102 protein-coding genes and 4 tRNA genes (3 of these 106 cut by a window edge) are annotated in these 115,343 nt (G+C 58.0%); 63 read left to right on the top strand and 43 right to left on the bottom strand.

Annotated features, from left to right (window positions below; genetic code table 11):
* Positions 1 to 93 carry the 5' end (the start) of a phosphoribosylaminoimidazolesuccinocarboxamide synthase gene (purC, locus tag K3J57_RS06005; RefSeq protein ID WP_173487422.1) on the bottom strand. The gene continues 672 nt to the left of window position 1, outside the view, so 93 of the gene's 765 nt are visible here — the first part of the coding sequence; its start codon is at positions 91 to 93; its stop codon lies beyond the left edge, outside the window.
* A gap of 240 nt (positions 94 to 333) precedes the next feature.
* Here purC and K3J57_RS06000 point away from each other — a divergent pair, with 240 nt between their 5' ends.
* The 3 genes from K3J57_RS06000 (at position 334) to bmt (ending at position 4,139) form a co-directional block, all read left to right on the top strand.
* A complete protein-coding gene (locus tag K3J57_RS06000) occupies positions 334 to 645 on the top strand; it encodes a DUF1476 domain-containing protein (protein ID WP_173487421.1) in 312 nt (103 codons plus the stop codon).
* A gap of 214 nt (positions 646 to 859) precedes the next feature.
* On the top strand, positions 860 to 2,857 hold the full coding sequence (locus K3J57_RS05995; protein ID WP_259797528.1) for a phosphatidylglycerol lysyltransferase domain-containing protein: 1,998 nt from the start codon (positions 860 to 862) through the stop codon (positions 2,855 to 2,857).
* A 265-nt stretch (positions 2,858 to 3,122) separates the two neighbouring features.
* Complete coding sequence (gene bmt / locus K3J57_RS05990; protein WP_259797525.1) at positions 3,123 to 4,139, top strand: betaine--homocysteine S-methyltransferase; 1,017 nt, start codon at positions 3,123 to 3,125, stop codon at positions 4,137 to 4,139.
* Between the two features lie 65 nt (positions 4,140 to 4,204).
* On the opposite strand, the gene K3J57_RS05985 is transcribed toward bmt, so the two are convergent.
* Positions 4,205 to 5,290, bottom strand: a complete 1,086-nt coding sequence (locus K3J57_RS05985) for a PA0069 family radical SAM protein (protein ID WP_259794435.1) — start codon at positions 5,288 to 5,290, stop codon at positions 4,205 to 4,207.
* A gap of 178 nt (positions 5,291 to 5,468) precedes the next feature.
* Here K3J57_RS05985 and K3J57_RS05980 point away from each other — a divergent pair, with 178 nt between their 5' ends.
* From K3J57_RS05980 to K3J57_RS05970, 3 genes are all read left to right on the top strand, one after another.
* Complete coding sequence (locus tag K3J57_RS05980) at positions 5,469 to 6,170, top strand: cobalamin B12-binding domain-containing protein (RefSeq protein ID WP_055191840.1); 702 nt, start codon at positions 5,469 to 5,471, stop codon at positions 6,168 to 6,170.
* A 97-nt stretch (positions 6,171 to 6,267) separates the two neighbouring features.
* A complete protein-coding gene (locus K3J57_RS05975; protein ID WP_173487416.1) occupies positions 6,268 to 6,453 on the top strand; it encodes a hypothetical protein in 186 nt (61 codons plus the stop codon).
* Positions 6,454 to 6,591: 138 nt separating this feature from the next.
* A complete protein-coding gene (locus tag K3J57_RS05970) occupies positions 6,592 to 7,248 on the top strand; it encodes a DUF1638 domain-containing protein (protein ID WP_259797521.1) in 657 nt (218 codons plus the stop codon).
* A 120-nt stretch (positions 7,249 to 7,368) separates the two neighbouring features.
* Here the strand turns inward: K3J57_RS05970 and K3J57_RS05965 are convergent, their stop codons facing one another.
* Positions 7,369 to 7,779, bottom strand: coding sequence for a SufE family protein (locus tag K3J57_RS05965; protein ID WP_259786715.1), 411 nt, complete (start codon positions 7,777 to 7,779; stop codon positions 7,369 to 7,371).
* Between the two features lie 255 nt (positions 7,780 to 8,034).
* Here K3J57_RS05965 and K3J57_RS05960 point away from each other — a divergent pair, with 255 nt between their 5' ends.
* Positions 8,035 to 8,514, top strand: coding sequence for a hypothetical protein (locus K3J57_RS05960; RefSeq protein ID WP_259794431.1), 480 nt, complete (start codon positions 8,035 to 8,037; stop codon positions 8,512 to 8,514).
* 61 nt (positions 8,515 to 8,575) lie between these two features.
* On the opposite strand, the gene rnd is transcribed toward K3J57_RS05960, so the two are convergent.
* The 3 genes from rnd to purM form a co-directional block, all read right to left on the bottom strand.
* Positions 8,576 to 9,736 carry a ribonuclease D gene (gene rnd, locus K3J57_RS05955; protein ID WP_259797518.1) on the bottom strand — a complete coding sequence of 387 codons (1,161 nt, stop codon included), beginning with the start codon at positions 9,734 to 9,736 and terminating at the stop codon, positions 8,576 to 8,578.
* A gap of 114 nt (positions 9,737 to 9,850) precedes the next feature.
* The gene (gene purN / locus K3J57_RS05950) at positions 9,851 to 10,399 is read right to left on the bottom strand and encodes a phosphoribosylglycinamide formyltransferase (RefSeq protein ID WP_259797739.1); all 549 of its coding nucleotides are present in this window, start codon (positions 10,397 to 10,399) and stop codon (positions 9,851 to 9,853) included.
* A 65-nt stretch (positions 10,400 to 10,464) separates the two neighbouring features.
* Positions 10,465 to 11,514, bottom strand: a complete 1,050-nt coding sequence (gene purM / locus K3J57_RS05945; RefSeq protein WP_259794426.1) for a phosphoribosylformylglycinamidine cyclo-ligase — start codon at positions 11,512 to 11,514, stop codon at positions 10,465 to 10,467.
* 114 nt (positions 11,515 to 11,628) lie between these two features.
* Between purM and K3J57_RS05940 the strand changes: the two genes are divergently transcribed.
* Positions 11,629 to 11,704: transfer RNA gene (locus tag K3J57_RS05940), tRNA-Ile, on the top strand.
* A gap of 11 nt (positions 11,705 to 11,715) precedes the next feature.
* On the top strand, positions 11,716 to 12,258 hold the full coding sequence (locus K3J57_RS05935) for a GNAT family N-acetyltransferase (protein ID WP_259797516.1): 543 nt from the start codon (positions 11,716 to 11,718) through the stop codon (positions 12,256 to 12,258).
* Here K3J57_RS05935 and K3J57_RS05930 read toward each other — a convergent pair.
* Both K3J57_RS05930 and K3J57_RS05925 read right to left on the bottom strand, forming a co-directional pair.
* Entirely contained in the window at positions 12,255 to 13,016 is a 762-nt protein-coding gene (locus K3J57_RS05930; protein WP_259797514.1) for a class II aldolase and adducin N-terminal domain-containing protein, read from the bottom strand. The genes K3J57_RS05935 and K3J57_RS05930 overlap by 4 nt on opposite strands.
* A gap of 147 nt (positions 13,017 to 13,163) precedes the next feature.
* On the bottom strand, positions 13,164 to 14,477 hold the full coding sequence (locus K3J57_RS05925) for an ATP-binding protein (RefSeq protein WP_259797512.1): 1,314 nt from the start codon (positions 14,475 to 14,477) through the stop codon (positions 13,164 to 13,166).
* A gap of 152 nt (positions 14,478 to 14,629) precedes the next feature.
* On the opposite strand from K3J57_RS05925, the gene K3J57_RS05920 reads away from it, so the two are divergent.
* From K3J57_RS05920 to K3J57_RS05870, 11 genes are all read left to right on the top strand, one after another.
* Positions 14,630 to 15,562 (top strand): MBL fold metallo-hydrolase, encoded by a 933-nt coding sequence (locus tag K3J57_RS05920; protein ID WP_259794422.1) that lies wholly within the window; start codon positions 14,630 to 14,632, stop codon positions 15,560 to 15,562.
* Positions 15,563 to 15,621: 59 nt separating this feature from the next.
* Positions 15,622 to 15,696: transfer RNA gene (locus tag K3J57_RS05915), tRNA-Asn, on the top strand.
* A 398-nt stretch (positions 15,697 to 16,094) separates the two neighbouring features.
* Positions 16,095 to 18,161, top strand: a complete 2,067-nt coding sequence (locus K3J57_RS05910; protein ID WP_259797509.1) for a site-specific integrase — start codon at positions 16,095 to 16,097, stop codon at positions 18,159 to 18,161.
* 78 nt (positions 18,162 to 18,239) lie between these two features.
* Complete coding sequence (locus K3J57_RS05905; protein ID WP_259797506.1) at positions 18,240 to 18,929, top strand: hypothetical protein; 690 nt, start codon at positions 18,240 to 18,242, stop codon at positions 18,927 to 18,929.
* Positions 18,930 to 19,121: 192 nt separating this feature from the next.
* Complete coding sequence (locus tag K3J57_RS05900; RefSeq protein ID WP_259797505.1) at positions 19,122 to 21,140, top strand: type I restriction-modification system subunit M; 2,019 nt, start codon at positions 19,122 to 19,124, stop codon at positions 21,138 to 21,140.
* Positions 21,137 to 22,444 carry a restriction endonuclease subunit S gene (locus K3J57_RS05895; RefSeq protein WP_259797502.1) on the top strand — a complete coding sequence of 436 codons (1,308 nt, stop codon included), beginning with the start codon at positions 21,137 to 21,139 and terminating at the stop codon, positions 22,442 to 22,444. The genes K3J57_RS05900 and K3J57_RS05895 overlap by 4 nt, the downstream gene beginning before the upstream one ends.
* Positions 22,441 to 23,283 (top strand): hypothetical protein, encoded by an 843-nt coding sequence (locus K3J57_RS05890; RefSeq protein WP_259797499.1) that lies wholly within the window; start codon positions 22,441 to 22,443, stop codon positions 23,281 to 23,283. The genes K3J57_RS05895 and K3J57_RS05890 overlap by 4 nt, the downstream gene beginning before the upstream one ends.
* The gene (locus K3J57_RS05885) at positions 23,283 to 23,543 is read left to right on the top strand and encodes a hypothetical protein (protein ID WP_259797497.1); all 261 of its coding nucleotides are present in this window, start codon (positions 23,283 to 23,285) and stop codon (positions 23,541 to 23,543) included. Before K3J57_RS05890 ends, K3J57_RS05885 begins: the two co-directional genes overlap by 1 nt.
* A complete protein-coding gene (locus K3J57_RS05880) occupies positions 23,540 to 23,929 on the top strand; it encodes a hypothetical protein (RefSeq protein WP_259797495.1) in 390 nt (129 codons plus the stop codon). Before K3J57_RS05885 ends, K3J57_RS05880 begins: the two co-directional genes overlap by 4 nt.
* 125 nt (positions 23,930 to 24,054) lie before the next feature.
* Positions 24,055 to 24,402: a Vch_cass14 family protein gene (locus K3J57_RS05875; RefSeq protein WP_259797494.1), complete on the top strand. Its 348-nt coding sequence runs from the start codon at positions 24,055 to 24,057 to the stop codon at positions 24,400 to 24,402.
* Positions 24,399 to 27,359 (top strand): type I restriction endonuclease subunit R, encoded by a 2,961-nt coding sequence (locus K3J57_RS05870; protein WP_259797492.1) that lies wholly within the window; start codon positions 24,399 to 24,401, stop codon positions 27,357 to 27,359. The genes K3J57_RS05875 and K3J57_RS05870 overlap by 4 nt, the downstream gene beginning before the upstream one ends.
* Before the next feature lie 60 nt (positions 27,360 to 27,419).
* On the opposite strand, the gene K3J57_RS05865 is transcribed toward K3J57_RS05870, so the two are convergent.
* A complete protein-coding gene (locus K3J57_RS05865; RefSeq protein WP_259797490.1) occupies positions 27,420 to 28,472 on the bottom strand; it encodes an AAA family ATPase in 1,053 nt (350 codons plus the stop codon).
* A 1,118-nt stretch (positions 28,473 to 29,590) separates the two neighbouring features.
* Here K3J57_RS05865 and K3J57_RS05860 point away from each other — a divergent pair.
* From K3J57_RS05860 to K3J57_RS05805, 12 genes are all read left to right on the top strand, one after another.
* On the top strand, positions 29,591 to 31,354 hold the full coding sequence (locus tag K3J57_RS05860) for a site-specific integrase (RefSeq protein WP_259797487.1): 1,764 nt from the start codon (positions 29,591 to 29,593) through the stop codon (positions 31,352 to 31,354).
* Complete coding sequence (locus tag K3J57_RS05855; protein ID WP_259797485.1) at positions 31,351 to 32,733, top strand: site-specific integrase; 1,383 nt, start codon at positions 31,351 to 31,353, stop codon at positions 32,731 to 32,733. Before K3J57_RS05860 ends, K3J57_RS05855 begins: the two co-directional genes overlap by 4 nt.
* Before the next feature lie 260 nt (positions 32,734 to 32,993).
* Positions 32,994 to 33,371, top strand: coding sequence for a hypothetical protein (locus tag K3J57_RS05850; RefSeq protein WP_259797482.1), 378 nt, complete (start codon positions 32,994 to 32,996; stop codon positions 33,369 to 33,371).
* A 90-nt stretch (positions 33,372 to 33,461) separates the two neighbouring features.
* Positions 33,462 to 33,878 (top strand): hypothetical protein, encoded by a 417-nt coding sequence (locus K3J57_RS05845; RefSeq protein WP_259794409.1) that lies wholly within the window; start codon positions 33,462 to 33,464, stop codon positions 33,876 to 33,878.
* A 540-nt stretch (positions 33,879 to 34,418) separates the two neighbouring features.
* Entirely contained in the window at positions 34,419 to 36,344 is a 1,926-nt protein-coding gene (locus K3J57_RS05840) for a hypothetical protein (protein WP_259797481.1), read from the top strand.
* Positions 36,345 to 36,443: 99 nt separating this feature from the next.
* The gene (locus tag K3J57_RS05835) at positions 36,444 to 37,799 is read left to right on the top strand and encodes a hypothetical protein (RefSeq protein ID WP_259797479.1); all 1,356 of its coding nucleotides are present in this window, start codon (positions 36,444 to 36,446) and stop codon (positions 37,797 to 37,799) included.
* A gap of 51 nt (positions 37,800 to 37,850) precedes the next feature.
* On the top strand, positions 37,851 to 39,206 hold the full coding sequence (locus tag K3J57_RS05830; RefSeq protein ID WP_259797476.1) for a leucine-rich repeat domain-containing protein: 1,356 nt from the start codon (positions 37,851 to 37,853) through the stop codon (positions 39,204 to 39,206).
* 912 nt (positions 39,207 to 40,118) lie between these two features.
* Positions 40,119 to 40,928 (top strand): hypothetical protein, encoded by an 810-nt coding sequence (locus K3J57_RS05825; RefSeq protein ID WP_259797475.1) that lies wholly within the window; start codon positions 40,119 to 40,121, stop codon positions 40,926 to 40,928.
* 115 nt (positions 40,929 to 41,043) lie between these two features.
* A complete protein-coding gene (locus K3J57_RS05820) occupies positions 41,044 to 41,487 on the top strand; it encodes a hypothetical protein (protein ID WP_259797474.1) in 444 nt (147 codons plus the stop codon).
* A gap of 355 nt (positions 41,488 to 41,842) precedes the next feature.
* Positions 41,843 to 42,478 (top strand): hypothetical protein, encoded by a 636-nt coding sequence (locus K3J57_RS05815; RefSeq protein ID WP_259797473.1) that lies wholly within the window; start codon positions 41,843 to 41,845, stop codon positions 42,476 to 42,478.
* Positions 42,479 to 43,218: 740 nt separating this feature from the next.
* Positions 43,219 to 43,524 (top strand): hypothetical protein, encoded by a 306-nt coding sequence (locus K3J57_RS05810; protein ID WP_259797472.1) that lies wholly within the window; start codon positions 43,219 to 43,221, stop codon positions 43,522 to 43,524.
* A gap of 413 nt (positions 43,525 to 43,937) precedes the next feature.
* A complete protein-coding gene (locus K3J57_RS05805; RefSeq protein WP_259797471.1) occupies positions 43,938 to 45,119 on the top strand; it encodes an ammonium transporter in 1,182 nt (393 codons plus the stop codon).
* 146 nt (positions 45,120 to 45,265) lie between these two features.
* Here the strand turns inward: K3J57_RS05805 and K3J57_RS05800 are convergent, their stop codons facing one another.
* Positions 45,266 to 46,633 carry an MmgE/PrpD family protein gene (locus K3J57_RS05800; RefSeq protein WP_259797470.1) on the bottom strand — a complete coding sequence of 456 codons (1,368 nt, stop codon included), beginning with the start codon at positions 46,631 to 46,633 and terminating at the stop codon, positions 45,266 to 45,268.
* Between the two features lie 88 nt (positions 46,634 to 46,721).
* On the opposite strand from K3J57_RS05800, the gene K3J57_RS05795 reads away from it, so the two are divergent.
* Positions 46,722 to 47,999 carry an HlyC/CorC family transporter gene (locus tag K3J57_RS05795; protein ID WP_259794400.1) on the top strand — a complete coding sequence of 426 codons (1,278 nt, stop codon included), beginning with the start codon at positions 46,722 to 46,724 and terminating at the stop codon, positions 47,997 to 47,999.
* Between the two features lie 170 nt (positions 48,000 to 48,169).
* Positions 48,170 to 48,325, top strand: a complete 156-nt coding sequence (locus tag K3J57_RS05790) for a hypothetical protein (protein ID WP_259797469.1) — start codon at positions 48,170 to 48,172, stop codon at positions 48,323 to 48,325.
* 147 nt (positions 48,326 to 48,472) lie between these two features.
* Here K3J57_RS05790 and K3J57_RS05785 read toward each other — a convergent pair whose 3' ends face one another.
* The gene (locus K3J57_RS05785) at positions 48,473 to 50,023 is read right to left on the bottom strand and encodes a helicase HerA-like domain-containing protein (protein ID WP_259794399.1); all 1,551 of its coding nucleotides are present in this window, start codon (positions 50,021 to 50,023) and stop codon (positions 48,473 to 48,475) included.
* Between the two features lie 529 nt (positions 50,024 to 50,552).
* Here K3J57_RS05785 and K3J57_RS05780 point away from each other — a divergent pair.
* Complete coding sequence (locus tag K3J57_RS05780) at positions 50,553 to 51,188, top strand: invasion associated locus B family protein (protein WP_259778998.1); 636 nt, start codon at positions 50,553 to 50,555, stop codon at positions 51,186 to 51,188.
* A gap of 185 nt (positions 51,189 to 51,373) precedes the next feature.
* Here K3J57_RS05780 and K3J57_RS05775 read toward each other — a convergent pair whose 3' ends face one another.
* From K3J57_RS05775 to K3J57_RS05760, 4 genes are all read right to left on the bottom strand, one after another.
* Positions 51,374 to 52,585, bottom strand: a complete 1,212-nt coding sequence (locus tag K3J57_RS05775) for a beta-ketoacyl-[acyl-carrier-protein] synthase family protein (protein WP_259797468.1) — start codon at positions 52,583 to 52,585, stop codon at positions 51,374 to 51,376.
* Positions 52,586 to 52,590: 5 nt separating this feature from the next.
* On the bottom strand, positions 52,591 to 52,854 hold the full coding sequence (locus tag K3J57_RS05770) for an acyl carrier protein (RefSeq protein ID WP_259794396.1): 264 nt from the start codon (positions 52,852 to 52,854) through the stop codon (positions 52,591 to 52,593).
* A 77-nt stretch (positions 52,855 to 52,931) separates the two neighbouring features.
* A complete protein-coding gene (locus K3J57_RS05765) occupies positions 52,932 to 54,041 on the bottom strand; it encodes a UDP-3-O-(3-hydroxymyristoyl)glucosamine N-acyltransferase (protein ID WP_259797467.1) in 1,110 nt (369 codons plus the stop codon).
* A gap of 128 nt (positions 54,042 to 54,169) precedes the next feature.
* Positions 54,170 to 55,798: a L,D-transpeptidase family protein gene (locus K3J57_RS05760; protein WP_259797465.1), complete on the bottom strand. Its 1,629-nt coding sequence runs from the start codon at positions 55,796 to 55,798 to the stop codon at positions 54,170 to 54,172.
* Between the two features lie 351 nt (positions 55,799 to 56,149).
* Here K3J57_RS05760 and mepK point away from each other — a divergent pair, with 351 nt between their 5' ends.
* Positions 56,150 to 56,749 (top strand): peptidoglycan L,D-endopeptidase MepK, encoded by a 600-nt coding sequence (mepK, locus tag K3J57_RS05755; RefSeq protein WP_254449823.1) that lies wholly within the window; start codon positions 56,150 to 56,152, stop codon positions 56,747 to 56,749.
* A 248-nt stretch (positions 56,750 to 56,997) separates the two neighbouring features.
* Here the strand turns inward: mepK and K3J57_RS05750 are convergent, their stop codons facing one another.
* Complete coding sequence (locus tag K3J57_RS05750) at positions 56,998 to 57,660, bottom strand: cytochrome b/b6 domain-containing protein (RefSeq protein ID WP_173487629.1); 663 nt, start codon at positions 57,658 to 57,660, stop codon at positions 56,998 to 57,000.
* Positions 57,657 to 59,309 (bottom strand): tetrathionate reductase family octaheme c-type cytochrome, encoded by a 1,653-nt coding sequence (locus tag K3J57_RS05745; RefSeq protein WP_259794392.1) that lies wholly within the window; start codon positions 59,307 to 59,309, stop codon positions 57,657 to 57,659. The genes K3J57_RS05750 and K3J57_RS05745 overlap by 4 nt, the downstream gene beginning before the upstream one ends.
* Positions 59,310 to 59,503: 194 nt before the next feature.
* Between K3J57_RS05745 and K3J57_RS05740 the strand changes: the two genes are divergently transcribed.
* The gene (locus tag K3J57_RS05740) at positions 59,504 to 60,247 is read left to right on the top strand and encodes a glutamine amidotransferase (protein WP_259797463.1); all 744 of its coding nucleotides are present in this window, start codon (positions 59,504 to 59,506) and stop codon (positions 60,245 to 60,247) included.
* A gap of 26 nt (positions 60,248 to 60,273) precedes the next feature.
* On the opposite strand, the gene K3J57_RS05735 is transcribed toward K3J57_RS05740, so the two are convergent.
* Positions 60,274 to 60,774, bottom strand: coding sequence for an Lrp/AsnC family transcriptional regulator (locus K3J57_RS05735; protein WP_259797460.1), 501 nt, complete (start codon positions 60,772 to 60,774; stop codon positions 60,274 to 60,276).
* A 71-nt stretch (positions 60,775 to 60,845) separates the two neighbouring features.
* Between K3J57_RS05735 and K3J57_RS05730 the strand changes: the two genes are divergently transcribed.
* The gene (locus K3J57_RS05730; protein WP_259797457.1) at positions 60,846 to 62,291 is read left to right on the top strand and encodes an aminotransferase class V-fold PLP-dependent enzyme; all 1,446 of its coding nucleotides are present in this window, start codon (positions 60,846 to 60,848) and stop codon (positions 62,289 to 62,291) included.
* Between the two features lie 67 nt (positions 62,292 to 62,358).
* Here K3J57_RS05730 and K3J57_RS05725 read toward each other — a convergent pair whose 3' ends face one another.
* Positions 62,359 to 63,168, bottom strand: coding sequence for an RlmE family RNA methyltransferase (locus K3J57_RS05725; protein ID WP_259777148.1), 810 nt, complete (start codon positions 63,166 to 63,168; stop codon positions 62,359 to 62,361).
* On the bottom strand, positions 63,168 to 64,280 hold the full coding sequence (locus K3J57_RS05720; protein ID WP_259786675.1) for a Ppx/GppA phosphatase family protein: 1,113 nt from the start codon (positions 64,278 to 64,280) through the stop codon (positions 63,168 to 63,170). The genes K3J57_RS05725 and K3J57_RS05720 overlap by 1 nt, the downstream gene beginning before the upstream one ends.
* Positions 64,281 to 64,564: 284 nt before the next feature.
* On the opposite strand from K3J57_RS05720, the gene K3J57_RS05715 reads away from it, so the two are divergent.
* The 4 genes from K3J57_RS05715 (at position 64,565) to K3J57_RS05700 (ending at position 67,360) form a co-directional block, all read left to right on the top strand.
* Positions 64,565 to 64,861, top strand: coding sequence for a virulence factor (locus K3J57_RS05715; protein ID WP_055192016.1), 297 nt, complete (start codon positions 64,565 to 64,567; stop codon positions 64,859 to 64,861).
* Positions 64,862 to 64,892: 31 nt separating this feature from the next.
* A complete protein-coding gene (locus K3J57_RS05710; RefSeq protein WP_259794865.1) occupies positions 64,893 to 65,828 on the top strand; it encodes a methylenetetrahydrofolate reductase in 936 nt (311 codons plus the stop codon).
* A gap of 6 nt (positions 65,829 to 65,834) precedes the next feature.
* Entirely contained in the window at positions 65,835 to 66,908 is a 1,074-nt protein-coding gene (locus tag K3J57_RS05705) for a methyltetrahydrofolate cobalamin methyltransferase (RefSeq protein ID WP_259786674.1), read from the top strand.
* 212 nt (positions 66,909 to 67,120) lie between these two features.
* On the top strand, positions 67,121 to 67,360 hold the full coding sequence (locus tag K3J57_RS05700) for a hypothetical protein (RefSeq protein WP_259786673.1): 240 nt from the start codon (positions 67,121 to 67,123) through the stop codon (positions 67,358 to 67,360).
* 247 nt (positions 67,361 to 67,607) lie between these two features.
* Here K3J57_RS05700 and K3J57_RS05695 read toward each other — a convergent pair whose 3' ends face one another.
* The gene (locus K3J57_RS05695) at positions 67,608 to 68,165 is read right to left on the bottom strand and encodes a hypothetical protein (RefSeq protein WP_259777145.1); all 558 of its coding nucleotides are present in this window, start codon (positions 68,163 to 68,165) and stop codon (positions 67,608 to 67,610) included.
* A 136-nt stretch (positions 68,166 to 68,301) separates the two neighbouring features.
* Here K3J57_RS05695 and K3J57_RS05690 point away from each other — a divergent pair, with 136 nt between their 5' ends.
* The 5 genes from K3J57_RS05690 (at position 68,302) to K3J57_RS05670 (ending at position 73,044) form a co-directional block, all read left to right on the top strand.
* A complete protein-coding gene (locus K3J57_RS05690; RefSeq protein WP_259797455.1) occupies positions 68,302 to 68,625 on the top strand; it encodes a hypothetical protein in 324 nt (107 codons plus the stop codon).
* Between the two features lie 137 nt (positions 68,626 to 68,762).
* A complete protein-coding gene (locus tag K3J57_RS05685; protein ID WP_259777143.1) occupies positions 68,763 to 69,920 on the top strand; it encodes a CaiB/BaiF CoA transferase family protein in 1,158 nt (385 codons plus the stop codon).
* A 302-nt stretch (positions 69,921 to 70,222) separates the two neighbouring features.
* Positions 70,223 to 72,307 (top strand): ASKHA domain-containing protein, encoded by a 2,085-nt coding sequence (locus K3J57_RS05680; RefSeq protein ID WP_259794386.1) that lies wholly within the window; start codon positions 70,223 to 70,225, stop codon positions 72,305 to 72,307.
* Between the two features lie 91 nt (positions 72,308 to 72,398).
* Positions 72,399 to 72,472 (top strand) — tRNA-Gly (locus K3J57_RS05675).
* 68 nt (positions 72,473 to 72,540) lie between these two features.
* Positions 72,541 to 73,044 carry an acyl-CoA thioesterase gene (locus tag K3J57_RS05670; RefSeq protein ID WP_259794385.1) on the top strand — a complete coding sequence of 168 codons (504 nt, stop codon included), beginning with the start codon at positions 72,541 to 72,543 and terminating at the stop codon, positions 73,042 to 73,044.
* 101 nt (positions 73,045 to 73,145) lie between these two features.
* On the opposite strand, the gene K3J57_RS05665 is transcribed toward K3J57_RS05670, so the two are convergent.
* The 4 genes from K3J57_RS05665 to K3J57_RS05650 all read right to left on the bottom strand — a co-directional run bounded on the left by K3J57_RS05665 (position 73,146) and on the right by K3J57_RS05650 (position 78,877).
* Positions 73,146 to 73,775, bottom strand: coding sequence for a hypothetical protein (locus K3J57_RS05665; protein WP_311196515.1), 630 nt, complete (start codon positions 73,773 to 73,775; stop codon positions 73,146 to 73,148).
* A 179-nt stretch (positions 73,776 to 73,954) separates the two neighbouring features.
* The gene (locus K3J57_RS05660; protein WP_259794383.1) at positions 73,955 to 74,773 is read right to left on the bottom strand and encodes a sulfite exporter TauE/SafE family protein; all 819 of its coding nucleotides are present in this window, start codon (positions 74,771 to 74,773) and stop codon (positions 73,955 to 73,957) included.
* A 133-nt stretch (positions 74,774 to 74,906) separates the two neighbouring features.
* Entirely contained in the window at positions 74,907 to 75,896 is a 990-nt protein-coding gene (gene dusA, locus K3J57_RS05655; RefSeq protein ID WP_259797451.1) for a tRNA dihydrouridine(20/20a) synthase DusA, read from the bottom strand.
* A 311-nt stretch (positions 75,897 to 76,207) separates the two neighbouring features.
* Positions 76,208 to 78,877 (bottom strand): molybdopterin-dependent oxidoreductase, encoded by a 2,670-nt coding sequence (locus K3J57_RS05650; protein ID WP_259794382.1) that lies wholly within the window; start codon positions 78,875 to 78,877, stop codon positions 76,208 to 76,210.
* A gap of 151 nt (positions 78,878 to 79,028) precedes the next feature.
* Here K3J57_RS05650 and K3J57_RS05645 point away from each other — a divergent pair, with 151 nt between their 5' ends.
* Positions 79,029 to 79,733, top strand: coding sequence for a response regulator (locus tag K3J57_RS05645; RefSeq protein ID WP_173487612.1), 705 nt, complete (start codon positions 79,029 to 79,031; stop codon positions 79,731 to 79,733).
* Here the strand turns inward: K3J57_RS05645 and K3J57_RS05640 are convergent.
* Positions 79,706 to 82,570: an ATP-binding protein gene (locus K3J57_RS05640; RefSeq protein WP_259797448.1), complete on the bottom strand. Its 2,865-nt coding sequence runs from the start codon at positions 82,568 to 82,570 to the stop codon at positions 79,706 to 79,708. The two genes, K3J57_RS05645 and K3J57_RS05640, sit on opposite strands and share 28 nt — an antisense overlap.
* Between K3J57_RS05640 and torT the strand changes: the two genes are divergently transcribed.
* The 3 genes from torT (at position 82,569) to K3J57_RS05625 (ending at position 84,840) form a co-directional block, all read left to right on the top strand.
* Positions 82,569 to 83,585, top strand: a complete 1,017-nt coding sequence (torT, locus tag K3J57_RS05635; RefSeq protein WP_259797444.1) for a TMAO reductase system periplasmic protein TorT — start codon at positions 82,569 to 82,571, stop codon at positions 83,583 to 83,585. The two genes, K3J57_RS05640 and torT, sit on opposite strands and share 2 nt — an antisense overlap.
* A gap of 66 nt (positions 83,586 to 83,651) precedes the next feature.
* Positions 83,652 to 83,726, top strand: a tRNA-Asn gene (locus K3J57_RS05630).
* A gap of 436 nt (positions 83,727 to 84,162) precedes the next feature.
* Positions 84,163 to 84,840, top strand: coding sequence for a hypothetical protein (locus K3J57_RS05625; RefSeq protein ID WP_259797441.1), 678 nt, complete (start codon positions 84,163 to 84,165; stop codon positions 84,838 to 84,840).
* Positions 84,841 to 84,947: 107 nt separating this feature from the next.
* On the opposite strand, the gene K3J57_RS05620 is transcribed toward K3J57_RS05625, so the two are convergent.
* The gene (locus K3J57_RS05620; RefSeq protein ID WP_259797439.1) at positions 84,948 to 85,073 is read right to left on the bottom strand and encodes a hypothetical protein; all 126 of its coding nucleotides are present in this window, start codon (positions 85,071 to 85,073) and stop codon (positions 84,948 to 84,950) included.
* Between the two features lie 68 nt (positions 85,074 to 85,141).
* Here K3J57_RS05620 and K3J57_RS05615 point away from each other — a divergent pair, with 68 nt between their 5' ends.
* On the top strand, positions 85,142 to 85,294 hold the full coding sequence (locus K3J57_RS05615) for a hypothetical protein (RefSeq protein ID WP_173487181.1): 153 nt from the start codon (positions 85,142 to 85,144) through the stop codon (positions 85,292 to 85,294).
* Between the two features lie 39 nt (positions 85,295 to 85,333).
* The gene (locus K3J57_RS05610) at positions 85,334 to 85,681 is read left to right on the top strand and encodes a TfoX/Sxy family DNA transformation protein (protein WP_259797437.1); all 348 of its coding nucleotides are present in this window, start codon (positions 85,334 to 85,336) and stop codon (positions 85,679 to 85,681) included.
* Positions 85,682 to 85,873: 192 nt separating this feature from the next.
* Here K3J57_RS05610 and ndk read toward each other — a convergent pair whose 3' ends face one another.
* Complete coding sequence (ndk, locus tag K3J57_RS05605) at positions 85,874 to 86,296, bottom strand: nucleoside-diphosphate kinase (protein WP_055192699.1); 423 nt, start codon at positions 86,294 to 86,296, stop codon at positions 85,874 to 85,876.
* 132 nt (positions 86,297 to 86,428) lie between these two features.
* On the opposite strand from ndk, the gene K3J57_RS05600 reads away from it, so the two are divergent.
* From K3J57_RS05600 to K3J57_RS05590, 3 genes are all read left to right on the top strand, one after another.
* Positions 86,429 to 88,279 (top strand): ABC-F family ATP-binding cassette domain-containing protein, encoded by a 1,851-nt coding sequence (locus K3J57_RS05600; protein WP_259797434.1) that lies wholly within the window; start codon positions 86,429 to 86,431, stop codon positions 88,277 to 88,279.
* Positions 88,279 to 88,911, top strand: a complete 633-nt coding sequence (locus tag K3J57_RS05595) for a MarC family protein (protein ID WP_173487184.1) — start codon at positions 88,279 to 88,281, stop codon at positions 88,909 to 88,911. Before K3J57_RS05600 ends, K3J57_RS05595 begins: the two co-directional genes overlap by 1 nt.
* A gap of 143 nt (positions 88,912 to 89,054) precedes the next feature.
* On the top strand, positions 89,055 to 89,636 hold the full coding sequence (locus K3J57_RS05590; RefSeq protein WP_259797432.1) for a retropepsin-like aspartic protease family protein: 582 nt from the start codon (positions 89,055 to 89,057) through the stop codon (positions 89,634 to 89,636).
* Positions 89,637 to 89,793: 157 nt separating this feature from the next.
* Here the strand turns inward: K3J57_RS05590 and K3J57_RS05585 are convergent, their stop codons facing one another.
* Together K3J57_RS05585 and K3J57_RS05580 are read right to left on the bottom strand one after the other, a co-directional pair.
* Positions 89,794 to 90,300, bottom strand: a complete 507-nt coding sequence (locus K3J57_RS05585; RefSeq protein ID WP_259797429.1) for a DNA polymerase III subunit chi — start codon at positions 90,298 to 90,300, stop codon at positions 89,794 to 89,796.
* A 4-nt stretch (positions 90,301 to 90,304) separates the two neighbouring features.
* Positions 90,305 to 91,774, bottom strand: coding sequence for a leucyl aminopeptidase (locus K3J57_RS05580; RefSeq protein ID WP_173487187.1), 1,470 nt, complete (start codon positions 91,772 to 91,774; stop codon positions 90,305 to 90,307).
* Between the two features lie 303 nt (positions 91,775 to 92,077).
* Here K3J57_RS05580 and K3J57_RS05575 point away from each other — a divergent pair, with 303 nt between their 5' ends.
* From K3J57_RS05575 to rsmA, 6 genes are all read left to right on the top strand, one after another.
* A complete protein-coding gene (locus K3J57_RS05575; protein ID WP_259797426.1) occupies positions 92,078 to 93,226 on the top strand; it encodes an LptF/LptG family permease in 1,149 nt (382 codons plus the stop codon).
* On the top strand, positions 93,223 to 94,320 hold the full coding sequence (gene lptG, locus K3J57_RS05570) for an LPS export ABC transporter permease LptG (RefSeq protein ID WP_173487189.1): 1,098 nt from the start codon (positions 93,223 to 93,225) through the stop codon (positions 94,318 to 94,320). Before K3J57_RS05575 ends, lptG begins: the two co-directional genes overlap by 4 nt.
* A complete protein-coding gene (locus tag K3J57_RS05565) occupies positions 94,320 to 96,503 on the top strand; it encodes an LPS-assembly protein LptD (protein ID WP_259794371.1) in 2,184 nt (727 codons plus the stop codon). Before lptG ends, K3J57_RS05565 begins: the two co-directional genes overlap by 1 nt.
* 190 nt (positions 96,504 to 96,693) lie before the next feature.
* Complete coding sequence (locus K3J57_RS05560) at positions 96,694 to 97,974, top strand: peptidylprolyl isomerase (protein ID WP_259797423.1); 1,281 nt, start codon at positions 96,694 to 96,696, stop codon at positions 97,972 to 97,974.
* The gene (gene pdxA / locus K3J57_RS05555; RefSeq protein ID WP_259797419.1) at positions 97,971 to 98,990 is read left to right on the top strand and encodes a 4-hydroxythreonine-4-phosphate dehydrogenase PdxA; all 1,020 of its coding nucleotides are present in this window, start codon (positions 97,971 to 97,973) and stop codon (positions 98,988 to 98,990) included. Before K3J57_RS05560 ends, pdxA begins: the two co-directional genes overlap by 4 nt.
* Positions 98,990 to 99,832 (top strand): 16S rRNA (adenine(1518)-N(6)/adenine(1519)-N(6))-dimethyltransferase RsmA, encoded by an 843-nt coding sequence (gene rsmA / locus K3J57_RS05550; protein WP_259777124.1) that lies wholly within the window; start codon positions 98,990 to 98,992, stop codon positions 99,830 to 99,832. The genes pdxA and rsmA overlap by 1 nt, the downstream gene beginning before the upstream one ends.
* 187 nt (positions 99,833 to 100,019) lie before the next feature.
* Here rsmA and K3J57_RS05545 read toward each other — a convergent pair whose 3' ends face one another.
* Positions 100,020 to 101,651 (bottom strand): chloride channel protein, encoded by a 1,632-nt coding sequence (locus tag K3J57_RS05545; RefSeq protein ID WP_259797417.1) that lies wholly within the window; start codon positions 101,649 to 101,651, stop codon positions 100,020 to 100,022.
* Positions 101,652 to 101,786: 135 nt separating this feature from the next.
* Here K3J57_RS05545 and K3J57_RS05540 point away from each other — a divergent pair, with 135 nt between their 5' ends.
* Positions 101,787 to 103,166, top strand: coding sequence for an FAD-binding oxidoreductase (locus K3J57_RS05540; protein ID WP_259797416.1), 1,380 nt, complete (start codon positions 101,787 to 101,789; stop codon positions 103,164 to 103,166).
* A gap of 226 nt (positions 103,167 to 103,392) precedes the next feature.
* On the opposite strand, the gene recN is transcribed toward K3J57_RS05540, so the two are convergent.
* A complete protein-coding gene (gene recN / locus K3J57_RS05535) occupies positions 103,393 to 105,048 on the bottom strand; it encodes a DNA repair protein RecN (RefSeq protein ID WP_259797415.1) in 1,656 nt (551 codons plus the stop codon).
* 40 nt (positions 105,049 to 105,088) lie between these two features.
* The gene (locus K3J57_RS05530; RefSeq protein ID WP_173487197.1) at positions 105,089 to 105,988 is read right to left on the bottom strand and encodes an outer membrane protein assembly factor BamD; all 900 of its coding nucleotides are present in this window, start codon (positions 105,986 to 105,988) and stop codon (positions 105,089 to 105,091) included.
* Between the two features lie 176 nt (positions 105,989 to 106,164).
* Complete coding sequence (gene lpxC, locus K3J57_RS05525) at positions 106,165 to 107,085, bottom strand: UDP-3-O-acyl-N-acetylglucosamine deacetylase (RefSeq protein ID WP_259797414.1); 921 nt, start codon at positions 107,083 to 107,085, stop codon at positions 106,165 to 106,167.
* Positions 107,086 to 107,352: 267 nt separating this feature from the next.
* Complete coding sequence (gene ftsZ / locus K3J57_RS05520) at positions 107,353 to 108,972, bottom strand: cell division protein FtsZ (protein ID WP_173488063.1); 1,620 nt, start codon at positions 108,970 to 108,972, stop codon at positions 107,353 to 107,355.
* 219 nt (positions 108,973 to 109,191) lie between these two features.
* Positions 109,192 to 110,526, bottom strand: a complete 1,335-nt coding sequence (ftsA, locus tag K3J57_RS05515) for a cell division protein FtsA (RefSeq protein ID WP_173487200.1) — start codon at positions 110,524 to 110,526, stop codon at positions 109,192 to 109,194.
* Entirely contained in the window at positions 110,523 to 111,446 is a 924-nt protein-coding gene (locus K3J57_RS05510; protein WP_259797413.1) for a cell division protein FtsQ/DivIB, read from the bottom strand. Before K3J57_RS05510 ends, ftsA begins: the two co-directional genes overlap by 4 nt.
* Positions 111,434 to 112,312 carry a D-alanine--D-alanine ligase gene (locus K3J57_RS05505; RefSeq protein WP_259797410.1) on the bottom strand — a complete coding sequence of 293 codons (879 nt, stop codon included), beginning with the start codon at positions 112,310 to 112,312 and terminating at the stop codon, positions 111,434 to 111,436. The genes K3J57_RS05510 and K3J57_RS05505 overlap by 13 nt, the downstream gene beginning before the upstream one ends.
* Before the next feature lie 188 nt (positions 112,313 to 112,500).
* The gene (murB, locus tag K3J57_RS05500) at positions 112,501 to 113,433 is read right to left on the bottom strand and encodes a UDP-N-acetylmuramate dehydrogenase (protein ID WP_259797408.1); all 933 of its coding nucleotides are present in this window, start codon (positions 113,431 to 113,433) and stop codon (positions 112,501 to 112,503) included.
* Positions 113,420 to 113,686, bottom strand: a complete 267-nt coding sequence (locus K3J57_RS05495; protein WP_173487204.1) for a DUF2484 family protein — start codon at positions 113,684 to 113,686, stop codon at positions 113,420 to 113,422. The genes murB and K3J57_RS05495 overlap by 14 nt, the downstream gene beginning before the upstream one ends.
* Entirely contained in the window at positions 113,683 to 113,922 is a 240-nt protein-coding gene (locus tag K3J57_RS05490; protein WP_259786639.1) for a DUF2484 family protein, read from the bottom strand. The genes K3J57_RS05495 and K3J57_RS05490 overlap by 4 nt, the downstream gene beginning before the upstream one ends.
* A 21-nt stretch (positions 113,923 to 113,943) precedes the next feature.
* A protein-coding gene (gene murC, locus K3J57_RS05485) for a UDP-N-acetylmuramate--L-alanine ligase (protein ID WP_259797405.1) crosses the window boundary here: on the bottom strand, positions 113,944 to 115,343 show its 3' portion. It continues 1 nt past the right edge of the window; 1,400 of the gene's 1,401 nt are visible here — the last part of the coding sequence; its start codon straddles the right edge of the window (only 2 of its three bases are visible, at positions 115,342 to 115,343); it ends in the stop codon at positions 113,944 to 113,946.
* Positions 115,341 to 115,343, bottom strand: the final stretch of a protein-coding gene (locus K3J57_RS05480) for a UDP-N-acetylglucosamine--N-acetylmuramyl-(pentapeptide) pyrophosphoryl-undecaprenol N-acetylglucosamine transferase (RefSeq protein ID WP_259786636.1). Its footprint extends 1,134 nt past the window's final position; only the last 3 of its 1,137 coding nucleotides appear in the window; its start codon lies off the right edge, out of view; its stop codon occupies positions 115,341 to 115,343. Before K3J57_RS05480 ends, murC begins: the two co-directional genes overlap by 4 nt.

The following is a 115,343-nucleotide window of genomic DNA, read 5'->3' as shown; positions in this document are numbered from 1 at the left end:
ATCGTCCTTGAAATACTGCACCAGAGTGCCCGCTTCCGGCCCCTCATACAGAACCTTTGCCTTGCCTTCGTAAAGTTTTTTGCGCCGTGCCATGGGATCTCCGCCATTGAAGTGCAGCCTGCAGGAGCCACGCGACTCCTGCCTGTTGCACGCGCTATACGCATTTCCTTGCGCTGAGGCAAGAATTGGGCAGAATTATCCCGTGTTTCCTGCTATTCTTGTCAAAACAAATGCAATTTCCTGCCGTTGAGAGCGCTAGCGGGGTTGCGAGACAGGCCCACGATTGGCATATCAAAGACAACAGAGTATTCACCCAAGGATAGGGAAACCGGAATGACCACTTTTGACGACCGCGAAACAGCTTTTGAAGCCAAGTTTGCTCATGACGAAGAAATGATCTTCAAAGCCGAGGCGCGCGCCAACAAAAAGCTTGGCCTGTGGGCGGCTGAGAAAATGGGCAAGACCGGCGATGAGGCCGAAGCCTATGCAAAAGAAGTCATCGTTGCCGATTTCGAAGAGGCTGGCCATGAGGACGTCGTGCGCAAGGTTGTGGGCGACCTGAACACCGTGACCGCTGAAGAGGTCCGCGCGAAACGCGCTGAGATTCTGGCACAGGTCAAAGAAGAGATGATGGGCGACGCGTAAGCGGCCCACACGGCTCAAAAAGGCGTCCCGCGCGGGGCGCCTTTTTTTTATGTCTGGTCTGAAAAGGCCCGATCAGGATATGAGCACCCTGCCCCAGCTTATGAAAATCTACCGATAAATTGATCTGTTAACGACCTGTTTGCTCCCTGCCCACACAGTGGCACGGGCCGGGAGGCTGATCGGGATGGGCCTGATCGAACGGCAGGCAGGCGTCATGAGCGACTTGAAAAAACAGAACAGACATATCCTGAAACTTCGAAAACTTTCACCGCGTGCGCGCCCCGTGGCGGAGTTTCCATCGCGCATAATGCAACCGGCTGAGGAGACCGGGCTGGACCTGATCCGCCTGCTGGTCCGCCAGTTGCTGCCGCTCGGGTTTGCCGTGGCCATCGTTGCCCTCCTGTGGGACCGGATCGCGGGGCTTGATTATGCTTATATCCAGGCCTCTCTCGTGACGGTTCAGCCCCATCAATGGGTGGGGGCAGCCCTGTTTTCCGCGATCTCCTTCTGGGCCGTGGGCCGATATGACCGCGTGGTGCATCGTTTGATCGGCACGCCCATCGCCTCCCGAGAGGCGCAGATGTCGGGAGCAACCGCAATCGCCCTGTCCCAAACTGTTGGGTTTGGCGTGATTAGTTCTGCCTTCGTGCGATGGCGTATGCTGCCGGAGCTGACCTTGCTCAGGGCATTGCACATCTCGATGATGGTGGCCCTGTCCTTCCTCTCCGCCTGGGCGGTGGTGACCGCTGTGTTCCTCCTGCTCATTCCGGTTGAGCTTGCTGGTATCCACTGGATCCGCCCCTTGGGCTGGGGGGCATTTGGCGGGGCAGGCCTTCCCATGACCCTGTCCCTCTGGCGCCCCGCCCTTTTGTCGCGTTTCAATATTCCTCCCCTGCGCGCCATGGCCGCCTTTGTGGCTCTGGCCGCCCTTGATACGGTTGCGGCTGGTGCGGCCCTCTGGGTGATTTTGCCGGAAAACTGCACCATCGGGATCCTGCCGCTGATGGCGGCTTATCTCGTCGCACTCGGGGCGGGTCTGATATCCGGCACTCCCGGCGGGGTCGGGCCATTTGAACTGACCCTTCTGGCCCTGCTCCCTCATCTGGAGCAAGAGCCGGTTCTGGCCGGCATCCTCGCCTTTCGGGCCGTATATTATGCGATCCCCGCGCTGATCGCCACTGTTGTGACGGTGCGAGGGCCACGCAAAGCTGCGCGCCGCGACAGTGCCCGCCCCCAATCCGCCAAGATCACCCCGATCACACGCGCCCCCCAACTGCCCGCCCACCTGCATCATCAGGTGGCAAACGCCCCGCGCGCCGAGGCCACGCTGCTGCGTCACGGCAACCTGGCAGCTGTTGAGTGCGGAGGCGACACGGCGGGTCCGGTCTTAACAGGAATGGGAAAATTGTCGGGGCAAAGCCTCATCCTTTTGTCAGACCCTCTGACACCAGACAGCATCACAAAGGAGTACCTGCGGCAGGCACATTGCCTTGCTCAGGAGACATATCGTGCGCCATTTCTCTACAAGATCGGGCCGCGCTTTGCCGCTCTGGCCCGCAAAAACGGATGGAAAACCCTGCCCATCGCGCGCGAAGCATGGCTCAATCCGCAGACCTTTACCACCGCAGGGGCCGAACGTCGTCAATTGCGCCGAAAACTGAGACAGGCTGAAAAAGCCGGACTGCGGGTGCAGTTGGGCGGCAGCAACCTGCCGATCGCGGATATGAATGATATTGCAGAGGCCTGGCGCGCCGAGCGCGGCGGCCAAAGAGGATTTTCCATGGGCATCTGGTCCCCAGCCACCCTGCCCTATGCCCAGGTCTTTCTGGCCTATCAGAAAAATCAGTTGGTTGGTTTCATCACCCTGCATACAAACGCGCAGGAGCAGGTTCTGGACCTCATGCGCATGGGTGCCAAGGCACCGGATGGCACAATGCATCTCCTGCTGGTCGCAGCCATCCGGCAGGCTGCGTCAGAAGGGTATGACCGCCTGTCGCTGGCGGCGGTGCCCTATGAAAAACAATCCACCGAGCCCAAAGTGTTTCACTGGCTTCGAGAGCGGCTGGACCGGATCACCGGGGCGGCCGGGCTGCGCCAGTTCAAGACGTGTTTTGCCCCCAATTGGGAAACGCTTTATGCGGCGGCACCAAAGCGACGTGGTCTGGTGACGGGCGCGCTGGATGTGATGCGCGAAATCTCGCGACCGCAGTGATACCGACAGTGAACGCGAAACACCCCCGCCCCGCCATAGGCTTGCCTGCATGACCCAGACCTGACGAGCCTCCACTCAGGCGTAAAGCTGGCCCGGTATAAAACCGGCATAAAACCCGATATAAAACGGTCTTCATCATCTCGATGAACGGAATGAATTTGCGCTGTCACGAAATCCGTGGCAGGTAGCACGCAACAGACAATCTGGCGGGCAGATGCCCCCAAGTTTACGCGCGGCGGTCGCCTCGCAAAGATCGGAGACCAATATGGCAGATGCGCTGACAGAGTTGCTTGCAGAACGTGACTGGTTGATGGCGGATGGCGCAACCGGCACCACCCTGTTCAACATGGGACTGACCTCGGGTGATGCACCAGAGCTTTGGAATGTGGACGAGCAGGACAAGATCCGCGCGCTGTATGCCGGCGCCGTCGACGCCGGATCGGACATTTTCCTGACCAACTCATTCGGTGGCAATGCGTCGCGCCTGAAGCTGCACGGGGCAGAAAAGCGCGTTTTCGAACTGAACAAGGCAGCGGCCGAGCTGGGCCGTGAGGTCGCGGATGCCTCGGGCCGCAAGGTGATCGTGGCCGGATCAGTTGGTCCGACCGGTGAAATCATGGAACCGATGGGCAGCCTGACCTTTGATGGCGCGGTCGAAATGTTCCACGAACAGGCCGAAGGTCTGAAAGCCGGTGGCGCTGACGTGCTTTGGGTTGAGACGATCTCGGCCTTTGACGAATACAAAGCGGCTGCAAAGGCGGCTGAGCTGGCAGGCATGGCCTGGTGCGGCACGATGAGTTTTGACACGGCCGGGCGCACCATGATGGGGGTGACCTCAGCTGATCTGGCGCTGAAGGTCGAAAGCCTGCCCAACCCACCGGTTGCGTTCGGAGCCAATTGCGGCGTGGGGGCAGCAGACCTGCTTCGCACGGTTCTGGGCTTTGCCGCTCAGGGCACGGAACGCCCAATTATCGCCAAGGGCAATGCGGGCATTCCGAAATATGTAGATGGTCATATCCACTATGATGGCACCCCGGACCTGATGGGCGATTACGCGGTAATTGCCCGCGATTGCGGCGCACGTATTATCGGCGGCTGCTGCGGCACCACGGCGGAGCATCTGCGCGCCATGCGCGAGGCGCTTGAAACCCGTCCGAAAGGCGATACCCGCCCGACGCTGGAAGAGATCGCGGAAAAGCTTGGTGGGTTCTCATCTGCGTCTGACGGCACCGGAGAGGATGACGGGGCACCTGCCCGCCGCGGGCGCCGCCGCCGCGGCTGACACCACCGGATTTCAAATTCAGGAGAGGCTCCGTGCGACTGCACGGGTCCTTTTTCCATTCCCCCTCAGAACAGAGACAACTGATCCCCGGATTTTGGTGGAACCCGGAACTGCGTGCAGGATAGCGCGGGCAGCTCCCGGACAAAACCCAACCGGCGACAGGCAATCCGGAACCGATGAGACAGAAGGCGGGCATATTCACCCTGCCCGACCATGCGCTGTGTGAACGCAGCGTGATATTCCCTGCCCCCTCGCATGTCACGCATCCGCCCCATCACCCGCGCGGCGCGGTCGGGAAACGCCTCAAGCAGCCAGTCCTGAAACAACGGGGACACCTCCTCTGGCAAGCGCAGCAGGATATAGCTCGCGGCCATGGCACCGGCCTTTCGGCTGGCGGTCAGGATCGCTTCAAGCTCGTGATCGGTCAGCGCCGGCACCACGGGTGCCACCATGACCCGAGTGGGGATCCCGGCGCTGGCAAGGGCCGAGATCATGGCAAGGCGTCGTTTTGGTCCCGGCACGCGCGGTTCCATCCGGCGCGACACATGCGGGTCCAGCGTGGTCAGCGACACGCCCACATGCACGAGGTTCAACCGCGCGAGTTCGGACAACAGGTCCAAATCCCGCTCGATCAAACACCCCTTGGTAACGATTGTGACCGGGTGCCGATGTTCCAACAGCACGTTCAGAATGCCACGCATCACCCGATAGTCGCGTTCGATCGGCTGATAGGGATCGGTATTGGTGCCAATGGCAATCGGTTTGGGGTGATAAGATTTGCGCCGCAACTCAGCCACAAGCCGGTCTGCGGCGCCTGGCCGGGCGATCAGCTGGGTTTCGAAATCCAAACCGGGGGAATAGCCCAGATAGGCATGGCTGGGGCGGGCAAAACAATAGATGCAGCCATGTTCGCACCCCCGGTAGGGATTGATCGAGCGGTCAAATGGCAGGTCGGGAGAGGTGTTTCGGGTGATGATCTGGCGCGGCGATTCGATATGAACCTCGGTGCGCAAGCTGCGCTCTGGCTGAATGTCCCATCCATCGCAGATCTTTTCCCGCTCAAACGCCTCATACCGCCCTGCCGGATTGCAGGTTGCACCGCGTCCGCGGCGCTGATCAGCTGAAACCTGTCGGAATTTTGATCTTTCCATATCCCCTCATAGAACATTTAGGGAACATTTGAAAGAACCTCACGTTTTCCATGCGAATAAATCATTTGCCTTCGCGTCGTTGAAAGCGCACTCAGTGTCGTAATCGGTTCAGACCGACGCGGCCATTATGTCGCATTTGTTAAAGAACGCAGAGTTTCAGCCAAGGGAAAAGGCAATCATGTCGGACGAAGAAGATATCATCCTGAGCGAGTTGAACGACGAAGAGCTTGTTCAGCAGATGCACGACGACCTTTATGACGGTCTCAAGGAAGAGATCGAAGAAGGTGTGAATATTCTGCTGGAACGCGGCTGGCAGCCCTACAACATCCTGACCGAGGCCCTGGTGGCCGGGATGACCATCGTTGGCGCCGATTTCCGCGACGGTATCCTCTTTGTTCCGGAAGTGCTTCTGGCAGCCAACGCGATGAAATCCGGCATGTCGATCCTCAAGCCGCTTCTGGCTGAAACCGGCGCCCCGCGCATGGGTAAAATGGTCATCGGCACCGTGAAGGGCGACATCCACGACATCGGCAAGAACCTTGTGTCGATGATGATGGAAGGCGCTGGTTTCGAAGTGCACGACATGGGCATCAACAACCCGGTCGAGAACTATCTGGAAGCGCTGGAAGCAGAGCAGCCGGATATCCTTGGCATGTCGGCCCTGCTGACCACCACCATGCCCTATATGAAGGTCGTGATTGACGCGATGGTCGAAAAAGGCATTCGCGACGATTACACTGTTCTGGTCGGCGGCGCGCCGCTGAACGAAGAGTTCGGCAAAGCGATCGGCGCTGACGGTTACTGCCGTGACGCTGCTGTGGCCGTGGAAATGGCCAAGGACTTCATGTCGCGCAAACACAACCAGGGCGTCGCAAGCTAAGCGCCCGACAGGTTTACGGAACAGGCCCTGCCAGATTGGCGGGGCCTTTTTCGTTTTGCCCCTTCCCTTTCCCCTGCAAAGCCCCCACATTTGCTGCATGAGCAAACTGCGGTATCTCTTTCTTCTCGCACTGGTGATCTCGGCTGGCGGGCTGACCGTTCTGGTGGCTGGGCTGGCAGCATCCTCGGGCAAGCTGGATGGGCAGACTGCAATGGCCGTGTTGCCCCTGATCATGTTGGCGAGCATCGCCTTTCGCGCGCTAAACCCCGACAAGAAAGACTGAATTTTCCACCCGGCAGGTCGAATGCATGTCGGAAACTGGCGTATTTCCTCTTGCCCGAAATGAGGTCGGCAGGAATACTGATCTGACACGCGAACAGAACCGGCCAGGGGCAGACGTCCCGTGGCCCAAGGAGGTCCCATGCCCTTTTCCTTGCCATCAGATCCAAGCGACGAGACCTTGACGCGGGACGGGCTGGTCCCCCGCGACGAGAAGGGTCAGGTTCTGGTTCTTGCCTGCGGGGCGCTGGCCAATGAAATCCTCGCGATCATCCGCGCCAACAATCTGGATCACCTCACGCTGACCTGCCTGCCCGCGATCCTGCATAACAGCCCGGACAAGATCCCGGCCGCGGTCGAAGAGGCGCTGGACAAACACCAAAACAATTATGAGAGCGTGTTCCTCGCCTATGCCGATTGCGGCACCGGTGGGAAACTTGCCGAGATCTGCGCCAGCCGCGGGATCGAGATGATCCGCGGCCCGCATTGCTATTCCTTTTTTGAGGGAAATTCCGCATTTGAAGCCCGCGCGGAGGGTGAAATTGATGTGTTCTATCTGACCGACTTTCTGGCCCGTGGGTTCGAAAGCTTTGTGGTGAAGCCGCTTGGGCTCGACCGTCATCCCGAGCTGCGCGACATGTATTTCGGTCATTATACCCGGCTGGTGTACCTGGCGCAGACGGACAATCCCGAACTCGACGAAAAGGCCCGCGCGGCAGCACAGATGCTTGGGTTGGCCTATAGCCGTCAATTGACGGGGTATGGCGATCTGGAAACGGCGGTCCTGCAGGCGAAGTGAGGCCCCAAGGGGCTCTGCCCCTCGCGCTGCGCGCTCACCCCGAGGTATTTGACGCAAGAAAAAGCGGCAAATTTCGGGGGGACACAGTGGCCCTTCGTGAAATCAAACCGTCGATATGGGTCAGGCGGCTTCGCTGGCGTGAAGGCGAATACGCTCGACCATGGCGCGCACCCCGTTGGAGCGTTGCGACGAAAGATGTTCGTTCAGACCAAGGCGCGCCAGTTCAGCCGGGGCATCCACCGCGCCGACCTCAGACAGCGGAAGCCCGTTATAAAGCGCCCCGAGAACCGCAATCAGCCCGCGCACGATCATCGCGTCACTGTCGCCGACAAAGCGAAACACGCCATCTTCGATCATTGGTTGCAGCCAGACCTGGCTGGCGCAGCCTTCCACTTTGGTTGCGGGAACCTTCAGCGCCTCTGCCATTTCCGGCAGGGATTTCCCCATGTCGATCACCGTCGCATAGCGATCTTCCCAATCATCGAGAAATTCGAAATCTTCAACAATGTCTTCAAAAGCTGCGCTGGCCATCTGTCTCTCCGTCAAACGCCCCGATGCCGGGGTTTGGTCCGATTTAGCTAAGCGGTTCGGAGGAAAAGGTCCAGCCCCGCAAAGGTGCTCTTTTCAAACCCTTTTGCATCGGCTACCCCTGTAGCAGACCCTTAAAGCGTTTTGGTTTCGACCTGAGAGAGGACAAGGCAAAACGTGGCAAGAGAGAAAACTATTGTGGGCCTTTCGGGACGGGCATCTGTCGCAGCTTTATCCCGAAACGCTTTAGGAGCTTTGATGCAGATGCGTTTGACTGCCCCCTTCATCCTGATCCCGACCCTTGTTCTGTCGCTGAGCGCCTGCAGCGGCAATGCCAGCCTCAACCCAACAACATGGTTTGCCCCTTCTGGTCCGAAGAAAGTGGCCCTGATCCCCGTTGGCGGGTTTGAGCAGGATCTGGACCGGCGGTATCTGATTGATCAGGTGACCCGAGTTGAGACGCTGAAAAGCCCCGGCGGTGTGATTGTGCGCGCAACCGGCCTGCCGCCGCGTCTTGGATACTGGGATGCGTCACTTGAGGCCCTGAATGAAGGGGAGCCGGAAGATGGCGTGCTGACCTATGAGTTCCGCATTTCGGAACCGCGCGAACATACCAATAGTGGTCGCCCGCAGCAGCGCGAAATCCATGTGGGCAAATTCCTGTCCCACAATGCGCTGCGCGAGGTGAAATCGATCCGCATCATCGGAACACGGAACAGCAAAACGCTGCGCCCGTAGTCCCCGTCATCTGGGCAGTTTCAGGGGTTCGAACGGGGGTATGCCCCGTTCTTCCGCCTGTTCAGACCTCGAATACTTCGACGCGCTGACCTTTCGCGGCAAGCGCGAGTTTTCCATCACACAGGCGCACAGCATCGCTGCCAAACACCTGCGCGCGCCAGCCCTTCAACGCCTGCACATTCCGTTTGCCTGCCGCAAGCGCATCAAGGTCTGCGGCAGAGGCGATCAGTTTCTGCGCCACTTTCTCCTGTTCGCAGCGTGCTTTCAGAAGCACGCGCAGAAGGTCGGCCAGCGCGGGGTTGACCTGCAGTTTTTCCTTGGACTTGTCGGTAACTTTCGGCAGGTTTTCCTGCGGGCAGGCCAGCCCGTCCGCCACGGCCTTGAGGATCCCATCCGCGATCTCGCCTTTGCGGGCCTCGCGCAGCAACAGGCGCGACCGGCCGAGATCCTGAATATTCGCAGGCTTTGTCGACGCCAGCTCCAGCAGCGCGTCATCTTTCATCACCCGGTTGCGCGGGATATTTCGGGACTGAGCGTAGGATTCCCGGAACCGGGCAAGTTCCCGCACGATCCCCAGAAAACGCCCCGAATTGGTGCGGGTTTTCACGCGCTGCCAGGCATCTTCCGGGTGGATGGTATAGGTCGCGGGATCGGTCAGAACCGACAGCTCCTCTTCAACCCAGGCGCCACGACCGGATTTTTCCAGCTCTTTGGCAAGCCATTCATAGATCACCCGCAAATGGGTCACATCACCGATCGCGTAATTCTGTTGCGCCGCGGTCAGCGGGCGGCGTGACCAATCGGTAAAACGGCTGGACTTGTCCAGCTGCGCCTTGGCAATTTTGCGCACAAGCGTTTCATATCCCACCTGATCCCCGAAGCCACAGACCATGGCCGCGACTTGCGTGTCGAACAGCGGTTTTGGAAAGACGCCGGCCTCAACAAAAAAGATTTCGAGGTCCTGCCGGGCTGCGTGGAATACTTTCACCACCCGTTCATCGCGGAACAGCTCATACATCGGTTCCAGCGACAAACCGTCCACCAGCGGATCCACCAGCACCGCATCCTCTTCCGCGTCACCGGGCACCGCCATCTGCACAAGGCACAGCTTGGAATAATAGGTGCGTTCGCGCAGAAATTCGGTATCCACCGTGACATAAGGATGCTGCGCGGCCCGCGCACAGAATTCGGCCAGGGCGTCGGTGGTGGTGATCGTTATCATTCGAATATCCTGATCAATAGATCTTGCCAGTTTGCGCGTGTTTACGGGGAATTTTGCAGAAAGAAAAGCCCGAGGGGCACAGGCCCGATGCGACAGGTCGTATCGGGCAGGTCCTCAGGGCAGTTGGACAGGTGTTTTATCCCCGCGCGCAAAGCGTTCAAGCACGGTGGGATAGAGCCTGTGCTCCTCCACCAACACCCGCGCAGCCAGAGCTGCGGCATCATCACCGGGCAGGATCGGAACACGTGCCTGACCCAATATCGGGCCACCATCCAGCTCGGCGGTTACTTCATGCACCGAACAGCCGGCCACGTCATCGCCTGCATCGATTGCGCGCTGATGGGTATCAAGCCCCTTGTATTTCGGCAAAAGTGACGGGTGGATATTCAGGCATCGTCCCGCCCAATACCGCGTGAACCCCTCGGTCAGAATGCGCATGAACCCCGCCAGGCAGATGATATCAGGCGCATGCCTATCCAGCTCGGAATTTAGAGCCTTTTCAAACCCTTCCCGATCACCTTTGAAGTTGCGATGATCAACAACCGCCGTGGGAATGCCCATCATGCGGGCCTTTTCAAGCCCACCAGCGTCCGGCACGTTCGACAGAACCAGACAGAGGCGCGCCGGGTGATCGCCGGTCATGGATTTCGCCAGCGTCACCATGTTCGAGCCGCCCCCTGAAATCAGGATGGCGACCCGTTTCTTGTCGGCATGTCCGGCGGCGCTGCTCACAGAAGCGAGCCCAGATATTTCACGCCTTCTCCCTTCTGGATCACACCCAGACGGCTGACCTGCTCCCCTGCGTTGGTCAGCAGATCGGTGATTTTCTGGGCTTCCTTGGCATCGACAACCAGGACCATGCCCTGGCCGGAATTGAAGGTTTTAAGCATTTCGGCGTCATCCATGCCACCGGTTGCGCCAAGCCATTTGAACACGGGCGGCAGATCCCAGGCGTCGAGATCGACCAGTGCGCCAAGGCCATTGGGCAGAACGCGCGGCAGGTTTTCGGTCAGACCACCGCCGGTGATATGCGCCAGCGCATGAACGCCCCCCGACTGGATCGCCTCGAGCACTTGGGTCACGTAAAGGCGGGTCGGGGCCAAAAGCGCCTCGCCCAGGGTGATGCTGTCATCCCACGGGCAGGTTGCCTCCCAACCAAGGCCGGACACTTCCACCAGTTTGCGCACCAGCGAATAGCCGTTGGAATGCACCCCATCCGAGGCCAGACCCAGAAGCACGTCCCCTTCGCGCACACCGCGCGGCAGCACTTCGCCACGTTCCATCGCCCCGACAGAGAAACCGGCCAAATCAAAATCGCCCTCATCATACATGCCCGGCATTTCGGCGGTCTCGCCGCCAATCAGCGCACAGCGCGACAGTTCACAGCCTTTTGCAATGCCTTCGATGATCCGGGCCGCGGTGTCGATCTCCAGCTTTCCGGTTGCAAAATAATCAAGGAAAAACAGCGGCTCTGCGCCCTGACAGACAAGGTCGTTCACGCACATTGCCACAAGGTCAATGCCGATCGTGTCCACATTTCCGGTATCAATTGCGATGCGCAGCTTGGTTCCGACCCCATCCGTGGCCGACACCAGAACCGGGTCTTTGAACCCTGCCCCTTTCAGGTCAAACAGCGCGCCAAAACCGCCAAGCCCTGCCATGACACCGGGGCGATTGGTGCGTTTGGCAGCCGGTTTGATCCGCTCCACCAGCGCATTGCCTGCGTCGATATCCACACCTGCATCTGCGTAAGTGATGCCGTTCTTGCCGTCGCTCATGTCGTCCCCCGAAGATCGAAGCTCATATTTTCACGCACGCGATAGCTTACATGAAGGAAAGAGTCCACGGTCTGCTTGACGCGGGGCGAAACTTTGATACCTAGGGGGCAAGGTGGGCCTGTAGCTCAACGGTTAGAGCAGAGCGCTCATAACGCTTTGGTTGCGGGTTCAAATCCTGCCGGGCCTACCAGACTTTCTTCTATGCTGTCAGGGAAAGAGATGCTCCTCAGAAAAGCCAACGAGAGTGATGCCTCCAGCATTGCCGCATTGTCGCTTGAGGTCTGGATCGGCACCTATCTGAAGCACGGGATCAACGGGGTCTTTGCCGATTATGCCCTGCAGGAATTCACCGTGGACAAGATCGCGGCAATGCTGCGCGACCCGATGGAACATGTCATCGTATCGGAGAATAAAGAAGGGATCGACGGCTTTGCCCGCATAAGCTGGAACAAGGCGGCTCCCATAAACTGCGCCTCAACAACCGAAATCACAACACTTTATGTGCAACCACGTCATCATGGGCATGGGATCGGAAAGGCGCTTTTGGATCAGGTCTTTGAGGTCTGCCGGGCACGCGGAATTGAAGCGGTCTGGCTGGCAACCAACTCTGAAAACACAAACGCCATTCGATTTTATGAAAAGCTCGGTTTCCTCAAGATCGGCAACACCCATTTTCGCATCAATGACCAAGCCTATCTGAATGACGTGTTTTGCGCTCAGATCGGCGCCAGGGATCGGACTTAACTAGCGAAATCCGATCCCTCCTCCTCCAAAATCGCCTTCAGCTCTTCCAGATGGCGGGTGGCCTGATCGGGATAGTTTTCCAGCTCGCGCGCGGTTTTCTCAGCGATGTCATCCGACAGGATCCGCAGCTTCTGGCCCGTTTGCAGCGCACGGATATAGGTTTCAGCGGCGCGTTCGAAGTAATAAAGCCGGTTGAACGTGTCGGCCACGCTGTCGCCAATGACCAAGACGCCGTGATTACCCATGATCATGGTTTTCACCTTCGGATCAGACAGCATCGCCGCACAGCGTGTCCCCTCTTCTTCGAACGCCAACCCGCCAAAGCCCTCATCAATCACATAGCGATTGTAAAAGGTCGCGGTGTTCTGGTCGATCGGTGGCAGGTTGCTGTCTGCCAGAGAGGCCAGCACCGTGGCATGGATCGAATGCACATGCATCACGCAACGCGCATGGGGGCACAGCCGGTGGATCGACCCGTGCAGGCCCCAGGCCGTCGGATCCGGCGCATCCGGGCGCTCCATGGTCGTCGGGTCCATTGCGTCCAGCAGCAACAGGTCAGATGCCTTGATCCGCGCAAAATGACGCTGGTTCGGGTTCATCAGAAACTGCGTGCCCTCCGCATTCACCGCCAGCGAGAAATGATTTGCCACCGCCTCATGAAAATTCAGCCGAGCAGTCCAGCGAAAGGCGGCCGCGAGGTCAACCCGTTCCTGCCAATGACCAAGATTGGCCTGAATTTGCGAGATATGTTGGGTCATCGGCGCCTCCCTTTTGGCCTTCTTTTGGGATCAGGCGAAACGCTTTAGTTGGGGAAACGCGCCGGACTTGCCAAAATGCTCCGGACAGGGCGCGTTTGCGACATCAGCTTGGCGCATCAGACCCTGTGCAGGGGGCAAAACTCGTTCTCACCGTGGCAAAACCAGTTCGATTTTCAAACCGCCCAGATCGGCGCTTTCCCCCAGTCGCATATGCCCCCCGTGACTGCGCGCCACATCATTGGCAATGGCAAGGCCAAGCCCCACCCCACTGCCCTTGTCCTGATTGCGGGCGGCATCGAGGCGGGAAAAGGGCTTCAGCGCCTCATCGCGCAGATCTGCGGGAATGCCCGGCCCGTCATCTTCGATGACAAAGCGCAGGTCCCCCCGCCCCTCAAGCACGGACAGGCGCACCTGGCTGCCATATTTCATCGCATTGCCCAAAAGGTTTTCCAACGCCCGTTCAATGGCCACAATCCTGAGCGGGATCCTGCCCTGCGCCTGGAGCGGGCCGCTCTGCACCTCTTTTCCCGCCCGGGCGAATTTGTCGATCACCCGACGGGCAATATCGGTTGCATCACAGTCTTCCGTGCCTTCCGCCTCGGAATCATCGCGCGCAAAATCCAGAAAACTGTTCACCAGCCGCGACATTTCCTCAACATCCTGCTCCAGCTCTTTCCGGTCCGCGTCATCCAGCATCGACAGGCTCAGCTTCATCCGGGTCAGCGGTGTGCGCAGGTCATGACTGACCCCGGAGAGCATCATCGTGCGCTGCTCGATCTGACGCTCGATCCGGGCGCGCATATTCAAAAAGGCACGGCCCGCCGCGCGCACTTCGGTCGCCCCGGAGATGCGATAGGGCACAACCTGCCCCTTGCCGAACGCCTCAGCCGCACGCCCCAGTCGCAGGATCGGGCGCAGTTGATTGCGCAGAAACAAAAAGGCCACAACGGTCATCAAAAACCCGGTTCCGACCATCAGAACCAGCAGTTGATGCGGATTTGTTGCAGACACCCGCCGGCGCGAAAACGCCACCTCCATCTGCCCGTAGCGGGTGGCAAAGCCCAGCGACACAACGCTCCGGTCACTTTTCAGATCAACCCCCTGCAACCCGGTCAGGTTTTCGCGCAACACCCGGTCAACCGTAAAACCGGTCAGGTCGGTGATGGCCAAGCGATCCGGCACGGCCTCCCCCGGCAGGGTAATGCGCAGGGCAAGCGGCACACTCAGCGGTGTGATCGCCGCAAGCGCCTCATCCCGGCTCGGCGCCTCCTCCACCAGCCGCTGCACATAGTCCAGCTCTGCCGCCACCGCCGAGGTCATCTGTTCGGTAATCCGGTTGAAATGACGCTGAATGAACACAACCGACACAACCAGTTGCAACGACACGATCGGAACAATCAGAATCAGCGCCGCACGGCCATAAAGGCTTTTCGGCATGAATTGTTTGAGCCAGGTAAACATGGCCCGACCCTACTGTGTTTGCCCGCGCATTTGAAAGCCCGCATTTGCAAGCCGCTGGCAGGAGGCGACGCTGCGTTTGCACCAGTCACACCTGCTGCGGTCTTGCCATTGTCGCGCCGCACCGGCCTTATGGCGAAAAAGAAAGGCTCCAGATGATTGACCAGACCCAAGTCGACGCCCCGCAGGCCGGTGCCATGATGACGCTGGAGCCCGGTATCCGGCGCATTCTCGCCCCCAACCCCTCTCCGATGACTTATTGGGGCACCAATACCTATGTGCTCGGGACCGGGGATGTGGCCGTGCTGGATCCGGGGCCGGAAAACCGCACCCATCTTATGGCCATCCTCGACGCCCTTGAGCCGGGGGAACGGGTCACCCACATTCTAGTGACCCACGCCCATCTTGATCACTCTCCTCTGGCGCGTCCATTGGCGGATCTGACCGGCGCACAGATCTATGCGTTTGGAGAGGCTCAGGCAGGTCGCAGCGAGGTGATGAAGGATCTCGTTGCCCGCGGCCTGCATTCGGGGGGCGAAGGGGTGGACGCCGGGTTCACCCCGGACATCTGCCTCGCCCATGGCGATCAGCTGACAGTCGGCGGCCTGACCGTTGAAACCCTCTGGACCCCGGGCCATTTCGCCAACCACATCTCATTTGCCACCACCGGAAACACCGGTGGCGCGGTTTTTACCGGCGATCACGTCATGGGCTGGGCCAGCTCGCTCGTCTCCCCGCCTGATGGCGACCTGACCGCCTTCATGGCCTCATGTGAAATGCTGCGCACCCGCAAGGATCGCGTCTATTACCCCGGTCACGGCGCCCCGGTCGAAGACCCGGCCGAGCGGATCAACTGGTTGATACATCACCGAAAAAGCCGGGAGGCCGACATTCTGAACGCCCTTGACCCCACCCGTCCGCGCACAATTGCCGACCTCACCCGGTCAATCTATACCGACACGCCCCCGGCCCTGCTGCCCGCCGCAGAGCGCAATGTCTTTGCCCATCTGATCGACCTCACAACACGCGACCTCGTGGGACATGAGGGCGCTTTGAGCGCCGACACAAATTTTTTCCGCCGCATCTGAAAAAATCGAAATTTCCCCTCTTGCAGCGGGAAACGGCGAAAGCTATACACCGGCTCAGTTCCGGCGTAGCTCAGCGGTAGAGCAGTTGACTGTTAATCAATTGGTCGTAGGTTCGATCCCTACCGCCGGAGCCAAACAACCTCTAAGAGGTTGATTTCTAAGAAAAAGGCGACCCATCCGGGTCGCCTTTCTCGTTTCTGGCACGGCGAATGGCACTCCGCGTGACACTTTGTGGCACACCGGAGAGACAATCATGCCTCGTTCAAACAGAATTCCTCACCTTGAATATCGACGCTCGGGATACGTTTGGCGGCGCAGATGGCCCAAGAGTCTTTGCGACCTCTGGGCGGCTTCGCAGCCGTCCGAATCTGCAGTCGAACAGAATCATCCAACCTTCAGATCAATCAGATCCACAAAAAGCCCTATAGGGGAAAACCCCTATTCCACCCCCCTGCTTCAAGCGCCGGCCGACAGAATTCCCAACAATAGCTGGCCCACCTCAAATGGCCCGAATAGGGGATTTCCCCTACTTGTGTTTTCCCTAAAAACTCATGCATTTTCAGAGGCACAGGAGCTTGCCATCCGGCTGACAGCTCTAAGCAATCTGACATTCCATTACATCGCGAGCACCATGACACTGACTCCAGCTGTCGTCACGCATGTCTTGACGACTCTCGTCCGCTTCGAGATCGAAGCGGCTGATCGCATTCGCATTCAAGGTAACCAGCGCACAGCTGAAGCAGCAGAGTTTGCCCTTCGCCGCGAACGCGCGCTGCAAGAAACACTTGTCCAGGCACTGAAGCTGCGCAACCGAGAGGTTGCACGGCGCCCTTTGCAAGCGGTCGCTCAACATCTCGGCATCAACCTTCCGGAAGATGGAGATGATTGGAAACATCTGGCTTACGAAGCCACACGTGTATTGCTGAACCTCAGCGAAGAGCGCGAACGCCGTGAACGTGGGCTTTTCCAGGAACCGAGCCCGTATTTTACTCAGGGCATCGGGTCGACCGCAGGAGTGGCAGTGCCACTTGCCCCTGAAACTACGGGGGTTAGCCACGTCAGCCCCCCGACCCAGACATATCCTTACGAGCAAAGCAATGCTGTCGCTCCCCAGACCGCACAAGCAGCTTCCCCGCAAGTTGTCGTTGCTTGTTCGGAGGGCACCACCTCTACCGACACCACCGAGTGCAGCACGGGTGCCGCAGGCTCGACCACAAAACGGGATAACGTCGTCTCGACCACAGAGAATGCAGCATCCGCAGCTCACCTCGCGTCCAAACGTATCCTGCTCAAGAACTGCTCTGACAAGGCCATCGCCGCTCTGAACAAGGGCGAAAACATCAGAATTGATGAGGCCTTTGACGTCTATGTCGAACTGAAACTCCAGGGCTACGGCGAGGACTGGGACAAACTTCAAAAGCCCGACAAAGAGACAGGCAAAAAGTGGGGGAAATCTACCCTGCCAGGCATGCAGGTCGCCAAGAATATCTGGTCTGACCTGCTGGATAAATCACCGATTGGAACCATCCCTGAAGAGGATGTTCTCAATCAAATCTCGATCATTCGTGAGATCCCCAGATTGCATGGAAAGGCGGCCGATATGACCGCATTGGAGGGGTATCGCGCGTTGGTAAAACACGTAAATACAAAGGAGAGAATTGCCATGGATAGGGTTGAAAGAGACCTGGAACGTGAGGGTGTCACCGATCCAGTGGAGGTCGAAATGGCCAAGCTGGAAAAGCGTGTTCCTCGGCTGCGGGGGGAGACGTATTTCAAGCATGTGCGGGCCGTAAACCGCATCGGAAAGATGTTACTTTCGCTTGGCGTGATCCCGACCAATCCCTTTGTCGGCTGCACCTTCACCAACAAGGAAGAGAAACGGATCCGAGCGACTGAAGAAAAGATTGCCCGGCAACGCTGGGACGATCGGCGGGCGCTGCTGTTTCAGACGCCGGTTTTCCAGGGGATGACGAGGAACGAGGCGGACCCTCTGTTTTGGGTGCCAATCATGGGCTTTCTTCAAGGTGTGCGTAGTGAAGAAGCGCTGCAGCTTGCTCCTGAGGATTTTGGTTCCCAAAACGGCATCAATTACATGAGAATTCGGAATACGGTTGGAAACAGCGTTAAATCCGAGGCAGGTGAACGCCGACTGCCGATCCACCCCGCCTTGGTTGAACTGGGTCTGCTTGATCTGGTCGCTCAAAAGCGCGGCCAAAAACGCAAGCGCCTCTTCAGCGAGATTAAACGCGGGAAGACCAAGAACACCTACACGGAGCTATTCACGAAGGAGTTCACGCGTTACCGTCAGGCCCATGAAGTCTACTGGCACGGACTGGATCTGCACGCCACGCGCACGACCTTTCACCATGAGCTGATGGACATGCCCACCCCGGGTTACATCCGGCGTGCACTCATGGGCCATGAACCGCTGGATGAGGGCGAACGCTCTTATGCACAAAATGGGATCTCTCTGAAAACCCTGCACGATTGCGTTTCTGCGATCCCGTTCGACCCATCCCTGATCATCAGTCCGGTGCGGGACAATCCTCAGTCGAAGACACGGATCAAAGCTCAACAGCTTGGCCTGCGCGCCATCTAACCACGATCAACGGCGTGTCTCGTCCTTCGGAGAAGACACGTCCTATTCGAACATCAAAAAATCTAAGGCACTGAAAAAATGGACGAAATGAAGTCGACTGATGTCTCCGTAAATATATTCTCCAAAACCGATCGCCAAGCGGAGGCGATATTCGAGCTTGGCGAAGGGAAGCGTATGGAGTTTCACCTGCGGTATAATGGAAAAACTGCCTGGGCGGACGCCTTCGTTTTTGAAGGGGCGACGATGCACAATGGCATAATGTGGCAATTTCCTTTCTCAGAGTCTGCGCAGCCTCTACATACCCTGGTTCAGGAAACCCGGTATTTGGCGGAGCGAGCCCTCCGACCGCAATGTCTCGTGGATTTCGTGCGGATCGCCATGTCCAAAACCAGAATCCCGGCCTTCTTTCGAGGGCAAGTGGAGACAGAGCTGAGGCTGGTGGAAGCCTGTGCGCTCCACGGGCCCGAGGTTTCGGAGCTTCACAGAGCTTTGGAAGACTGCAGGACCTTTGGCCGAACCGTTGAAATGGATGATCTCGTCCTTTCGAAAGAGCTTAGTAACGCCAAGCGTGACTTGAAGCTCTGGTCCGGAACTGTTGGTCGGCGTGACGACCTGAACGATGGTTTAGCAGTCTATGAGATGGAACAGACCGTCACTGCAGCCAGACGCATGCTGGTTTTGCATCGCGAAACGGCACGGCGCGAAAGCAGGTCTGCACACGAAAGGATGGCCTTCAAGTTCGAGCAAAAGCAACTGGCACAGCATTAAATTTGTCAAACAAAGTTCTCCCCATAACGAGACACCCCAAGGAGCAACCTCTCGTTGCTCCTTTTTCAATGTCTGGGTCTGGATCCCCAGAAGTCAGCGGATGACCTTTCTCGAAAAAGCGTGCTAACGTGCAACCCAAACGGGAGCAAAAGATTCTCCCTAATAACAAAGACTAAGGGTAGAAGTCATTTCATGAGCACCGACATTAAATCACTCGGATCCTTCGTCTGGTCCATCGCCGAGCTCCTTCGCGGAGATTTCAAGCAATCTGAATACGGCAAGGTCATCCTACCCTTCATCGTTCTACGCCGTCTGGACTGCATCCTCGACGAGACCAAATCCGCCGTCTTGGACATGGAAGCCTCCTTGCCAAAAGACATGGACGACGAAGCGCGAGACACGCTTCTTGCCGGCGTCGTTGGCCAAAACATCAAGCTTTACAACCTGTCCCGCTTCACCTTCGCGTCACTCAAAGGCCAGGATGCAAAGGACATCCACAAGAACCTGATCGACTATGTCACCAAGTTCTCACCGAATGTGCGTGATATCTTCCTCGACAAGTTCCTGTTCACCGACCAGCTCAAGCGTTTGAATGACGCGGGGCTGCTCTTCCAGGTCTTCGACCGCTTTACGCAAATCGACCTGCACCTGAACAAGGTATCCAACATCGAAATGGGTTACCTGTTCGAGGATCTGATCCGCCGCTTCTCGGAGATCTCCAATGAAACCGCCGGGGAACACTACACCCCTCGCGAGGTTATTCGGCTGATCGTGTCCCTTCTTCTGGTTAACGACAAAGAAGCCCTGACCGGCTCGGGCGTCATTCGCCAGATTTACGACCCTGCTGCGGGCACGGGCGGCATGCTCTCCATCGCCGAGATGGAGATGAAAGAACTAAACGAGCGTATCCGCGTGGAGCTCTTTGGGCAGGAACTGAACCCGGAATCCTTCGCGATCTGTAAATCCGACATGCTGGTCACCGGCCACAACCCGGAAAACATCGCCTTTGGCAACACGCTCACCCAGGATGCCCACGCGGGCAAACGCTTCCATTACATGCTCTCCAATCCGCCCTATGGCGTCGACTGGAAGAAATACGCCGATCCGATCAAAGACGAGGCCGCCGAACTTGGCATGAATGGCCGTTTTGGCGCGGGCCTGCCACGAATTTCGGACGGACAACTGCTGTTCCTGCAACACATGATTTCCAAGATGCGCAACGACGAGCAAGGCACGCGTATCGGCATCGTTATGAACGGCTCTCCCCTCTTCACCGGCAGCGCGGGATCGGGTGAAAGCGAAATCCGCCGCTGGATGCTGGAAAACGACTGGGTCGAGGCGATCATCGCCCTGCCCACCGACCTGTTCTACAACACCGGTATTCAGACCTATGTCTGGCTGCTCACAAACCGCAAGGACACCGCCCGCCAGGGCAAGGTGCAGCTGATCGACGCCAGTGGCGAACGCTTCTGGAAACCGATGCGCAAGTCGCTCGGCTCCAAACGACGCGAGATCCCGCAAGGCGCCACGGACGAAATTGCGCGCATCTACCATGACATGCTGAACGGCAATTCCGACTGGGCCGATGTGTCCAAGATCTTTGACACCTCCGATTTCGGCTATCGCGAGATCCGGGTGGAACGCCCGCTGAAACTGCGTGTCGAATGGTCTGAGGCTGCGAAGGAAGCCCTACTGGAGGCCAAGCCCTTCCAAAAGCTGGATGAAGACAGCCAATCCAAGTCGCTGACCCTGGTGCAATCCCTGCTCAGCGGCGGGCATTGGATGAGTGCGGACAGTTTCGCCAAGGCCATGGATGATCTGTTCAAGAAGTCCGGCCTGAAGATCGGAGCACCGGTCAAAAAGGCCATCCTGATCGCCTTTGCCAAGCGCGATGAAGAGGCCGAGACTTGCACCGACAAGAAAGGCAACCCGGAGGCGGACACCACCCTGCGCGATCATGAGCTGGTGCCACTGGGTGAGGATTGGAAGGACTATGTGACGCGCGAAGTCACCCCCTTTGTGCCCGATGCCTGGGTGGATGAAAGCTACACCGATACACAGGACGGCAAGGTTGGCCGCGTCGGCTATGAGATCAACTTCAACAGATATTTTTATCAGTATGTCCCGCCGCGTCCTTTGGAAGAGATTGACGCCGAATTGAAGGCGCTGGAATCTGAGATTGCCGGGCTGTTGCAGGAGGTGGTGGAGTGAAGGCGCTGCGCTTCAAACAGTTTCTTCGTGAGCGGAACCAGTTTTCGAGAACAGGTGAGGAAACGCTGCTGTCTGTGTCCGAATACTACGGTGTGAAGCCTCGAAGAGAGGCCTTTCAGCATGAAGAACACGAAAGCCGCGCTGCATCTCTCGAAGGATATCGCATCGTCCAAAAAAACGATCTGGTTATGAATTACATGCTGGCTTGGAAGGGTGCCTACGGCGTGTCTGACCACGATGGTATAGTCAGCCCGGCTTATTCGGTGTTCGAAGTTGACCATCGTGTTGCTGACGTCCGCTACCTTCATCACCGCGTTCGTTCAGATGACATGAAGGCCTATTTTCGCAGCCGTTCAAAAGGCATTATCGAAAGTAGGCTTCGGCTATATCCGGACAGTCTGTTGGCATCCCATGTCAAACTCCCCGACCTCGATACCCAACGCCAGATTGCCGATTTCCTGGACCGCGAGACCGCAAGAATAGACCTCCTGATCGAGAAAAAGCGGCGCTTCATAGAGGCTCTTGTTCAAAAGTGGGCTGCGACTGTCACGTTCACTCTTACAAACGGCCTGAACCCTGAGGCACCAAAGAAAGATGTAGGTGTCTCATGGATTGGGAAGGTTCCAGAGCATTGGAGTGTTGCCAAACTCGGCCACATCGGTCGGTGCGCAAACGGCATCAACATTGGCGGTGATGCATTCGGAAGCGGTTTCCCGTTTGTCAGCTACGGCGACGCATACAAGAATCCTGAACTTCCTCACTCTGTAAATGGCCTGGTCCAGTCATCCGCTGAAGACAGGGCTCGTTACGACCTGAAGGAAGGTGATGTTCTCTTCACCCGAACCTCTGAAACCATTGAAGAAATTGGTTTCTCAAGCGTTTGCATGGAAGACATGCCCAATGCTGTGTTCGCCGGCTTCCTGATCCGCTTCAGGCCAACTAAGGGGAAGCTGCATCCACTCTTCTCCAAATTCCTGTTTAGAAACGAGCGATTGCGGGCATTTTTCTCGAAAGAGATGATGATCGTTACACGTGCTTCACTCAGTCAAGGTCTGTTGCAGCGTATGCCCGTGGTGCTCCCCCCCATTGAAGAACAACATGAAATAGCTCAGCACCTTCAGAAGTTGGAAAACACTTTCTTGTCCGTCGCTGAGAAGACCAAAGAAAGCATCGAGCGGCTCAAAGAATACCGCTCTGCCCTGATCACCGCTGCTGTCACAGGCCAGATTGACGTGACAAACCACAGCATATCCAGCGCCGCCGAACACAGTCTTGATGCCCTGCAGGAGGAAGTGAGCGCATGATTTCCGCGATGGTTGAGTTCTCCGACGAGCGTCACTTTAACGACCTCAAGAGTGTTCAGGGGCAGCTTACTCTCGCCAACATCATGACGCCGCGCGAGCAATTCATTTGTTGCGGTGTCAATGAACCAGCGCTCAGTGTAATCGAACGCGTCTCCGAAGTGTTCGACGCTGTTCCTGTGGTAGCTTCCAATGACCCTACGGACATTGCTGCTCCAGTCCTCGGCCTGCTGCATCGCGACCGGCTCCCTTTTCGCAATCCGTCTGCAAAAGCGTCTGACTGTGTGGACACGTCGGCATTGGATAAGGCGCATCCATCCGACAGGAACCTGCTCGTATACATCAACGGCTTGAAAGGGCATCCGGTTGAATTTGTAACCGCTGAAAACGAAATCGTCGGCTTGGTGACGCCATACGACCTGGAGCGTCTTCCTGTTAGAACCGCCTTGTTTGCTCAAATCATCGACGTCGAGCGGCTTATGGGCGACCTAATCAAAGCCCGTTTCCCTGACACTGCAGATTGGGAAGCGAGGATTGCGACCCACCTTGTTGGTAAGTTACGTGCAGGCCTGAAGCGCGCTGGCAGGAACGACAGCGTGGGTCAGCCCATTCTGTCGGTGGATTTTGCAGTCAAGCTCGATCTGCTTCCCCATTGTTTCGAGGGCACCACTGACGCGCTATGGGTGAACAAGGAGAGCGACGAAATCAGAGAGTTGAGGAACGTGGTGGCTCACGGCGCACCCTTTGCCAACGTGACACAGCTTCCTGAACAAGTGCGGCATCTGCTACGACTACGCGGCCTAATTTCAAAACGTATTTCATTTCTTAAGGGGCAATTTTGATGTCCGATCAAACGCGCACCACGGCCGGCATCCATCAGGATAAGGTTTTTGAGGGCCATATTCTCGCATGCACAAACGACTGGGTCGACACTTTCCTCTCGGTCTCTCAAAAGACAAAGGAAATCATCACCCGCCTTGCGCAAAACGGCTCCGCCCTGATTTCAGCAGCGTTTACAGGCCAAATCGCAGTGAAAGCTCGCAGCAAAACCGACACCACCGGGCGCAGCCTCGTGGCCATGATGGAGGCGATTGACGCATGACCCAATCCATCGACGAACTTCGTGGCTTCCTACGAGGTTACCTTCTCGCGCACCCTTCCATCACGGAAATTCCCTCCAAGACGACCTCCTCTGGCAAAGCCCACCTTTCTGCTTTCCGCACAAACGCCGGTCGACCCATCGGGATCGAGTTCGACAAGAACACCTTGCAAAACATCTGGTTGCGCGCTCAAGACGCCCCAATGGCCCCAGCCAGCACCAAGACAACCGAAAAGCACTGGACCGGCGCCGAATGGAAAAGCCCGGACGGAAAAGGCGCAAACAGCAATTTGTCGGCCTATGACGACTTCCATGGTCACGACCTAATCCGCTTTGGCGTGAGATCCCAAGATGACACGGTTGCGATCCTTGAGCATGTGCTGCGGTGAACCGGATGATCATCCCTAACAATTTTTTGAAAACAACGATTTTGCCGAAAAGGATTTGATCCTGTGAGAGATATGCCAATAACCAAACGGTTTGCTTTTTTCGTGCAAAACGAAGGGAACGCATAATGGCCCGCAAGCTTACCACCAATCAGGAAATCGACGCCTTTATCGCTAAGGTAATCACGGAAGCCAATCACCATGGCGGCAATGTAGAGCATGTCATTCAACCGCTTTCGGATGAGGTTAGGAAACGGCTCAACCTGGCGGTAGACACCGTCTCGGTCTACGAACGAAATGGAAATCTTGCGCGGACTTGCTGGGTAACAATTCAAGGCTCGCGATATGCCTTCTCATACAATTACGACAGCAAAAAAATTGAACTGCGGGATCGAAGCATACAGGGGACGAAGATCTTTGATTTCGAGAACGCCACAAGTTTGGCTGACATTCAGAGGGAAGTTGGAAAACTATGACGACCCATTCCACCGCAGACATTCATCAAGAAAAAGTCTTTGAAGAACATATTGTTGCCAGTCTGACATCGGGCCTCGGCTACATCGAACGCGATTGCCCAAGCCACTATGATGTCGGGCTGGCGCTGGACACTGAGTTATTGTTTCGATTCCTGCGTGACAGCCAACCGGATGCCTGGAAAGTGCTGGAAGATCACTACAGTGCACAGGCTGAAAGCGAAGTGCTTAAGCGGCTTGAGAAGGCCCTGAAGGATAACCCAACACATGTTGTTCTGCGCAACGGTATCAAGCTGGTGCCAAACATCCAGTTTTCGCTCTGCTACTTCAAACCGGCCTCCAACCTAAACCCGGACCTCACCCGGCTTTACGAGGCAAACATCCTGTCGGTGATGCGACAGGTGACCTATTCGGCGAAGAACAAGAATGCGATTGACCTGGTGACCTTCGTTAACGGCATTCCCGCGACGACATGGGAGGTCAAGAACCTGCTCACCGGTCAAAACGTCAAGCACGCAGAGAAACAGTATCGCAAAGACCGCTCGCCTGCTGGTGAGCCATTGCTGACGTTCAAGCGCGGGGCCATCGTGCATTTTGCGGTGGACCAGGACAACGTGTCCATGACGACCCGCCTGATGAACGGCAAGACACGTTTTTTGCCCTTCAACCGTGGCCGTGACGGCGGTGCAGGCAACCCAGACGTCCCAGGCGAGAACCGCGTTGCCTACCTGTATAAGGATCTTCCTGACTGTCAGGCGGTGTTCTCGCGTGAGGTGCTTATGGACCTGATCGGACGGTTCATCCACCTTGAGCGCGATGGTGGGAAGGAAGTGCTAATCTTTCCCCGGTTTCAGCAGTTCGACGCGGTGCGAAAGTCTCTTGCTGACGCCAAGACAAATGGTGCAGGCCAGAACTATCTGATCCAACACAGCGCGGGTTCGGGCAAATCGAACACCATCGCCTGGACTGCGCATCAGATCATTAACCTGCATGACGATGGCGATCAGCCTTTGTTTGACACGGCCATTATCGTGACAGACCGCCTGGTCCTGGACCGGCAGCTACAGAACACCATCGGCGGGTTTGCCCAGACAGATGGCGTTGTGAAAAAGATTGAGGGCACATCACGCGACCTGAAAGACGCGATCCTGAAAGGCGCACGGATCATCATCACGACAATCCAGAAGTTCGGCACCGAGCATCTGGCGACTATTTCTGGGCAATCCGGTAAGAACTTCGCCGTGATCATCGACGAAGCCCACTCGTCGCAGTCTGGCAAGGCAGCTCAGGCGATGACAGACGCCCTAACGCGCAGCGCCACCAGTTCTGACGACATCGAGGACATGGTTCTCGCCTTCCAGAAAGCGCGCGGCCCGCAAAAGAACATTTCATTCTTCGCCTTCACCGCGACCCCTCGGAACGTCACGCTTGAACGGTTTGGCAGAACCGGCACCGACGGGAGCCCGCATCCTTTCCACCTTTATTCAATGCGGCAAGCGATTGAGGAAGGCTTTATCCTCGACGTGCTGCAAAACTACATGACCTACCAGGCATATTATCAGCTTGAGAAGGCCATCGAAGACGACCCTGATTTCAAGGGACGCAAAGCTCAAGCTCGGGTAGCGCGCTTTGCATCTCTGCATCCGACGGCGATTGACCAGAAAGTTGAAGTGATCGTGGAGCACTTCCGCCGACATGTTTCCGGCGAACTTGGCGGTCAGGCAAAGGCCATGATTGTCACCCAGAGCCGTGAACATGCTCTGCGCTATTGGCAACGCCTGAATGATTACATCGCAGCCAAAGGATATTCTGACCTGAAAGCTCTTGTCGCGTTCTCGGGTGATCTCGAACTGGATGATCAAACCTGGACGGAAGAGCTGGCTAACGGGTTTGCAGAGACCGAGCTTCCCAAGCGATTTGACACAGATGAATATCAGATCCTTGTCGTTGCTGAAAAATACCAGACCGGCTTCGATCAGCCCAAACTGGTGGCGATGTATGCCGACAAGAAACTGGCCGGTTTGCAGGCGGTGCAAACCCTTGCAAGATTGAACAGAACCCGCGCCGGCAAGGATCGCACCTTCGTGCTCGATTTTCAGAACACGATGGAAGAGATCAAGGAGGCCTTCTCCCCCTTCTTCGAGGCAACCGCACTTGAAGAGAGGACCGATCTCAATCAGATCTACGACTTGGAACAAAGAATTTCCTCGTCCACCTACGTGAAAAAGGACGAGGTAGAACGGTTCGCAGACCGATTTTTCCAAGGGGACCTTTCCACGCAGGACCGCCTTTCACTTGAAGGGACGGTCCGCCTCGCTGTTGAACGCTTCAATCTGGATGAAGACGACGCTCAGAAGGAAGAGTTCCGCCAACTCCTGCGCAGTTTCCTGCGTTTCTACTCTTTCGTGGCACAGGTTGTTTCGCTGAATGATGCCTGGCTTGAGAAGCTCTACGCCTATGCCTCGTGGCTTTCTCGTCTACTACCTTCGCGTGAAGTTCCTGCCGACATCATGATCACCGATGACATGCTGTCGCTTTCAGCATTCAAACTGAAAAAGGGCGAGGAAGGCAGCGCTTCTTTGGTGGCTGGTGAAACCACAACGCTGGCCCCAATCACCGAGTTCGGGGCGAACGCTTACACCGAAGAAGAAGAACGCTCGCTGTCCGAAATCATCGACTCGTTCAATGATCGTCACGGCACCAGCTTTTCACGTGAGGATTTCCTCCGGTTTGAACGTGTCACACGCGACATCATGAACGAAGAAATGACTGAGATGGTGCGCAATAACCCGGCAGACGTTGTCTACAACGCATTCTCTCAGGCATTTTTCCAAGGCATGGTCAAGATGTTCCAGCAAGACAACGAGATGCGGAACATCGTGATGACGGACAAAGATGCCCGCGAGCAAGCCACGCGGCACTTTTTCAAGCGTGCTCAAAGGCAAGCCAGGGAGGCCTGACATCGGATAGCGGCTTGGGGGGCTCCCCCAAACCGGTTTCTACAGTTCGAGAAGTTCGACCTACATCAGAGACCAAAAGTAGTTCCCACTCCCGTTCTTAACGCCATTGAGCCTGCCAGCCCCTTCAAGCTTCGTCAGTGCACCACGCAATGTGGTTCCTTGGGCATTCGTATTCGCACCCTTTGGGCGAAGCTCAGACGGCATGGCATTGAGAATATCTGTTGTCGTTGCCCCTGTCTTGCCTACTGTCTGAATCCCCATCAAGGCCGTCCAAGCCGCAGCCTGGAGGGAGCTAAATTTCAAGGGGGCCACATCATCTGTCGACAGTGATCCATCCACGATCGTGGCCTTCACTGTAAAGCGGTCAACACCCTCCTCGTCAGTGCAGAGTTTGACCCTTTCCAACTCGTATGAGAACCGCAGGTCACCGGCCATGTTACGTTGCTTTGTCGTGTTGACGATGCACGCTCCCGTATCATCATCTTTTTTGATCGTGAATTCAGAGTCCACGTTCGTTCTGATCGCAGATGAGCCGCGTCCACCTTTGTCCTCGTCGCGCCCTGTGTGGTGAACCAGAAGGACATGCGCATCCAGCTCTTCCGCAATTGTCTGAGCGCCTGACGTCGCGATGCTCATTTCGTTTGAGAAATTCTCGTTCAGGTCAGCGATCGCATGAATGAACGTGTCGATAATGATCAGGCTGATCGCGGTTTCGCAGCGCGGAAGGTGCTTTTTCAACTGCTCAATCAGTTCTGGCACATGATCCGGATCACCCAAATTCAAGCGCGATTTCATCACGAGATAGTCTTCGGCATCTTCCACATCCTTGAGCAGGGCATAAACTCGATCTTTGACCCCATCACCTCCTTCGCCACAGATGTGCAGAACGGCACCACGCTTGGTGTTCATGCTGAGAACGGGTTTCCCCTGCACCACATGTGCCCCAAGCGCGACTGCAACGGCTGTTTTACCGACATTGCTGGGGGCGACAAGCATGCCAACTTCTTTACGATTGCAGAGATCCCGTATGACATAGTTGCACTCCCGGCTCGGGATATGGTCATTGGCACGCTCGAAGATAAACTCGGGCTTGGATTGGGCTTTCATTTGCATGTTGGATCCTTCTGTTCTCGCTGGGGTTTTCCCAGTTGCTGAACAGGACATAAGGTCGCAAATTGCGTGTCCATAAGGGGGTTTGAATCCCTTTTTTCGGTTATTTCTTTTGCACCCACGTTGAGAACACCAACATAGAAAAAAGCTCCTTCAAGAGCTTTTTTCTATGTTGGTGTTCATCAGGGCTTCGATGCCAAAACAGGTCGGCAATATGTGAACTGCCCATCTCAAACCGGATTTCCCATATCACAGCGGCAGACCCACCTCCCTACTATTCAACAGGGAGATCACAGTGCTTCAAAACCCACCTCCATCCGTTCTTAACCCGCTTTTAAGCACCAAAGAACTGTCGTTCTTCCTTACCACGTCGCAAGCATTTGCCCGCAACCTAATGAAGGAAATCGGAATTCCTAAACGCGGAAAGGGTTACCCACGCGCTCGCTTGCTTGCCGCGCTTGGTTTCCCACACCCGCTGCCCACCGATGAGGGTGCCCTTTTGCGACCACTGCTGGACGCGCAAAGAGCAGCAGCTGCATCCGGCACTTCAGCAAAGACTTTCGGCAGGATGTTTGATGGCTCTCACCACGACCGAACGTTCAGGAACTACATCCATCTCGGCCCGCGAAAACGACTGATCTTTCCCTTCGAGCTTGACGCTTGGATGACCGGCGTGCCCCCCAAATTCATTCGCGACACAAGCTTGATGCATCCACGCCTACGAGGTGCCAAAGCTTCAGTATCTGCCCAAACCAGGCAAATGCAGCCAGTTTCAGCATCAAGTCCTCAAGCCTCCGCGAGCACATATTTCCTGCCACCAAAGAGGTGAACTGTGACCAACAAAATATTTCCTCAAATTGTCATTTGGCCCCATCTCCTTTCTGTCGCGGAAAGGAGGATGAGCGACACAAAGCGCCACCCAAATGAACTGAAATTCGTTCGCAAATGACATTTCGGCGCAGAATTGGTCCCTAACAGTCAATGACATCAATAGCGGACAAAATGACAAACACCCCCGGATATTCGGTTCCGGAAAAACCATGGGCTTTTGTCATTTTCTGCTTTGGATTCGAGGATAATGGCCAATTTGTCATTTAGCGGACAAGAAACAAGAGGTCGAAATGAGCTTCCAAAAACCAATCACCGCAATGACGCTCCAAGATGTCCACGCATGGGCAATGGAGGCAGGAAACACTGATTATGCCAATGCCGTTAAGCGGTATCCGAATATGACAGATGGGCTGGTCCTGAGCCAGATCCCTGCGGATCTGCCTATGATCAAACAACAACTACCACTGAACGGCTATCAACCATCGTTTGCCCGATCAGAAAAGGCCTACAAAGCCACGCGGCGAAAGATTATCGCTGCAGTCAAAAACGCAACTGGGTTGGCCTCTGCCGCAAAGGAACGTCGGGCTCGCGTGGACGAGTGGTCAGCGCTTCTCTCAGCCCTGGAACCGCATGCTGTCACCAGTCGCGGTCGTTGCCAACCAGCCCCACAAATGCTCATTCCCGTTCGCAAGCTGGCTGATCTCGCCAGGGCCGATGGGATCCCACCGTCAATCGTCAGCCAGGAATGGTTGGAAGGCATTTCTCCAACACTCGAAGGAAACGAGTGGAAATCGCTTCAAAGAGCACTGAAAACACTGAACAAGTTTCGCCATGATGAGGCGGTTGCCCGTTTCCTTCCAGAGGACGCATTCCCTGCGCCCCCAAAGCGACGCAGTGAAAACTTAGACGTTATACCGCCCCACATTTCTTCCGAAATCAACGATTGGGTTCGAGAGGCGACCCAGACGGAATACGATCCCATTGAACAGGAGTTCGTCGATGCTGTTTCCAAGTCATATGTCGACTTTTGCCTCGCCGCGATGCGCAAGTTTGTCAGCACCTTGATCAGGTCAGGTGCAATTTCTCCGGACACTGATGCACAGCTCGGGGATTTGTTCACGCTGGAGAACGCCACGGCCGTCGTCCGGTTCTGGTCAAACCATGCTGAAGAGAAAGGTCATATCTCCGCACGAACAGCATATGACTACCTGAAATCCATATTCGTAGTCATGGCTCGAAATGGCGTGGATCCCATGCCCATGAAAAACCATGTGAAAGCCAATAAATTTCTGGATAAGGGCAAAAGTGCTTCAGGAGAAATGTCCGGTTCCTCTCGGAGTTTTTGCAAACAACTTCTGGACTCGACCCAACTGACCATTACCTTTCTTTCCCTGCATGTGAAATTGCGCAACCGCGCCAATGAGATGCTCAAAGAAATCAAAAGCTGTGGAAGAACTCCAGAAGACGTTGAACTTCAGGAAATACGTCAAATTGGCACCGTAGCAGCCATTTGTGCCATCGAAACCCGAGGAGCTCCGATCCGGATTGAGAATGCCCTGGAGCTGATTATTCGCGGCCCCAATCCGACGTTCCTTTTGCCGACGGCAAAAACCAAACACGCGACCATTCAGCTCGGTGTTGAGGACACGAAGAATGACGTGGAAATCTGGGCCCCAATCAACCCTGAAAACCTCAATGGCCTTGAGGTTGTCGAGTGGTATCTTCGGGAAATCCGCCCGCTTTTTCCCGACCACGAGCAAAGCGCGTATCTGTTTCCTACAATTATAAAGCCGGGCGCCCTTAGCTACAGAACGTTTCTGAGCTGGTTCAAACGTCACACCCGAGCTGAAGGTCTTCCTATGACGCCCCACAAGTTTCGCCATGGCCTGGCGTCATTGCTTCTGGAACGTAACCCGGGGCGGTGGGACCTTCTCGAACGACTGCTCGATGACACTCCTGCAACCGTCCGCAAGAACTACGCATGGGTTAACGAGCGCGCACAACGCGTTGAAGTTCAAAAGTTCATTCTGGATTTGTCGGATATCGGCCAATGAAGACACCGGACTACAGAAGCAAATCCGAAGTTCTGGCAGGGGCTCGTTGGGATCCAATGATCGGTGATCCCAACATCTCCAGTGCAACCGTGCTGGAGCTCCGGTTGGTCGACGATTTTCTGGCCTTTCTGGAACGGCCAAACTCGGCGAACGGCAACGGAATTACTGCGGACGTATTCCTGAGGTTCGATCAGGAAAACAACTCGCAAACACGGCTGAGGGCGCTCAAGTTTGCTTTAATGTCCATTTTCCCTGGTCACCCCAGCATATTGCATCTGGAGGAGGCAATTCGCCAAAGGGAACCGAAGCGAAGCCGCAAGGGTCTTTCTTCACCACGCCGTCTGGATGTGTCCGTTCACTTCGACGCGCTACCACTACCTTGGAAGGAGGCATTTGCGGATATGGACGCGGGGTTTGATCGAAACGGTCAGATGCCCCCTGCCCCGGGCATGATGGGCACACACAAGATGAAAATCCGCCAGTTGCTGTTTTCTGCCCGGAAAGCTGCAATGCCAGATGAAATCTCCCCCGACACGGTTCGCGCCTACGCACGCGACATGAGCGCTCGGAATTTGGCCGCGGCCACGCTGAGAGCATCCTTTAGTGCAGTCCTGAAATTCGCGCGCTACATCTCGACCGATCATGAGAGCATCCAGCTCTTGGAAGAGCTCACGCGGATCTACGAGACAAAGGCGAGGCAAACAAAGAGTAAGAAGTTTCAACATCTTCAAAACACGGGATATTCCCCGGTCGCCCTCATCGAACAAGCACAAACGATCTTGGATGAAGCGCCAAACATCCTGTCCCCAAGGTCACGACAGGCCCATCGGAACCAGGCAGCAGCGCTCGCGATCTTCTCGGTTCTTCCAGTGCGCCTTGCGGACACCCGTCTCGTATTTGGCGAAACCTTGTTTTGGAATGGCAATAGATACACAATTGAAATGACGCTTTCGAAAAGTGGTTATTCTTGGGAAACTGAACTGGACCCACGCCTGAACATCTTCATCGACGCGCTCATCCTGCGCGGATGCAATCCAATCTGGCTTGATGAAATGCGTGACAAGTGCCTCCAGGAACACCGAGCTTTGTTTATCACCAATGACGGCAGTCCCGTCGCTTACAACTATGTCTCGGACTGCTGGCGTCAGGTTGTGGGAACAGGAGAGCACATTGCACGCACCATCCTGCACACATTTATGGGCATCAAGCTCGGAGAGGCAGGAACCGACCTCGCCATGGCGGCCACAGGGCAACGAAGCCACGCGACGGCCGTAGCCTACCAGGGAGATGCTCTGGCAATGGCTCAAAGGGTAAAGGGGCAAACTGAATTGTCAGATGTCGCCAAGGAATTTGATCCATCCGTTTTTGAGTTTTCATAAGATTTCATGCCGCAGATCCCAATTTCCATGTCGCGCAACCCAATCTGAATTCTTTTGAAGCGGATATGAAGTTGGTTTCCGATCGCTCATTTCGAAGTAATCCCTTGCGTGAGATCACTTCGAAATGACCCTCGGAAACCGAACAAACGAACTGAGAGAATGCAGCCTCTCAAAACCGAAACCCGCAAACAAATGGAGCGCAACAAGCCGCACTTGAAGCCACCGGCACCACCGCCGGGGCGCTGCACAGGAGAACAAATATGTTCGACCTTACCAACGACACCATGACCAGCATTCGCGCATTCATGGCAACGCATTCTGAAGCAGTTCAAAATGCAGCTTATCTGCTCGGAGGGCAGCCCGCACTGCGCAAAGCACAATCCCTTTTGGATGAGATAGCGTCTGCACTCGTGCTGACGCGCCGCCTCGCAGCTCAGCTCCTCAATCTTCATGCGCTGTTCAGTCTTCAGAATGTGCATTGCGAAGATACAATCGAAGCTGCGAGTTTCGCGAACCTCGATCCGGCATCGCCAATCGTCGAAGAAATCTGTGTCCTCTGCGATGAGCTGGAATGCGAGTTGCTCAAGCTGGAAGATGCTGAGTTGAGCACTGCTCTGTCTTTCCGCCTGGCAGCCTGATCCACCAGGCACCTCCCCGCCAGATCCCCCCTCCAAGGTTCTGGCGTCTTGAGAGATCACATGATGCGATCTCAAACTATGGAGATATCAATGCACATTGAAATCGAACGCGAAGTTCATGACATGACGCTCAAAACAATCGTTCAAGGCCGGTTCCTGGCGGAAGAGTGGTTGGGCGGTAGCCTGGTGCCAAAAGGCACGAGCAAGTCAATCATCATCGAGGCACTTCGCGCGCTGCAGGAACGCGACGGATTCAAGACCGTCGATACCGAACTGATTGAGCACATGGGTGAGCAAATTCGCAAAACACTCAATGAAATCCGCAAGGGAAAAGGAGATGCTGCAATTGCGGAGGATGTGGATTTGGTTTGGGAGCAAGACCAAAAGGTCGTCGAATATGTGAATCTGGCTTATCGCTGGAAGCAGTTCAAGGCGGCAAGGGTAGAGCTGGATGACAAACTGGCTGCTATCCGTGAGGCGGATTTTCTACTCGCAAGTGTGATTTAACAAAATTTTCATCGCGCATAGGAAGCGGGACATTCATCGCGCTTCCTCGTTAGTCAACCCGATTAGATCAGCCAATCCATTTGAGAGCTTACGCCCCAGGGCGGATATACGCATTCGTTTCTTCGGATAGCCATAAAAATACCGGAAGCTTTTTTCGACTGCAGAACCAAGGCGTCGAAGCCATGACACCCAAATCCAGTTGGGCGGAAAGCCGACTTTTGCCGCGCCTCACGTCAAGGTTTCCTAATCGGCTCATTCAGACTCTCACTGGGGTGTCTTAGAAGACGTTTTGTGTATCTCGGAGTGGATAAAAATTGAACACCTCGTGCGAACACCGCCGTTGTTCCTGCTGCAGGAGAGACACGAGGGAAATGATGTCGCAAGTGTTGAAAATTACTGGATGCATAGTTGCGGAACAAGTTCTACAAACATACTCGCAGAGGTTGTTCTTGCGTGGCGCTTGTCAATCTGTCGCCCGCTGAAATGGACAAATGTAAATAAAGTGCTGCAAACCAGTATTAACGCGACGACCAACATGATTTGGAACATGAAGTGCAAATTGATGTATCACGCCTAAATACCCTGTTTGAAGAGACACGAAGGTCCTGGGCCGACCATCGCTATACGGCCAGCCCCGAAGACAGCATCGAACACTTCAAGGCAGATTTCATTGAAATGTTTCCGGGCGCATCGCAAGCGGATTGTGACGCGGCATTGAACGCCTTTCTGGATGATTTCCATACGGAAAACGTGTTGTATTACACAGAGGCCAAAGCCCTGATCGCCCGGCATCAAGCTGTGATGGGCCGCCTTGGTCGCGATCCGTCTGAACTGGCTTTCTACCGCGAAATGTCGCGCATCCATGGTCATGCCAAGTTGCAAAATGCGTGGGTCCGGGACAAGTTTGGCCCGGTTTTTTCCTGCATCGCCTCGGACGGGCCGGATGGTTGGGAGCAGATGCCGACCAAACCCAGGCAGGCGTTTCGCCAGACACTTTTGAATGCGTCCCCTGAAAAGCGGGCCGAATTCCTTGCCGATATGTGCCGTCTTGGTGTGCAGCTGTCGGCGCACAAAAACGACAAATGGCGTCGGGCCGGGATTGAAGTGCTGCCTTGGAAACTACCGATGAGTTATGACGAACAGCTGGCGGAATTCAGGAAGCCCTTCACCCCGACCCCGGATCAGGCCTGTTGTATCCTCGAATACCACTGTCTTTTTGCGAACCCCTATACGTCGAACTCTCCGACGCTGGACATGAACATCGCTAAGAAGCTGGCGCCACACCTGCCGCGCGGGCGTGCCGATCTTGAACGGTTGGTGAAATACACGTCCTATAGATCAGACGATGCGGTCAAACAGCTGCTCATTGATGCCCTGCGCGGCACCAAGCGCACATTTATGGACCGACTTATCCGGCGCAGCGAACCGCTGGACCTGCCGGAGCTTTGGCCTGACTGGATTGCCGAGAAGCGCAGGGAGCTGCTGAACGCAGCAACATCGCGCGCGCCATTCGGACAGGCCTCAGAGCACGGGGCAGAAAGTGAGTGGGAGGCCCTGAGGGGGCAGGCCTATGATCTTGATGTGGTCGGCTATGCCAAGCGGATCGCCTGCGCCCAATCTTGCGGGGCTGAGGTTTCCACCGCCCTTGCCGATCTGCGCGCCCTGACGGCGGTGATGCGCCACAACCTGACCGCGCTTGAGGCACGCCTGCCGCAGCCTGTCCAGCAATCCAATTGGGAAGAGGCCATGCCTTTGCCCACCGAAACGGAGGATGTGACGAACTGTCCATCGCTCTCAGGGCTTGTCACCCGACCAACGGATCTTCAACTGGCCCATTGCGAAACCCGCACCCTTGCGGCGCTGGACCGGCTGATCGCCCGGATCGCGCTATTGCAGCGCCATCCGGGGCTGATTGTGCCGCAAGAAGAGCTTTGGCTCAGCAGCGACGAAGCATTTCCCCAGTATTATCACACGTTTTGCAGCACCGAGACCTCGGCTGCATCCTTCCAGAAACGCCCTGCACCACAGGGGCTTTTGCAGCGCCTTGATGGGCTGTCCTTCGACATGCTTGACGGTCCTTATATCGTTGATACAGAGCCGTTTTTCTCAGAGATCGAGTATAAATCATGGCGTTGGTCGATCTGGATGCTCACCCATTTGCCGCTGGAAACGGCGGTGCCCCGCCTTGATGATCTTGCTGACCTCATGTTCCGGGATCACATCCGCCCCGCCCCTCTGCAAGATGGACAGGGGCGCGGTATGCGGCACGGTCTGGGGCGCGGTCACCGGCAGGCCGAACTGGCGGGCGCCGTGATCAGCACCGTAAACACGCTGCCCCTTGAAGAGGCCCGTGATTTCTATGACCGCTTGATCGCACGCGTTCACACGCCCGCTTTGAAAAACTCCCTGAGCGAGCAGCGCGGCAAAGTGAAAAGGAAAACCCGACGGCGCAGAAGGACCATGTGACCTGATGCGCACCCGAAACAGGAAAGGCGGGCGGTCAGTTCGTTGGCAGACCCCGTCCTTTCCCGACAAATCAAAAGAGCAGATTTCAAGGAAGACATCATGTTTATCAATTGGGCACACCGCATTCGCTACGCCCGCTCGGAATGGGTCGATACCCATGATAGCGAATGGCGCCAGCTCCTCAGTGAATGGTTCTATGATACTTTCCCCGAGAGGGTCAGATACGCTGTAGAGAACTGGTTCGAACGCGAACCCTTTCCGCAAAAAGCGGGTCCACTGACCGCGCTGCGCCTCCCCGATCTGGGATTGCCGCGCATGTCTCCTGAGGCGCGAATGGCCTTCGCCGCCGCGCTCCAGAATGAAAGCGCTTCAATCTATGACCTTCTCAGGCTTGCCGCTGCGCGGGGTTTCACGGTGCATCCACGGGACTGGGTGCCAAAACCGACCGATCGCCCTCGCTATCCGGATCTCTATCGCCCCTGGGCCGTCTGGCTGGCCGAGAAAGCCTATACCCGCTACAGCGCCGCTGTGCCGCTTACCCCTGAAAATACACGGAAATTCCGGCGGCGCCCCCGCAACAAGGCATTCGAGATTCTCTACCGCAACGATAGGACTGCCGCTTATGATTTGCTTACCAGATTGGCAGAAATCCATGACGAAGATATTCGATATGATCTGCTGAATGAAATTGGCGGCCGTGGCCTGTTTAATGGAAACTACCCGTGGGATGTGCCCATCCTGAAGCATTTCCGGAACGACCCATCTGAAAAGGTTCGGGATTTTGCGACGCAGAGATTGCAGGCCATGGCGGGCAGGGAAACTGTTGAAGAAGTGGCCAATCACATTGCGCAGTTTCTTGAGGTTAAGGGTGCGCAGATCGTTGCCGCCCAACCCGCCTATTCCGAGGCTGATCTGTTTGTCGCACGCTATTGCACCACTGTTGAGGCGCTCTCCGATGCTGTTGGCCTGACAGCGACCGAGTTTGCCCGCCGGCTGGATTTCGACCTGATGAAATCCGACTTCTGGTATGCGATCACGACGACAGGCAGCGTAGAGGTGCGCACCATCGCCGCCGAACGGATGATTGCCGCAGGCCATACCGGAGAGCGCGGGCTTTACCGGGATCTGCCGCGGTCTCTGTGGAAACAGGGCCTGCGCGCCACCTTTCAGTCGCCTTACATGTTTGCGGTCAATGATTTCCTCGGTCCTGACATCGGGACAATCGACGCCACAATGATGCGCGACCTTGGGGCATATCAGGCCATGGAACCCTCTGTCCTGCGCGAGTTGGAAACCGGGGAACTGCCGGTCAACACCAGCCATGACCCGCTACGTGGGCTTGGGCTGGCGCTGAGCAGATCCGCCGCCGAGCGGGTCTTGAAAGAAGCGATTGATCTGGGCATGGCGCAAGACAACCCACGGCTATTGATGCTGAAATACAATCTCCAGCTTTGATCGCTCTCGCTTTCAAAAAGCGTCGTAACGATGATGAAACGGTAACTTTCGATGACATATCCCAAACCTGACCCGGTCTGGAACGAAGACCCTAATGCCGCGCTGGCCGAGCTCGAATCCCGGTTGGAGCGGGATGGAAAATTCTATGGTGGGAGCGGACAGTTCAAGGCGCTGCGGCAACTGCCGCGCAATATCGCCCTGCTGCAAGGTGAGGAGATCCACCTTCAATATACCCAGGTCAGCGACCTTTCCGGCCTCACCCAAGTGCCACAGCTGAAGCGGATCACGGTGGGTGCATCCGTCACCGACATTTCCGGGATTGAGGATCTTCTGCCCAATCTCGAACAGTTCGAAATGTCCGTCTGCGAAGAAGGGATTGCCGATCTTGCCCCACTGGCCCGATGCCCCCATTTGAAAGAGGTCAAGCTCTGGACGCGCCCCGACACGGATCTGTCGGTCTTTGATGGTAAGCCTCTGACAGGGTTGGAATTGGTGACAAGATCCAGCCACCGCCTGCCTCACCTTCCCAATCTGAAGCGATTGCACCTTCACAGCATTGGGCGAGACCAGCGGGTAGAGTTCGATCTGTCGACCCTTGGCAGGTTGGACCGTTTGGATGGGTTGTCAGCTTGGGGCCAAGACTTGGGCGTGCGCGGGGTGCCGGAGACGATGTCTGAGCTCCGCTGGGCCATGGTCGATCTGTGCGAGGTCCGGGATTATGAGGCATTTGCGAATTGCCCTTCGCTTGAAACCCTTAGGGTGACCCATCCCGACATCAATCATTTGCGCCCAATCATGCGATGCCCAAAGCTGCGCGTTCTCAAGCTGCGCAACGCAAATCTGCGGGATATTTCTCCCCTGCGCGCACATCCCGCGTTGGAAGAAATTGATATTTCCGGCAATCCCGTCACTGACATTGCCCCATTATCATTCAAAGCCAGTTTGAAGGAGCTTCGCGCGGAGAACACGCCGGTCACATCGCTGAAAGGGTGGAACCGGAATAGCCAGTTTCGCCTCCTGGATCTGTCGAACACCAAAATCAGCGATCTTTCCCCCCTGTTCGGCGCGTCAATATTTCATTTGTCCCTGAGCGGGACGCGGGTAGCTGATCTGACCGGTATCTCGAAGATCAAGTCACTCTGGCGGTTGAATATCTCGAACACGCAGGTGGCCCAACTGCCTGAAAGCGAACATCATGCCACCCTGTTCCATGAGCCACTCAATTATGATCCAAGAGATGGGGCGGCTTTCTACTTTCACAATACACCGTTGGAAGAAAGTGGGTTCAAGCTGTTGAAGCAGGGTGATAAATCTTATCCCATACCAACCAATGAGCTCTTGAACAAAACTTCGGCACACGTTGGCGCAGTTCGCAAGATCCTGAACCTATTGTTCAGAAGGAAATAGAGCATCCGGACATGCTTGGATGAATCACATTTCTCCGAACATCTAAGGAAGTGTGTCACGCTAATCAGGACACTACCACCAACCTCCTGCAGGTCGCACCTGTCGAACCTGCCAACACGACAGCGGGACGTCAGCAGCGATGAAGGACATCTGTTCTTTCCAATGGGCTTCCAGTCCAAATCCCTTACCGGCCATGCATGCTGAACAGCGTGAATGACCGGTTAGGGCCGTTCACCTGTTTCTAATCCATTGACGGCGCGAACACGCATATTCGAGGTTTGCTCATTGTTGCCGTAGGACAACTGTCCTGTTGCACGGGACTCCACAATGTGGCACTTCTGGGTGCACATGCGGAGTCATCGCCGATAGTCGGTTGCGAAAACTTCTAAGAAATCAAAGGATCCTGGCCAGAGGCTAACGCCCCTACCGCCGGAGCCAAGAAAAGCCCTTAAGCTCAACAGCTTGAGGGCTTTTTTGCATCTTGCGCCGGGTTGATCATTTCAGGCGCCAAAACTCATGGGACGCATTTGGAAGCAGGTTTGCCTGTGGCACTATTGCGATAGGTGAATTTCCCTGGTCAGCGCGATTATGTCCCCGGTTTCGAGGTGAGCGATCATCACTTCTGCGACATTGACATCCTCCCGGAAAGCCATTCAATCTATGCGAGAAGTTTGTGTTAGGTGACCCGTGCAGCCCATTTCCAGCGTTTTGAACGTTCCCGATCCTGAAAGCCAGCCAAGCCAGCCGCTTCGATTTCCTGTGCTGCGGGATCATGCTGACAATCCGAAAACCGTTGGTCTTACCCGCGAAACACATGTGGGGCGGGTGTGTTGCGTGCAAACACGCACAGCATGAAGGTATCGGAATGGCCTGCACATGTTGTTGACCTGAGGAACTGGGAGCTAAATAACGATGAAACAAAATGGTGTCTTTGCCATCGGCAGGTCGAAAATGGCAAAATGGCTTCTTTGTTCGCTACTATGTGGGGGCGTATTTTCAACGCCTGCATCCGCACAAGATCTCCCTAGCAACTATTATCCGAAAAACCGTTTTGCTGTGGAGCCTGCAAATCCCGATTATATCCTGCAGTGGAAAACACCAATTATATTTCAGATATTAGAATCGCCCCATCGACGGTCGTCGTTTCAAGTTGCAGCTCGGGTTTCAGAGGCTGCACGTCTTTCCGGCGAGGCATTTGACCTGGCCGTGCCCCCCGAACGCTGGGCATCTGATGACAAGATTGCATCTGCAAGCAATTATGTATTCCTGAATTTGGCGACCACCTCTGAAAAGTTGGTGAAACTAACGCCAAATGGAATTTCCCTGCAGACGAGTGTTTTAGGGACACAAAACGCCTTATTGAAACAGGTAGAGAACCAACAGCTAAATACTGGCTTTCCTGGTTGCTACGGACGAATGATCCTGTCAGGTCAAGGGGTTGTGGGATATATCGGCGCGTATATTGCCGATTTATCCAAACGGACGGTGCACGATTGTCTTGATCTGCTGATACCGGCTTCATTTGGCCTTGATCCAAGTTTTACGCAATATGATTTCTCAGAAAACTCCCCCAAAGGTCCTGTGATTATAGACTCGAGTGAAATGTATTTCGAACTTGTTCTGAAAAACGCCTGCAGGCAACCGGATGGCAAAATTGGGAAACATTGCGTGACGTCGTCGGCAAAAAGCGTCTGGAAAAGCCACGGCGAAAGATCGCAGTGAGTATTGGATGAGTTTATGGAGTTCTTGGAGAGTATGAAGTGAGTGTGCCGCCCGCAAACAAAAAAACCGTTTAAAATCCGATGCTTGGATCTGTTTCCGTATAGTAAACGACCGTGTGGATATTCCGAAAATCGTTGACCTTGCCCGCGAAGCTCATGCGGAGAGCCGGGTTGGCTATATTCCGTTCAGCGCTGAGAAAGTGCAAAAGATCGCATTGACGGCAATCTCCGATGATAAGCGCCATGCCGTCATGCTGGCTGAGAAACATGGTGTGCCGGTGGGGGCAGCATATTGCTCGGTTGGGGAGTATTACATCGGGACGGATGTGTTGCTAACCACCATTCACAACATCAATGTGTCGCGCGACGTGCGTATGACGCTGAGCGGCGGTCGGGTTGCGATGGGGTTGTTTCGTGGAATTGAGACGTGGTCACAGGCCAGAGGCGCGCAAGAAATCCTGTTTCATGTGACATCAGACATAGACCTCGCCCGCGCGCATAAGCTCGCGAAGCGGATGGGGTTTCAATTTATTGGGGGAAGTTATGCGAAAAGCATATAACAGTTTTTTAGTATTGGGACTAATGGCATTTCTGTCTTCGGCGGCTACCGCTTCAGAGACATATTGGTGTTATCTCGCCCAAAAATGCGAGCTACCAGCAGGAAAATGCAACCTAGCCTCGCGCTCGGTGAAGTTTTCACGAGACCAGATCACTCACAGAATGAGTAAAAATGGGGACAGCTTTTTGCAAGTGAGTGAATTGGGCTCGGTTTTCATTCAAGAAAACGGCCAATCTGCATTGGTGACTTACAGAAGCGGTAAAGTGCCCAATGTTGAAATTTATAATGGTGTTTGTCAGCTAAGACAGGATTGAGTTTATGGAGTTCTTGGAGAGTATGAAGTGAGTGTTTTATCTATGGGGCACGAAGAAAGCAGAGAAGATTATGTCTTTGCCGTGTTGAGGAAAGTTCTATCGTTCATCTCTATCCTCGCGTTTGTATTTCTGGGTTTGACGTCCCTTCCCCTTGCAGCAGATGAAGGTGAGAAATTCAGAAGAACAGAATGCCTTGTTTTTTTGAAAAACGGAAAAATGGAGTTCTACTGCAATGGCGTAGTCAGGGTTTTCCCGTCGTCAGAAGTGTCTGATGGCTTCGCCGATACAGAGATGATCCTTGAAAAAGCCCGTTTCAGAGCTGAGGCGCGCTTTAAGCTGACCGACCTTACGGACACAGACAAGCCCCCTGCGTCTTTGGCAAAGATCTTTGCAAGTTTCGAAGCTGTGATCAGACGTTGCACACCCAAAACCTGTATTGGTCTCGATCAGTTTGTCCCGATGGATCTGTTCTCAAGTGAGGCGCAAATTGTGAAAGGGGGAATGACAAAGATCATACCAGCAACAATGGGCCGTTTTACTGACGAGCGTGACTTCTTTTCTGTGTGCTACGGCGGCAACGGCATTGGAGTATTTGAGGTGCCAGCCTCGACCAAAGGGAATTTTGGAGCTGAAGCATTTCAGTTGATTTTGAATCTCAACCAATTTTGTAAAGGGTAAAATCAGTGGATAACAAATAGATGTCAGAGAGAAGAAGGCATATGGCAACGAAGATCACACGGTCAAAATCCAACAGAAGCGCCTTTATCGGAGCGAACTTGGGCGTTACCGTTTTAGTGTTTTATCTTAGCTTCTTCTATGGCTTAATTGATGCAGAAACGTTCGGAGGATGGCTGCCTCTATTTCTTATATGGATGTTCTTCGTTTCATGTGCGGCGATGTATTGGGGGATTTATCTAGGGTTTGCACCCAGATACTTTAAGTTTCTCGAAAAGCATGGTGTGCTAACGGACTTCCAGATTTCCCGCTGTTACAAATGGGTGCCAGAGTTGGAAGATTAAGATTTAGATGAGTGATGTTTTTACGATGGGCCATATGTTCAAGTGAAGTGGTCCCTGAGGGTACTATGGAAGTCGCCTACATTACTGTTGGCAGGGACCATTCTGACCGTGAATTGATTTCCCCTCTACCCTTGCGAGAATGAAATTGAAATGGCCTTTTTTGCTTAAGAGATCCCCAAGGTTTTAGTTGTGACAACGATGGAGAGACCTAATGAAAATGACATATAAGAATCCCATTCTTCAATATGTAGCTGTCCCTCTCGGAGGTTTGGCGGGTTTTTGGTACGCAGGACAAACCGGGAAGGGAGCCTACTATTTTCCTGCAGCGATTTGTCTTTACAGTCTAACTCAAGCTTTGCTGTCACTGATATTTAGCAAACTTTCAAGAAAGAATGATTAATGGAAAATGAGCATCCAGCACCAGTAGACATAGCTGGCGCTGCAACATTTTCACTTCTATTGCGGCACTTACAGGTGACGATATTGAAAAAGTGCAACTCTATACGACGAGCCTTGACAACGAAATGGAAAGAAAAAGTTGCAGCATTTAGCCTGTTCTTTGCTCTTTTTCTGCTCTCATCAAACAGGAATTCGATTGTGGGGATACTCGGAATCGCATCCCTTTTTATCGTGATTTTCGGACAGGATATTTTCAAGACGTGGTGGAAAAATGTTAATTATCAATCACTTGATGAGGAAGAATGATGAGTTTTGACGCTTCCTATCAAGTTGGTATCAAGGTTTCTGTGCACCTCCTCTGCCTAAATGGTCTGGCTGCATAGTTAGGAAACAACGGGGCGGCCACATTTGGTAAAGTGTCACAACACCGCCCGGTCCAACTTCGGGGTCATTCCGCAGATCATCACCAAAGCCTCAGTCCCCCCCTCCCCTTCACGGCAATCATCAATCACCCGGCAAGGCAAAGCGGCATATCCGGCAATGCCCCTTTCCACAACTGCCCGTTCCTGCGCCAAACGGGCAGGCAAGGCGCCTTATTTTTGAGCAAGGTGTAAAAACCTCTGATTTTCGCGGCTAAATTCCACGCTCTTTGTCCTCAGCGCGCGGGTTTTGCGCCATTTCCATAGGCAATTGCGAAATTGCATGTGAAGGGGACACCAATGAATGCCGCTGACACCGCCTGGATCTTAACCGCCACAGCCCTTGTGCTGTTCATGTCCCTGCCGGGGCTTGCCCTGTTCTATGGTGGGCTGGTGCGGGCGCGCAACGTGTTGTCGGTCTTCATGCATGTCTACGCCATTGCCTGTCTGATGAGCGTGCTGTGGTTCGTGCTGGGCTATTCGATTGCCTTTGGCGGCTCCGATCACGGCGTTTGGGGCGGGCTGGGCAAAGCGTTTCTGAACGGTGTGACCGCCGACAGCCTGTCCGGCACCCTGCCGGAAATCCTGTTCTTTGCCTTCCAGATGACCTTTGCCGTGATCACCCCCGCGCTGATTGTCGGCGCCTATGTTGAACGGGTGGGCTTTGGCTTTGTGCTGACCTTTTCGGGCCTGTGGATGCTCCTTGTCTATGCGCCCGTGGTGCACTGGATCTGGGGCGGTGGAATGATGTCGGATGGCGGCATTTTCGGAGCGGTCGGCACCAAGGATTTTGCCGGGGGCATCACCGTGCATGAAACCGCAGGCATTGCCGCGCTGATCATCGCTTATGTGCTGGGGCCGCGCAAACATCGCACCACCCCACCGCACGCGCCGGGACTGGTGTTCATGGGCGCGGGCATGTTGTGGGTCGGCTGGTTCGGCTTCAATGGCGGCTCTCAGCTGGCAGCCGATGGCGGCGCTGCGATGGCGATCACCGTCACCCATATTTCGGCCGCCACCGCGTCGCTTACCTGGGCGATCTGGGAGCGGATCAAATACGGCAAGGCTTCCCTTGTGGGCATTGTGACCGGCACCATTGCGGGGCTGGCCTCGATCACCCCGGCCTCTGGTTTTGTCGGCCCGGTTGAGGCGCTGATCATTGGGGCGGTCGCAGGTGTGCTCTGCCAGGAAGCGGTGAATTTCGTGCGCAACAAGATGAAGATCGACGACACGCTGGATGTGTTTGCCGTGCACGGTGTCGGCGGGATCTTCGGCACGATCATGATTGCCGCTTTTGGACATGGGGCGTGGATTGCGCAGATCGGCGCGCTGGTCATCGTCGGGGTCTTTACCTTCGTGGTCACCCTCGCACTGGTCAAACTGGTGGCCCTGATCACCCCGATCCGCGTGGATCTGGAAACCGAAACCAACGGGCTTGACCTCTCAGCCCATGGTGAACGGGCCTACGATTTCACATCGTAACACGGCCCACGAGACCGGCCCCTCACTCCTGACCAAGAGGGGCCTGCCCTGCGCGAGTTTTACACTTCCGACACCGCAGGGACAGGCGGGGACCTTCGGGTCTCCGCCTTTGTCATTCCTGCGCCCAGTCCCGCTGTTGTTCTAAATCAGGCCAGTCGTAACAGCCGCGCCAATGCCACGAGGTCGGGGCCGACCTCAGCCTGAATGGCGGACCAGAGCCGGTCCCCCTGCCCGCCGCCTGCCCCACCGATCAGCGCCCGCGCCTTGGCCCGCAGCTTGCGACGGCGCGTGTCCAGAGGCACAGGCGTATCCAGATGATGCTCTGCCGTGCGGCGCCCCGTGACAGTGTCAATCACCAGCTGCGCCTCGGTTTCCTTGACCGCGTCATCCCCGATCACATGCAGCTTGCGCGCAAGCGCCTGCAATTCCGGGTCCCGCGCCCGCGCATCCGAGAAACTGTCCAGCGCCGCCGTGTCACAGCCGCTGATCACCATCGCCGCCACATGGGCATAGGAAAACTTCACCTCAAGCCCGGTCGCCGGGGTCGGAATATTGCACACGCTCAGCCAGCGAGGATGGGTGCGCAATTCGATCGACACCACCTGATCGGGCCGCAGCATCAGCGGCGAGAGCGCCTCGATCATCGCATGGGTGCCATGGCAGCAGGCGTGAAACTTGTGACTGATCGACAGGATCTGCCACTGCGTGCCCATCCCCTCAAACGCCCCCATATTGCCCTCACCTGCATGGGTCGGACCAAAGCCCTGCTCAGCAGTCAACCCGTCCGGGGTCGACAGAAATCCGGTGCGGGCAGCACGGGCCGCCTCCACCCCGGTCTGAGCGGCCATACCCGCGTGGTAGGGCTTGCCCATTGTGCCAAACTGGCTTTTCAACCCGGCGGCACGGGTGGCGCTAAGGCCAAGCGCGTGCAGGGTCTGCGCCTCGGTAAGCCCCAAAAGGCGCGCGCCCGCCAGCGTCGCACCAAACGCCCCCGCCGTGGCGGTCTGATGAAACCCGGTCTGGTAATGTGATCGGCCCAGCCACATCCCGACACGGATCGACGCTTCCACCCCGATCAGGGCCGCTTCCAGCATGTCCTGTCCGGTCTTGCCTTCTGCCTCGGCCAGGGCGAGTGCGGCGGGGATCACGGCCACGGACGGATGGCCAATATGGGCAAAATGCGTGTCATCATAGTCAAGCGCATGGCTGGTGGTTCCGTTGATCAGTGCGGCGGCACGGGCCGGCAGACGGGTGGCGGAGCCGATAACACTGGCCTGTGTATGCCCTCCATCCTCAAGCCCCATGTCGCGCAGGATCTCTGAGACCGGCTCACGCGCGCCAGCGATAGAGACGGCCGCCCAGTCCAGCAGGGACAGGCGCATCATTTCAAGCGCCTCCCCGGCCCCGGTCAGGGGGGCATGGGCGAAGCGGGCCAGAAGCGGCGCCGGATCACCTGCCCCTTCGCCGGTTGGTATTTCCTGGGCACCGGGATGCGTTTCTGTCTGAGGATCCATTGGTCACTCCCTTGAAAACAACCGTTCTTGTCCCCATAAGACCTATAGGCAATTCGCCCCGCTCCGCAATGATCACAAAGGCCGCAACATGCTCGACACCAGTTTCTGGATCACCTCCGCCGCCATTCTGGCGCTTCTGGTGCTGTCAGGCTTTTTCTCAGGTTCGGAAACCGCGCTGACCGCAGCGTCACGCGGCAAGCTGCGCTCGCGGGCGGATCGTGGCGAACGCGGGGCGCAGCGCGCGTTGGAGATCACCGAGGATAATGAGCGGCTGATCGGATCGGTTCTGCTGGGCAACAACCTGGTGAACATCCTCGCCACTTCGCTGGCAACCGCCCTTTTCACCCGCCTGTTTGGCGATAGCGGCGTGGCGCTGGCCACGCTGGTGATGACCTTCCTGGTGCTGATCTTTGCCGAGGTATTGCCCAAAACCTATGCCATCACCCGGCCCGAAGCCGCCGCCGGGGCGGCATCGGGGCCAATTGCCGTGGTGATCTTGATCTTTTCACCGATAGTGGCCGCCGTGCGCGCAATCACGCGGGGCGTTCTGAACCTGTTTGGGGTCGAAACCGACCCGGACAGCCAGATCCTGGCAGTGCGCGAAGAGATCGCCGGTGCCATCACGCTGGGCCATTCGGAAGGGGCCGTGGAAAAGGAGGATCGCGACCGGCTGTTAGGGGCGCTGGATCTGGGGGATCGCGCGGTCGAAGAGATCATGCTGCATCGTTCCAAGATCGAGATGATTGACGCCGACGCCCCGGCGCTTGACGTTCTGGAACAGATCCTCGCCTCTCCCCATACCCGGTTGCCGGTCTATCGCGGCGAGCAGGAAAACATCATTGGTGTGCTTCACGCCAAGGATCTGAGCCGCGCCATGTATGCCTTTCAGTCCTCGGGGAAATCACTGGATGATTTCGACGTGATGCAGGTGGTGATGGAACCCTATTTCATCCCCGAAACCACCACGCTCGATGACCAGATGCGCCAGTTCCTGCACCGCCACACCCATTTTGCGCTGGTGGTGGATGAGTATGGCTCCCTCGAAGGGCTGATCACGCTTGAGGATATTCTGGAAGAAATCGTCGGCGAAATCACCGATGAGTTCGACGCGGCGGATGAGGAAGAAATCACCCGCACCCCGGATGGGCATTACCTGATTGATGGCGCAATGACGATCCGCGACCTGAACCGCGCGCGCGACTGGCAATTGCCTGATGACGAGGCAAACACCATTGCGGGTCTGGTCATTCACGAAGCCCAGATGATCCCCAGCGAGGGCCAGGTATTCAGCTTTCATGGGTTCCGGTTTGAGGTGCTCCGACGCGATGGCAACCGGATTGCCGAGTTGAAAATCCGCCCCCTTTAAAGCGTTTCAATCTCTGCTGTGACAGGGGGGGGAATTCAAACGCTTTTCACATCTTTGCAGCCTCCTCCCTCATCCAACACCGTCCAACCGGGGGCGCGCTAACAGATTGGCCAGCTTGATCCATCACCATGGCGAAGGGGATACTGATCCTTTCAATCAAGGAGGGTATCATGAGAAATGTATCGCTCGTTGTGATTGGTTTAGTCCTGTTTATTACCGGCTGCTCGGACAAGAGCGCCAACCGTGCTGCGGACAACATTATCGTGCAAAAGTCCGATTTCAGTCCAATAAACCCTGCTTTTTGGGGTATTCCGCCGCAGCCATAATCAAGGTTTGTGGCAGGCCCAAGGGCACGATTTTTCCCGGGGCCTTGGATTGAACAATAAAAAAACGGGCCACTTTTTCGGATGTGGCCCGTTCCTGTTTCAGGGGCGATTGCGCCAATTGGCACTACATCTTTTTAGATAGACAGCTCACCGCCCTTTGAAAAACGAGCCCAGAATGCCGCGCACGATGCGCCGCCCGGTCGTGCCCTTAAGCTCCTTGATCACGGCGGTCGCAATCGCTGACCCAAACCCGTCTTCGGATTTACGTTTGGTCTTGCGCGCGGTGGAGCGACCGACACGGGTGCCGGAATAGCGCCGCCCGGCGCGGTATTCCCGTTCTGCCACACTCTCGGCCTCCTCCTCGGCGCGCTCTGCCTCTTCGGCCTCTTGCGCCGCCTTGTCGGCACGGGCTTGAAGCACCTCAAAGGCACTTTCGCGGTCTTTCAGATCCTCATACTTGCCAGCAATCGGCGAGGCTTTGATCAACGCCTGACGGGTCGCTGCATCCACTGGCCCAAGCTGCGAGCTGGGCGGGCGGATGAGGGTGCGCTCCACCATACCCGGTGCCCCTTTGCGTTCCAGAAGCGAGGTGACCGCCTCGCCCACGCCAACTTCACGAATGGCATCCTCGGTGGAAAAGCGGGGATTGTCGCGATAGGTCTCCGCCGCCTGGCGCAGCTCCTTGCGGTCCTTGGCAGTAAAGGCACGCAGCGCGTGCTGCACCCGGTTGCCAAGCTGACCAAGGATATCTTCCGGCACATCCGCCGGGTTCTGGGTGCAGAAATAAACACCAACCCCTTTGGACCGGATCAGGCGGGCCACCTGTTCGACCTTATCCACCAGCGCCTTGGGGGCATCGTCAAACAGCAGATGCGCCTCGTCGAAGAAAAACACCAGCTTGGGCTTGTCGGGGTCCCCGACCTCGGGCAGTTCCTCAAACAGTTCCGACAAAAGCCAAAGCAGGAAGGTTGCGTAAAGCTTGGGAGAGGCCATCAGCTTGTCCGCGGCCAGGATCGAAATGCGCCCGCGCCCATCCGTGTCGGTGCGCATCATATCCGACAGCTCCAGCGCGGGTTCCCCAAACAGCTTGTGCCCGCCCTGATTTTCCAACACCAGAAGCGCGCGCTGAATGGCCCCCACCGAGGCCGTGGAGACATTGCCATACCGCAGGGAAAGATCTTTGGAATTCTCTCCAACCCAAACCAGAAGCGCCTGCAGATCCTTCAGATCAAGCAAAGGCAGCCCCTGTTCATCGGCCACGCGGAAGGCAATGTTCAGCACCCCTTCCTGCGCCTCGGTCAATTCCAGAAGCTGTGCCAGCAACAAGGGCCCCATTTCCGTCACCGTGGTGCGGATCGGATGGCCCTGATCGCCATAAAGGTCCCAGAAGGTCACCGGGAAGGCCTGATAGGCATAATCGGTGAACCCGATCTTTTCAGCCCGAGAGGTGAAGGCCTCATGCAGTTTGAAACTTTCCGATCCCGCAACGGCAAGTCCGGACAGATCGCCTTTGACATCCGACAGGAACACCGGCACGCCCTGGGCCGCAAAGCTTTCGGCCATGATCTGAAGCGTGACCGTCTTGCCGGTGCCCGTGGCCCCCGCCACCAGCCCATGCCGGTTGGCATATTTCAGCAAAAGCGTTTGCGCCGTGCCGTAGCCTTCACCACCGCCACCAATGAAAATCGTTTCACTCATCTGATCTGCCTGTCTAATTCACGCGCCGCTGGCGGGTGTTGCGCCCGCACGGTCGGGTGTTCCAATTCCGTTCTCCCTGACAATACAAAATTAACCCTTCTGTGAAAGGGTGAAATCATTCCCGATGGGCACTCGCCCCGGGAAGACTTCCTCCCTGTCAGACTGCCGCGCCTTTCGGGCGCGGCTTTTTTATCCGATCGCCCCGGATGCGGCATTTTTTATGATCCAGATCAAATTCAAGTCTTGACCACTGCGACCAAGTGACATAGCGTTCCCCCCATAAGCCGGTCAGTCCGGCAGGGAGAGAATTAGAAAGGGATCCGCATTTGCCGGGTCCTTTTCTTCTTTTGGAAACCGTTACTTACCCTTTCCATTCAATTCAGAGCCACAGCGAGGGGATCAGCGAAAATCCCCCCTCGGCCAAACCCGGTTTTCTTTTCCACCTGACAGCCCTGACGCCTCGTGCTAAGCCATGCGCAACTGAAACAAAAGACGTTGGAAAAGACGGAATATGATGACGGTTGATTTGATGAAACCCCTGTTGAAACCCCTGTCAATTGCCGCGATTCTCGCCTTTGGCACGGCAGCGATGGCGCAAGAAAGCACCGATGCCACCGCACCGGAAGCCGCAGAGGTGACACAGGACAGCACCGACACTGTGCAGGATGGGCCGGATATGGGCACCGAAGTGTCCAATGCCGAGCTGCAACCCGGCGCGCCGTATATCGCCTCCACCCATGGTGAGTGGGAGGTGAAATGCCTGAACAATCCCGACGGGGACGATCCCTGCCAGATCTATCAGCTGCTGAAAGATGAAGGTGGCAATTCGGTTGCAGAAGTCTCTCTGGGCAAATTGCCCGAAGGGGGCCAGGCCGCCGCCGGGGCAACTGTTGTGGTGCCGCTGGAAACTTTGCTGACCCAGCAATTGACCATCTCGGTGGATGGCGCGCAGACCCGCCGCTACCCGTTCCGCTTCTGCTCTCAGCCGGGCTGTGTTGCCAATATCGGCTTTACCGCAGCCGAAATCGCTGCGTTCAAAAAAGGCGCCAAGGCCACGGTGACCATCGTCCCCGCAGCAGCAGCCAATCAGAAGGTCAATCTGGACATGTCGCTGACCGGCTTTACCGCCGCCTACGACGCGCTGGCGCAGCCTGTCGCGCAGTAACGCCACCGACTTTCAACACACCTAAAAACGCCGCCCTTTCAGGCGGCGTTTTCTGTTAAAGCGTCGCGAGTTTTCCCTGTCTCAGGTGAACGTCGAAACGATTTTGGTCGTCGTTGCAAAATTGACTGGGTCGCGCACTGGGCAATTAACAGTGGGCAATTAAACTGGGCGGACCAAACTGACGCTCAGGGCGCGCGCCGCAAAGCCAGCACCGCATTCAGCCCACCAAACGCAAAAGCATTGGACAGCACCGCTTCGACCCGCGCTTCGCGCGCCTCGTTCGGCACCACATCCAGCGCGCATTCCGGGTCCGGTTCCTGATACCCGATTGTGGGCGCGATCACCCCGTCCCTCAACGCCATGATACAGGCCAGAAGCTCTACCGCGCCGGTGCCCCCGATCAGGTGCCCATGCATGGATTTTGTCGAGGAGATCATCAGGTCATCCGCATGATGGCCAAAGGCATCCGCCACCGCCGCGCATTCGGTCTTATCATTGGCTGCGGTTCCGGTGCCATGGGCGTTGATATAGCAGACATCCTCGGGGTTCATCTGCGCATCACTGAGCGCGCCCCGGATGGCCCGCGCAGCCCCCTGACGGGAGGGCATCACGATATCAGCCGCATCGGATGACATTGCAAAACCGGCCACTTCGGCGATGATCTCGGCGCCGCGCGCACGCGCGTGTTCATAGTCTTCGAACACGAACACCGCTGCCCCTTCGCCCTGCACCATGCCGTTCCTGTTGGCGGAAAACGGGCGACAAGCATCGCGTGACATCACCCGAAGCCCTTCCCAGGCCTTGATGCCCCCAAAACACAGCATCGCCTCGGACCCGCCTGTCACCATCACATCTGCAAGCCCCGACCGGATCATCTGCATCGCCTGCCCCATCGCATGGTTTGAACTGGCACAGGCGGTGGCGACAGTAAAACTTGGCCCTTTCAGGTTCCATTCCATCGACACATGGCTGGCGGCGGCGTTGTTCATCAGCTTGGGCACCACAAAGGGATGCACCCGGTTCTTGCCATCCTCATAGACGGATCGGTAATTTTCATCGAGCGTGTTCATCCCCCCGCCCGACGTGCCCAGCACCACGCCAGAGCGGGTGGCAAGATCCCCGGAAAACACCAGACCCGACTGGGTCACCGCCTCTTGTGCGGCCAACAGCGTGAACTGGGTAAACCGGTCATAAAGCGAGATCTTCTGGCGGTTGAAATGGGTTTCCGGGTCATAATTCTTGATCTGCCCACCGATCCGGATCGACAGGCGGTCCACATCGCGAAAATCGAGAGCCGAAATGCCACAGCGCCCTTCGCGCATCGCCTCCATCGTCTCGGCAACATTTCGGCCAAGGGCATTGATTGTCCCCTGACCGGTGATCACAACACGCCGCATGAGGTTCAGGCTGCCTGCGCAGCAATCAAGCCTTCGACAGCCGCGATGATCGCCGCCACGGAAGAGATGTCAAACCCGCTTTCCTCAGGGTCGTTGGCATTGAAAGGCACTGAAATATCAAAGGCTTCTTCGATGGCAAAGATACTTTCGACCAGTCCGAGACTGTCAATGCCCAGCTCCTCAAGCGTCTGCTCGGGGCGCACATCCCCCGGCTCCAGCACGGCCTGTTCAGCGATGATCGCAATCACCCGGTCCCTTATGTCAGACATATCAGCTCCTGTCCTTGGCCCGTTCCAGCCATAAATTAGGGTATGCCCCCCTACCGCTTCAAGGGGAACGGGGGCCTTTATCCGTCCTTATCCACGAGCTTTGAAACAGTTTTTTGAAGGTCACGCAGGGTTTGGGCCAGGCGTGGCAGGCGGCGCAATTCGCGCCGGATGGCCATTTCGGTTTCGATCTTCACCGCAGGGCTGCCCAGAACCGCACGCCCCGCAGGAACATTGGTGTAGATATTGGTGCCCCCCCCGGCAATCACGTCGTCACCAATGAAGATATTGTCGCTGACACCGACCTTGCCCCCCAGCACAACCCGGTTGCCAATCCGGGCAGAGCCGGAGACACCCACATTGCCGCACATCATGACATGTTCGCCCACAACCGCATTATGGCCCACCTGCACCTGACAGTCGATTTTGGTGCCATTTCCGATCTTTGTGGCCCGAATGGTGCCGCGATCAATGGTTGATGTGGCGCCGACCTCGACATCGTCCCCGATCTCAACCCCGCCAAGGGAATGCACACGTGCCCAATGGGCGCTGCCCTGAACCGCCCCGGCCTGTTCCCCTTCGGCCATATCTCCGCGCATTTTTTCCACGGCACTTTCGCGGTCCAGCGTCACAAATGAGAACCCGTCACTGCCGATCACCGCGTTGGCGTTCAGCACAAACCGGTCACCGATCCGGCATTGATGCGCAATCCGCGCACCGGGATGCAGAACCGCCGCATCGCCGATTTTCGTGTCATATCCGATCGAGACATGGGCCCCGATGGTGGCGTTTTTTCCAATCACCACCCCGGCTCCGATCACGACAAAAGGACCGATGCATGCCCCCTCGCCGATCTGGGCGGTGTCATCCACCACTGCGGTTGGATGGATCCCAGCCGCCACGCCCATACCGGGGTCAAGCGCACGGGTCAGAAGCGGCATCGCAGCCTTGCCCCGGTTCAGACAGATGGCCCCGTCCAGTCCCAGCCCCTGCCAGTCCGCACCCTCCCACAACAGCGCCGCCCGCGCGGCCCCTTGCGCAAACCCATCCGCATATTTCGGATCCATTGCCAGCGCCAGATGTTCCGGCCCCGCATCAGCAGGTTCGCGCACCCCGTCAAGCGCGATATCCCCGCGCCCCTGCACCTCGGTTCCAAGCGCCTTGGCGATTTCGGCGAGCGTGAATGTCATGTCTTTTCTCCTTTGGGACCGGCAGGTCCGGGGTCGGCATTACGAACCCGGTGGACGTAAAAAGGGGCGCGAGGTCCCCCTTGCGCCCCGTTGTCAAACCGGTGGCCTGGCATCTCTTATGACAGGATTTAACTGTCTACGGCCCGAAGCGCCACCCCGGCTTTGCTCAGGGCCTGCCAAATCTTGGCATCCCGGCCATAAACGTCGCGGCGGTAGTTGGCCCGCCCCTTGGCCGGCATGACCGCCGTGCGATAGACCAGATGCACCGGCAGCGGTTCTTGCAGATCAATACGCGTTTCCTTGCCGGAATTCAGCGCCTTGTGGAACACGCCTTTCGGGTCTTTTGTCTGTTTCGCCAGCAGCGCATAGGCGAAATCAAACGGGTCATTCAGACGGATACAGCCATGGCTGAAGGCACGCGTTTCCCGCGAAAACAGGCTTTTCGACGGGGTGTCATGCAGATAGATATTGTGGCGGTTCGGGAACATGAACTTGACCAGCCCCAAAGCATTGCGCCTGGACGGGGCTTGCTTGATCGCAAAGGGAAAGCTCTTTTCCGTGAACTGCGTGAAATCCACCGCCCCACGATTGACCGTGCGTCCCCGGCTGTCGATCAGCTTCAGATGGCTGACCGCATTGGGGTTCTTCTTCAACATCGGAAGGTATTCCTTGGTGGCAATGGAACGCGGCACGTTCCAGGTCGGATTGACCACCATAAACTCCATCACATCGGAAAACTCCGGGCTGCGCTGGTCTTTCACATTCTTGCCGATGACGGATCGGGTGCGGAAAACGGTTTTGCCGCCATCCACGATCTTCGCGGTGAAATCGGTCAGGTTCACCCAGATATGGCGTTTGCCGCGCTCGATATTCATCCAGCGTTCCCGCTCCATCGCCACGATAACCGACACCAGGCGTTTTTGCACAGGCACGTTGATCTCATTCATGGTGCCCGCGCCCACCACGCCATCAGTGAGCAGCCCATGATCGCGCTGGAACAGCTGAACCGCTTTCTGGATCGCCACATCATAGGTCTGGGTAGAAGAGCGTTTCAGATAGCCCATCGCCTGCAGCCGGTCGCGCAGCGCCACCACGGCCTTTCCGGACTGGCCCGGTTTGAGGGACTTGGCAGGCACTTTCGGCCCCCAGCCTCCGCGCGCGAGCAGCTTCTCGAGCCGGATCTTTTCCTTCATCAACCGGGCATATTCCGGTGCTTTCGGAGGCAGGGCCTTCAAGAACCCCGCCGGGCTCGATTTGGCAAACGCGGCCAGAAGCTGTGCCCGATCCCGCACTGGCACATCGCGCACAATTCCGCTGTCGATGCTGGAAGGTTTTACAATGCCGGTCTGCACATCCCGCGCATAGCGCAGAAACAGCTTTGACATCTGAACCTCAAGCTTGCCCAGATCCCGCACACTTTTGACCTGCCCAAGGTTGGTTCTGAGCAGATCGGTCTCATATGCCGGCAATCCATGATCCCCTGCCTGGGACAAGGCCTGCAAAAGCGCCTTGCGACGCGACCGGTCCTTGCCACCGGTTCCGGTCCAGATCGCCTTGTAGCCATTGGCCTTGTAGAAAGCCGCCACAGAACTATCGCGCGCGGCCGCCTCGGCCACGGCCTGTGCAAAGGCAGATGGACTGGACTGGGCCCGAGCCCCGGACACCGTGGCAAAGACCGCCACTGAAAGGCTAAGCGCCCAAACCAGAAGCAGATGCGCAGAAAAAGCACGAGAATTTCGCAGTGATAGAGTTGTCATATCAATCCCGTTGATACCAAATAATCCGAAAGACCAGCGAATTGTCTTAAATCCCTCTGGGACTGTCCACTCACAAAACCGAAATCTGAGAAGCAATTTAACAATCGCAAGGGAATTTCGAAGAACTGGCGCGTTTTGGTCACGGTTAACCAGTTATTTTCCATTTTCAGCAAAATTTTGCCGACCAGTCTTGAAAACGCCCCCGGTGTTAAAACTTCCCTTGGTTTGCGATTCGACTTATGCCATAAAACAGACGCACCTGAGGGGAAAAGGTAGCAATAGGACGACGATCACGCGCCCCTCCAGAAGGGCGGGATCAGAGGACAGGCAAGCGACGGGACACGCTGAACTATGACTATGACGGTTTCGACTGATCTTTCGACCGAGCGGAATTCTTCCACCCTACTGACACGCCGCGGATTGCTGGGCGCCTTTGCCGCCACGGCCGTATCTGCCGCTCCGATGTATGCCAATGCCGCAGGCTTTCTGCGTGGCGGCGGCGATGTGCGCCGCATTGCCATGTATTCCGGCCGCACCGGTGAATCGATCAATATGATCTATTGGGTCGAAGGCAAATACATCAAGGAATCCCTTCAGGAAATCAATCACTTCATGCGCGACTGGCGCGTGGACCGGTCGGTCAGGATGGACACCCGTACCATCGATATCATGGCCGCGGCCCATGGGCTGATGGATGTGCGTGAACCCTATATGATGCTGTCGGGCTACCGCTCGCCGCAGACCAACGCCATGTTGCGCAGCAAGTCGCGTGGGGTGGCCAAGAACTCTTTGCATATGAAGGGTCAGGCTGCTGATCTGCGCCTGAAATCACGCAGCGTGAACCAGATGTTCAAAGCCGCAGCCGCCTGCCGTGGCGGAGGGGTTGGCAAATATACCGGTTCCAATTTCGTGCATATGGATTGCGGCACCGTGCGCACCTGGGGACGCTGAGCCCAGCCCACGCCCCCCTGATCGACATCCTGAAGACCCCTTCAAAGGCTCCCGTCCCGGTGAGCCTTTTTTATGTGAGCCGCTCTTTTCGCAGGTTGCAGGCACGGGATATTTGAGACTATCTGCCCCCGACACAGCTTGCTGCGCACGGGCTGCAGACGCGAAACGCGGGCTCCTTTCGGAACCCGCGTTCTTCACCGGGGCGCCCCCTCAGCCCAGGGGGTCACCCTCTGATCACCTTGATGCACTCAACCCTCACGCGGCATCAGACGATCCGGTTCATTGGCCTCCAGATAGGCCTCCTGCTCGGGGGTCAGGTCCACCTCTTCATACCCGCTGATCATGGGCCGGACATGTTCACGGAACCCGTGGCCAATGGTCAGCATATAGACATGCACCACGACAAAAGCAGCGATCACATAGGCGGCCAGAAGATGCAGATTGGCCACCACGTAAAGCGTGAAACTCGCATCCCCTTCGGCCCAGAAATTATAGGTCAGATAGATCAGGCCGGTGCCCCAGATCATCGGGAAGACAAACATCTTCAACCCGAAATACGCGAATATCTGCAACGGGTTATGCTTGCGCCAATAGAGTTTCTTATAGGGGTGTTTTTCCCCCTTGAAGACGCCGTAGGCATAGAACCGGGCCACCTGCAGCAATCCATCAAGCTGCGGGACAAACTGCTTCCATGTGCCGGTGGTGAACAGCCAGAACGTGGCAAAGATCCACACCAGCAGCAGCGCAAGCGCCGCCATGGTGTGAAACATGACCGCCGGTCCGAAGGGCAGCAGGTCATGCACCCCGTTCATCCCGAACCCTGTCACCATCAGCACCATGATCAACGCCATCTGCGTCCAGTGCCACAGGCGCTCAAACCGCGGGTAAACCTTGACGATACGTTTGCTCATGACGGTGTCCCTTTCGATTTGCGGCCAACCAGACGCAGCAGCGCATGGCCCGTGACGCCAAGCAGGGCGAGGGCAAAGATCGCCATGCCGATAAGGCCAAATGGGCCGCGCGGATCCGTGCCCGGCATGTAAACCGCCGCGATCCCGTCCAACCGACCGTCCTCTGCATGGCAGGCTGCACAATCAAGAGCCTGATCTGCGGGCGCCACCATATGGGTGATCGGCCAATACATATACGTGTCCGTGAAATCGAACTGCCCGGAATACTCACGCCCGGCCGCCTTCATCCCGGCCTTGATCGCCTTGCCCCAATCGAAATTGGTCCAGAAGGCGGTGTCGGTGGTTGGCCCCCAAACCTGTGAATAGGTCAGTTTGTTCGACGCCGTGTCATAGGCCTGACGGCCCTCCATGCGTTTGAACGGCCAGATCCGGCTGTCCGTGGCGCCCGGCGTGCCGTTCAGACGGTTCACCTCAACCACTTTGGACGGGTCGATCACCTCATCCGTTGCATATTCCACGTGACCGTTGAACCAGTCGTAATGCGGCACCACGTCCTCGCCATAGTCGAAGATCCCTTTGGTGGACAGGTAGGTGTGCAGCTTCTTGCCATCGGACTGCACCCAGTTGTCCTCATGCATCGGTTTGCCATCCGGTCCCATACGCCCCGCGGCTGACCAGTCCCAATAGGTCTTTGTGGCCACGCCACCGCGGGCAAATTCCGGGATGTGGCAGGTCTGACAGGCCAGTTTATCCGTGTGATCATTCAGCTTTACGCCTTTGATATTCAACGGGTGCGGCGCATCAGAGTGGCAGCTTTCGCAGGTCGCGGTCGTGCGGCCGGCGCCGGGCTTCGGGTGCTCCGACAATGTGACCACCGTGTCATAACGTGATCCGGCCCAGTCGTGCTTTTCTTCAACATGACAGGTGGAACAGGTGAAATTCTCGCCCTCGGGCGACATATGCACATCCACCTGTTTCGACGGGTTATAAAGCGCCGAGCTGAGATCGCCGTGCTTCACATTGTCCCCGCCGCCGCCATAGAAATGGCAGTTGCCGCAATTGTCGCGCCCCGGCATGGCAACCGATTGTGCCGATTTGGCCAGATCCACCGCCCAGGCAAGCTGCCCGGTGATGGTTTTGGTGCCCGGCTTGACCGGGTCCAGCGGGGGATGCCCTGCCCCGGTGGCGGTCTTGGTATATTGGCCGGATCGGTCGTGGCAGACCAGACAGTCCGGCGCGACCCCCGCATCAGCGGGTGTGACCGACATGTCGTCCCAGCCATAGCCCGCATGGCACGAGGTGCAGCGCGGTTCATTGCCCGCCACATTGCCACAAAACGCATTGATCACTTTGGATTTGCCCAGCGTCTGGCCCGATGCACTTTCGTAATTCCAATTGAAATGGATCGAATGCATGATCTGATCATCCGCCTCATTGTGGCAGGTCAGACAGGCTTTTGTCACCTCAGGCCCTGAGGCGAACGGGCCTTTCAAGGCCTCAAACGTGCTGTGATCAGCAGTAGAAGTTGTTGGAATTGCAGGTGGTTTCTCGGGGACCTTCGCCCCGTTTGACCCGGTTTCGGCCAAGGAGATCTGCGCAAACATCACCCCTAGAACGACCCAGACCACCCTTTTCAGGATTGTGTTCATGGCTGGCTCTCCCCTGCCGGTGGTTCGCGCAGCACCGACTCATATTCATTCATTCATATGTTATCTCATTTGCAAATTCCAGACCATGTATCAAAACGCCGCATCCCGCATTTCGGCCAGGATCAGCCCATTGCCCTCATCGCTCTGATCAGGCAGTGTCGTGCAAACTTTCCCCTCTGACCCGAAGGCCCCAGATGAAACCCTTTCTGATCTTGCAATTGCGCCCCGAAACCGATGCCTCGGATGACGAGTTTCAGGCCTTTCTGAGCAAAGGGAACCTGTCGCGTGACGAGGTGCATCGCATTCGCCTGGATCAGGACAACCTGCCTGTGGATCTCAACCTTGACGCCTATTCCGGCGTCATTGTCGGTGGCGGACCCGGCTGTGTTTCGGACGCGCCGGAAAAGAAAAAACCGATCGAGGCCAAGATCGAGGCAGAATGCCTGTCCTTGATGCCGGAAATCACCGCCCGCGACATGCCGTTTCTGGGCTGTTGTTATGGGATCGGCATCCTGGGTCACCATCTTGAACCGGGCGCGATCTCCAAGGACCGCTATGGCGAACCCGTGCGGGCAACCCCCTGCCGCGTGACGGATGATGGTAAAACTGATCCACTTCTCAATGGCTTACCAGAGGAATTTGAGGCATTTGTCGGCCATAAGGAAGCGATGCAGCACCTGCCCGCAGGCTGCACCCATCTGGTCAGCGCGCCCGATTGCCCGTTCCAGATGGTGCGCTTTGGCCAGAATGTCTATGCCACCCAGTTCCACCCCGAGGCCGACGCCCATGGGTTCGAAACCCGTATCGGCATCTATAAACATCACGGCTATTTCCCACCGGAAGAAGCCCAGTCCCTGATCGACATGGTGCATGCCGCCAATGTGGTGGTGCCGGAACAGATCCTCGCCAATTTCGTGTCCCGATACCGCAGCTGCTGATACTGGATGCCGATGCAGCCGCCTGATCAGATATGATAGGGGCGCTGCTCGGCAATGGTTTCCATCGAGAAATATGAGGTCACCCCGTCCAGTTCGACCGTGGAAATCAGGCGTTGATAGACCTGATCATAGCTTTGAATATCCTCGGTCACCACTTTTGCCAGATAGTCGTAATCCCCACCAATCCGAAAGAAATCAACAACTTCCGGCACGTTCAGCACCGCCCTGCGAAAATTCTTTAGCCAGTCGGATGAATGGTGCCGGGTGCGCATCAGCACAAAAACCACCAGCTTCAAGCCAAGCTTTTCCCGATCCAGCCGCACCGTATTGCCGGTGATCACCCCGATCGCATTCAGGCTTTGCAACCGCCGCCAGCAGGCGTTTTGCGACAGCCCCACCCGTTCGGCCAGTTCGCGTTGGGAAATGGCCCCATCGCGCTGCAGAATTGCCAGGATCTCATGATCCTTTTGATCTATTTTGATGCCATCCATGTGGTCAATTTCACCATATTTTTCACTTTCACGCATATATTACGTTCAAATTCCCGCCTAACCAATGGTGAAATTCCCCAAATAGAAATGACGTCAGGGAACGCAACATGAGTATCGAGATCTTCAAATCCCTTTTGCGGCGGGCCGACGGGATGTCAAAGCTCCGCAATTCCATTATCGGGGATGGGGTGAAAATTCCCGGCCTGTTCGGCGAAGTCTCATTGACCTATGCCGATTACGTGGCGTCCGGGCGGGCGCTGACACTGGTGGAAGATTTTATCCGCGATCATGTTCTGCCCTTCTATGCCAACAGCCATACCGAGGCCTCCTATTGCGGTGCCTATATGACCCGAATGCGGGCGCAGGCCCGCGCCGAAATCACGCGGATCACCCGTGCCGACGATTGCTCGGTGATTTTTGCAGGCGCCGGGGCCACTGCGGGTCTGAACCGGCTCGTGTCCCTTTTTGGTGTGAATAAAACGCGGAAGTCCGTTGTTTTCATTGGACCTTATGAACATCACTCCAACATCCTTCCATGGCGCGAATCCGCTGCAGAGGTTGTGGAAATCCCCGAAGCACCGACAGGAGGGCCGGATCTGGCAGCCCTTGAGGCAGCCCTGGTGACCCACGCAGATGCCGAGGTGAAAATCGGCAGTTTTTCAGCCGCCTCCAATGTGACCGGCGTGATCACGGCCCCCGATCCGGTGACGCGGCTTTTGAAGGCACATGGCGCGCTGTCGGTCTGGGATTATGCGGGTGGCGCCCCTTATCTGCCGATAGACATGGCCCCCGCGCCAGATTGTCAGAAAGACGCGGTGGTGGTCTCACCGCATAAATTTCCGGGCGGTCCGGGCGCGTCCGGCCTGCTGATCGTGCGGGACGCTGCGGTCAGGTGCCACGCGCCAAGCCTGCCGGGGGGCGGCACTGTCAGCTTTGTCTCTCCCTGGAAACACAGCTATTCCGACACGCTCGCCACACGCGAAGAAGCCGGCACGCCGAATGTGGTGGGCGACATTCGCGCAGCCCTCGCCTTTCTGGTCAAGGAGGCGGTTGGGCAGGACCGGATTTCCGCCCGCGAAGCCGACCTGAACGAAATGGCCATCACCGGTTGGGCCGACAATCCGCAACTGGTGCTGCTGGGCACAGATCACCCCAACCGGCTGCCGATCTTTTCCTTTCTGGTGAAGCGCGCGGACGGCCGCCCGTTTCATCACCAGCTGTTCACCCGGATGCTAAGCGACGTCTACGGCATTCAGGTGCGCGGCGGTTGCGCCTGCGCGGGCCCTTATGCCCACACGCTGCTGGGGATCGACCAAACCGGCTCCGACGCCCTGTTCTGCGCACTGCAACAGGGGCATGAGCTGGAGAAACCGGGCTGGGTCCGGCTCAATTTCAGCTATCTGATGTCGGATGAAAAAGCGCGTTACGTGATCGACAGCGTGAACGCGCTCACCCACCGGCTGGACGAGCTGGAAGGGTTTTACAAGGCGGACCCGGCAACCGCGCGCTTTGCGATTTCCACGCGTCCCGAAACGATCCCGCAAAGCGCATGACACACTGCCCAATCGAACGGCCCAATCGAAACGGACCTCGATTGGGCAAGATGCCGTTAGCCCGGAACTAGCCCCGGAACCCGGTGGCCACCACAAATTTCTCGGAACTGTCCGACCGGCTTGAGGGCGGTTTCATGTAGCGCACCTTGTCAAACCGGATCTTGAGGATCTTCTGCAACTCGGCCTCTGCCCCACCGGCAAGCACCTTGGCCACGAACGTGCCCCCCTCTTCCAGCACGTCAAAGGCAAGATAGGCCGCCGCCTCACACAGCGCGATAATACGCAGGTGGTCGGTTTGTTTGTGGCCGGAACTGGCCGCCGCCATATCCGACATCACCACATCCGCCCTGCCGCCCAACCAGTCCTTGATCTGGTCGTCCGCGCCCTCTTCCATGAAGTCGAGCTGGTGGAACTCCGCCCCGGCCAGCGGTTCAACCTCTTGCAGGTCAATCCCCAGGAACGTGCCGATCCGCTTGCCCGGTTTCTCACCAAGCGCATTGATGCGAGGCACCGCAACCTGGGCCCAGCCCCCCGGCGCACAGCCCAGATCCACCACCCGCGCGCCATTGACCAGAAAACGGAATTTATCGTCCAGTTCCATGATCTTAAAGGCCGCGCGACCGCGATAGCCTTCGGCCCGCGCGCGCTGCACATAGGGGTCGTTCAGCTGGCGCTGCAACCACCGGGTTGAGGAATTGCGCCGCCCACGGGCGGTTTTTACCTTCACCGTCAGGTCGCGCTGCCCCCGGCCCGAGGATTTGCGGGTGCGTTTCGAATATTTGCGCCCGGCGGATTTGCCCGCCTCACCAGCGCCACCAGCGCCGTCGCTGCCCTCGTCATCACCAGAGCCGCCATTATTTCCAGTTTGATCCGACATCAGAATGGTCCGTCTTCCAAAACACCGTCCGAGGACATTTGCGAATAAAGAATGCCCTCTCTAAGGCCGCGATCCGCCACTGACAAGCGATCCGTGGGCCAGACGCGCAAAAGGGCCTGCAGGATCGCCGATCCCGACATGATCAGCGATTGCCGATCCCGCCCGATATGGGAATTCATCCGCCGCCCGTTTGGTCCCAGCGCAAGATAGCCATGAATGACCTTCTCGATCTGTTCAGAGGTCATGCGCAGCCCATCCACCTTGTTGCGATCATAGCGACGCAGCCCCAGATGGGTGGCCGCCACCGTGGTCACGGTGCCCGAGGTGCCGATGATCTGAAACCCCTCGCGGGGCGGTTCGTGATAAAAGGGGCTGAAATCGGCCAGCTGCTCTTCGAAATGCACCGACATGAGCGCATAGCGCCCGGCGTCGTCATCCACATCGTCAAACATCTCGCGCAGCGTCGCGACCCCCAAGGGCACCGAGATCCAGTCCACCACGGTGGCCTGCGGGAACGGGCCGGCATCGCCCAGGAACCCCCGCCCCATCCGCATGATCGCCTTGGGCCGTTCCAGCGGCGGCACTTTCGACAGATCCAGCCAGACCAGCTCGGTCGAGCCACCGCCGATATCGACGACAAGAAGCTGTTCGGTCCGGGTTGAGACCAGCGGCGCACAGGAGACCACGGCCAGGCGCGCCTCTTCCTCGGGCTTGATGATCTCCATCTTCAGCCCGGTTTCCCGGCGGATGTAATTCATGAAACTGCGCGCATTCTGGGCACGGCGGCAGGCCTCTGTTGCCACAAGGCGCATACGCTTGACATCATGTTTGATCAGCTTCTTGCGGCAGATGCGCAGCGCCTGCACGGTGCGCGCCATGGAAGCACGGCTGAGCTTGCCCGAGGCCTCTAGCCCCTTGCCCAGCTGCACGGATTTCGAAAAACTGTCCACGACGTGAAACTGACTGCCCTTTGGTTGGGCAATCAGCATCCGACACGAGTTTGTGCCAAGATCCAGCGCGGCATACAGCCCGGATGGATCCGGCAATTTCGGCGCGGGGGTTGCAACCGCTTTCGGGAACGCGCCCGCACCATTGGGACGCTTGGGCGTCATGACGAAACGCCCTCCTATTCAAGTTGCCTTCAAGATAGGCGTCGGCAAAGAATTGCGCAATCCCCGACGCGCGCTTGATTGATAAAGATGATGAGAAAGTTTCACGGCGTTGCAGTAGGTTTTTGCACGCCCCGGAGTGGTGATGGCGACAGATTTGACGTATCCAACAGCATGCAAAACCGACATGGAAGTCGCTTGTGGATCACCCTGTGTCGAAAAACGTCCGCTCGAAACCGGGGGGCGGTTTTAGAACGGAACAACCAGGAGAGAGGGAGAATCGCACGATGCCTGACGTCACGATCGTTTACTGGCGGGACATGCCCGCACAAGTCATCGTTGGCAAAGGGCGCCGGGGGGCCAAGGCCGCCCTGCCCGAGCGATTTGAACAGGCCATTGACCGGGCTGCAATGAAGGTGGGTGCGCGTGACAGCGACGCCTATCTGGCGGAATGGCGCAAGGCTGCCCCCTATCCTCTGGAGGGAGACCCGCAGGAGATTGCCAAGGCGGAAGCTGCACGCATCGACGCGGAATATGATCAGGAGCGTCTCAAGGCGCTGATTGCCAACGATGGCCGGGCATAAGATGTCCTGGCCCAAGCTGATGGAGGCAGCCATGGCGCTGTTGAATTTCCGCAAGAAGACGTCGGATGACGTCAAGACCGCAAGCCCCGCCCTCGAAGCTTTCCTGCAAGGATATTCGATTGAGGTGATGCCGCGCACCGCCGCCAAGGTCGAGGATTTCCGCGACCTGCTGCCGGCAGGGACCCGCGTCTATATTGCCCATATCGAGGGCACCCCGATCGAGGAAATGGTCGAGACCGCCAAACGCATCAACGGCGAAGGCTTTGAGGTGATGCCGCATTTCCCCGCCCGGATCATCAAGGACGAAGCGACGCTTGCTGACTGGATCAACCGCTATCAGGGTGAGGCCAATGTGAAACAGGCGCTGCTGCTGGCGGGCGGCGTGGCCCAGCCGCATGGCGATTTCCATTCCTCGATGCAACTTCTGGAAACCGGACTTTTCGACAAGCACGGGTTCGACCGTCTGCATGTTGCCGGCCACCCGGAAGGCAACAAGGATATCGACCCGGACGGATCGCGCAAGAACGTGGATGAGGCGCTGTCGTGGAAACAGGAGTTTTCCAAGCGCACCGACGCCAAGATGGCGCTCGCCACCCAGTTCGCCTTTGACGGCGGTCCGATCATCGACTGGGCCAACGGGCTGAAAGCGCAAGGTATCGACATTCCGGTCCATATCGGCATCGCCGGCCCTGCCAAGCTGCAGACCCTGATCAAATTCGCCATTGCCTGCGGTGTTGGCCCGTCGCTGAAAGTGCTGCAGAAACGCGCGATGGACGTGTCCAAGCTGCTGCTGCCCTATGAGCCGACCGATGTGCTGAACGAACTGGCCAACCACAAGGCGGCCAACCCCGATTTCAACATTGAAAAGGTCCATTTCTTCCCGCTGGGCGGCATCAAGACCAATGCCAACTGGGCCATCAATAATGGCGGTGAAGCCACCGCCCCCGTCAACGCGACCAAAGGATAATAATTAATGACCCGTACCATCGTCGAAAGCGCCACCAAAACCTCGATCATCGGCTTTGACCAGCCGTTTTCCGTGATCGGCGAGCGCATCAACCCGACCGGCCGCAAGATCCTGAACGAAGAGCTGGAGCGCGACGATTTCTCGCGCGTGGAAGCCGACGCGCTGGCACAGGTTGCCGCTGGCGCCACCATCCTCGACATCAACTCGGGCGCTGTTTTTTCGAACAAGATGGCCGAAGATCCGCGTTATGCCGACAACAACTTTGTTGAGCCGGACCTGATGCGCAAGCTGGTTGAGACCGTGCAGGCCGTGACCGATTGCCCGCTGTGTATCGACTCCTCCGTGCCCGGCGCGCTGGAAGCCGGTCTGGAAGCCGCCAAGGGCCGCCCGCTGCTCAATTCCGTCACCGGCGAAGAAGAGCGCCTGGAAGTGGTTCTGCCGCTGGTCAAGAAATACAACGTGCCGGTTGTGGCCATTTCCAACGATGACACCGGCATTTCCGAGGACCCGGAAGTGCGTTTTGCGGTGGCCAAAAAGATCGTGGAACGCGCGGCTGACTTCGGCATCCCGGCCCATGACATTGTGGTCGACCCGCTGGTGATGCCGATCGGCGCCATGGGCACCGCTGGCCTGCAGGTGTTTGAACTGAACCGTCGCCTGCGCGACGAGCTGGGTGTGAACACCACCTGTGGTGCCTCGAACATTTCCTTCGGCCTGCCGAACCGTCACGGCATCAACAACGCCTTCCTGCCGATGGCGATGGCCACCGGTATGACCTCTGCGATCATGAACCCGGTTGCCCTGCCGGTTGGCCCGAAAAAACTGGCCGAGAAAAAGGCCGAGATCGAAGCCAAGGGCATCATCATCCCTGCGGATATGGATGACGAGACCTTCTGTCAGGTGTTTGGTCTGGGCTCGACCCTGCCGCGCGCCGGCAAGGAAATGGAGGCGATCCGCGCGGCCAACTTCCTGACCAACAACGATGATGGCGGGGCCGAGTGGATCAAGTTCAACTCAGCCAATGCTGGTGCTGCCGGTGCTGCTGGTGGCCGTCGCGGTGGACGTCGTCGTCGCGGGTAACGCGGCGCATAAGGGCAGTCGCGGGTAACGCGGCGCAAATCTGCTAAACACTTGAAAAGGGTCCGCCGGTGCGGGCCCTTCTCTTTTGTCCACGACCGGGCTGCCCCTTTCGATGCGGCCCGAATTTGCGCCCCGGATGACATCGGGGGGACCACGGGATGGCAACACACTCAATCATTGCAATATCTCACCAAAGAGTTAAGATTTCCTCGGTGGCACCTTGTGAGGCCGCAGGGGTCTGGTCCTTTCAGCTTGGTCCAGCCCGCGGCGAACTGACATCGCAAGGCGTGATCACCTGCATAAAAGAGGCAAAGAACATGACCATCAAATCCGCAGCCGCACTTCTTCTTGTTGTTGCAACCCTGGCCGCCTGCGCATCGCAGCCGGAGCCCGAGCCGGCCCCGATCATGCCGGAAGTGACCTATGACAAAATGGGCAACCCGGTCAGCTGATCACGGCGCCCTTTGACATACGAGTTTGTGAGGCCCGCCTGTTCAGGCAGGGCCTCTTTTTCTGTCGACCAGATCTGTTGACCAGCCCCGTTTGCGCGCTCCCCCGCAAGGTGTTTCCTGTTGGATCAGCGCAATAATTGGCCCCCCCACCTTCATCACATGAGGCGCGGCTATCCACATCACGCTGTTGCACCGGCAATGTGGCAACGCTTTATCAGGCCTGCATCAGACCCGTATCAGACCCGTCTCACTTCATCATGGCGTCCATCGCGACCGGGGCGTCGGTGGTGAAAATGTAATCGTCTTCACCGGAATGGCAGGCGATGCACCCCGCATCTGCTCCTTTGGCAACCCGACCAGCCAGCCGCATCCCCTTCGGGTTCATGTCCAGCGATCCGTCCGGCAGATATTTCACCCAGAACCAGTTCTGATTGTCGTCATCATAGCCTTTTTCACGCTGAAACATCACCGTATAGGCCCCCAGATGCTTGCCCGGATCCGTCAGAACCTGATCGATTTCAACCCCTTCCGGGCCAAAGTTCCGTTTCACGATCAAGGCCCCCTGATGCCCGTTCACTTCAGCCGTGCTGTAAAATGTCTCCAACATCAGGCCGTGGGGTTCGATGCCTTCATAGGGAAATCCACGGATCATCCCCTCCCCGGCCAGGCGCTGGTCCAGCATTGCCTGCCACAGGGCGGCGGCATAGGCGGCATCTTCATCACTGCCAAAAGGCGCATCCTGTGCGCTGGCCATGGCCCCCCATCCGATCACGGCGGCGAGTGCCAGCAAACTTATTCGTTTCATCACAATTCCTCCCGAACTCAGTTTTGGAAATAGGCCCAGCCTAGCCTGTTGCGACTTCACAGGGGCACAACTCACATCACCGAATTGCGATGGTCTGTGACTGGACAGGTTCGGCTGAGGGGGCGACGCTGGCATCATGCAACACGTCTTTTCACCCTTCGCTTTCATGGCCCTGCTGCTCCTGCCCGCTTTCCCGGCCCAGGCGGAGAGCTGCGTGACCAATGCGACGCAACAGGATCATTTCTTTGCCGTCACACCAAAAGGCGGCGTGCGCCTTACAGGGTGGCTTGGCCCGGCAGAACAGCTCTGCAGCCCGCATCAGGACGGGGGCATTCTCAGCGTCTTTGAAAGCGAAACCGTGTTGGAAGGCTGTTCACGGCTGGTTGGGCCGAACCAAAGTGACACCCTTGTGGCTTATGCGGAATTTGACCGTTGTCACTGGGCATCCCACGATCATTGAGGGCGCTTTGCAGCGCGCGCATGACGGGCATTCCCTTTCCTCACGTCAACCCCGCCAGAAACTTGATTTCCCTCAAGGTCAACACGTTGCGCGAGCGCTAACTGTCCGCCAAACCCGCGAACAGAAGGACTTTTTTCATGTCACATTCCCCAAAGGGGCCGTTGGACGGCATCACCATTGTGGACCTCACCCATGTGCTGGCCGGCCCCTATTGCTCGATGATCCTGTCCGATCTCGGCGCGAAGGTGATCAAGGTTGAAATGCCAGGGATCGGGGATGACACCCGCCATTTCCCGCCCTTCCGCGATGGGCATTCCGCCTATTTCGCCACCATCAATCGTGACAAGCAATCCATTGCACTCAACCTCAAACAGGATGACGACCGTGCGATCTTTGACAAGATCCTGACCCGCGCCGACGTGGTGATGGAAAACTATCGCCCCGGCGTGATGGAACGGCTGGGCTATGGCTGGGAGGATCTGCACGCGCGGTTTCCCCGGATCATCTATGGGGCGGTCTCCGGCTTTGGACATACCGGCCCCGAGGCACTGAAACCGGCCTATGACATGGTGGTGCAGGCGCGGGGCGGTGTGATGTCGATCACCGGCGAAAAGAACCGCGAACCGGTGCGTGTGGGCGCGTCTGTGGGGGATATCGTTGCGGGCATGTTCCTGGGGCATGGGCTTCTGGCGGCACTTTACCACCGTGAACGCACGGGCGAAGGGCAGAAAGTGGACGTGGCCATGCTCGACAGCCAGCTGGCGATCCTCGAACATGCGGTTGCGATTTCAAACGAAACCGGTGTGGCGCCGGGACCATCGGGGGCACGTCACCCGTCCATCGCACCGTTTGAGGCGTTCCATGCCGAAGACGGGTTATTCGTGATCGCCTGCGGCAATGACGCCCTGTTCCAGCGGCTTTGCGCCGAGCTGGGCAAACCGAAACTGGCGGAGCGGGACGAGTTCAGGTCCAATCTCGACCGTTGCCAGAACGTGATGCAGCTCCGGCGCCGGATCGAGCTGATCACGCTGGATCACCCGGTCTCCTACTGGCTGGAGAAACTCACCGCAGCCGGGATCCCCTGTGCCCCTATTCAGAACGTGGCACAAGTGATGCAGGACCCGCAGATCCTGGCCCGCAACATGGTGCTGGACCTGCCCGCCCCCGATGGCGGCACGTTCAAGGCGGCGGGCAATCCGATCAAGATGAGCGCAATGGCGGATCACAATGATCACGCCGCTGCCCCCTTGCTGGACGAGCACCGGCAGGACATTCTGAACTGGCTGGAGGCGTAAGGGGCGCTGCCCCTCGGCCTTCGGCCTCACCCCGGGATATTTGTGGCAAGAGGAAGGGCGCGCGGGGCCCCTATTTGGTCTGTGACACGCTGATTGGGGCGAGATTTGCGCGCCCCTGATCAACCTCGCCTCCCCCCGGTTTGCCGCCCGGTTGATATCCGTCGCAACAGAGTGGAAAAATGGCGCAATTTCACGGCTTTTGCCGCTGTTGGGCCATTTATGCCGCCTTTCGCCATTGCGGCGGCCTGTGGCCTGTTTAGATTGGTTCCAGATAACTGACTACAACAGGACAAACGCGCGACATGTCTCAGGAAAATATCTCTGCGAACACCGGTCCGACCTCGGGCAACGAGAAAGATCCGCTGGTCATTTTCACCCCTTCCGGCCGACGGGGGCATTTTCCCGTTGGCACCCCGGTTCTGACTGCGGCACGGCAGCTTGGGGTGGATCTCGATTCGGTCTGTGGCGGGCGCGGTGTCTGTTCGAAATGCCAGATCACTCCGAGCTATGGCGAGTTCCCCAAACATGGGGTGACCGTCAGCGAGACCGCCCTGTCCGACTGGAACAAGGTCGAGGAACGTTATGACAACCTGCGCGGCCTGCCCAAAGGGCGGCGCCTGGGATGTCAGGCCAAGGTGCAGGGCGATGTGGTGATCGACGTGCCGCCGGAAAGTCAGGTTCACAAACAGGTGGTGCGCAAGCGTGCCGAACTGCGCGACATCACGCTGAACCCGACCATTCACCTGACCTATGTCGAAGTGGAAGAGCCGGATATGCACAAGCCTTCCGGTGATCTGGAGCGGCTTTTGACCGCCCTGAAATCCGCCACCGGGCACGCAGCACTTGAGATCGACACCCATTTGCTGCGCCCTCTGCAACCCCTTCTGCGCAAGGGCGAATGGAAGGTGACCGCCGCCATTCACCGCCCGCATTCGGGGGGCACCCCCCGTGTGATCGCCCTGTGGCCCGGCTATTTCGAGGGGCCCGTTTTTGGGCTTGCGGTGGACCTTGGCTCCACCACCATCGCGGGCCATCTGTGCAACCTGTCGACGGGCGAAGTGGTGGCCTCCTCCGGCCTGATGAACCCGCAGATCCGGTTTGGTGAGGATCTGATGAGCCGGGTGTCCTACGCAATGATGAATGCCGGTGGCGATCTGGAAATGACAGAAGCGGTGCGCGCCGGGCTGAACGACCTTGTGGATGACATCGCCAGGGAAGCGGAAATCGAGAAGACGCAGATCCTTGACGCTGTTTTCGTGATGAACCCGGTCATGCATCACCTGTTTTTGGGCATCGACCCGTTTGAACTGGGGCAAGCGCCCTTTGCGCTCGCGACCTCGGACGCGCTGGAACTGACAGCGGCGGATCTGGGCCTGACCATCGCACCCGGCACACGCGCCTATATTCTGCCCTGTATTGCGGGCCATGTGGGGGCGGATGCCGCCGGTGTCGCCCTGTCAGAGGCCCCGAACAAGTCCGAAGACCTGGTGCTGATTGTCGATGTGGGCACCAATGCCGAGATCCTGTTGGGGGATAAAAACGGCGTTCTGGCCTGCTCCTCCCCCACTGGTCCCGCCTTTGAGGGGGCGCAAATCTCCTCCGGGCAACGCGCAGCACCGGGCGCCATCGAACGGGTCGAAATCGACCCGGTCACCAAGGAACCGCGCTTTCGCGTGATTGGGTCTGAGCTGTGGTCGGATGAAGACGGGTTTGACGCCGCCATTGCCACCACCGGCATCACCGGCATCTGCGGATCCGGCATTATCGAGGTGATTGCAGAGATGCGCATCGCCGGGCTGGTGGATGCGGGCGGGTTGATCGGCTCTGCCGAACAGACCGGCACACCCCGTTGCTTCCTTGATGGGCGCACCAATTCCTATCGCCTGTGGGACGGGAACGAGGACCACAAACCGATCACCGTGACCAATGGCGACATTCGCGCCATTCAGATGGCCAAAGCGGCACTTTACTCCGGGGCACGACTGCTGATGGACAAACGCGGCGTGGAAAACGTGGACCGCGTGGTACTGGCCGGTGCCTTTGGCGCGCATATTTCGGCCAAACACGCGATGGTTCTGGGCATGATCCCGGATGCGCCTTTGGACAAGGTGACCTCTGCGGGCAATGCGGCTGGCACCGGCGCACGGATTGCGCTTCTCAATCGCGACGCACGGGGCGAGATCGAGGCCCTCGTGCGACAGATCGAAAAGATCGAAACCGCCGTCGAGCCGCGTTTCCAGGAGCATTTCGTCAATGCCTCCGCGATGCCGAACTCTTCTGACCCCTTCCCGACCCTGCGCTCGGTGGTTGAGCTGCCCGAACCCAGCTTCAACACCGGCGGCGGGGATGGCGAAGGTGGTGGCCGGCGTCGGCGCCGCCGGGGATAACCGCGCAAGCAGACCCAGATAAAAAATCACGCGGGCGTCAGGGTTTCCTCCTTGACGTCCGCTTTGCGTTCGCATACCTCAGTCCGCGAGCGCGGGTATGGTGAAATGGTATCATGCGAGCTTCCCAAGCTTAAGGTGCGGGTTCGATTCCCGCTACCCGCTCCAATCCCCCCGCACATTTACGACACGTGATCACGCACGGTGCATATTGATATTATTGAGGATTTTCTGCCGTGTCCCAGCCTGCGCCCCCGTCCGACCCCTTTGCCCATATCCCGCTGGTGACCCCTTTGAATGCCGCGCAGATGCAATCCGTGGGCGTGCCGGAGGGCTGGCATTACGGGCTTGCAGACCGGGTGCGGTTTCACGAACTGGACGCGCTTAACCACGTCAATAACGTCGCCTATTTCCGTTGGTTTGAATCGATCCGCATTCCGTTTTTCGCCCATTACCATGTTTCGACCTATTCCGATGGCGACCCGCAGGTCGTGCTGGCCACGAACTATGCGCGCTATTTCAAACCGATGCATCTGGGCGACAATTACGTGATCACCGCGCGCTGCAAATCTTTCCGCAACACCTCTTTCGTGATGGAGTACGGCGTGTTTGTAGACGGCCAACTGATGTGCGGATCGGAAAGCGTGATTGTGACATTGGAACAGGACGGCGTGACCAAACGCGCCCTTCGCCCGGAAACGGTCGCGGCGTTCCTGCGCGATGGGGCCATTCAGGGCTGAGCTGCTTCAAATTCTTTAACATTTCGGGTCACGCAGCTTTAAAAGATTAAACTTTGCCTCCCGGAACCTGAAAAACTTTAAAGTTTTCTCTCCCCCACCCGTCAGGGCAGGGTCAGCCAGTCAGCGATGCCGCCGGGAAATTCGGGGCGAAAATAGGCGATCATCCGCCCTTCTTGTGGGGCCTTGGCGCCCTCTTGCCAGGGGGCAACCCCATGCAGGGTGAAGCGGTGTAAAAGATAGCTTTCCCCCACCCCGGCCTGAACCTCAATTTTCCGGCAGGTTTCAAAAACCGTGGCCCGCGCGTCCCGGTAGATTTCTGTGATGTCGTGGCGGCGCATCCGTTCGGGGGGCACCCCTTGCAAAGCGGTTTCAAACGCGGCCCGCATGATCAGATGGGATCCTTCCCAGACAACCAGAGGGCTCGCCCCTGCCCCGCAATTATTTAGTGGAATTCCAATCACATAAGCATGTGCTTCGTCGACACAGCGTTGGCCGTCTGCCAGCTCTGGCTTGACCCCGTCAATATGCGCCGAGGCGCGATTGCGCCGGAACCGATGCGCGGCCTCCGTCTCGCCTTCATCGCGTTTTGGATAGCCGGGATAGGTGATGGACACCTGCCCGCGATCCAGCGGATACCAGCCATGTTCCGCCGCGACAAAGGCCCGCAACGCCCCCTGCAACGCCCCCCCTTCCGCGAGCCGCCCCTCACCATCATTGGGCAAGGCATTCACCCCGACAAAACATGTTTTTCCGCAACGAAGCCAATGGCTTATCTGGTGTGGATCTTCGCATGCCCTGCGCGCAAAGGGCTGGGCCGAGCGGACCCACGCCTGCACGGTCCTGTCGTGTGGAAAGCGCAGCCAGCCGCGCTTGTGATATTGCTCTCTCATGGACGCAGTCATAGTCCCAGTCACAGGCCCAGGGCTTTTCTCAGCATGTTCAGAGCCACCAGAATGAGGAAGATCCCAAACAGTTTCTTGAGCGGCTTCGGGTTCATCGAATGGGCGAGCTTCACGCCGTATGGCGTTGTAATCATTGTCATAACAATCACCAGAAGGAATGTCGGAACATTCACCGCACCCAAGGTCAGGGGCGGTGCGATCGCCACCGGCACAAACAGAAAGCCGATCACCGAGGGAAGTGCGATGATCAATCCGAACCCGGCCGCCGTGGCGACCGCCCGGTGAATGGGAAACCCGTGCAGCGTCATGACCGGCACCCCAAAACTTCCCCCCCCGATCCCCATGAGAACAGAGAGGAATCCCAGCAACGGGGACAGAACGGCCCGCCGACCCGCTTTCGGCATCTCATCCGAAAGACGCCAGTCCGCGCGCCCGAAACTCAGATAACCTCCTACGATCAAAGCCAAAATTGCAAAAATCATCTGCAGGATACTGGAGCGGAGTTCCGCTGCGGCCAGCACCCCGATCACCGCCCCGATGACAATGCCCGGCGCCCAGCTTTTCAACACGTCCCAATCCACCGCCCCTTTCTTGTGATGGGACAGAACCGAACGGAGCGAGGTCACGACAATGGTCGCAAGCGATGTGGCAAGGCACAGCTGCATCAGTTGGTCAGACGCGTATCCCATTGTAAAGAAAGCATAATAAAAGGCGGGCACCAAAACGATACCACCGCCGACCCCCAGCAATCCCGCCAACACACCTGCGCCGGCCCCGATGATCAGCAACAGCAGCGCCATCTGGATCAGCAGGTAAGTGTCAGGCATGGAAGGATCCTATTTCTTTGAAAGCGGTTCGGAGTTGTGCCGGATCATGACAAAAAGTCGAAACACCCGGAAGATGTCAGTGTTCTGGGCGTTTCCGGCAGGAGATATGCTCCGTCATTCACTCGAAAACGATTTAGGTTTCAGGCACATAGGACAGGGCCTTTTGCACCACGTCAATCCCAGCCCCGGATTTATGTGCTTCTTCGGACAAGCTGCGCCGCCACATACGTGCACCGGGGCGCCCGCTGAACAGCCCCAGCATATGGCGGGTAATCGCGTTCAGCCGCAGGCCCTGCGCCAGTTGGCGTTCGATATAGGGATACATCTCCTCAACCACCTGATGCCCGGATTTCGGTTTTACATCAGCATGATAGATATCTCGGTCAGCGGTTAAGAGCACCTCACCCGGGCTGTGATACGCCGCGCGGCCAATCATCACCCCATCCATCTGTGTCAGGTGGTCCTGTGCCTCTTCCAGCGTGGTGATCCCGCCGTTGATCGAAAGATGCAGATGCGGAAATTGTTGCTTCATTCGATGGACCAGCGGGTAGTCCAGCGGTGGGATATCTCGGTTTTCCTTGGGGCTGAGCCCCTTCAGCCAGGCCTTGCGCGCGTGGATCGTAATCCGCGTCACCCCGGTGGCCGAGATCTTTTCGAGGAAATCCGGCAGCACTTCTTCAGCGGTCTGGTCATCCACGCCAATTCGACATTTCACTGTGATATCAACACCTTGCGACGCATCCAACATGGCCGAAACGCAATCAGCAACCAAAGGTGCATTGCGCATCAGAACCGCCCCAAATGTTCCCGATTGCACCCGGTCGGACGGGCAGCCCACATTCAGGTTCACCTCGTCATAGCCGCGTTCAACGCAAAGTGTTGTCGCGGCGGCAAGTTCTTTTGGATCAGATCCGCCCAGCTGCAAGGCTACCGGATGTTCGGTGTCATCATGATCCAGCAGGTGCAGCGCGCCCCCTCGCACCAGCGCTGGGGATGTCACCATCTCGGTATAAAGCAGAACCTCGCGGCTCATCAGCCGATGAAAGTAACGGCAATGGCGATCGGTCCAATCCATCATCGGCGCCACGCTTAAACGCGCAGCCGATTGTGCGTTATGTGTCAAAGCGTTAGCTCCGTTTTCATGCGCGCCCGTCCGGAGGTCATCTGCGCCATCCGCAGCGATATCCTTGGGCGTGATTCGATTGACGGTCGGTTTACCACAGGCGGCGGCGTGGGACACACCCCTTTGGTCCGAACGACACGCTATCCCCCCCGCTTATGAAAAAAGCTCCGCCCGGGACGAGGGCGGAGCTTTGCTTTCGGGGAGGAGAGTGCGCTCCGAAAGCCTGGGGTCAGAGCAACACAGGGATTGTCTGACCGATGAACAGGGGCGTGATGAACCGCGCCCCTGTCCGTTTTAGTTTTGATCATCAATCACTTGGCATCTGCCGCATTGGTCATCAGGTATTCCATGACCAGCGCGCGTTCCCCGTCATCCAGACCGGCACGTTCAAACATCGAGGGCACGATGCCTTTCCACTGCTGCTGGGTGTAGTGGGTCACTTCACGCGGGGCGTGACAGACGGTGCAGCGTTCAAAGAACATCTTTTCGCCCGGCGTCATGTCGGCGTAAAGCGAGGCGGTCAGCGCCTCAAGGCGCTCCACACCAATGACCTCGTCATCAACGGCGGCCACGTCCATATCCTCAATGATCGCGGGCGGCTCATAGGCGCGGTTCGGCCCTTCCGGGTCCTCACATTTGCGCATCTCGATCAGGGCCGTGTTGGCAGTGGTCGCTTCCGACAGGCCAGAGGCGCGCTGGGTTGAGGTCAAGAAGTTCGCAAGCCCCGAGTTGTCGCGGCCCTTGCTGTCCAGTTGCGGCCAACCGCCTTCGTAGATCGAGACCACGCCGGGCATGATGTCATCCGACACCACGGCGCCCGCAATGACCGTGCCGCGCTTGTTGTAAAGCTCGACCAGATCCCCGTCTTCGATGCCACGCTCCGCTGCGTCCTGAGCATTGATGCGGACCGGTTCACGCCCCTGCACCATGTAAAGGTCACGCAGACGTTCCGAGTTGGCCATCTGGCTGTGCAGGCGGAACCACGGGTGGGGCGACACGACGTGCAGCTGGCCTTTTTTGGCATTGCCGAGATATTCGTGTTTCTCCATCCACATCGGCATGCCGGGGCAGTCTTCCAGCTCGAAGCTGGCGATGGTGTCGCAGAACATTTCGATCTTGCCGGACGAGGTGTGCAGCGGGTTCGCCTCCGGGTCGTCGTAGAAGGCGCCGTGGCGGGTCCATTTACGGGCCTCGGCGGGCACCGGCATCCGGGCATAACCTTTTTCCCAGAACTCCTCAAACGGCAGGTCTTTTGCAGCACCCGAGGCTTCATAGGCGAGCTTGATGTGATACATCTTGTCTTCGCTGTCGGTGAACTGTGCCCAGAGCCCCAGCTTGTCGGCCAGACCTTCGAAGATCTCGTAATCCGGTTTGCTGTCGGCGATGGGTTCGATCACCTTCTTCATCGCGTAGACACGGTCATTCGAATAGGTGCCGCCGGAGGTGATGTCGTCCTGTTCCAGCGTCGAGGACGCCGGGAACACGATATCGGCCCAACGGGTGGCCGCGGTCCACCAGACATCCACGGACACAATCGTTTCCACCTTCTGCAGCGCACGGATCAGCCGGTTGGTGTCCTGCTGGTGCGACATGAAGTTGTTGCCGGCGTTGAAGATCATCTTGATGTCGGGATACTGGTTGGTCTGCCCGTTATAGAAGAACTCCATCCCCGGATTTTCCAACGCTTCGGTGATGCGCGAGGCGGGCACGATTTTCTTGACGAAGTTGCGGCCCTGGCTCATGCCAACCGGCGTTGCATTGCCCCCTTGCGGCATACCGCCATTGCCATAGTGCCAGCTGAAGCCAACACCCTGCCCCGGTTTACCGATTTTCCCAAGCAGGGCCTGGAAGTTGACGATGGACCAATAGGCCATCTCGCCGTGCTGGGCACGTTGAATGGCCCAGGATCCCGCGATACAGGTGTTGTTGGTGGCAATCGTTTCACAGAGATCCTTGATCTGTTGTTCATCAATACCGGTGATAGCCGAGGCCCAAGCGGGTGTTTTCGGCACACCGTCCGTTTCCCCCTTCACATAGGCAATCCACTTGTCGGCACCAACCGTGTATTTCGCCATGTAGTCCTGGTCATCCCAGCCGTTTTCCAGCGCGTGATACGCCATGGACAGGAACAGCGCGGTGTCGGTGTTGGGGATGATCGCGGTGCGCTCGGCGCCCAGGAACGTATCTGTTGCGGTGTGTTGCGGGTTGATCGAGATGAATTTCACGCCATTGTCGCGGATTTCTTCCCAATGGGCATACATTCCGTGGTCGGCCACGCGATACTCGATCCGGTTGTTCTTGATCGGGTCACAGCCGACCAGAACGAAGACCTGGGTATTGTCGCGGATGGTTTCCCATGCGGACTGTGCCGAATACACTTCCATGTCACCAATGATATGCGGCATGACAACCTGACCGGCACCGGCGGACCAGTCCCCTGCGGTGTTGGTGCAGCCCCCCATGAGGTTCAGCAGACGGCCCTGCAGCACGTTGGGGCGGAACACGCCCGCGTTCGACCAGCCGCCGTAAGACGAGCTGAAAATGGCTTCGTTGCCGTGGTTGGAGGCGGTGTCCAGCAACGCCTTGGCAGCCAGCGACCAGGCGGTGTCCCAATCGACACGCACCCATTCTTCGCGCCCGCGCAGTTCCGGTTTGATGTCGCCTGTCTCCCACCCTTCCAGATAGGATTTGCGCACCATGGGATAGTTGATCCGGGTCTTGTCATAGGTGCGGTCCATCACACCATAGGTCAGCATTTCGGTGGGCCGGGCATCCAGCTCCATCATCGTGTTGATACCAACAAGCTTGCCGTCACGCACAACAGCTTCGAACGGGCCAAAATGGCTGGCGTGAAAGACGCGGTCCGAAAAACTGTTCGGGTCGATCGACGCCAGGGCGGTGGACCCCATCAGGCTGGTGGCACCAAAGGCGGCGGCGCTGCCTTGCAGGAACGCGCGGCGGGTCGGGGTGGAATAAGACATTTTGACCTCCTGTCTTCAGGAAATTCCGATTACCCCTACCTTAGAAAGCCCGTGTGAACCGGTCTTCCAAGGCCGGTAAACAGGCGGTGCGAAGATGTAAAAGAATGTAAATTTGGCTGGGAAGCTGCTGTTTTATTGGCTAACAAAAGATATGGCCCAGCATATCCTCATCGTTGAAGACGACAGCGTGACCCGTCGCCGCCTTGGCGCCCAGTTGCGCAAACAGATGTATCGCGTCTCAGAAGCCGAAGACGCAGCGCAGATGGAAGAGATCCTTGCGCGCGACCCGGCGGACCTGCTGCTTGTCGATATCAACCTTGATGGCAAAGATGGACTGACCATTACCCGCGAACAGCGCGCGAAATCCAAGGCAGGGATCATCCTGTTGACCGCGCGTGATGACCAGATCGACCGGATCATCGGTTTGGAAATGGGGGCAGATGATTACGTCACCAAACCCTTCGACAAACGAGAGCTGTTTGCCCGGATCAAGAACCTTCTGGTTCGGATCAGCGACCTTAGCCAAGTCACCCCGCCCCCTGAACCGGTGGCCCAGATCGGGCCATGGCGGTTTGACCACATGCGTCGAAGGCTGGTCGGGAAAGATGGCACAAACGAGCCCCTGACCCGCGCGGAATTCGAGCTGCTGCACGCCTTCACCCGGCATCCGGGCGTGGTGCTGTCGCGGGACAGGCTGCTGGATCTGATACAGCACCGCCAATGGGCGCCGGACAACCGCACTATTGACGTCCTGGTCGGGCGCCTGCGCAAGAAGATCGAAACGGATCCCTCACAGCCCGAATTCATCCTGACGGTGCATGGCGAAGGTTACCTGTTTGTCCCCGGCGACGACTGAGTGTCAGAGCGTAGGTTCAAGGCCCGTGCGGCCGCAGAGATCTGCGCCATGGATGTTTGAAACACATCGGTAAAACGTGACCGCAATTCGGATATCTCCGCCTGATCGCGCGACCGCTCTTCGATGTCAGTCAGGAGACGGCACAGGTGGGTCAGGTGAAAATTCGACGCCGCCCCCCTGAGGCGATGGGCTGCCTTGCGCGCGGCCTCATGGTCATTCTCCCCCAGCGCCAAGAGAATGCTGTCGCGGGCCTCCTCGGCACGAGAAAAGAATTCCGACAGAATGTCTTCGACAAGCTCTTGTCCCAGTTCCTGCACATCTTCCCTCAGACCCGTCACCGTGGCGCTCTCGTCTGACAAACTCTGGTGCGCAGCGTCGGCCGAGTGCGGCTCAGCCTCATCCGCAGCGGCTTCATCCAGCAAGGCGACCAGTGCCCGCGGGGAGACAGGTTTGGTCAAAATACCGTCGACCCCCAGTCGCTCCCGCTCCTCCTGCGTGTCCGTGATATTATGGGCGGTCAGGGCGACAATCGGCGGACAGGGATGCAGATCCGTGCGCAGCCCGGAGGCAACCTCCTGCCCCGGCATATCAGGCAGGTCGAGGTCAAGCAGCACCAGATCGACCCTGTTCTTGGCCGCCAGATCGAACGCCTGCCCCCCGTCTTCGGCCTCGATCACCTGACAGCCCAACCGATCCAGATATCCACGCGCCACCATCCTGTTGACCGCATTGTCTTCGACCAGCAGCACGGTTTTACCAAGCTTCGCCCGCAAGGCAGTTTCGAGGTGCTGGTCAACCTCGGCCGCGTCCCCGGTCTGAAGCGGCACGGTCAGGGTAAAGCGGGCGCCCTGCCCGGGTTCGCTTTCGACACTGAGCAACCCGCCCAGGATCTCGGTCAGGCGGCGCGAGATTGACAGGCCCAGCCCCATGCCCTGGATATTGCCCACATCCCGAACCTGCCCGCGCCCATAGGCGTCGAAAATATAGTCCAGATCCGACGCGGCGATGCCGATCCCGGTATCCACCACCTGAAAACTGAGAACATATCCACCACGCTCAACGTCCTGCGCATGATCCACAAGCAGATCCACCCGCCCCTCGGGCGTGTATTTGATCGCATTGGACAGAAGGTTCACAACCACCTGCCGGATCTTTGCCAGATCCCCTTTCAGAAACTCTGGCGCAGCCGGTGACAGGACCACGCCGGACCCCAGACCTTTCGCCTCGCACCCGGCGGAAAGATAGGTGGCGAACTGCCCCATCAGGTCGCTCAGCGCAAAATGCACATCCTGAAGCTGCAAGCGCCGGCTTTCCGTGCTGGCATAGTCCAGAATGTCATTGGTCAGGGTCAGCAAATGTTCTGCAGAGACACGGGCCGTTGTCAGCTTGCCGCCCTGCCGCTCATTCGGCATCTCGCTTTCCAACAGACGCAGCATACCTATCACCCCGTTGAGCGGGGTTCGGATCTCGTGACTCATCATCGCCATGAATTCGGATTTGGCGCGGTTGGCGGCTTCGGCCTCGGCCCGCGCCGCATCATGGGCTTTCATCTCCGTCACGATCTGCCCGGTGCGTTCCTGCACAGCTGTTTCCAGCTCGTCACGAAGGGCCCGCGCCCGTGCGGCCCGCCCGCGCAGGACGTGCAACGACCGTTCCATATTGCCGATCTCATCCGGCCCGGACACCGGGATATCCCGCCCGTAATCCTCATGCGCCAGGGCGTCGATATGTTCCGCCACCACACGCAGCCTGCGCACAACGTTGTTGCGGGCAAAACGCCAGGAAAAAACCGCAGCCACCGCCAGCCCCCCCATCAGGAGGATCAGCCCAAAGGCGATGTCACGACTGAGCGCCTGCGCCTCTTTCTGCGCAGACAGCACCCGGCTCTGCACCGCCTGCATCAGCGTATCGGTGATCTGCCCCACCGCGCTGGTCTGACCGCGCAGGACCTGAACCTGGTTGGCCAGATCCCCGCGCGCCCGGATCACCTCGGACTGCAACGCAACACTGCCCCCATCGCGCAACTCCTGTTGCAGCTGATCAAGCAGAAGCGCCATATCCGTGCGCGCGGTGCGTGAGGTGACAAAACGGATCCTGTTTTGCGAAAACGCGATTTCCCTGCCGATCTGTTCAGACAGGAGCTGCAGCCCGTTCGGACTGATCTGAAAGGGCACCTGCAACATCAGAATACGGGCTTTTTCAATCGCGTCACTCAACTCGACATGGCGGTCATAGGAAAAGAAATCCACATCAGCGAGATGATTGAGCCTGGTTCGCCAGTCCTGGGATGTGCCGTTCCCCGTATTGAAAAGATCGGCAATGGTTGTGGTCACCCCAACCCGCGCAATATCGGTCTGCCCCGCGAGGATTTCGCCCAGCCGGGCCATGCGCTCCTGGATCTGCGCCTGACGCTGCTCAAGCAGGTCGCGCGCCAGCAACCGGCGATGGCTGATCGCGGTGAGGGCCTTGACCGTATCGCGCACCCCATCGAGCACAGCCAGATCTTCGGTGCGGGCCGCTTTCGGAAACAGGTCCTCCAGCTCTGACAAATCACCTTCAATCCCGGCAAGCTCATTCTCAAGCGCGCCAACCAGACGATCCAGATCCGTCTGGGACTGCACGTCGGAAAAGGACGGGGCCAGAGCAGTGATGAAACTGGACGCATCAACGATCTTTCGCGCCAGCGCCCCGGCGGGCATATTGTCCTGTATCAAGGATCTTTGCTGAGTGGACAGATAGACATTTGACGCAATCGCAACCAGGCTGGCCAGAAATGACAGGCCAACAATAAACGAAAACGCACGCAGCAATTGCTGGTCAAAACGGGTAGGCTTCATGGGGCAAGCTTATGGCGCAAAATTGAGAGCCGCAATCGTGATCATGGCCCTGTCCGTCATGGCACTCTCTGTTGCGGATCCGATCCGGGCGCAATCCCCCGTGTCGGAGGGTCCGCCCCCGACCGAGGCCGCGCAGATCTGCGTGGTGGTCCCTCATTTCAAAGACGAATACTGGCTGAGCGTGGGACATGGGCTGATCGAGGAAGCCCGCGCGCAGAATGTCGGTTTGCTGACCTTTGAAAGTGGTGGCTATCACGCCTTGATCCGCCAGATCGATCTGCTGAACAGCTGCGTGCGCGCCGGGGCACGCGCCATCCTTCTGGGGGCAGTGTCCGCCGATGATCCGCGCCTGTTGGAGGCGGTGGACCGCACCGCGCGGGACGTGCCGGTCATTGCCCTGGTCAACGCCCTGCATTCCCCTGCCCTCAGCGGCAGCGTCGGTGTCGACTGGACCGATATGGGCCGGGCCATCGGGCGCCACCTTTCGGCGCGATACCCGGCCGGCGGTCCCACCCGGACCGCCCTTCTGATCACCGGTCCGGCCGCGTCGGGCTGGTCCCCCCTGCTGGAAAAGGGCCTGGCAGAAGCGATGGCCGCTTCGGCTGTAAAGATCGCACGGATCGGACGCTCGGACACAGGCGCGCGCGAACAGCTTCGCGCCACCGAAACGGCGCTTGCGGCCGTTCCCGACGCCAACATGATCATCGGCAGCGCCCCCGCCATCGAAGGCGCCATGGGGCTGGCCACCGTGACAGACGGCACTTTTCCAGAGCTGATCGCAACCTATATCAGCCATTCCGTGCGCCGGGGTCTTCAAAACGGAACGGTGCAGGCGGTGGCCTTTGACGATCCCGTCGCACAAGGGCGTCTTGGGATCCGCCTGGCCCTTATCGCCAAGCCGGGCCTGTTTCGCACGGATGTGATTGGCCCGGAAATCAAGCTGATAACCACTGACAATATCACCCAAATCCCGGTTCCCCTTTCACCGGCGGGGCTCAATCTCGGGCTTGAATAATTTTCGAAATAAAGTGAATTTCCCCTCTTGCAGCGGGAAACGGCGAAAGCTATACACCGGCTCAGTTCCGGCGTAGCTCAGCGGTAGAGCAGTTGACTGTTAATCAATTGGTCGTAGGTTCGATCCCTACCGCCGGAGCCAAGAAAAGCCCTTAAGCTCAACAGCTTGAGGGCTTTTTTGCATCTTGCGCCGGGTTGATCATTTCAGGCGCCAAAACTCATGGGACGCATTTGGAAGCAGGTTTGCCTGTGGCACTATTGCGATAGGTGAATTTCCCTGGTCAGCGCGATTATGTCCCCGGTTTCGAGGTGAGCGATCATCACTTCTGCGACATTGACATCCTCCCGGAAAGCCATTCAATCTATGCGAGAAGTTTGTGTTAGGTGACCCGTGCAGCCCATTTCCAGCGTTTTGAACGTTCCCGATCCTGAAAGCCAGCCAAGCCAGCCGCTTCGGTTTCCTGTGCTGCGGGATCATGCTGACATCCCGAAAACCGTTGGTCTTACCCGCGAAACACATGTGGGGCGTGCGCACAAACTCGCAAAACGGATCGGGTTCAAGTTCATAGGGGGAAACTATGCAAATTCGGTTTAGTCCATTGGTTATTGGGGCTGCAATCCTATTGGGAGGAGTATCTATCGCCGCTGGTGAGCCTGCCGAAGGGGGGATGAGCTGCGTCGTCACCGGTTTTGCGGGATCTGAAGTGAAGTCAATTTGTGTTCAACAACCCGTCGTGGTCTCCACCGCCCAAAAAGACCAACGCGACATCCTTCAGCTAACCTTTGATGACCAACTTGACGTCTTTATACCAACCGTGGGTGGCGGTACTGGCGTGACGCGGCGCGCCCAGAAATTCGATTCCGATAAAAGGCCTAAAGCGCTTCTGAAAAGAGCTGTTGACCTCATTTCGACCTGTTTGGAGTTTGAGGGATGCCCTGAGAAGGAATTTTGGAATTCTGCTGCAATAATCTTAGCCAGATGCGCAGAGGATCACGAGTATTATCTGCTTGATAGCCCATTAATGCTCAGCTTAGTGCGACGTTATCATCTTGATAGCCCATTAATACCCAGCTTAGTGCGACGTTATCATAACGAACAATTGTTAAACCAAGTCTTTGGTGAGATGCTTGAGTGCCGCGGAAAAGATGAGCTTCTTTTCATTTCAAGCAACAAATTCTCAACCAGTAAGAAAATAAAACGCGGAGGAGCTTACTTCGATTCAATTAAAATTTCAGACGGTCGCAGAAAACACTAGGCAAACAACGCTGGAGCAAAAGTTAAGGTAACAATTACCTTCAAAACTGGGACAAACAGAGGCGTCATTGAGCTGGGGGTATGCCCAAAAGTTGGTGACAGCCGTCGTCAGGCAATGGTTTGAAGTTGCTCGCCCCCGTCTTTGAACTCAACGCCCTGAATGACCTCGGGCAGACGGGCTTGCCCTGCCGCAACCAGACATTGCAATGGGATACCGCAGGGGATTTGCCACATTTCCGCCTCATTTCCGCGTTAACCTTAACTTGTGCAAAAACAGAGATCCGGGGGGAGGAAGAGGCAGCATGACCAAGATCCGTACCCCTGACCCCAAAGGTGCTACTGAGCGCAGGATGCACAAATCCGACCCCACCCCGCCATCGAAACGCGACAAGGCGAAACTTACGCCTCAGGACAAAGAAACAGATGTGGTTTTCACCGACTGGGCCAGTATCTGATCCTTTTTCCTGCCGGGATTTCACGCTAATCTGCGGGCTATGAGCAACCCTGTTTCCAGCATTCGAAATCTTGGCCCCGCCTCCGATGACGCCTTTGCCCGCGCCGGGATCACCAGCGCGGAGGCGCTGCGCTCTCTTGGGCCGGATGAAGCCTATTTCCGGCTGCTCGACAGCGGGCACACCCCACATTTCATAGGATATTACGCCATGGTGATGGGACTTCAGGGTCGGCCATGGAACGATTGTCAGGGCGCTGAGAAAGCCAAGCTGCGCAAGCGGTTCGACAAGATCAAGGCGCGGGTGGCAAATGGGGCCATCAGCGATCTGGCCCATGACGCGGCTTTTGAACGGATCCTCGACGAGATTGGTATCCGCGCCCGGCGTTGACACGCTTTATGGCGACTCGCACAAAAAAACCCGACCCCTTACCGGGGCCGGGCTGATCACTTGGATCGAACCTGTGGCTTAAAGCGTTTCGAGATTAACTTAAGACACAAGTTGATTTCGAAACGCCCGCAACATCAGTAGGTTTCGAGCGTTTCGCCTCATTATTGTGTCTCAATAATAAGTCGAAACACTTTAGCCCACCAGTTCCAGACCCGAGAAGAAGTAAGCGATTTCTTCTGCGGCGGTTTCCGGAGCGTCCGAACCGTGCACCGAGTTTTCGCCAACCGACTGGGCGAACTCTTTGCGGATGGTGCCTTCGTCAGCGTCAGCCGGGTTGGTGGCGCCCATCACGGTGCGGTAGGCTTTGATCGCGTCTTCGCCTTCCAGAACCTGAACAACAACCGGTTCCGAGATCATGAACTCAACCAGTTCACCGAAGAAGGGGCGCTCTTTGTGCACACCATAGAAGGTTTCGGCTTGTTTCTGGGTCATGTGGATGCGCTTTTGCGCGATGATGCGCAGACCAGCGGCTTCAATCTTGGCGTTGATGGCGCCGGTCAGGTTGCGTTTGGTGGCATCGGGTTTGATGATCGAGAAGGTGCGTTGAATGGCCATGTCGGTCCTCATTTATCTGCATGTTTCACGGGTGCCGGGATCGGCAATGTCTTTGGTCGCCCCCGTAACATGCCTAAGCCGTTCTGAAAAGAGCCGATTGACGCCTTGCCTGTGGTCAGGCACATGGGAAACATGTTGAAGATTTCCGATATCTCCTATGCGGTCGAAGGTCGCCCGCTGATCGAACATGCCTCGGCCACCATCCCCGACGGCCACAAGGTGGGTCTCGTCGGGCGCAATGGCACCGGGAAAACCACGCTGTTTCGGCTGATCCGGGGCGAGCTGACGCTGGAAACCGGTGAAATTTCGGTGCCCAAGGGCGCACGGATTGGCGGCGTCGCCCAAGAGGTTCCGGCCAGCGACACCTCGCTTCTGGACACGGTTCTGGCGGCTGACACCGAGCGAGCCGCCTTGATGCAAGAGGCCGAGACCGCAACCGACCCCACACGCATTGCCGAGATTCAGACCCGCCTGGCAGATATTGACGCCTGGAGCGCCGAAGCACGCGCCTCTTCCATCCTGAAGGGGCTTGGGTTTGACGACCACCAGCACGCCCTGCCCTGCGCCGATTTCTCCGGCGGCTGGCGGATGCGGGTGGCATTGGCCGCCGTGCTGTTTTCCCAGCCAGATCTGTTGTTGCTCGACGAGCCGACCAACTATCTCGATCTTGAAGGCGCGCTGTGGCTGGAGCAATATCTGGCGAAATATCCCCATACGGTGATCATCGTCAGCCATGACCGGGGCCTTCTGAACCGCGCGGTGGGGGGCATCCTGCATCTCGAAGATCGCAAGCTGACCTATTATTCCGGCCCCTATGACACATTCGCTGAAACCCGGGCTGCGCGGATTGCGGCGGCGGAAAGCGAAAACAAGAAGATCGCCGCACGCAAGGCCCATCTGCAATCTTATGTGGACCGCTTCCGCTATAAGGCATCAAAAGCCGTTCAGGCCCAGTCGCGGCTGAAGATGATCGAAAAGCTGAAACCGATCACCACGCCGCAAGAGGCGGCTTTGAAAGCGTTCAGCTTCCCCGAACCTGAAGAGCTCTCTCCTCCGATCATCAACATGGAGGGCGCGGAAACCGGTTATGGGGAGACCACAATCCTGTCACGGATGAGCCTGCGCATTGATCAGGACGACCGGATTGCCCTTCTGGGCAAGAATGGTCAGGGAAAATCCACCCTGTCGAAACTCCTGTCCGACCGGCTGGAGCTGAAATCGGGCCGCATGGTGAAATCCGCCAAGCTGCGGATCGGCTATTTTGCCCAGCATCAGATGGATGAACTTTACCCCGATGAAACCCCGATTGAGCACCTGCGCCGCCTGCGCCCGGATGAATTGCCCGGAAAGCATCGCGCGCGTCTGTCGGGATTCGGCCTGGGCGCCGAACAGGCCGAAACCGAGGTGCGGCGCCTGTCGGGGGGGCAAAAAGCACGTCTGACCCTGCTTCTGGCCACGCTGGACGCACCACATCTTCTGATCCTTGACGAGCCCACCAACCACCTCGACATTGAAAGCCGCGAAGCCCTGGTCGAGGCGCTGACCGCTTATTCCGGCGCGGTGGTTCTGGTCAGTCACGACATGCATCTACTGTCGCTGGTGGCTGATCGTCTGTGGCTTGTGAGCAAGGGGCGCGTCACCCCGTTTGACGGTGATCTGGAGGATTATCGCAAGCTCCTTCTGACCTCGGACACCCCCAAGAAACCCGCCAAACCTGCACCTGAAAAAGCCAAACGTGCGGATCGGGATACCTTGCTGGCCCTGAGAGCTGAGGCGCGCAAATGCGAGGCGCGCGTGGACAAGCTTTTGGAAATGCGAGAGAAACTCGATCAGAAACTGGCGGATCCGACCCTATATGATGGCAGCAAAGCCGATGAAATCGCCCTTTGGCAGAAAAAGCACGCCGAAGTGATGGACGGGCTGGAACGCGCGGAGGAGCTGTGGATGGTGGCGCAGGAAAACCTTGAGAAGGCAGAGGCTTGATGGTCGATCTTCAGTATTTCCTACCGGCCTTCGTGACACTCTTTGTGGTCATGGACCCCATTGGTCTGACACCGCTGTTCCTTGCGCTGACGCAAGGGATGAACACGCACCAGCGCCGGGTGATTGCGCTGCGGGCGGCGGGGGTGGCTGGCGTCTTGCTCACCCTCTTTGCCTTTCTTGGCGACAATGTGCTTGGGTTTTTGGGCATTTCCATGGCTGCTTTCCGTATTTCCGGTGGGATCCTTTTGCTGCTGACCGCGCTCGATATGCTGTTTGAGCGGCGCACCAAGCGGCGCAAGGACACGTCCGAGAAAACCATTGATGCCGAAGATGACCCCTCGGTCTTTCCCCTCGCCATGCCGTTGATGGCAGGTCCGGGGGCGATCGCCACCATGATCCTTTTGTCCGGCGAAGGGGACGGGTATTCCGGTGTGATGCTTGCCCTGGTGGTCATGGCGATGGTGCTGTTGATCACATTGGTCTTTTTCTTTGCCGCCAACCTGCTTGAACGGGTGCTGCGTGAAACCGGGATCACGGTGCTGACGCGCCTGCTTGGCATGCTTCTTGCCGCGTTGGCGGTGCAGTTTGTGCTGGACGGGCTGAAGGATTTTGGCCTGTTTGGCATGGGCTGACTGAGATCAGACAACCCTTTGGAAAAAATTGCTTCTTTGGCCTGTGACCGGGACAGCAAAACACGGCACGAGGCGACAATTTTGCCCCCGCCCCGATGACAATTCCACGCGCGGTTCCTATATTTCGGGGACGGAGGAATGGAATGACCGCTGATGATCTTGGACGTCTGGCCTATCTCGCGCTGCTGCTGACAGCGGTGGCCGGGTATTTCATCTCCGAAAACCGGTTCAACCTCGGACAAACCCTGCGCCATGCCCTGATCTGGGTGTTCATCTTCATTGGCGCCATGGCTGGGGTTGGTTTGTGGAATGACATCAGAAATGACATTTCCCCCAAACAAAGCTTTATTGAGACCTCCGGGCAGGTTGTGTTGCCCCGCGCCTTTGACGGACATTTCTACATACAGCTCAAGATGAACGGACAACCGATTGATTTCATTGTCGATACAGGCGCCAGCAATGTCGTGCTGACCAAAGAGGATGCCGAGCGCGCCGGGGTTGATCCATCCAGCCTGCGTTATTTTGGCCGCGCGCTGACCGCCAATGGGACCACCCGGACGGCCCCTGCCAATATTGCCCGGGTCGAGCTGGAAGGGATCACCGATTACGGGGTTGAGGTCTGGGTCAATGAAGGTGAAATGCCGCAATCTCTTCTTGGAAACAGCTATCTGCAACGCTTTGACAAGATCGAGATCCGCCGCGACCAGCTGGTGCTGACGCGCTGATCCGCTGACCTTCGACAAGTGAGCGCAGCCGGTCCCGCTTGGCCCCCTTCCGTCCTGCTTCACCGATCCTGTTCACGGGGCCCGGCTCACCCGTGCCCGCAGCCGAAGTGCAACCGGGGTGAAATGGACCGGATGAAAATAACGGAGGATCAACCAATCAGGAGCTTGCTTTCAGCTCCCATCGTCCACTGTCCTGGGACCAGTATTTTGCAATGCACCCCGCCGCCACAACCGCTTTCCACTGGGTGCGGGCATGTGCCACCGCGTCCGGGTCATTGCCATCAAACAGGATGGAAACACGCTCCATTCCGGTCATTTCCTCGGGGCTCACCCCGGCCCCGTCCACTGAGATCAGCGTGTTGGCGCCGTTTGGGTTGTCCTGCCCCTCGGTCAGCAGCACCGGCTGGTCTGCGTCATGCGTCCCCCCGGCGCGCCCATGAGGCAAGAAGCCGTCCTCCGGGGACAGCCAGAGTTTCTCATCCAGCCAGGTCAGCTGCTCCGGGTTGCGCCCCCGCACCAGCACCCGCCAGCCATTTTGCAGCGAACGGGTGAGAAGCACGGGCAGCGTGGCCTCAAGCGGCGTCAGGGTCATGTGGTAGAAAAAGACCTCGCCACCTGTTGGCGCGATGTCTTTTCCCTCCGAGTTCTCCACCGCCTGAGACATGGGATCAGCCTTCGAACAGGTCTGACACCAGACGGTTCAGGGCCAGAACGCCCCAACCGGTGGCACCTTTGGGCGCGTAGGTGGTATCCCCTGCGGTCTGCGCCGTGCCGGCGATGTCGAGGTGAATCCAAGGGGTGCCCTCTTTGACGAAACGCTGCAGGAACTGGGCTGCGGTGATCGACCCTGCGGCGCGTCCTCCGACGTTTTTCATATCCGCCTTGTTCGATTTCAGCAGCTTGTCATAGGCATCGCCCAGCGGCATGCGCCAGGCGCCTTCGCCTTCGGATTGCGCCGCCTTCAACATGGCATTGCAAAGCGGGTCGTCGTTTGAGAACACACCGGTATTTTCATGCCCAAGGCCGATGATGATCGCGCCGGTCAGGGTGGCCAGGTCGATCATCCCCATCGGGCTGAAAGTTTCCTGCGCATACCACATGATGTCACACAGCACCAAACGCCCTTCGGCATCGGTGTTGATCACTTCGATCGTGTCCCCCTTCATCGATGTCACGATGTCACCGGGGCGTTGCGCCCGGCCATCCGGCATGTTTTCCACAAGCCCCACAACACCCACAACATTTGCCTTGGCCTTGCGCCCGGCAATTGCTTTCATTGCGCCCGCCACGGTGCCCGCACCGCCCATATCCATGGTCATGTCTTCCATGCCGGCCGCCGGTTTCAGGCTGATCCCGCCGGTGTCAAAGACCACGCCTTTGCCGATCAGCGCCAGCGGGGCTGCGTCTTTCTCACCGCCATTCCATTTCATCACCACAACCTTGGACGGGCTTTCCGATCCCTGCCCGACCCCCAGCAGCGCCCGCATACCGAGTTTTTCCAGCTCCGGCTCGTCCAGGACCGAAACCTCAACCCCAAGCTCTTTCAACGCCACCAGACGGTCGGCAAATTCGGTGGTGGTCAGGATGTTTGAGGGTTCGTTGACCAGATCGCGGGTGAAGAACACACCATCGGTCAGGGCGGCTGCCAGCTCTGCCTTGCCATCAAAGGTTTCCGGCTTTGAGACCATCACGGTCAACGCGCCGCCTTCCTGGGCGTCTTTGGACATGTGGTCCACGAATTCATAGGCGCGAAGGCAGGCCCCAAGCGCAAGTTCGTCAGCAAAACGACGATTGCCGGCGAGCACCAGAACCTCTTTGCCCAACAGGGATTTACCGATGACCGCACCAGCCTTGCGCATGGCATTGCCCTTGGACCGTTTTGACAGGCGCAGCACCTGAACCGCCTCGGCGGCAAGGCCTGTGGGCCAGGCCAGCTCTGCTGCTTCCCCCTCTTTCATCTTTTCAAACCGCTCGCTTGAGGCAAAGCGCGCCAGCGCACCGCGCATGAGTTTGTTCACCCGGCGGGCGGCCGGGTCGAGCTTTCCGGGCTCGGAAACGATCACCACGATTCGTCCGCCATGGGTCGCAATGGCATCAAGGTCGGTGGCAATGAAGCGGGGGGTGATCGGGGTGGCCATGGGAACTCCTTCCAAAGGGCAACAAATGAGGCGCAACTGAACCTGCAACCGGTCCGCGCCACCGTGACTATTGATCAAAACCGCCGCGATTCGAAGGGGGCATTCTCCGCTTGCAAATCCTTCCGGTTTTTCATCCGGGGGCGGCATTCTTTTGCCATTCCTACCTGTCAGAGCAAACAAAGGCCAGATAGCAGTTTTCCCGCCCGCACCAATCCGCTAGAACCGCTTGAAGATGTTGTAATCTATCGCATGTGGCAATTGGGAAGAGTTGGGGGAAATTTGGCCAGGCTGGATCGATATATCTTGTCACAGCTCTTGGTGCTGTTCGGGCTGGCCGGTCTGGTCCTGGTTCTGATCTTCTGGATCAACCGGGCGGTGCGCCTATTCGACTATATCATCTCTTCTGGCGAAACGGCGCTGGTGTTTCTTGAAATCTCGACCATGATTCTGCCCAGCGTGATCGTGTTTGTCCTGCCGATTGCCGCCTTTACGGCCTCGGTTGTGGTGATCAACCGGCTGAATTCCGAAAGCGAACTGGTGGTCGCACAGGCCACCGGGTTCGGTCCGTTCCGACTGGCGCGCCCGGTGCTGATCTTCGGGGTCATGGGGGCTGCGTTCATGCTGGTGCTGACCCATTACCTCTCCCCCAAAAGCCAGCTGAGCTTTGCCCAGAGGCAGGCGGAAATCTCGTCTGATGTGACATCGCGCTTCCTGATCGAAGGCAGTTTCGTGCACCCCACATCCGGGATCACCCTGTATGTGCGCGAAATTACGGCCGAGGGGGAGCTTTTGGACCTGTTCCTGTCCGATGAGCGCGAGAAATCTGAGGGCGGGACCCTCGCCACCTATACCGCCCAGCGGGCACTTGTCCTGAACACCGCCGAAGGCCCGCGCCTGTTGATGTTTGACGGGTTGGCACAGATCCTGTCGCCCGATGGCCGACTGACCACCACCGGGTTCGAAGAATTCACCTATGACATTTCCGCGCTGATTTCCGATCCGATTGCTGGCAAACGCAAGATCCGCCAGCTTTACACCCATGAAATGCTGTTTCCCACCGAAGCCCTGATTGCCGAAACCCGCCAAAGCGCCACCGCCCTGCGCGCCGAGGCGCATTTCCGCAATGCTCAGGCGCTTTATGTCATTGTCGCCGCCCTGACCGGCTATTCCATGCTGATTGCAGGCGGCTTCAGCCGGTTTGGCATGTGGCGTCAGGTGGTGATTTCCATCGGCGTGGTGGCCAGTTTCCAGACACTCGACAACACGATGCTTGATATCGCCCGCCGGACCGACGGCGCCCTGCCCCTGATCTATCTGGCATCCCTTGGCGGGCTGCTGTTCAATTTCACGGTATTATGGAGCGCCACGCGCCCCTCCTTCCTGGCCATCCGCAAACGCCGGAAAGCGGCCAGGCTTTTGGCCCGGACCACCGCACAGGAGGGGGCCGCATGAGGCTGCACCTCTATTTCGCCCGCCGTTTCCTGTTTTCCTTCGTGACCATGCTGGTGGTGCTGGGGCTGGTGTTTGTGCTGCTGGATATGGTTGAGGGCATGCGCAAGTTCGACGCAAGCCAGGTCGGCTTCACCGAGGTTCTGGGGCTGACACTTCTGAACATGCCCATGTGGATGTATCGCATCCTGCCGCTGGTGACTATTCTGGCAACCATCTGGATGTTCCTGAGCCTTGCGCGCAGCTCCGAGCTGGTGGTGACGCGCGCGTCGGGGCGATCGGCCATGATCACCCTGATTTCCCCGGTGGTCACGGTTTTCCTGATCGGGGTTGTGGCGCTGCTTGTCTTCAACCCGATTTCCGCAGCAACCCAAAAGAAATATGAGCGCCTGTCGGCAGAATATTCCGGCGGAAGCCGTTCCATTTCCTCTGTCTCAAAAGGCGGGGTCTGGCTGCGACAGGGCAACAAGCAAGGGCAGATCGTGATCCGTGCCAGCCAGTCAAACAATGACGGAACCCGCTTGCAGGATGTGACGTTTTATTCATTTTCTTCCGATGGCGTGCCGACCAAACGCGTTTCGGCCCGCCAGGCCACGCTGGAACCGGGCCGCTGGGCGCTGCGCGCGGCCAAGGTCTGGAATTTTGACCTGTCCGACAACCCTGAAGGTGAGGCACTGGTGCTGCCCGCCTATTGGATCGCCACAAACCTGACCGAGGAACAGATCCGCGACAGTTTCGGCAAGCCCTCCAATATTTCAATCTGGGATCTGCCCAGTTTTATCACCCGGTTGAAAGAGGCAGGGTTTTCCCCCCGCCTGCATCAGGTCTGGTTGCAGATCGAGCTTTCCACCCCGCTGTTTCTGGTGGCCATGGTGCTGATCGGCGCCTCGTTCACCATGCGTCACACCCGGTTCGGACGCACCGGCATCATGGTTGTGTCGGCGCTTGTTCTTGGGTTTGGCTTTTATTTCATTCGTAATTTCGCGCAGATCCTGGGCGAGAACGGACAGATCCCGGTGATTTTTGCCGCCTGGACCACCCCGATTTCGGGGATCCTTCTGTCGCTTGGATTTCTGCTGCATCTGGAGGATGGGTAATGTTCACCATATCCGACCTGTGGTCTGGCCGTATCAGCAAGCTGGCCCTGATTGCCGGTCTGGCCACGGCCATTGGCCTTGCAACCCCTCCGACAACCTTTGCGCAGCCCCGCCCCGTCGCGGACAGCTCTGCCCCTGCCCTGTTGGTGGCAGACCGTATCACGGTTCAGGGCAATAACGGGCTTTTGGCCGAAGGCAATGTGATGGTCCACTTCGCGGGCACCACACTGACCGCGGCCAGCATTTCCTTTGACAAGACCACCGACCGGCTGACCATCAGCGGCCCGATCGTGTTGCAAAACGGTGAGGACCAGCTGATCTTGGCCAGCGCGGCCGAGCTATCCTCCGATCTGCGCAACGGGATATTGCAATCCGCGCGCCTGGTTCTGAACCAGCAGCTGCAAATTGCCGCCGTCGAAATCAACCGCGTGCAGGGCCGCTATACCCAACTGAACAAGATCGTGGCCTCCTCCTGTCAGGTCTGCGCCAAATCGCCTGTGCCGCTGTGGCAGATCCGGGCCGAAAAGGTCGTGCATGACGAACAGGAGCGCCAGCTCTATTTCCACAATGCCCAGCTGCGTGTTGCGGATGTTCCGATCCTGTTCCTGCCGCGCCTGCGCCTCCCGGATCCGACCCTCAAGCGCGCAACCGGCTTTCTGGCCCCAAAGCTGCGCACGCGAAGCAGTTTTGGCACCGGGGTCAGGCTACCTTATTTCATTCGGCTGGGGGACCATGCGGACCTGACGCTGGCCCCGTTCATCGCCACCAGATCCAGAACTCTGGAATGGCGCTATCGTCAGGCGTTTCACAACGGCAACCTGTCTTTCAACGGTGCGGTCAGCAATGACGACATTCGGAGAGATCAGACCCGGTTCTATGTGTTCGGAGAGGGATCATTTGACCTTCCGCAGGATTTCAAACTTGATTTCACCCTTCAGGAGGTCTCGGACCCCGGCTATCTGAACGACTACGACTACTCCAGTGCCGACCGGCTGCGCAACGCGTTGGAAGTATCGCGTGTGCGTCGGGATGAGTTCATCTTTGCCGGCATCACCCGACACGAAAGCCTGCGCGCCTCGGAACGGGCCATTTCAGATCAACTCCCCTTCGCCCAGCTGGAGTTTCTGTATCAACGCCGCTTTGATCCGGTTCTTCTTGGCGGCGTCGCCGAATATGAGCTCTCCGCGCGGTCCTATTTCCGGGAAAGCACCCTGGACGGCCCAAAAGGGCGCGATGTGACCCATGTCGGAGCATCCTTTCACTGGAAACGCGACTGGATGCTCAGGGGCGGGATGATCGCATCCCTGGAAACCGGGATTGACTGGGGAAATTACTGGATCAACCAAGACAGCAGCTTTGACCCCAACCAGAGCTTTGCCACCCCCTCGGTCGCCGCCACGCTGCGCTGGCCTTTGTCGCGGGTTTCCGCCAATGGAAGCGTCGATGTGATCGAACCGGTGCTGCAGCTGGTCTGGAGTGATCGGATCGGTGCCACCTTGCCAAATGAAGACAGCACCTATGTCGAATTTGACGAAAACAACCTGTTCGACATGTCCCGGTATCCGGGATTTGACCGGCGTGAAGAGGGCACACGGGCCAATATTGGCGTGAAATGGAGCCGCTTTTCCCCAACCGGCTGGGCCTCGACAATCGGCATCGGGCGTGTTTTCCGGTTTGATGGGAACAATGCGTTCTCCAACGCCTCCGGCCTGTCCGGCGACAGTTCGGACTGGTTGATCGCAGCGCAGCTGCAATTCGGAGCAAACCTTGCCCTACAGGGCCGTGCGCTGATCAATGACCAGTTCGAAGTTGCCAAGACCGAAAGCCGCTTTGCCTATATCCAAGAAGACTGGAACCTGAGTGCGGCCCATCTCTGGGTTGTCGCGGATCCCGATGAAAACCGTGACGCCTCGATCCACGAGCTGCGCCTGACAGGCGGGTATCAACTGACCGATGGCTGGCGCATCAGCGCGGAAGGCGATGTTGACCTTTCGGCCAATCAGGTCACCAAGGGCCAGCTTGGCCTGCAATATCGCAATGAATGCCTCCAGGTCGATCTGGCCGTCTCACGCCGGTTCACCGCCTCACAAACCATTACTCCCACCACGGAACTTGGCCTTCAGGTCGAGCTGTTGGGGTTTGGTGGGGCCCCGAAGGGAGCTGCGCGCAGATGCCTGCAATAACCCCGCCCCCTCAAGCGGCGACAATCATCCGCCTCTCCCTGTCACGGGGCAGATCGGGCTGGCATCCTGAGGCCGCTTTGGGCAATATACCCGCAGACCCGCAAGATGTTCGCGGCCAAGCCCCTTGTTAACGATGAATAACCGGAAGAGCAGACAAGACATGACACACGCTATTTCATCGGGTTTTCCCATGGCAACGCATGGAAAAAACGGCCGCATCAAACGCCTGCGCCGCGCTCTGACAACTCCTTTGGTCATGGCAGCGATGCTCGCGCCCCTGCCCGCAGTGACATCGGCCACGGTCGCCCATGCCCAGAACCTGTTTGCGCCCGCTTTGCAGGTCAATGACCGGGTGATCACCACCTATGAAATGTCTCAGCGGATCGCTTATCTGACCTTGCTGCGTGCGCCCGGCGACAGGGCTGAACTTGCCCGTGAACAGCTGCTCACCGAAGCGCTGCAACGCGAAGCTGCCGCCCGTGCAGGCGTGGCCCTCAGCGAAGCGGAGCTCACCGAAGGGATGGAAGAATTCGTCAAGCGGTTCAACATGCCCCTGGAAAAATTCGAACTGGCCATCGCGCAGGGCGGCGTGGCCATGGAAACTTTCCGTGATTTTGTCTCGGCCGGGCTGGTGTGGCGGAAGTTCGCCCGTGAACGGTTTCGTCGTGAGGTAAGGATCACCGAGGAAGATATCGACCGCCGTCTGGCACAAAGCGGCCCTGATGCCGGGGTGCGGGTGTTGTTGTCCGAAATCATCCTGCCCGCCAATACGCCACAAAGCCAAGAGGCATCCGGCGCGCGCGCATTGCAGCTCGCGGAAATTGACACCCTGCCCGCCTTTGCGGCCGCCGCACGACGCTATTCCGCAGCCCCCTCAAAAGGGCGTTCAGGCCGGTTGGACTGGATGGACCTGTCCAACCTTCCCCCTGCCCTTGCAGCCCAGATCCTGCCTCTGGCCCCGGGGGAAGTGACGGCACCGCTGCCAATCCAGAACGGCATTGCGCTGTTTCAGATGCGCGCCATCGAAGAAATCGAAGCCCCGGCCCCGAAAGATGTGCTGATTGATTACGCCGCTTACCTGATCCCGGGCGCCGGAACCCCGGAAGCCCTGGCCAGCGCCGCCGAGATTCGCACCCGCGTTGACAGCTGCAACGATCTTTACAAAGAGGCCCAGGGTCAGCCGGAAGAACAGCTCGTGCGCGATACGAAACTGGTCTCGGAGCTTCCAGCCGATTACGCGATTGAACTGGCAAAGCTGGACGAAGGCGAAAGCTCCTTTGCGCTGACCACACCGTCAGGCCAGAACCAGATTTTCCTGATGCTGTGCAGCCGCACACGGGAACTTCCGGAAGAGCTCAGCCGTGATGACATTCGCACCCAGTTGCAAAACCAGCGCCTGGGTGCCCTTGCCACCGGTTATCTGGAAGAATTGCGGGCCGAAGCCTATATCGAGGATCTTGCGCAGAAATGACCTCTGATCTTTCCCGTCTGGCCCCCATTGCCCTGACGATGGGCGAGCCAGCGGGCATCGGCCCGGAGCTGGCCCCAGCGGCATTTGACGCGCTCAGGGGGGAGGTGCCTTTTTTTCTGATAGGTGACCCGAACCATTTGCCTGCAGGCTGCAAATTCACCGAGATCAGCACGCCGGCCGAAGCTCATGACCCCCAAGACCTGCCGGTCCTACGCCATGATTTTGGACCCGATCGCACCCCCGGCACCCCTTTGGGTGCACATGCGCAACACGTCGTCGACGTGATCGCCCAGGCGGTCCGTCTGGTTCAGGAAGGTGAGGCATCGGCAATCTGCACCAACCCCATCCACAAGAAAGCGCTCAAGGATGGCGCCGGGTTCCGTTTTCCGGGGCACACTGAATTCCTTGCGGATCTGGCGGGTGGGGCCGAAGTGGTGATGATGCTGGCCTGTGAGGAGCTGCGCGTCGTGCCTGCGACCATTCACATTCCCCTCAGCGAGGTGCCCTCCACCCTCAGCCGGGACAGGCTCGCCCAGGTTATTCGCACAACCCATGATGCCCTGATCCGGGATTTTGGCCTTGCAACACCGCGGATTGCGGTGGCTGGGCTGAACCCGCATGCCGGTGAAGGGGGCGCGATGGGAATGGAAGAGATCACGATGATCTCATCTTTGTTGGATGAGCTTCGTAGCGAAGGGTTGGATCTGTCCGGCCCGCGCTCAGCAGACACGATGTTTCATTCTGCGGCCCGCGCAGGCTATGATGCCGCGATCTGCATGTATCACGATCAGGCCCTGATCCCGATCAAGACCATCGATTTTGCCGGAGGGGTAAACGTGACACTGGGTCTGCCTTTTGTGCGCACCTCTCCCGATCATGGCACGGCATTTGACATCGCCGGACAGGGAAAAGCCGACCCAAGTTCGTTGATTGCGGCATTGCGGATGGGCTGGACCATGGCAAACGCCCGCAAGGCGGGCCTTCGCAACACCAACCACAAGGACGGAACACGCTGATGACCCAGATCGACGGGCTGCCCCCGCTGCGCGAAGTGATCGCCACCCATGGCATGACCGCCAAAAAATCGCTCGGGCAGAATTTCCTCCTTGATCTGAACCTGACCTCAAAAATCGCCCGACAGGCCGGGGATCTGACATCCTGTGACGTTCTGGAAGTGGGGCCCGGCCCCGGCGGGCTGACCCGCGGACTTCTGGCTGAAGGCGCGCGCAAAGTGCTTGCCGTTGAAAAAGACAGCCGTGCCCTTGGCCCACTGGGAGAGATCCAGGCCGCCTATCCAGGTCGGCTGGACGTGATCAATGCAGATGCGCTGGAACTGGATCCGCTGGAACATCTTACCCCACCAATCCGCGTCGTGGCCAACCTGCCCTACAATGTCGGAACAGAACTTCTGGTGCGCTGGCTGACCCCCAAAACCTGGCCCCCTGCCTGGTCCAGCCTGACCTTGATGTTCCAAAAAGAAGTGGCGCAGCGCATCGTCGCCCAGCCCGGCTCCAAGGCCTATGGCCGCCTTGCGGTTCTGGCCCAGTGGCGCACCGATGCCCGAATTGTCATGGAGCTGCCGCCCGAGGCCTTCACCCCACCGCCGAAAATCCGCTCCGCCGTGGTGCATCTGGCAGCCCTGCCGCAGCCCCGCTTCGAGGCGGATGCCGACAAGCTGCAGAAAGTGGTGGCCACCGCCTTCAACCAACGCCGCAAGATGCTGCGCGCCTCACTCAAAGGCCTGCACCCGGAGATCGAAGACATTCTGAACTCGGTGGGGATCAAACCCACATCCAGGGCGGAAGAAATCGACCTCGAGGCGTTTTGCGCCCTGACCCGCGCCCTGACCAAGACATGACCCCAAAGCAGCCGTAACCTGCGGCTGCACGACCTTTGGCTGGAAAACCCGCGAGGTTTCAACCACCTCCTTCGTTTTTTTCTTGCTGAAAATACCTCGGGGTGAGCCTCAAAGAGGCGAGGGGCAGCGCCCCTTCCTGCACATATTCAGAGACAGTTCCACCGTTGCGGAAACGCGCTGAGCTCCCTCAGGAATGTTCCTCCTGCGCGGTTTGTGCAAGCACCCTGTTATAGGCCTTGAGCGCATCCACATGGTGGATCGTGCCCCAAAGATCCGGCGCGTCCCCCTCTCCGCCAAGGGTCACAACCGGCACAAATACAGCCCCCGTTGCCTCAAAAACCGGCATCACCGCTTCCAGCGTTGCATTGCCATCCACATAGACCCCCTGCTCGATCAATTCCCAGCAATCGGCCTCGTCCGGTGATCGCTTGTGATCAAGCTCACGCATGACCGAAGCCACGCGCACCATGGACAAAAGATATGCCTGCGGTCCAGCGGCAAGGTGGATATTGCGTCGCTCCAACTGGGTCAGGAAGAACGACTGGTCCACCAGACGACTGGACAGCGCAGTGGAGAGCGACACCGCACACATCACAGCAATCCCGGTCTGCCAGTCGCCTGTCAGTTCAAAGACAATCATCGTGGTGGAAATCGGCGCACCCAGCACCGCGGCCGCCACGGCTCCCATTCCAGCAAGGGCATAAAGCGTTTCCGACCCGGAGACGTCCGGGAAAATGGCCGTGGCAATAATGCCAAAGGCAAGCCCGGTCAGAGCCCCCATCATAAGCGCCGGAGAAAACACCCCGCCCCCCATCCGTCCGGCCATGGTGACCGCCACCGCAAACACCTTGATCACCGCCAGCACCACCGCTTCATGCCAGACCATCTGACCGGTCAGGGCAAGCGAGGTGGTCTCATAGCCCACACCAATGATATGCGGGAAAAAAATCGCAATTATCCCCAGGATCAGGCCGGACAGCGCCGGACGCAGGACATTTGGCAGGCGCAGCCATTTCTGCAGGTCATTTCCGACATCATCCGCCAGAAAGATCGCCCGCATGAAGACAACGGCGACAAAGCCAGACAGGATGCCCAGGATCAGAAAAGCCGGCAGTTCTACATAAAAAGCGAGGCTACCCTCCAAAGGCAGCACAAATTCGGTCATCCCACCATATTCCAGCCGGTTGATCACCGTCCCGGCCACCGCAGCAATGGCGATCGGCGCAAAGGCATGCATGGCAAAATGGCGCAACACCACTTCAAGCGCAAACAGGGCCCCCGCAATAGGGGCATTGAAACTGGCAGAAACGGCGGCGGCCACGGCGCAGCCCAAAAGATCACGGCCCGTGACGCCATCTGCCTTGATCCGGTTGGCAATCCAGCTTGAGACAACACCTGCCATATGCACAACCGGCCCCTCACGTCCGGTGGATCCCCCGGTTGAAAGCGTGATGAACGAGGCCAGCGCCGAGCCGATCCCCGCGCGCTTTTCCACCCGCCCTTCCCAAAGGGCTGCCCCCTCGATCACATCCGCCACCGAACGCACCCGGCCATCATGGGTGAACCAGTTCAGAATGACCCCAACTGCAAATCCGCCAAGCGCGGGCAGGATCAGGATCCAGTACCATGGCAGGGTCGATGCAAAGCTGTGCAGATGGGCAAGATCATCCGTGCCATAAAGCGTGGCCTGCAACCATTCGATTCCCTTGCGAAACCCAAGTGCAGCGGCCCCGGAGACCACGCCAATCACCAGCGCAATAAGCCAGAATTGCACCTGGGACGGGCCTTTTTCCAGCAACAGTTTCCAACCCGTTGACAATGCTTGAATTTGCCGCTGTAGTGTTTTGAGAATTAACCCTTTTATTTGATTAAACTTTACCAAAACTTTACCCGACCCTTTTCCCGTTCGCCCAAGCAGGCTAGTCTGTCTCGGCTGCTAATTGGGAGAGGATGGATGTCCATCGACGCCGTTTTGACCGAGCTTACTTCGTTTCTAGGCGATCGGATGAGCCGCTCCAAGCCCGATCTGATGGAACACGGGCGTTCTGAAACGCATTTCAAGATGGTTCTGCCTGATCTGGTCGTCTGGCCAATCAGCACCGATGAAGTGTCCCGGATCATGACCCTCTGCCACAAACACGACATCGCCGTGACCCCTTTCGGGGTCGGGACCTCGCTTGAGGGGCACACTATTCCGTTGAAAGGCGGGGTGGTCATTGACCTGTCGCGGATGAACCGCCTGATCCAGGCGGACCCGGGCGACATGGTGGCCGTGGTGGAACCGGGGCTGACCCGCGAAGCGTTGAATGAAGAGCTTCGGGCGACGGGTTTGTTTTTCCCCGTCGACCCCGGCGCAAATGCCACATTGGGCGGCATGGCCTCAACCCGTGCCTCGGGGACCACAACCGTGCGCTATGGCTCCATGCGTGACAATGTCCTTGGCCTGACCGTTGTGCTGGCGGATGGTCAGGTGATCAAAACCGGGTCGCGCGCAGCCAAATCAGCCGCTGGCTATGACCTGACCGCCCTGATGCTGGGTGCAGAAGGCACCCTGGGCGTGATCACCGAGCTGACATTGCGCCTGCATGGCACACCTGAGGCGATCAGCGCGGGCGTTTGCGCCTTTCCCGATCTGGCGTCAGCTGTCGCCACCGTGCAGCAGGTGATCCAGATGGGTATTCCTGTGGCCCGGATCGAGTTTCTGGACGAAGCCAGCACCGGCGCCATCAATCGCTATGCCGGTCTCGACCTGCCGCTCTGCCCGCATCTTTTTGTCGAATTTCATGGCAGCGACAATGCCGTGGCAGACGCGGTGCAGGATTTCTCGGATATTGCCGACGATTTTGGGGCCACCGGCTTTGAAAGTGCCACGCGCACCGAAGATCGCAACCGGCTATGGAAGATCCGCCACAACGCCTTTTACGCCCTGACAGCGCTGAAGCCAGGTGCCAAGGCGATGGTAACGGATATCTGTGTGCCGATCTCGAAACTTGCGCAGGCGGTTGAGGAAACCCGGCAGGATATTGCGGCCTCACATATGCCCGGCCCCATTTTAGGACATGTAGGGGACGGGAATTTCCATGCAATCTTGTTGTTGGAAGAGGGCAACAAGGAGGATTGGACAACGGCAAAGGGTCTTGTGAAACGCATGGCGGACCGGGCGATCTCCCTTGGCGGAACGATCACGGGGGAACATGGGGTTGGCATGGGCAAACTGGGCCTGATGGAAGCGGAACATGGGCCGGCCTGGGGGGTCATGGGGACGCTGAAACAGGCGCTTGATCCGAAGGGCATTCTGAACCCGGGGAAGCTGGTTCCACCGGCTCACGGGTAACCTGACGCATTTCGGTGTCAACCTGAGACGGGAAAGGCCGAACCGCAGCAAGAGATATCAAAGTCGTGGGCTTTCGCAACGAACCTCCGTGTCAGGTTTATCCCGAAATGCTGTAGCCCTCTCATCTGTCACTCGCACTTCGGGACTACCGCACCAAGGGGCTCTGCCCCTCGCCTCTTTCAGGCTCACCCCGGGATATTTCTAACCAGAAAATAAGAGCGGCGGCTTATCCGTTCAGGAGTTCCTGCGCCGCAGCTTTGGCAGCGGGGGTGATCGTATCGCCAGAGATCATCCGGGCAAGTTCATCCACGCGTTCCTTTGCGCAAAGCGGCACCACGGTGGACAGGGTCATGCCATCTGTCACCGATTTTTGCACCCGCCAGTGATGATCGCCGAGGGCAGCCACTTGCGGTGAGTGCGTTACCACCAGCACCTGCCCTCCATCAGACAGAGATTTCAGCCGGCGACCCACCGCATCAGCAGTGGCGCCCCCGACCCCACGGTCGATTTCGTCAAAGATCATTGTCAGCCCATCGGCGTCGCGGGTCAGGCAAACTTTGAGCGCCAGCAGGAAACGGCTCAGTTCGCCTCCGGAGGCGATTTTGTTCAGAGGGCCGGACGGTGCCCCCGGATTGGTGGCCACGGTGAAGGTGACGACATCTGTCCCCTCCGGCCCCGGATCTGTCTGTGTCAGTTGGGTGGTGAACACGGCGCGTTCCATTTTCAACGGGGCGAGCTCCGTGCCCATGGCGCTGTCAAGAGAACGGGCCGCCTTCTGTCGCGCGGCATGCAGGGCCGTCGCCGCAAGGTCATAGCTTTCCTGAGCCTCGGCCACCGCGCGTTCCAGGGCGGCAATCTGGTCCACCCCGGCATCAAGCGCGTTCAGACGCTCACGCAGCACCTCGGCATGGGCGCCCAATTCATCGGGTTGCACCTGATATTTGCGGGCAAGACCGCGAATTGCAAAAAGGCGCTCTTCGATCTCTTCAAGCTCATGTGGGTTGAAGGTCAGCTGGTCAAGCGTTGCTTCGACATGAGCCATGGCATCGGACAGCTCTGCCATGGCGCGACCAAGCGATTGGATCGACTCATCCAGACTGTCCCCGGCCTGATCGACCACCCCTTCGAGCCAGCGCAGCGCATCCCCCATCCGGGCCTCGGCCCCCTCTCCCATTGCCCCCATGGCCTGATGGGCCCGCTGGATATCCTCGCCGATTTTCTCGGACGCCTGCATCATGCGGCGGCGTTGATCCAGTTCGGCATCTTCGCCGGGTTGCGGATCGAGCTTGTCGAGTTCCTCAACCGCATGGCGCAGAAAATCCTCCTCTGCCTGGGCCGCCACCAGCGCAGCGCGGGCCTCTGCCAAAGCGGTCTGCACCGAAGACAGTTTGCGCCAGGCGCTGCGGGTGTCAGAAACTATTCCCTCCAACCCACCAAAGGCATCCAGAAGCTGGCGGTGCACGCGCGGGTTCAAAAGACCCCGATCATCCTGCTGGCCATGCAATTCAATCAAACAGTCCGAGAGCGCGCGCAACACATCGCCTGAGACCCTGCGATCATTGACCCAAGCCGTTTTGCGCCCATCGGCGCGATTGACCCGGCGCAGGATCACCTCGTCATCGGCCTCAATACCGGCCTCGGCCAACACGGCACGGGCGGGATGGTCTTGCGGCAGGTCGAACTCGGCCATCACCTCACCCTGATCCGCCCCGGAGCGCACCAGATCCGCGCGCCCGCGCCAGCCCAGGACAAAGCCAAGACTGTCGAGCAGGATGGATTTTCCCGCCCCGGTTTCCCCGGTCAGCACGTTCAAACCCGGCTGAAACTCAAGTTCCAGCCGGTCGATGATCAGAATGTCGCGGATATCCAGACCGCGCAGCATCAGGCCATGCCTTTCATGCGGATGCCCCCATTTGCCGCGATCAGAGCCATTTGCCCTGGATCAGTTGGCGATGGATCGCGGTCAGCCAATTGTCACCTTTCGGTGCGGCCTCCAGCCCGGACTGTGTCAGCAGGCGATAGCTGCTTTCATACCATTCGGTGGACTGGAAGTTATGCCCGAGAATGGCCCCTGCGGTCTGTGCTTCATCTGTCAGACCAAGCGCAAGGTAGCTTTCCACCAGGCGGTGCAGCGCCTCGGCCACCTGCGTGGTGGTCTGGAACTTTTCCACCACAACCCGGAACCGGTTGATCGACGCCACATAATGCTTGCGCTTGAGGTAATACCGACCGATTTCCATTTCCTTGGCGGCAAGGTGATCAAAGGCGAGATCAAATTTCAAAATGGCCGATTTTGCATATTCCGTGTCCGGGTAGATCTCGATTACCGCGCGCAGGGCCTGCAGCGCCTGGAAGGTCAGGCCCTGATCGCGCCCCACTTCATCAATCTGGTCGTAATAGCTGAGCGCCAGAAGATACTGTGCATACGCGGCGTCATCATCCGCCGGATAAGTGTCAATGAACCGCTGCGCAGTGGCGCGGGACAGTTCATATTCCTTATTCTTGTGATAGGAGAAGGCCTGCATGATCAGCGCACGCTTGGCCCATTGGGAATAGGGGTAAAGGCGCTCTACCTCGCCAAACCATTTGGCGGAAAGCTTGGGTTTACCACGTTCCAGATCATATTCGCCACGCTTGAAGATCTCTTCAGCGGTCCATTCCTCGATCGGTTTTTCAACGGGCCGTTGGGATTCGCCAAAAATACCCGTGAACCATCCACCGCCCCCGGCCGAGCTGGCACTGCCGCCTCCCGAACAGGCGGACAGCAAAACCCCGGTCACAACAACCGCAGAAACGGCTTTCATCAGATGGACACTGATCATAATAGGCGCCTACCCCGTAACTCAATTCGAAGATCGGAAAATTCCCCGCTACTGGCATGTCCTAGCACAGAATTTTGCGGTGCAAAATGGCCTTACGCGGGTTTTTCGCGACTTGTCGCCGATCGGCCTCTTGGCGGTTCCGGACGGGTTGAACAGAAAGGCCCGAAGCGCGGGGTTCAGGCGGTCATCGGCAGGTCGGATTTCACCACCCCTACCCCCGGCAACAATTGCGCAGCCTCATGGCCAAGCATCACAAGCTGCCAGGCTTCCGGTTGATCAAACAGGGCACGCAGCAGTTTGTTGGTCATGGCATGGCCGGCTTTGTGACCAATATAGCGCCCCATCAAAGGCGCCCCTGCGAGATACAGATCCCCCAGAGCGTCCAGCATTTTGTGGCGCACAGCTTCGTCCTTGCGACGCAGCCCCCCCGGAGAAAGAACATCATCCCCATCCACCACAACAGCGTTTTCATAGGTGCCCCCAAGGGCAAGCCCGGCGGCGCGCATCGCATCGACATCTGCCTGACGACAGAAAGTCCGGCAATCGGACAGCTCGCGCACGAAATTGCCATTGGACAGGTTCAGGGATTTGTCCTGTGTGCCAATGGCAGCATCGGGGAAGGAAATATGGAAATCCATCTCGAACCCTTCGGCGGGAACCAGTCTGGCCCAGGCGTCCCCTTCACAATATTCGACCGGTGACAGGATCTTGATCACACGGACAGGGGCATTCAGCTCACGCACACCGGCGCGGATCAATCCCTCAACGAAGCGGGACGAACTGCCGTCGAGAATCGGCACTTCCGGTCCATCAATCTCCACCAGGGCGTTATGAATTCCACAGCCTGCCAGCGCGGCCATGATATGTTCGATGGTCGACACCTCGGTCCCCGCATCATTGCGGATCAGGGTGCACAGGCGCGACGGAACCACCGACGCCCAGTGGGCGGCGATCAGATTGTCCTGGTCGTGAATATCAACGCGTTTGAACCAGATCCCATATTCCGCCGAAGCCGGTCGCACAGTCATGCGCACGGGGCGCCCGGAGTGAAGACCGGTGCCCGAAAAGGTAACAGAGCTGGTAAGCGTGGTTTGCACGAAGCACCTCTTAGATTGGCTTTGCGGCTCCTGTCGGGGAGTGACCCCATTCCGCGCCTTTTGGGTAAAGCTTCACGCGACGAACAACAATTCAATCATTTGTAACGGTTTGAAACATGATGACCTATTGGTAAACCTCCGATCCACGCCTCAAATCGGATCAAGCTATCATATTGTTAATAAAATAAAAAACGGCCGCACTGTGGCGGCCGAATTTTGCATTCACATCCCAGATCGGCAAGGAATTGCCGAACCTGAAACAGGGGGTCAGTTGGCCTGACGACGCAGGAAAGCGGGAATTTCCACTTTTTCCTGTTCGGCATCCATCTGCGGTTGCTGTGCCGGACGTGCGATAGGCGCTTCCACCGCTGGCTCGGGACGGGCGGCAGCACCCTCAGCAGCGCCCGCTCCGGTCATCCGGTTGATCAGCGAGTTGATACCAAAGCGCGGCTTTTCAGCAGAGTGCGGCTGCGCCGTGGGGCGAGCGTCCGGTTGCGGCTGGGCAGCGGCGCGCGGCTGGTTCTGAACCGCAGCCTGCAGACGGGCCAAAGCTTCCGGTGACGGAGTGCCCGGTGCCGGGGGTTTGGGGGCGGTGAACTGCGCTACGGCAGGTTCGTCTTCGTAGTAATGCTCAACCGGTGCAGACTGAACCGGTGCCTGAGTAGGCGCCTGTGCAACAGCCGGTTGCGGCTGGTAGGCCGGCGGCGGCAAATCACCCCCGGCGCTTTCTGCCGGGAAAACGTTTTCCGCTTGCTCTTCTGCAGCAGCTTCGGTTGCATTCAGGTCGTTCCCGAACAGCGACGGCTCAGCCGGAGCTGCAGCGGCTTCAACCGGAGCCTCGAACTTTTCTTCCACGGCCAGCGGCGTTTGCAGCGGCTCAGCCAAACGACGACGCGGCACCGGCACTTCCTGCGGTGCTTCAACAGCGTCGATACCGGTGGCAACAACCGAAACGCGCATCCCGCCTTCCATATCGTTGTCGAGGGTCGAGCCCACGATGATATTGGCATCCTGATCCACTTCTTCGCGGATACGGTTGGCCGCTTCATCGAGTTCAAACAGGGTCAGGTCATAACCACCGGTGATATTGATCAGCACACCTTTGGCGCCACGCAGCGAAATCTCATCCAGGAGCGGGTTGGCAATCGCCTTCTCAGCTGCCTGAACCGCGCGATCCTCGCCGGTCGCCTCGCCGGTGCCCATCATCGCCTTGCCCATTTCGTCCATCACGGCGCGCACATCGGCAAAGTCGAGGTTGATCAGGCCCGGGCGGACCATCAGGTCGGTCACGCCTTTCACACCCTGATACAGAACGTCGTCTGCCATCGAGAAGGCTTCGGTGAACGTGGTCTTTTCATTGGCCAGACGGAACAGGTTCTGGTTGGGGATGATGATCAGCGTATCGACCATCTTCTGCAGCTGCTCCACACCGTCTTCGGCCTGTTTCATCCGCTTGGCGCCTTCGAACTGGAACGGTTTGGTGACGACACCAACGGTCAGAACACCCAGTTCCCGCGCGGCTTGCGCAATGATCGGCGCAGCCCCGGTCCCGGTGCCGCCGCCCATACCAGCCGTGATGAAGCACATATGTGCCCCGGCCAGATGATCCACGATCTGTTCGATGCTTTCTTCGGCTGCCGCCGCCCCAACCGTGGCACGGGCGCCAGCGCCCAGCCCTTCGGTAACTTTCACACCCATCTGGATGCGGTCCTTGGCGCGCGAATGTTGCAGCGCCTGAGCGTCGGTATTGGCGACGACAAACTCGACGCCCTCAAGCTCTTTCTCGATCATGTTGTTGACCGCGTTGCCACCAGCACCGCCCACGCCAAACACCGTGATCCGAGGTTTCAATTCTTCCTGACCAGGCATGGTAAGGTTCAATGTCATGATCTGTCCGCCTGTTAATCTGCGTGCTGCGCGGCGTCTTTGTCCTGCGTCAGCATGGTGTGTTCTTGTCGGCGTGAATCGCCGGTGACTGCCTCTTTTCAGCCACAATACCGCAAAAGCAGTATGGTCGTCACGCCCCAATTGAAGTGAAAGACGCAAAATGTGGGAAAACCCGCTGTTTTATCAGCAGGATTTCGCCACTCACACAAGATTTTGGGATTACCAGTTGTCCTTGAACCACTTCATCGCGCGCTTCAGGCTGCGGGCGGGATAACTCTCTGCGGGAATTTCGAAATCCCACCACTCGTCTTGCGGGTGCGCCGCAAACAGGCACAGCCCCACGGCAGAGGCAAATCCGGCCCCCGTTGCCGCCTGTGGCAGCCCCTGCACCCGGAGCGGGCGCCCAATGCGCACCTGCTGACCAAGGATTTTCGGCGCGAGACCATCCAGGCCGGGAATTTGGCTACCCCCGCCGGTCAGGACAATCTGCTGACTGGGCAAATGGTCAAACCCGGCGGCATCCAGACAGGCGCGCACCTCTTCCAGGATCTCTTCAACCCGTGGGCGCATAATGCCAATAAGTTCGGCCCGGCTGACGGTGCGCCGGTCATGTTCCCAGTCCCCGGTGTCCCCACCGATCTCGATCATCTCGCGGTCATCCATGCCGGTCGCCACAACGCCACCGTAAAAAGACTTTATTCTTTCAGCAGTTGCGAGTGATACTTGAAGTCCTTTTGAAATGTCAGAGGTCACATGATCCCCGCCCAGCCGCACGCTGTCGGCATAGATCATGTGCTTTTTCATGAAAATCGAGACCCCCGTGGCCCCGCCGCCCAGATCAATACAGGCCGCCCCCAGCTCTCGTTCGTCTTCAACAAGGGCTGAGATGCCCGAGACGTAGGCCGAACTGGCCAGCCCGGCCACTTCCAGATCACAACGTTTGATGCAGTAACACAGGTTCTGCACCACGGCGCTGTCAACCGTCAGCAGATGCATGTCCACCGCAAGGCGGCTGCCCACCTGCCCGCGCGGATCGGACAGGCCGGAGCGATGATCGAGTGCAAAATTGACCGGCTGGGCATGCAGAACCTCGCGCCCGGACCCAAAATCCGGCACATCGCAAGAAGCCAGCACGCGCGCCACATCATCTTCACTGACCGCGCGTTCGCCCAGATCCACGGCCCCCGCCAGCCCGTAGGAGCGCGGATTGGCCCCGGAGAAACAGGCAATGACGTGATCCACCCGCACATTGGCCATTTTCTGCGCGGCCTGCACTGCGGTGCGGATGGCGCGTTCGGTTTCGGCCATGGCGTCGATCTCACCAAAGCGCACACCGCGTGATCGGGTTGTGGCCGCTCCGATCACCCGAAAGGCGCTTTGTCCCGCCAGGCTGCCGACACCGTCCCCTTCGCGAAACTGTTCGCTGCCGTCAAACCGCAAGACAAGGCAGCCAATTTTAGAGGTTCCCACATCGAGAATGGCTATCACACCGCGCTGCATAGCTGCTTCGCGCATGGATCGCATGGCGCGCTGCTGAACGTAAAGATCGGTCATTCGGTGGCCTCTTCTGTTTCAAATCCCCTGATCCGGCGCAGCTCTTCGGTTGCGTCGGATCCAAGACGCAGCGTCGGGCGCAGAGGGGTTCGCATATCTATCGCAGTCACATTGCGCGCCAGAAGGTCCTGGGCCTGATCAAGAGCCAAGACCTGTTCCAGCGCAAAAACCGGCTGATTTTCCGGCAGCATGATCCGCTGATCCTTGGTCAGCATCAGATCCCAGCGCCGTTCCCCCACGCGCACAAGACCCCGCAGCCGGTCGGCAAGCGGTCCTGCGGTCGCAATGATACGAAGCGCTTCTTCCACCGCCTTGTCCGCCCCAGCCCCCGCGACCATCGGAAGGTCGGCGCGGGCGGCGCGGGCTGTCAGGCTGGCGACCCGGTGACCGGACCGGTCCAGCAGCTCAAGCTGCCCCTGCGATCGCCACACCACAACGGGGTCGCGTTCGCTGATCACAACTTCAAGCACCCCCCCGGGACGAATGCGCAGCTCCGCATTGGCCACCACATCCAGCTTCATGATCTCTTCGCGCATCACCTCAAGATCAAGGTCGAACGAGGAGATCGGGAAGTCGATTGGCAGGAGCACGCGCACCGCGTCATCCACAATCGGGCTGGCCCCTTCCACGGCCATCAGCTTGACCATGAATTCCGGGCGTTCCTGCACGGACCTTTTGATATCGGTGATTTTTTCACCAATCGCGTAACGATTGGTGGGGTTTGAGAAATACCACCCCGCCATCAGCAGGATCAGAAACACCGGCAGCCCCACCCGCAGGGTGGCGCGAAAGAGCGGCGTCAGCCACAGGCGATTGATCTTGTAGGCGATACGGGACGGCGCGGGGTCGCGGCGCACGGGCGCCCCCCCATGACCGGACGGGGACACCGGCGGTTTCGACCTGTGCGTCAACGATTGCATGACGCGTCCTCCACCATCCAGGCGCACAGCTGACCGAAACTCATGCCGCAATGGGCGGCCTGTTCAGGGACGAGCGAGGTGGGGGTCATGCCCGGTTGGGTATTGGTCTCAAGCAGGACCAGACCCTCCAGCCCGCGCGCCTCGTCCCAACGGAAATCGGTGCGGCTGACCCCCCTGCATCCCAGCGCCTCATGGGCCCGCAGCGCGTAGTCGAGGCAGGCGGCCTCAATCTCGGCAGGGATCTTTGCGGGGATTTCATGGCGCGAGCCCCCCTCGGCATATTTTGCGTCGTAATCATACCAGCCATCGGTGATGATATCGGTCACGGCCAGCGCCCTGCCATCCATGACGGTGGTGGTCAGTTCGCGCCCCGGCGCATAGGTTTCCACCATCACGGTCTGCGGCATGCTATCGGCGAGTTGCGGCGGGGTATTCGCGCCATCGCTGACGATATAAATCCCGACCGAGCTGCCTTCGTTATAGGGTTTGACCACATAGGGCGGCGCCATCACATGACGCGACTTCACTTCGTCCCGGTCCGCCAGAACCGAGGTCATGACCGGAAGACCCGCAGCACGGAACACTTCTTTCGCGCGCTCCTTGTCCATCGCAAGCGCAGAAGCCAGCACCCCGGAATGGGTATAGGGAAGCCCCATCCATTCCAAGATCCCCTGCACGCAGCCATCTTCGCCCCAGCGTCCATGAAGCGCGTTGAAAACCACGTCGGGCTTGAGATCTTTCAGGCGTTCCACCAGATCGGGGCCGGCATCCAGCTCGATCACGTCAATGCCTTCCCCCCGCATGGCCTCGGCGCATTCACGCCCACTGGTCAGCGACACCTCGCGTTCCGCCGAGGGGCCTCCCATCAAGACCACGACCTTTGGGGCTGCCTGTTTTGCCTTGCCCGTCATAATGCCTCTGTCCCGGGCCAAATTGACCCTGTTATTCAGACAGTTACCCCCTGCCCGGAAGCAATGCCCAATGAATTTTCAGGAGGCTGCTCTGCCTCTTCAAATATCGGAAAAGCCGTGCTCTTCCCACACACGTGACCCGTTTATTTTTGTGCCGGTTCGCCTACGCGCATGATTTCCCATTCTAGCTGTATCCCGCTATGATCGTAAACCTTTTTTCGCACAGCTTCCCCCAACCCTTCAAGGTCGGCAGCGGTGGCATTGCCGATATTGGTCAGGAAGTTGGAATGCATCTGGTTCATCTGCGCGCCCCCCAGGGTGGCGCCCCGCAGACCGGCCTCATCAATCACTTTCCAAGCCTTGAGTTCATGGCTGTCATCAGCGCGCCCGGTTGAGCTGAACCCTGCCGGATTGCGAAAGGTGCTGCCGGCAGTGCGATCTTTGGTCGGCTGCGTTTCGTCGCGCTTTTTCAACTGGGCATCCATATGGGCGGCCAACTCCTCCGGGTCGCCCTCGGGGGCCTCAAAGGTGGCGCTGGTGATCACCCACCCGTCGGGCAGATCGGTCTGACGATACTGGAAGTTCAGATCTTCTGCGGTGAGCGTGACCCGCTCCCCCGTCCGGGTGATGGCCTGCGCGCTGACAAAAATATCCGCAACATAGGAGCCATAACAGCCCGCATTCATCCGCACGGCCCCGCCAATCGCTCCGGGGATGGTGCGCAGAAAGGTCAGGTCCCGCCCTGCTGCTGCCGCCTTGCGCGCCACATGCGCATCAAGGGCTGCAACGCCAGCGGTGACGCGCGGTCCGTCGATGGCGATCTCATTGAACCCGCGTCCCATGCGGATCACCACGCCGCGAATGCCACCGTCGCGCACGATCAGGTTCGACCCGACCCCCATCGGAAAGACGGGGATATCCGCGTCAAGCTGGGTCAGAAACTGGGCCAGATCATCCTCATCTGCCGGCATGAACAGCCACTCAGCCGGACCGCCAACACGCAGCCAGGTCAGCCCGGCCAATTCGCGCTCGGCCATCAACTGCCCTCGAATATCAATCTGATCAGGCCGCGCCATCCCCTGCCCCTTTGATGAGTTTCACAATCCGTCGCCCCAGATAAATCACGGGCCAGCGTAAGACAACCATGCCGATGGCCAGAACAAACAAAGCAGCACCGGCCCCGTGCTCCCACCAGGCAAGCGCCACAATGGGTGCACCCAGAGGCATCAGCGCATAGGCCAACGGCCAGTGTTTGCGCGCAGATGGCCGCATTGAGGCAAGCTTGGCTCCGATGATCCAGAGGCAGGCAAGAAGCAGGGTCCAGCTCATGATTTTGTCACCACTTTGCGAAGCAGGTAAGAGAGCGGGCGGCGAAACAACGACACGATGGCAAAAGTCGCAGGCACGGTCCAGAGCCAGCCATGGGTGGCCCCAATCCAGACAATCAGCGCCGGGGCCGCCAGCAAGAGCGCAGCACCCGGTGCAAATTGCGCCCTCATCGGCAGAAAGGCCACCAAGGTTGCGATCACCACCCAAAGGCAGGCAAGGATCAGTGGCAGGCTCATGCGCGGTGATGTCCGGCCGGGTTATGCATTCAGCTTGTCCGGCAGGGCATTGGCCCAGGCGCTGATCGTGCCGGCGCCCAGACAGACCACCATATCACCGGGTTTCGCCTCATCCCGGACCAGATCAATCAGATCCTCTTCGCAGGAAATCGCACGGGCGTGGCGGTGGCCGTGACGCACGAGGCCCGCCACCAGATCGTCACGGGACGCGCCGATAATCGGCTCTTCACCCGCGGCAAAGACATCCGCAATACCAACCACATCCGCTTCGTTGAAACAGGCGCAGAAATCTTCGAACAGATCATGAAGCCGCGTGTAGCGGTGCGGCTGATGCACCGCGATGACCCGCCCTTCGCTGGCCTGACGGGCCGCTTTCAGGACGGCGGCGATTTCCACCGGATGGTGACCGTAATCGTCGATAATGGTGACCCCGTTCACCTCTCCTACCTTGGTAAAGCGCCGGTTCACGCCCCCAAAGGCCGCGAGAGCTGCGCGGATTTCATCTCGTTTCATGCCCAGATGGCGGGCCACGGCCACGGCGGACAGGGCGTTTGACACGTTATGATCGCCGGGCATCGGCAGGGTGCAGCCTTCGATCCGGCTGCCTTCGGAATGCAGTTCGATGTCGAAATGCGCAATGCCACCTTTGTAATGCAGGTTCACGGCCCGCACATCAGCCTGCGCGTTGAACCCATAGGTCACAACCCGGCGGTCGGTGACTTTGCCCACCAGCGCCTGCACCTCGGGGTGATCGGTGCAACAGACCGCCAGCCCGTAGAACGGAATGTTGGACACAAATTCCAGAAAGCCCCGGCGCAGCGTATCGAAATCACCCCAGTGCTCCATATGCTCCGGGTCGATATTGGTGACGATGGCAATGGTCGCGGGCAGGCGGTTGAAGGTCCCGTCACTTTCATCGGCCTCAACCACCATCCATTCGCCCTGCCCCATGCGGGCGTTGGATCCATAGGCATGGATGATGCCGCCATTGATCACCGTGGGGTCGATATGGCCATGAACCAGAAGCTCGGCCACCATGGTGGTGGTTGTGGTTTTGCCGTGGGTTCCAGCCACCGCAATATTGGATTTCAAGCGCATCAGCTCGGCCAGCATCTCAGCCCGGCGCACCACTGGCAGGCCACGGGCACGGGCGGTATCCAGTTCGGGATTGCCCGGTTTGATGGCCGAAGAAATCACCACCACCTCGGCATGTTCCAGATTTTCAGCTTTCTGTCCGATAAAGACCTCAGCCCCCAGATCCTCCAGCCGCTTGGTGATCTTGGTTGATTTCAGGTCCGACCCCTGCACCCGATAACCATGATTGAGCAAGACCTCGGCAATGCCCGACATGCCGATACCGCCGATACCGACGAAGTGAATTGCACCCATTTCGGTGGGCAGTTTGGTAGCGGCTGCGTTCA

The sequence above is a fragment of the Aliiroseovarius crassostreae genome (assembly GCF_025137635.1).
GTDB classification, from domain to species: Bacteria; Pseudomonadota; Alphaproteobacteria; order Rhodobacterales; family Rhodobacteraceae; genus Aliiroseovarius; species Aliiroseovarius crassostreae.
This window is presented reverse-complemented; position numbering and strand designations above follow the sequence as displayed.

What these genes read in the sequence shown, in the direction of transcription:
- K3J57_RS06000 (WP_173487421.1), top strand. Translation starts at nt 334, where the DNA reads ATGACCACTTTTGACGACCGCGAAACAGCTTTTGAAGCCAAGTTTGCT.
- K3J57_RS05995 (WP_259797528.1), top strand. Translation starts at nt 860, where the DNA reads ATGAGCGACTTGAAAAAACAGAACAGACATATCCTGAAACTTCGAAAA.
- bmt (WP_259797525.1), top strand. Translation starts at nt 3,123, where the DNA reads ATGGCAGATGCGCTGACAGAGTTGCTTGCAGAACGTGACTGGTTGATG.
- K3J57_RS05985 (WP_259794435.1), bottom strand. Translation starts at nt 5,290, where the DNA reads ATGGAAAGATCAAAATTCCGACAGGTTTCAGCTGATCAGCGCCGCGGA.
- K3J57_RS05980 (WP_055191840.1), top strand. Translation starts at nt 5,469, where the DNA reads ATGTCGGACGAAGAAGATATCATCCTGAGCGAGTTGAACGACGAAGAG.
- K3J57_RS05975 (WP_173487416.1), top strand. Translation starts at nt 6,268, where the DNA reads ATGAGCAAACTGCGGTATCTCTTTCTTCTCGCACTGGTGATCTCGGCT.
- K3J57_RS05970 (WP_259797521.1), top strand. Translation starts at nt 6,592, where the DNA reads ATGCCCTTTTCCTTGCCATCAGATCCAAGCGACGAGACCTTGACGCGG.
- K3J57_RS05965 (WP_259786715.1), bottom strand. Translation starts at nt 7,779, where the DNA reads ATGGCCAGCGCAGCTTTTGAAGACATTGTTGAAGATTTCGAATTTCTC.
- K3J57_RS05960 (WP_259794431.1), top strand. Translation starts at nt 8,035, where the DNA reads ATGCAGATGCGTTTGACTGCCCCCTTCATCCTGATCCCGACCCTTGTT.
- rnd (WP_259797518.1), bottom strand. Translation starts at nt 9,736, where the DNA reads ATGATAACGATCACCACCACCGACGCCCTGGCCGAATTCTGTGCGCGG.
- purN (WP_259797739.1), bottom strand. Translation starts at nt 10,399, where the DNA reads ATGGTGACGCTGGCGAAATCCATGACCGGCGATCACCCGGCGCGCCTC.
- purM (WP_259794426.1), bottom strand. Translation starts at nt 11,514, where the DNA reads ATGAGCGACGGCAAGAACGGCATCACTTACGCAGATGCAGGTGTGGAT.
- K3J57_RS05935 (WP_259797516.1), top strand. Translation starts at nt 11,716, where the DNA reads ATGCTGTCAGGGAAAGAGATGCTCCTCAGAAAAGCCAACGAGAGTGAT.
- K3J57_RS05930 (WP_259797514.1), bottom strand. Translation starts at nt 13,016, where the DNA reads ATGACCCAACATATCTCGCAAATTCAGGCCAATCTTGGTCATTGGCAG.
- K3J57_RS05925 (WP_259797512.1), bottom strand. Translation starts at nt 14,477, where the DNA reads ATGTTTACCTGGCTCAAACAATTCATGCCGAAAAGCCTTTATGGCCGT.
- K3J57_RS05920 (WP_259794422.1), top strand. Translation starts at nt 14,630, where the DNA reads ATGATTGACCAGACCCAAGTCGACGCCCCGCAGGCCGGTGCCATGATG.
- K3J57_RS05905 (WP_259797506.1), top strand. Translation starts at nt 18,240, where the DNA reads ATGGACGAAATGAAGTCGACTGATGTCTCCGTAAATATATTCTCCAAA.
- K3J57_RS05900 (WP_259797505.1), top strand. Translation starts at nt 19,122, where the DNA reads ATGAGCACCGACATTAAATCACTCGGATCCTTCGTCTGGTCCATCGCC.
- K3J57_RS05890 (WP_259797499.1), top strand. Translation starts at nt 22,441, where the DNA reads ATGATTTCCGCGATGGTTGAGTTCTCCGACGAGCGTCACTTTAACGAC.
- K3J57_RS05885 (WP_259797497.1), top strand. Translation starts at nt 23,283, where the DNA reads ATGTCCGATCAAACGCGCACCACGGCCGGCATCCATCAGGATAAGGTT.
- K3J57_RS05880 (WP_259797495.1), top strand. Translation starts at nt 23,540, where the DNA reads ATGACCCAATCCATCGACGAACTTCGTGGCTTCCTACGAGGTTACCTT.
- K3J57_RS05875 (WP_259797494.1), top strand. Translation starts at nt 24,055, where the DNA reads ATGGCCCGCAAGCTTACCACCAATCAGGAAATCGACGCCTTTATCGCT.
- K3J57_RS05870 (WP_259797492.1), top strand. Translation starts at nt 24,399, where the DNA reads ATGACGACCCATTCCACCGCAGACATTCATCAAGAAAAAGTCTTTGAA.
- K3J57_RS05865 (WP_259797490.1), bottom strand. Translation starts at nt 28,472, where the DNA reads ATGCAAATGAAAGCCCAATCCAAGCCCGAGTTTATCTTCGAGCGTGCC.
- K3J57_RS05860 (WP_259797487.1), top strand. Translation starts at nt 29,591, where the DNA reads ATGAGCTTCCAAAAACCAATCACCGCAATGACGCTCCAAGATGTCCAC.
- K3J57_RS05855 (WP_259797485.1), top strand. Translation starts at nt 31,351, where the DNA reads ATGAAGACACCGGACTACAGAAGCAAATCCGAAGTTCTGGCAGGGGCT.
- K3J57_RS05850 (WP_259797482.1), top strand. Translation starts at nt 32,994, where the DNA reads ATGTTCGACCTTACCAACGACACCATGACCAGCATTCGCGCATTCATG.
- K3J57_RS05845 (WP_259794409.1), top strand. Translation starts at nt 33,462, where the DNA reads ATGCACATTGAAATCGAACGCGAAGTTCATGACATGACGCTCAAAACA.
- K3J57_RS05835 (WP_259797479.1), top strand. Translation starts at nt 36,444, where the DNA reads ATGTTTATCAATTGGGCACACCGCATTCGCTACGCCCGCTCGGAATGG.
- K3J57_RS05830 (WP_259797476.1), top strand. Translation starts at nt 37,851, where the DNA reads ATGACATATCCCAAACCTGACCCGGTCTGGAACGAAGACCCTAATGCC.
- K3J57_RS05825 (WP_259797475.1), top strand. Translation starts at nt 40,119, where the DNA reads ATGAAACAAAATGGTGTCTTTGCCATCGGCAGGTCGAAAATGGCAAAA.
- K3J57_RS05815 (WP_259797473.1), top strand. Translation starts at nt 41,843, where the DNA reads ATGGGGCACGAAGAAAGCAGAGAAGATTATGTCTTTGCCGTGTTGAGG.
- K3J57_RS05810 (WP_259797472.1), top strand. Translation starts at nt 43,219, where the DNA reads ATGGAAAATGAGCATCCAGCACCAGTAGACATAGCTGGCGCTGCAACA.
- K3J57_RS05805 (WP_259797471.1), top strand. Translation starts at nt 43,938, where the DNA reads ATGAATGCCGCTGACACCGCCTGGATCTTAACCGCCACAGCCCTTGTG.
- K3J57_RS05800 (WP_259797470.1), bottom strand. Translation starts at nt 46,633, where the DNA reads ATGGATCCTCAGACAGAAACGCATCCCGGTGCCCAGGAAATACCAACC.
- K3J57_RS05795 (WP_259794400.1), top strand. Translation starts at nt 46,722, where the DNA reads ATGCTCGACACCAGTTTCTGGATCACCTCCGCCGCCATTCTGGCGCTT.
- K3J57_RS05790 (WP_259797469.1), top strand. Translation starts at nt 48,170, where the DNA reads ATGAGAAATGTATCGCTCGTTGTGATTGGTTTAGTCCTGTTTATTACC.
- K3J57_RS05785 (WP_259794399.1), bottom strand. Translation starts at nt 50,023, where the DNA reads ATGAGTGAAACGATTTTCATTGGTGGCGGTGGTGAAGGCTACGGCACG.
- K3J57_RS05780 (WP_259778998.1), top strand. Translation starts at nt 50,553, where the DNA reads ATGAAACCCCTGTTGAAACCCCTGTCAATTGCCGCGATTCTCGCCTTT.
- K3J57_RS05775 (WP_259797468.1), bottom strand. Translation starts at nt 52,585, where the DNA reads ATGCGGCGTGTTGTGATCACCGGTCAGGGGACAATCAATGCCCTTGGC.
- K3J57_RS05770 (WP_259794396.1), bottom strand. Translation starts at nt 52,854, where the DNA reads ATGTCTGACATAAGGGACCGGGTGATTGCGATCATCGCTGAACAGGCC.
- K3J57_RS05765 (WP_259797467.1), bottom strand. Translation starts at nt 54,041, where the DNA reads ATGACATTCACGCTCGCCGAAATCGCCAAGGCGCTTGGAACCGAGGTG.
- K3J57_RS05760 (WP_259797465.1), bottom strand. Translation starts at nt 55,798, where the DNA reads ATGACAACTCTATCACTGCGAAATTCTCGTGCTTTTTCTGCGCATCTG.
- mepK (WP_254449823.1), top strand. Translation starts at nt 56,150, where the DNA reads ATGACTATGACGGTTTCGACTGATCTTTCGACCGAGCGGAATTCTTCC.
- K3J57_RS05750 (WP_173487629.1), bottom strand. Translation starts at nt 57,660, where the DNA reads ATGAGCAAACGTATCGTCAAGGTTTACCCGCGGTTTGAGCGCCTGTGG.
- K3J57_RS05745 (WP_259794392.1), bottom strand. Translation starts at nt 59,309, where the DNA reads ATGAACACAATCCTGAAAAGGGTGGTCTGGGTCGTTCTAGGGGTGATG.
- K3J57_RS05740 (WP_259797463.1), top strand. Translation starts at nt 59,504, where the DNA reads ATGAAACCCTTTCTGATCTTGCAATTGCGCCCCGAAACCGATGCCTCG.
- K3J57_RS05735 (WP_259797460.1), bottom strand. Translation starts at nt 60,774, where the DNA reads ATGCGTGAAAGTGAAAAATATGGTGAAATTGACCACATGGATGGCATC.
- K3J57_RS05730 (WP_259797457.1), top strand. Translation starts at nt 60,846, where the DNA reads ATGAGTATCGAGATCTTCAAATCCCTTTTGCGGCGGGCCGACGGGATG.
- K3J57_RS05725 (WP_259777148.1), bottom strand. Translation starts at nt 63,168, where the DNA reads ATGTCGGATCAAACTGGAAATAATGGCGGCTCTGGTGATGACGAGGGC.
- K3J57_RS05720 (WP_259786675.1), bottom strand. Translation starts at nt 64,280, where the DNA reads ATGACGCCCAAGCGTCCCAATGGTGCGGGCGCGTTCCCGAAAGCGGTT.
- K3J57_RS05715 (WP_055192016.1), top strand. Translation starts at nt 64,565, where the DNA reads ATGCCTGACGTCACGATCGTTTACTGGCGGGACATGCCCGCACAAGTC.
- K3J57_RS05710 (WP_259794865.1), top strand. Translation starts at nt 64,893, where the DNA reads ATGGCGCTGTTGAATTTCCGCAAGAAGACGTCGGATGACGTCAAGACC.
- K3J57_RS05705 (WP_259786674.1), top strand. Translation starts at nt 65,835, where the DNA reads ATGACCCGTACCATCGTCGAAAGCGCCACCAAAACCTCGATCATCGGC.
- K3J57_RS05695 (WP_259777145.1), bottom strand. Translation starts at nt 68,165, where the DNA reads ATGAAACGAATAAGTTTGCTGGCACTCGCCGCCGTGATCGGATGGGGG.
- K3J57_RS05690 (WP_259797455.1), top strand. Translation starts at nt 68,302, where the DNA reads ATGCAACACGTCTTTTCACCCTTCGCTTTCATGGCCCTGCTGCTCCTG.
- K3J57_RS05685 (WP_259777143.1), top strand. Translation starts at nt 68,763, where the DNA reads ATGTCACATTCCCCAAAGGGGCCGTTGGACGGCATCACCATTGTGGAC.
- K3J57_RS05680 (WP_259794386.1), top strand. Translation starts at nt 70,223, where the DNA reads ATGTCTCAGGAAAATATCTCTGCGAACACCGGTCCGACCTCGGGCAAC.
- K3J57_RS05660 (WP_259794383.1), bottom strand. Translation starts at nt 74,773, where the DNA reads ATGCCTGACACTTACCTGCTGATCCAGATGGCGCTGCTGTTGCTGATC.
- K3J57_RS05650 (WP_259794382.1), bottom strand. Translation starts at nt 78,877, where the DNA reads ATGTCTTATTCCACCCCGACCCGCCGCGCGTTCCTGCAAGGCAGCGCC.
- K3J57_RS05645 (WP_173487612.1), top strand. Translation starts at nt 79,029, where the DNA reads ATGGCCCAGCATATCCTCATCGTTGAAGACGACAGCGTGACCCGTCGC.
- torT (WP_259797444.1), top strand. Translation starts at nt 82,569, where the DNA reads ATGGGGCAAGCTTATGGCGCAAAATTGAGAGCCGCAATCGTGATCATG.
- K3J57_RS05640 (WP_259797448.1), bottom strand. Translation starts at nt 82,570, where the DNA reads ATGAAGCCTACCCGTTTTGACCAGCAATTGCTGCGTGCGTTTTCGTTT.
- K3J57_RS05625 (WP_259797441.1), top strand. Translation starts at nt 84,163, where the DNA reads ATGCAAATTCGGTTTAGTCCATTGGTTATTGGGGCTGCAATCCTATTG.
- K3J57_RS05620 (WP_259797439.1), bottom strand. Translation starts at nt 85,073, where the DNA reads ATGTGGCAAATCCCCTGCGGTATCCCATTGCAATGTCTGGTTGCGGCA.
- K3J57_RS05615 (WP_173487181.1), top strand. Translation starts at nt 85,142, where the DNA reads ATGACCAAGATCCGTACCCCTGACCCCAAAGGTGCTACTGAGCGCAGG.
- K3J57_RS05610 (WP_259797437.1), top strand. Translation starts at nt 85,334, where the DNA reads ATGAGCAACCCTGTTTCCAGCATTCGAAATCTTGGCCCCGCCTCCGAT.
- ndk (WP_055192699.1), bottom strand. Translation starts at nt 86,296, where the DNA reads ATGGCCATTCAACGCACCTTCTCGATCATCAAACCCGATGCCACCAAA.
- K3J57_RS05600 (WP_259797434.1), top strand. Translation starts at nt 86,429, where the DNA reads ATGTTGAAGATTTCCGATATCTCCTATGCGGTCGAAGGTCGCCCGCTG.
- K3J57_RS05595 (WP_173487184.1), top strand. Translation starts at nt 88,279, where the DNA reads ATGGTCGATCTTCAGTATTTCCTACCGGCCTTCGTGACACTCTTTGTG.
- K3J57_RS05590 (WP_259797432.1), top strand. Translation starts at nt 89,055, where the DNA reads ATGACCGCTGATGATCTTGGACGTCTGGCCTATCTCGCGCTGCTGCTG.
- K3J57_RS05585 (WP_259797429.1), bottom strand. Translation starts at nt 90,300, where the DNA reads ATGTCTCAGGCGGTGGAGAACTCGGAGGGAAAAGACATCGCGCCAACA.
- K3J57_RS05580 (WP_173487187.1), bottom strand. Translation starts at nt 91,774, where the DNA reads ATGGCCACCCCGATCACCCCCCGCTTCATTGCCACCGACCTTGATGCC.
- lptG (WP_173487189.1), top strand. Translation starts at nt 93,223, where the DNA reads ATGAGGCTGCACCTCTATTTCGCCCGCCGTTTCCTGTTTTCCTTCGTG.
- K3J57_RS05565 (WP_259794371.1), top strand. Translation starts at nt 94,320, where the DNA reads ATGTTCACCATATCCGACCTGTGGTCTGGCCGTATCAGCAAGCTGGCC.
- K3J57_RS05560 (WP_259797423.1), top strand. Translation starts at nt 96,694, where the DNA reads ATGGCAACGCATGGAAAAAACGGCCGCATCAAACGCCTGCGCCGCGCT.
- pdxA (WP_259797419.1), top strand. Translation starts at nt 97,971, where the DNA reads ATGACCTCTGATCTTTCCCGTCTGGCCCCCATTGCCCTGACGATGGGC.
- rsmA (WP_259777124.1), top strand. Translation starts at nt 98,990, where the DNA reads ATGACCCAGATCGACGGGCTGCCCCCGCTGCGCGAAGTGATCGCCACC.
- K3J57_RS05540 (WP_259797416.1), top strand. Translation starts at nt 101,787, where the DNA reads ATGTCCATCGACGCCGTTTTGACCGAGCTTACTTCGTTTCTAGGCGAT.
- recN (WP_259797415.1), bottom strand. Translation starts at nt 105,048, where the DNA reads ATGCTGCGCGGTCTGGATATCCGCGACATTCTGATCATCGACCGGCTG.
- K3J57_RS05530 (WP_173487197.1), bottom strand. Translation starts at nt 105,988, where the DNA reads ATGATCAGTGTCCATCTGATGAAAGCCGTTTCTGCGGTTGTTGTGACC.
- ftsZ (WP_173488063.1), bottom strand. Translation starts at nt 108,972, where the DNA reads ATGACATTGAACCTTACCATGCCTGGTCAGGAAGAATTGAAACCTCGG.
- ftsA (WP_173487200.1), bottom strand. Translation starts at nt 110,526, where the DNA reads ATGACCGATCTTTACGTTCAGCAGCGCGCCATGCGATCCATGCGCGAA.
- K3J57_RS05510 (WP_259797413.1), bottom strand. Translation starts at nt 111,446, where the DNA reads ATGCAATCGTTGACGCACAGGTCGAAACCGCCGGTGTCCCCGTCCGGT.
- K3J57_RS05505 (WP_259797410.1), bottom strand. Translation starts at nt 112,312, where the DNA reads ATGGGAGGCCCCTCGGCGGAACGCGAGGTGTCGCTGACCAGTGGGCGT.
- murB (WP_259797408.1), bottom strand. Translation starts at nt 113,433, where the DNA reads ATGGCGCGGCCTGATCAGATTGATATTCGAGGGCAGTTGATGGCCGAG.
- K3J57_RS05495 (WP_173487204.1), bottom strand. Translation starts at nt 113,686, where the DNA reads ATGAGCTGGACCCTGCTTCTTGCCTGCCTCTGGATCATCGGAGCCAAG.
- K3J57_RS05490 (WP_259786639.1), bottom strand. Translation starts at nt 113,922, where the DNA reads ATGAGCCTGCCACTGATCCTTGCCTGCCTTTGGGTGGTGATCGCAACC.